Source organism: Pseudomonas alkylphenolica, from assembly GCF_000746525.1.
In the GTDB taxonomy this organism is placed as follows: Bacteria; Pseudomonadota; Gammaproteobacteria; order Pseudomonadales; family Pseudomonadaceae; genus Aquipseudomonas; species Aquipseudomonas alkylphenolica.
The window spans coordinates 4,301,200-4,414,189 of record NZ_CP009048.1 but is presented as its reverse complement, the minus strand read 5'-3'; the positions used below and the strand labels follow the sequence as shown (position 1 = coordinate 4,414,189).

The 112,990-nt window shown below is 58.4% G+C and carries 102 protein-coding genes, 1 tRNA gene and 3 pseudogenes (2 of these 106 running past the window's edge); 52 read left to right on the top strand and 54 right to left on the bottom strand.

The genetic code is table 11. The features are described from left to right. Positions 1-354, bottom strand: the 5' portion of a protein-coding gene (locus tag PSAKL28_RS20210) for a TonB-dependent receptor (protein ID WP_038613846.1). It extends 1,860 nt beyond the left edge of the window; the window shows 354 of its 2,214 coding nt (coding positions 1-354); it begins with the start codon at positions 352-354; its stop codon lies off the left edge, out of view. Between the two features lie 276 nt (positions 355-630). Here PSAKL28_RS20210 and PSAKL28_RS20205 point away from each other — a divergent pair, with 276 nt between their 5' ends. After that, positions 631-1,317 (top strand): peptidoglycan DD-metalloendopeptidase family protein, encoded by a 687-nt coding sequence (locus PSAKL28_RS20205; RefSeq protein ID WP_038613844.1) that lies wholly within the window; start codon positions 631-633, stop codon positions 1,315-1,317. Positions 1,318-1,432: 115 nt separating this feature from the next. On the opposite strand, the gene PSAKL28_RS20200 is transcribed toward PSAKL28_RS20205, so the two are convergent. The 4 genes from PSAKL28_RS20200 to PSAKL28_RS20185 all read right to left on the bottom strand — a co-directional run bounded on the left by PSAKL28_RS20200 (position 1,433) and on the right by PSAKL28_RS20185 (position 5,742). After that, complete coding sequence (locus tag PSAKL28_RS20200; RefSeq protein ID WP_038613842.1) at positions 1,433-1,828, bottom strand: hypothetical protein; 396 nt, start codon at positions 1,826-1,828, stop codon at positions 1,433-1,435. A 107-nt stretch (positions 1,829-1,935) separates the two neighbouring features. Beyond that, on the bottom strand, positions 1,936-3,231 hold the full coding sequence (locus PSAKL28_RS20195) for an NAD(P)/FAD-dependent oxidoreductase (protein ID WP_038613839.1): 1,296 nt from the start codon (positions 3,229-3,231) through the stop codon (positions 1,936-1,938). A 14-nt stretch (positions 3,232-3,245) separates the two neighbouring features. Beyond that, positions 3,246-4,334, bottom strand: coding sequence for a polyamine ABC transporter substrate-binding protein (locus PSAKL28_RS20190; RefSeq protein WP_038613837.1), 1,089 nt, complete (start codon positions 4,332-4,334; stop codon positions 3,246-3,248). 49 nt (positions 4,335-4,383) lie between these two features. Further along, positions 4,384-5,742, bottom strand: a complete 1,359-nt coding sequence (locus PSAKL28_RS20185; protein WP_038613835.1) for a glutamine synthetase family protein — start codon at positions 5,740-5,742, stop codon at positions 4,384-4,386. A 173-nt stretch (positions 5,743-5,915) separates the two neighbouring features. On the opposite strand from PSAKL28_RS20185, the gene PSAKL28_RS20180 reads away from it, so the two are divergent. The 4 genes from PSAKL28_RS20180 (at position 5,916) to nadA (ending at position 10,637) form a co-directional block, all read left to right on the top strand. After that, a complete protein-coding gene (locus PSAKL28_RS20180) occupies positions 5,916-6,827 on the top strand; it encodes a helix-turn-helix domain-containing protein (RefSeq protein ID WP_038613832.1) in 912 nt (303 codons plus the stop codon). A 92-nt stretch (positions 6,828-6,919) separates the two neighbouring features. Beyond that, entirely contained in the window at positions 6,920-7,789 is an 870-nt protein-coding gene (locus tag PSAKL28_RS20175) for an oxaloacetate decarboxylase (protein WP_038613830.1), read from the top strand. Positions 7,790-7,841: 52 nt separating this feature from the next. Then, positions 7,842-9,341: a YdgA family protein gene (locus PSAKL28_RS20170; protein ID WP_038613828.1), complete on the top strand. Its 1,500-nt coding sequence runs from the start codon at positions 7,842-7,844 to the stop codon at positions 9,339-9,341. A gap of 237 nt (positions 9,342-9,578) precedes the next feature. Further along, on the top strand, positions 9,579-10,637 hold the full coding sequence (nadA, locus tag PSAKL28_RS20165) for a quinolinate synthase NadA (protein ID WP_038613826.1): 1,059 nt from the start codon (positions 9,579-9,581) through the stop codon (positions 10,635-10,637). Positions 10,638-10,709: 72 nt separating this feature from the next. Here the strand turns inward: nadA and PSAKL28_RS20160 are convergent, their stop codons facing one another. After that, entirely contained in the window at positions 10,710-12,143 is a 1,434-nt protein-coding gene (locus PSAKL28_RS20160; protein WP_038613823.1) for a M48 family metalloprotease, read from the bottom strand. Between the two features lie 108 nt (positions 12,144-12,251). On the opposite strand from PSAKL28_RS20160, the gene PSAKL28_RS20155 reads away from it, so the two are divergent. Further along, the gene (locus PSAKL28_RS20155; RefSeq protein WP_038613820.1) at positions 12,252-12,491 is read left to right on the top strand and encodes a sulfurtransferase TusA family protein; all 240 of its coding nucleotides are present in this window, start codon (positions 12,252-12,254) and stop codon (positions 12,489-12,491) included. Between the two features lie 24 nt (positions 12,492-12,515). Then, complete coding sequence (locus PSAKL28_RS20150) at positions 12,516-13,586, top strand: AI-2E family transporter (RefSeq protein ID WP_038613818.1); 1,071 nt, start codon at positions 12,516-12,518, stop codon at positions 13,584-13,586. A gap of 76 nt (positions 13,587-13,662) precedes the next feature. Here PSAKL28_RS20150 and PSAKL28_RS20145 read toward each other — a convergent pair whose 3' ends face one another. Together PSAKL28_RS20145 and PSAKL28_RS20140 are read right to left on the bottom strand one after the other, a co-directional pair. Beyond that, positions 13,663-14,136 (bottom strand): peroxiredoxin, encoded by a 474-nt coding sequence (locus tag PSAKL28_RS20145; protein ID WP_038613815.1) that lies wholly within the window; start codon positions 14,134-14,136, stop codon positions 13,663-13,665. Positions 14,137-14,147: 11 nt separating this feature from the next. Beyond that, entirely contained in the window at positions 14,148-14,708 is a 561-nt protein-coding gene (locus PSAKL28_RS20140; RefSeq protein ID WP_038613813.1) for a glycine cleavage system transcriptional repressor, read from the bottom strand. 260 nt (positions 14,709-14,968) lie between these two features. Between PSAKL28_RS20140 and dapA the strand changes: the two genes are divergently transcribed. The 5 genes from dapA (at position 14,969) to PSAKL28_RS20115 (ending at position 18,671) form a co-directional block, all read left to right on the top strand. Further along, entirely contained in the window at positions 14,969-15,856 is an 888-nt protein-coding gene (gene dapA / locus PSAKL28_RS20135) for a 4-hydroxy-tetrahydrodipicolinate synthase (protein WP_038613811.1), read from the top strand. A gap of 17 nt (positions 15,857-15,873) precedes the next feature. Continuing rightward, positions 15,874-16,989: an NlpB/DapX family lipoprotein gene (bamC, locus tag PSAKL28_RS20130; protein ID WP_038613808.1), complete on the top strand. Its 1,116-nt coding sequence runs from the start codon at positions 15,874-15,876 to the stop codon at positions 16,987-16,989. Beyond that, the gene (locus PSAKL28_RS20125) at positions 16,990-17,748 is read left to right on the top strand and encodes an MBL fold metallo-hydrolase (protein ID WP_038613806.1); all 759 of its coding nucleotides are present in this window, start codon (positions 16,990-16,992) and stop codon (positions 17,746-17,748) included. Positions 17,749-17,777: 29 nt separating this feature from the next. Next, on the top strand, positions 17,778-18,488 hold the full coding sequence (gene purC, locus PSAKL28_RS20120) for a phosphoribosylaminoimidazolesuccinocarboxamide synthase (RefSeq protein WP_038613804.1): 711 nt from the start codon (positions 17,778-17,780) through the stop codon (positions 18,486-18,488). A 93-nt stretch (positions 18,489-18,581) separates the two neighbouring features. Next, a tRNA-Ser gene (locus PSAKL28_RS20115) sits at positions 18,582-18,671 on the top strand. Between the two features lie 150 nt (positions 18,672-18,821). Here the strand turns inward: PSAKL28_RS20115 and PSAKL28_RS20110 are convergent. The 4 genes from PSAKL28_RS20110 to PSAKL28_RS20095 all read right to left on the bottom strand — a co-directional run bounded on the left by PSAKL28_RS20110 (position 18,822) and on the right by PSAKL28_RS20095 (position 23,811). After that, positions 18,822-19,817, bottom strand: a complete 996-nt coding sequence (locus PSAKL28_RS20110; protein WP_038613801.1) for a fimbrial protein — start codon at positions 19,815-19,817, stop codon at positions 18,822-18,824. Between the two features lie 38 nt (positions 19,818-19,855). Beyond that, complete coding sequence (locus PSAKL28_RS20105; protein WP_051939494.1) at positions 19,856-22,345, bottom strand: fimbria/pilus outer membrane usher protein; 2,490 nt, start codon at positions 22,343-22,345, stop codon at positions 19,856-19,858. Positions 22,346-22,458: 113 nt separating this feature from the next. Beyond that, positions 22,459-23,181 (bottom strand): fimbrial biogenesis chaperone, encoded by a 723-nt coding sequence (locus PSAKL28_RS20100; protein ID WP_038613796.1) that lies wholly within the window; start codon positions 23,179-23,181, stop codon positions 22,459-22,461. Between the two features lie 57 nt (positions 23,182-23,238). After that, positions 23,239-23,811: a fimbrial protein gene (locus tag PSAKL28_RS20095; protein WP_051939493.1), complete on the bottom strand. Its 573-nt coding sequence runs from the start codon at positions 23,809-23,811 to the stop codon at positions 23,239-23,241. 326 nt (positions 23,812-24,137) lie between these two features. On the opposite strand from PSAKL28_RS20095, the gene PSAKL28_RS27770 reads away from it, so the two are divergent. Continuing rightward, positions 24,138-24,356 (top strand): hypothetical protein, encoded by a 219-nt coding sequence (locus tag PSAKL28_RS27770; protein WP_157687058.1) that lies wholly within the window; start codon positions 24,138-24,140, stop codon positions 24,354-24,356. 9 nt (positions 24,357-24,365) lie between these two features. On the opposite strand, the gene PSAKL28_RS20090 is transcribed toward PSAKL28_RS27770, so the two are convergent. From PSAKL28_RS20090 to gliR, 6 genes are all read right to left on the bottom strand, one after another. Continuing rightward, positions 24,366-25,013: a response regulator gene (locus PSAKL28_RS20090; protein WP_038613791.1), complete on the bottom strand. Its 648-nt coding sequence runs from the start codon at positions 25,011-25,013 to the stop codon at positions 24,366-24,368. 58 nt (positions 25,014-25,071) lie between these two features. Then, positions 25,072-28,293 (bottom strand): hybrid sensor histidine kinase/response regulator, encoded by a 3,222-nt coding sequence (locus PSAKL28_RS20085; RefSeq protein WP_038613789.1) that lies wholly within the window; start codon positions 28,291-28,293, stop codon positions 25,072-25,074. A gap of 80 nt (positions 28,294-28,373) precedes the next feature. Beyond that, entirely contained in the window at positions 28,374-29,570 is a 1,197-nt protein-coding gene (pvrR, locus tag PSAKL28_RS20080) for a response regulator cyclic di-GMP phosphodiesterase PvrR (RefSeq protein WP_038613787.1), read from the bottom strand. After that, entirely contained in the window at positions 29,567-32,389 is a 2,823-nt protein-coding gene (locus PSAKL28_RS20075) for an ATP-binding protein (RefSeq protein WP_038613785.1), read from the bottom strand. Before PSAKL28_RS20075 ends, pvrR begins: the two co-directional genes overlap by 4 nt. A gap of 155 nt (positions 32,390-32,544) precedes the next feature. After that, positions 32,545-33,645, bottom strand: a complete 1,101-nt coding sequence (locus PSAKL28_RS20070) for an acyltransferase family protein (protein WP_038613783.1) — start codon at positions 33,643-33,645, stop codon at positions 32,545-32,547. 111 nt (positions 33,646-33,756) lie between these two features. Beyond that, the gene (gene gliR, locus PSAKL28_RS20065; RefSeq protein ID WP_038613781.1) at positions 33,757-34,794 is read right to left on the bottom strand and encodes an AraC family transcriptional regulator GliR; all 1,038 of its coding nucleotides are present in this window, start codon (positions 34,792-34,794) and stop codon (positions 33,757-33,759) included. Between the two features lie 211 nt (positions 34,795-35,005). On the opposite strand from gliR, the gene PSAKL28_RS20060 reads away from it, so the two are divergent. From PSAKL28_RS20060 to PSAKL28_RS20020, 9 genes are all read left to right on the top strand, one after another. After that, positions 35,006-36,601: an FAD-binding oxidoreductase gene (locus PSAKL28_RS20060; RefSeq protein ID WP_038613779.1), complete on the top strand. Its 1,596-nt coding sequence runs from the start codon at positions 35,006-35,008 to the stop codon at positions 36,599-36,601. 4 nt (positions 36,602-36,605) lie between these two features. Beyond that, positions 36,606-38,201 carry a glycerol-3-phosphate dehydrogenase/oxidase gene (locus tag PSAKL28_RS20055; RefSeq protein WP_038613776.1) on the top strand — a complete coding sequence of 532 codons (1,596 nt, stop codon included), beginning with the start codon at positions 36,606-36,608 and terminating at the stop codon, positions 38,199-38,201. Positions 38,202-38,222: 21 nt separating this feature from the next. After that, entirely contained in the window at positions 38,223-39,791 is a 1,569-nt protein-coding gene (locus PSAKL28_RS20050) for an FGGY-family carbohydrate kinase (RefSeq protein WP_038613773.1), read from the top strand. 195 nt (positions 39,792-39,986) lie between these two features. Then, positions 39,987-41,303 carry a phospholipase C/P1 nuclease family protein gene (locus tag PSAKL28_RS20045; RefSeq protein ID WP_038613770.1) on the top strand — a complete coding sequence of 439 codons (1,317 nt, stop codon included), beginning with the start codon at positions 39,987-39,989 and terminating at the stop codon, positions 41,301-41,303. 50 nt (positions 41,304-41,353) lie between these two features. Then, the gene (locus PSAKL28_RS20040; RefSeq protein ID WP_038613768.1) at positions 41,354-43,309 is read left to right on the top strand and encodes a DUF1302 domain-containing protein; all 1,956 of its coding nucleotides are present in this window, start codon (positions 41,354-41,356) and stop codon (positions 43,307-43,309) included. A gap of 50 nt (positions 43,310-43,359) precedes the next feature. Beyond that, positions 43,360-44,733, top strand: coding sequence for a DUF1329 domain-containing protein (locus PSAKL28_RS20035; protein ID WP_038613766.1), 1,374 nt, complete (start codon positions 43,360-43,362; stop codon positions 44,731-44,733). Between the two features lie 274 nt (positions 44,734-45,007). Then, positions 45,008-45,382 carry a fimbrial protein gene (locus PSAKL28_RS20030; protein ID WP_038613763.1) on the top strand — a complete coding sequence of 125 codons (375 nt, stop codon included), beginning with the start codon at positions 45,008-45,010 and terminating at the stop codon, positions 45,380-45,382. A gap of 329 nt (positions 45,383-45,711) precedes the next feature. Next, entirely contained in the window at positions 45,712-47,151 is a 1,440-nt protein-coding gene (locus PSAKL28_RS20025; RefSeq protein WP_051939491.1) for an alanine/glycine:cation symporter family protein, read from the top strand. A gap of 130 nt (positions 47,152-47,281) precedes the next feature. Further along, positions 47,282-48,178, top strand: coding sequence for a LysR substrate-binding domain-containing protein (locus tag PSAKL28_RS20020; protein ID WP_038613758.1), 897 nt, complete (start codon positions 47,282-47,284; stop codon positions 48,176-48,178). A gap of 1 nt (position 48,179) precedes the next feature. On the opposite strand, the gene PSAKL28_RS20015 is transcribed toward PSAKL28_RS20020, so the two are convergent. Next, entirely contained in the window at positions 48,180-49,580 is a 1,401-nt protein-coding gene (locus PSAKL28_RS20015; RefSeq protein WP_038613755.1) for an L-histidine transporter HutT, read from the bottom strand. A gap of 204 nt (positions 49,581-49,784) precedes the next feature. On the opposite strand from PSAKL28_RS20015, the gene PSAKL28_RS20010 reads away from it, so the two are divergent. Then, positions 49,785-50,588 (top strand): phytanoyl-CoA dioxygenase family protein, encoded by an 804-nt coding sequence (locus PSAKL28_RS20010; protein WP_038613753.1) that lies wholly within the window; start codon positions 49,785-49,787, stop codon positions 50,586-50,588. Positions 50,589-50,708: 120 nt separating this feature from the next. Here the strand turns inward: PSAKL28_RS20010 and PSAKL28_RS20005 are convergent, their stop codons facing one another. After that, entirely contained in the window at positions 50,709-50,936 is a 228-nt protein-coding gene (locus PSAKL28_RS20005; RefSeq protein WP_038613750.1) for an HP1242/YdcH family protein, read from the bottom strand. Positions 50,937-51,053: 117 nt separating this feature from the next. Between PSAKL28_RS20005 and PSAKL28_RS20000 the strand changes: the two genes are divergently transcribed. From PSAKL28_RS20000 to PSAKL28_RS19980, 5 genes are all read left to right on the top strand, one after another. After that, positions 51,054-51,419, top strand: a complete 366-nt coding sequence (locus PSAKL28_RS20000) for a 5-carboxymethyl-2-hydroxymuconate Delta-isomerase (protein ID WP_038613748.1) — start codon at positions 51,054-51,056, stop codon at positions 51,417-51,419. Positions 51,420-51,582: 163 nt separating this feature from the next. Further along, positions 51,583-53,268: a phosphoethanolamine transferase gene (locus tag PSAKL28_RS19995; protein WP_051939488.1), complete on the top strand. Its 1,686-nt coding sequence runs from the start codon at positions 51,583-51,585 to the stop codon at positions 53,266-53,268. 102 nt (positions 53,269-53,370) lie between these two features. Beyond that, the gene (rnd, locus tag PSAKL28_RS19990) at positions 53,371-54,504 is read left to right on the top strand and encodes a ribonuclease D (protein ID WP_038613746.1); all 1,134 of its coding nucleotides are present in this window, start codon (positions 53,371-53,373) and stop codon (positions 54,502-54,504) included. Then, on the top strand, positions 54,501-54,794 hold the full coding sequence (locus PSAKL28_RS19985) for a YcgL domain-containing protein (protein ID WP_038613744.1): 294 nt from the start codon (positions 54,501-54,503) through the stop codon (positions 54,792-54,794). The genes rnd and PSAKL28_RS19985 overlap by 4 nt, the downstream gene beginning before the upstream one ends. 78 nt (positions 54,795-54,872) lie before the next feature. Then, positions 54,873-55,805, top strand: coding sequence for a D-2-hydroxyacid dehydrogenase (locus PSAKL28_RS19980; RefSeq protein WP_038613742.1), 933 nt, complete (start codon positions 54,873-54,875; stop codon positions 55,803-55,805). Positions 55,806-55,885: 80 nt separating this feature from the next. Here PSAKL28_RS19980 and PSAKL28_RS19975 read toward each other — a convergent pair whose 3' ends face one another. Continuing rightward, positions 55,886-56,479 (bottom strand): nitroreductase family protein, encoded by a 594-nt coding sequence (locus tag PSAKL28_RS19975; protein WP_038613740.1) that lies wholly within the window; start codon positions 56,477-56,479, stop codon positions 55,886-55,888. 157 nt (positions 56,480-56,636) lie between these two features. On the opposite strand from PSAKL28_RS19975, the gene PSAKL28_RS19970 reads away from it, so the two are divergent. Together PSAKL28_RS19970 and PSAKL28_RS19965 are read left to right on the top strand one after the other, a co-directional pair. Next, positions 56,637-57,086 (top strand): YcgN family cysteine cluster protein, encoded by a 450-nt coding sequence (locus PSAKL28_RS19970; protein ID WP_038613738.1) that lies wholly within the window; start codon positions 56,637-56,639, stop codon positions 57,084-57,086. A gap of 49 nt (positions 57,087-57,135) precedes the next feature. Further along, positions 57,136-58,368 carry a hypothetical protein gene (locus PSAKL28_RS19965; RefSeq protein WP_038613736.1) on the top strand — a complete coding sequence of 411 codons (1,233 nt, stop codon included), beginning with the start codon at positions 57,136-57,138 and terminating at the stop codon, positions 58,366-58,368. Positions 58,369-58,374: 6 nt separating this feature from the next. Here PSAKL28_RS19965 and PSAKL28_RS19960 read toward each other — a convergent pair whose 3' ends face one another. Both PSAKL28_RS19960 and PSAKL28_RS19955 read right to left on the bottom strand, forming a co-directional pair. Then, complete coding sequence (locus PSAKL28_RS19960) at positions 58,375-58,845, bottom strand: RNA methyltransferase (protein WP_038613734.1); 471 nt, start codon at positions 58,843-58,845, stop codon at positions 58,375-58,377. Between the two features lie 72 nt (positions 58,846-58,917). Then, positions 58,918-59,289: a YajD family HNH nuclease gene (locus PSAKL28_RS19955; protein ID WP_038613732.1), complete on the bottom strand. Its 372-nt coding sequence runs from the start codon at positions 59,287-59,289 to the stop codon at positions 58,918-58,920. 125 nt (positions 59,290-59,414) lie between these two features. On the opposite strand from PSAKL28_RS19955, the gene PSAKL28_RS19950 reads away from it, so the two are divergent. Beyond that, positions 59,415-59,690 carry a hypothetical protein gene (locus PSAKL28_RS19950; protein WP_038613729.1) on the top strand — a complete coding sequence of 92 codons (276 nt, stop codon included), beginning with the start codon at positions 59,415-59,417 and terminating at the stop codon, positions 59,688-59,690. Here the strand turns inward: PSAKL28_RS19950 and PSAKL28_RS19945 are convergent. Next, the gene (locus tag PSAKL28_RS19945; RefSeq protein WP_038613727.1) at positions 59,687-60,157 is read right to left on the bottom strand and encodes a cyclic nucleotide-binding domain-containing protein; all 471 of its coding nucleotides are present in this window, start codon (positions 60,155-60,157) and stop codon (positions 59,687-59,689) included. The two genes, PSAKL28_RS19950 and PSAKL28_RS19945, sit on opposite strands and share 4 nt — an antisense overlap. A gap of 114 nt (positions 60,158-60,271) precedes the next feature. Continuing rightward, positions 60,272-62,323: a S9 family peptidase gene (locus PSAKL28_RS19940; RefSeq protein WP_038613725.1), complete on the bottom strand. Its 2,052-nt coding sequence runs from the start codon at positions 62,321-62,323 to the stop codon at positions 60,272-60,274. Positions 62,324-62,407: 84 nt separating this feature from the next. Here PSAKL28_RS19940 and PSAKL28_RS19935 point away from each other — a divergent pair, with 84 nt between their 5' ends. The 3 genes from PSAKL28_RS19935 to PSAKL28_RS19925 are packed head-to-tail and all read left to right on the top strand — an operon-like array spanning position 62,408 to position 64,225. Next, entirely contained in the window at positions 62,408-62,896 is a 489-nt protein-coding gene (locus PSAKL28_RS19935; protein WP_038613723.1) for a hypothetical protein, read from the top strand. A gap of 23 nt (positions 62,897-62,919) precedes the next feature. Beyond that, positions 62,920-63,693, top strand: coding sequence for a class II glutamine amidotransferase (locus PSAKL28_RS19930; RefSeq protein ID WP_038613720.1), 774 nt, complete (start codon positions 62,920-62,922; stop codon positions 63,691-63,693). 10 nt (positions 63,694-63,703) lie between these two features. After that, positions 63,704-64,225 (top strand): DUF2937 family protein, encoded by a 522-nt coding sequence (locus tag PSAKL28_RS19925; protein WP_038613718.1) that lies wholly within the window; start codon positions 63,704-63,706, stop codon positions 64,223-64,225. On the opposite strand, the gene PSAKL28_RS19920 is transcribed toward PSAKL28_RS19925, so the two are convergent. Beyond that, the gene (locus PSAKL28_RS19920) at positions 64,222-65,133 is read right to left on the bottom strand and encodes a LysR family transcriptional regulator (RefSeq protein WP_038613716.1); all 912 of its coding nucleotides are present in this window, start codon (positions 65,131-65,133) and stop codon (positions 64,222-64,224) included. The genes PSAKL28_RS19925 and PSAKL28_RS19920 overlap by 4 nt on opposite strands. Positions 65,134-65,276: 143 nt before the next feature. On the opposite strand from PSAKL28_RS19920, the gene PSAKL28_RS19915 reads away from it, so the two are divergent. From PSAKL28_RS19915 to PSAKL28_RS19900, 4 genes are read left to right on the top strand one after another with little or no spacing between them, the layout of a single operon-like run. Then, positions 65,277-66,563 carry an MFS transporter gene (locus PSAKL28_RS19915; protein ID WP_038613713.1) on the top strand — a complete coding sequence of 429 codons (1,287 nt, stop codon included), beginning with the start codon at positions 65,277-65,279 and terminating at the stop codon, positions 66,561-66,563. Between the two features lie 25 nt (positions 66,564-66,588). Beyond that, entirely contained in the window at positions 66,589-67,341 is a 753-nt protein-coding gene (locus PSAKL28_RS19910; RefSeq protein ID WP_038613711.1) for a 5-oxoprolinase subunit PxpA, read from the top strand. Continuing rightward, positions 67,338-68,042, top strand: a complete 705-nt coding sequence (pxpB, locus tag PSAKL28_RS19905) for a 5-oxoprolinase subunit PxpB (protein ID WP_038613709.1) — start codon at positions 67,338-67,340, stop codon at positions 68,040-68,042. Before PSAKL28_RS19910 ends, pxpB begins: the two co-directional genes overlap by 4 nt. Next, positions 68,039-68,959 (top strand): 5-oxoprolinase subunit C family protein, encoded by a 921-nt coding sequence (locus PSAKL28_RS19900; protein WP_038613708.1) that lies wholly within the window; start codon positions 68,039-68,041, stop codon positions 68,957-68,959. Before pxpB ends, PSAKL28_RS19900 begins: the two co-directional genes overlap by 4 nt. Positions 68,960-69,028: 69 nt before the next feature. Here PSAKL28_RS19900 and PSAKL28_RS19895 read toward each other — a convergent pair whose 3' ends face one another. Continuing rightward, a complete protein-coding gene (locus PSAKL28_RS19895) occupies positions 69,029-70,207 on the bottom strand; it encodes a vWA domain-containing protein (RefSeq protein ID WP_038613706.1) in 1,179 nt (392 codons plus the stop codon). Between the two features lie 17 nt (positions 70,208-70,224). Next, positions 70,225-71,070 (bottom strand): AAA family ATPase, encoded by an 846-nt coding sequence (locus PSAKL28_RS19890; protein WP_038613705.1) that lies wholly within the window; start codon positions 71,068-71,070, stop codon positions 70,225-70,227. Between the two features lie 240 nt (positions 71,071-71,310). Between PSAKL28_RS19890 and cysK the strand changes: the two genes are divergently transcribed. The 7 genes and pseudogenes from cysK to PSAKL28_RS19860 all read left to right on the top strand — a co-directional run bounded on the left by cysK (position 71,311) and on the right by PSAKL28_RS19860 (position 80,155). After that, positions 71,311-72,285 carry a cysteine synthase A gene (cysK, locus tag PSAKL28_RS19885; RefSeq protein ID WP_038613704.1) on the top strand — a complete coding sequence of 325 codons (975 nt, stop codon included), beginning with the start codon at positions 71,311-71,313 and terminating at the stop codon, positions 72,283-72,285. 162 nt (positions 72,286-72,447) lie between these two features. Beyond that, positions 72,448-73,383 (top strand): aspartyl/asparaginyl beta-hydroxylase domain-containing protein, encoded by a 936-nt coding sequence (locus PSAKL28_RS19880; RefSeq protein WP_038613703.1) that lies wholly within the window; start codon positions 72,448-72,450, stop codon positions 73,381-73,383. Positions 73,384-73,771: 388 nt separating this feature from the next. Continuing rightward, positions 73,772-74,281, top strand: a pseudogene (locus PSAKL28_RS19875) (EamA family transporter); the annotation flags it as partial. 71 nt (positions 74,282-74,352) lie between these two features. Beyond that, positions 74,353-76,260 carry a hypothetical protein gene (locus tag PSAKL28_RS19870; RefSeq protein WP_157687057.1) on the top strand — a complete coding sequence of 636 codons (1,908 nt, stop codon included), beginning with the start codon at positions 74,353-74,355 and terminating at the stop codon, positions 76,258-76,260. Next, entirely contained in the window at positions 76,241-78,433 is a 2,193-nt protein-coding gene (locus PSAKL28_RS27765) for a site-specific integrase (protein ID WP_157687056.1), read from the top strand. Before PSAKL28_RS19870 ends, PSAKL28_RS27765 begins: the two co-directional genes overlap by 20 nt. Next, positions 78,430-78,921: a hypothetical protein gene (locus PSAKL28_RS27760; protein WP_157687055.1), complete on the top strand. Its 492-nt coding sequence runs from the start codon at positions 78,430-78,432 to the stop codon at positions 78,919-78,921. Before PSAKL28_RS27765 ends, PSAKL28_RS27760 begins: the two co-directional genes overlap by 4 nt. Next, positions 78,905-80,155 (top strand): site-specific integrase, encoded by a 1,251-nt coding sequence (locus tag PSAKL28_RS19860; RefSeq protein WP_038613698.1) that lies wholly within the window; start codon positions 78,905-78,907, stop codon positions 80,153-80,155. The genes PSAKL28_RS27760 and PSAKL28_RS19860 overlap by 17 nt, the downstream gene beginning before the upstream one ends. Positions 80,156-80,390: 235 nt before the next feature. Here PSAKL28_RS19860 and PSAKL28_RS19855 read toward each other — a convergent pair whose 3' ends face one another. From PSAKL28_RS19855 to PSAKL28_RS19825, 7 genes are all read right to left on the bottom strand, one after another. Further along, on the bottom strand, positions 80,391-81,227 hold the full coding sequence (locus PSAKL28_RS19855; protein WP_257011819.1) for a macro domain-containing protein: 837 nt from the start codon (positions 81,225-81,227) through the stop codon (positions 80,391-80,393). 33 nt (positions 81,228-81,260) lie between these two features. Then, a complete protein-coding gene (locus PSAKL28_RS19850) occupies positions 81,261-81,824 on the bottom strand; it encodes a TIR domain-containing protein (protein WP_038613694.1) in 564 nt (187 codons plus the stop codon). 249 nt (positions 81,825-82,073) lie between these two features. After that, the gene (locus PSAKL28_RS27755) at positions 82,074-82,853 is read right to left on the bottom strand and encodes an E2 domain-associated cysteine-rich protein (RefSeq protein WP_157687054.1); all 780 of its coding nucleotides are present in this window, start codon (positions 82,851-82,853) and stop codon (positions 82,074-82,076) included. After that, on the bottom strand, positions 82,850-84,400 hold the full coding sequence (gene pycC / locus PSAKL28_RS19840; protein ID WP_038613690.1) for a Pycsar phage resistance system uridylate cyclase PycC: 1,551 nt from the start codon (positions 84,398-84,400) through the stop codon (positions 82,850-82,852). Before pycC (PSAKL28_RS19840) ends, PSAKL28_RS27755 begins: the two co-directional genes overlap by 4 nt. 71 nt (positions 84,401-84,471) lie before the next feature. Then, complete coding sequence (locus PSAKL28_RS19835) at positions 84,472-85,392, bottom strand: TIR domain-containing protein (RefSeq protein WP_051939486.1); 921 nt, start codon at positions 85,390-85,392, stop codon at positions 84,472-84,474. 362 nt (positions 85,393-85,754) lie between these two features. Then, the gene (gene pycC / locus PSAKL28_RS19830; protein ID WP_038613688.1) at positions 85,755-86,444 is read right to left on the bottom strand and encodes a Pycsar phage resistance system uridylate cyclase PycC; all 690 of its coding nucleotides are present in this window, start codon (positions 86,442-86,444) and stop codon (positions 85,755-85,757) included. A gap of 262 nt (positions 86,445-86,706) precedes the next feature. After that, positions 86,707-87,183, bottom strand: a complete 477-nt coding sequence (locus tag PSAKL28_RS19825) for a hypothetical protein (RefSeq protein WP_038613685.1) — start codon at positions 87,181-87,183, stop codon at positions 86,707-86,709. Between the two features lie 131 nt (positions 87,184-87,314). On the opposite strand from PSAKL28_RS19825, the pseudogene PSAKL28_RS28605 reads away from it, so the two are divergent. The 3 genes and pseudogenes from PSAKL28_RS28605 to PSAKL28_RS27745 all read left to right on the top strand — a co-directional run. Next, positions 87,315-87,422 (top strand): annotated as a pseudogene (locus PSAKL28_RS28605) (hypothetical protein); the annotation flags it as partial. Between the two features lie 476 nt (positions 87,423-87,898). Beyond that, entirely contained in the window at positions 87,899-91,234 is a 3,336-nt protein-coding gene (locus PSAKL28_RS19820) for a VPA1262 family protein (RefSeq protein ID WP_038613683.1), read from the top strand. Positions 91,235-91,540: 306 nt separating this feature from the next. Then, the gene (locus tag PSAKL28_RS27745) at positions 91,541-92,392 is read left to right on the top strand and encodes a hypothetical protein (RefSeq protein WP_157687052.1); all 852 of its coding nucleotides are present in this window, start codon (positions 91,541-91,543) and stop codon (positions 92,390-92,392) included. Here PSAKL28_RS27745 and istB read toward each other — a convergent pair. Together istB and istA are read right to left on the bottom strand one after the other, a co-directional pair. Further along, a complete protein-coding gene (istB, locus tag PSAKL28_RS19810; protein WP_003290589.1) occupies positions 92,325-93,080 on the bottom strand; it encodes an IS21-like element ISPpu7 family helper ATPase IstB in 756 nt (251 codons plus the stop codon). The two genes, PSAKL28_RS27745 and istB, sit on opposite strands and share 68 nt — an antisense overlap. Before the next feature lie 17 nt (positions 93,081-93,097). Continuing rightward, positions 93,098-94,612, bottom strand: coding sequence for an IS21-like element IS1491 family transposase (gene istA / locus PSAKL28_RS19805; protein ID WP_019364253.1), 1,515 nt, complete (start codon positions 94,610-94,612; stop codon positions 93,098-93,100). A 305-nt stretch (positions 94,613-94,917) separates the two neighbouring features. Between istA and PSAKL28_RS19800 the strand changes: the two genes are divergently transcribed. After that, positions 94,918-95,346, top strand: a complete 429-nt coding sequence (locus PSAKL28_RS19800) for a hypothetical protein (protein ID WP_157687051.1) — start codon at positions 94,918-94,920, stop codon at positions 95,344-95,346. Between the two features lie 953 nt (positions 95,347-96,299). Continuing rightward, positions 96,300-96,908 (top strand): YkgJ family cysteine cluster protein, encoded by a 609-nt coding sequence (locus PSAKL28_RS27165; protein ID WP_218918489.1) that lies wholly within the window; start codon positions 96,300-96,302, stop codon positions 96,906-96,908. Between the two features lie 243 nt (positions 96,909-97,151). Here PSAKL28_RS27165 and PSAKL28_RS19790 read toward each other — a convergent pair whose 3' ends face one another. Further along, positions 97,152-98,552, bottom strand: coding sequence for a DEAD/DEAH box helicase (locus tag PSAKL28_RS19790; protein ID WP_038613676.1), 1,401 nt, complete (start codon positions 98,550-98,552; stop codon positions 97,152-97,154). Beyond that, positions 98,549-99,139, bottom strand: a complete 591-nt coding sequence (locus tag PSAKL28_RS19785; protein WP_038613675.1) for a VspR family transcription factor — start codon at positions 99,137-99,139, stop codon at positions 98,549-98,551. Before PSAKL28_RS19785 ends, PSAKL28_RS19790 begins: the two co-directional genes overlap by 4 nt. A gap of 104 nt (positions 99,140-99,243) precedes the next feature. On the opposite strand from PSAKL28_RS19785, the gene PSAKL28_RS19780 reads away from it, so the two are divergent. Both PSAKL28_RS19780 and PSAKL28_RS19775 read left to right on the top strand, forming a co-directional pair. Further along, positions 99,244-99,465 (top strand): helix-turn-helix domain-containing protein, encoded by a 222-nt coding sequence (locus PSAKL28_RS19780; protein ID WP_038613673.1) that lies wholly within the window; start codon positions 99,244-99,246, stop codon positions 99,463-99,465. 233 nt (positions 99,466-99,698) lie between these two features. After that, positions 99,699-100,085 (top strand): annotated as a pseudogene (locus tag PSAKL28_RS19775) (EamA family transporter); the annotation flags it as partial. Positions 100,086-100,124: 39 nt separating this feature from the next. Here PSAKL28_RS19775 and PSAKL28_RS19770 read toward each other — a convergent pair. The 15 genes from PSAKL28_RS19770 to PSAKL28_RS19700 form a co-directional block, all read right to left on the bottom strand. After that, positions 100,125-101,354 (bottom strand): putative porin, encoded by a 1,230-nt coding sequence (locus PSAKL28_RS19770; RefSeq protein ID WP_038613671.1) that lies wholly within the window; start codon positions 101,352-101,354, stop codon positions 100,125-100,127. Positions 101,355-101,804: 450 nt separating this feature from the next. Beyond that, entirely contained in the window at positions 101,805-102,764 is a 960-nt protein-coding gene (locus PSAKL28_RS19765; protein ID WP_038616887.1) for a PDR/VanB family oxidoreductase, read from the bottom strand. Positions 102,765-102,767: 3 nt separating this feature from the next. Further along, positions 102,768-103,205, bottom strand: a complete 438-nt coding sequence (locus PSAKL28_RS19760) for a Rid family hydrolase (RefSeq protein ID WP_038613670.1) — start codon at positions 103,203-103,205, stop codon at positions 102,768-102,770. Beyond that, positions 103,202-104,236, bottom strand: a complete 1,035-nt coding sequence (locus tag PSAKL28_RS19755) for a Rieske 2Fe-2S domain-containing protein (protein ID WP_084589130.1) — start codon at positions 104,234-104,236, stop codon at positions 103,202-103,204. The genes PSAKL28_RS19760 and PSAKL28_RS19755 overlap by 4 nt, the downstream gene beginning before the upstream one ends. A 21-nt stretch (positions 104,237-104,257) precedes the next feature. Further along, the gene (locus PSAKL28_RS19750; protein WP_038613668.1) at positions 104,258-104,485 is read right to left on the bottom strand and encodes a recombinase-like helix-turn-helix domain-containing protein; all 228 of its coding nucleotides are present in this window, start codon (positions 104,483-104,485) and stop codon (positions 104,258-104,260) included. A gap of 1 nt (position 104,486) precedes the next feature. Continuing rightward, positions 104,487-104,804, bottom strand: coding sequence for a hypothetical protein (locus PSAKL28_RS19745; protein ID WP_038613667.1), 318 nt, complete (start codon positions 104,802-104,804; stop codon positions 104,487-104,489). Positions 104,805-104,807: 3 nt separating this feature from the next. Beyond that, positions 104,808-105,773: a VOC family protein gene (locus PSAKL28_RS19740; protein WP_038613666.1), complete on the bottom strand. Its 966-nt coding sequence runs from the start codon at positions 105,771-105,773 to the stop codon at positions 104,808-104,810. Continuing rightward, entirely contained in the window at positions 105,770-107,260 is a 1,491-nt protein-coding gene (locus PSAKL28_RS19735) for an aldehyde dehydrogenase (protein ID WP_096335685.1), read from the bottom strand. Before PSAKL28_RS19735 ends, PSAKL28_RS19740 begins: the two co-directional genes overlap by 4 nt. Before the next feature lie 10 nt (positions 107,261-107,270). Continuing rightward, positions 107,271-108,074: an aspartate dehydrogenase gene (locus tag PSAKL28_RS19730; protein ID WP_038613657.1), complete on the bottom strand. Its 804-nt coding sequence runs from the start codon at positions 108,072-108,074 to the stop codon at positions 107,271-107,273. Between the two features lie 10 nt (positions 108,075-108,084). After that, positions 108,085-109,767 (bottom strand): thiamine pyrophosphate-binding protein, encoded by a 1,683-nt coding sequence (locus PSAKL28_RS19725; RefSeq protein ID WP_038613656.1) that lies wholly within the window; start codon positions 109,765-109,767, stop codon positions 108,085-108,087. Beyond that, on the bottom strand, positions 109,760-110,560 hold the full coding sequence (locus PSAKL28_RS19720; protein ID WP_038613654.1) for an SDR family oxidoreductase: 801 nt from the start codon (positions 110,558-110,560) through the stop codon (positions 109,760-109,762). Before PSAKL28_RS19720 ends, PSAKL28_RS19725 begins: the two co-directional genes overlap by 8 nt. A 1-nt stretch (position 110,561) precedes the next feature. Beyond that, on the bottom strand, positions 110,562-111,389 hold the full coding sequence (locus PSAKL28_RS19715; protein ID WP_038613652.1) for an IclR family transcriptional regulator: 828 nt from the start codon (positions 111,387-111,389) through the stop codon (positions 110,562-110,564). After that, a complete protein-coding gene (locus PSAKL28_RS19710) occupies positions 111,386-112,255 on the bottom strand; it encodes an alpha/beta fold hydrolase (protein WP_038613650.1) in 870 nt (289 codons plus the stop codon). Before PSAKL28_RS19710 ends, PSAKL28_RS19715 begins: the two co-directional genes overlap by 4 nt. Positions 112,256-112,258: 3 nt before the next feature. Beyond that, a complete protein-coding gene (locus PSAKL28_RS19705) occupies positions 112,259-112,798 on the bottom strand; it encodes a cupin domain-containing protein (RefSeq protein WP_038613648.1) in 540 nt (179 codons plus the stop codon). Between the two features lie 14 nt (positions 112,799-112,812). Further along, positions 112,813-112,990: the end of an SDR family oxidoreductase gene (locus PSAKL28_RS19700; protein WP_038616883.1), read on the bottom strand. It continues 587 nt past the right edge of the window; the window shows 178 of its 765 coding nt (coding positions 588-765); its start codon lies off the right edge, out of view — the gene reads right to left on this strand; the stop codon is at positions 112,813-112,815.

The window sequence follows — 112,990 nt, the reverse complement described above, 5'->3', positions numbered from 1 at the left end:
GTTGATGCTGTCACCCGAGCCACCGCCGCCTTCGCCAGCGTTGAAGGTGATGCCTGAGACGTTGGACAGCACTTGGCGAAGGCTCAGGGCTTGCTGCTCCTGAATCACCTGGGCAGGCACTACAGTGATGGTCTGGGGCGTATCAAGCAGTGATGTGGCGATTTTGCTCGATGCCGAGTGCTCGGTCTTGTAGGGGCTGCCGGGCTTGGCATCAACGTTGATGTTGTCCAGTTGCAGGGGCTTTTGCTGCGATTGCTCGGCGAGCACGAGACTGCTTGAAGACGCAACGGCTAAGCCAAGGGCTGAAGCGATGAAGGAGCTGGAGGAACGAGTGGAGGAGAGCGAGCCTGCCATGTTGAGTGCGACCTAATGAGACAATAGATTATTTGTTATTGAGAATCATTGATAATCGTATATGCACTCTGTCGCATTTGAGAAATATTTTCATATCTCTCGAATGTAAGTAAATGTTGCTGGCTGCTGAGGGGCTGGAGGCGGGGGAGGTTTGCATGGCTGAATCTATCTGGCCATCAGATGGTCGTCAGGCCTTGCGGGCAATGTACTGGAAATGCTCAGACTGATTTATAGTGGCCGCCTCTCCAATGGTGCCTTCGGGATTAGGGAAGTCGTGTGTTTTTGAGGTTTGTTCTGATCGCCGTAATGCTGGCGATTTCGGCGTGTAGTTCCCACGCCCCCAGTCCGCATGTCTCCGCCAACAAAGTCATGACCGGCAGCTACAAGGTAAAGCGCGGCGATACCTTGTATTCGATTGCCTCGCGCCATGGCTGGAGCTTCAAGGAGCTGGCGCGCTACAACGGCATCAGTGCGCCTTACGCGGTGAATGTGGGGCAGACCATTCGCTTCGGTGGCTCGAAAGCCACGACGCGCCCCACGACCACAACCGCCAGCAAGGGCAAGCCTGTTGCCCCGGCTACCAATGTCACCTTGCGCGGTTGGGCGTGGCCGCTGCAGGGCACGGTGATTGGTCGCTACTCGGCAGCCGATAAACTCAGCAAGGGCATTCGCATTGCCGCGACGCCGGGGCAGCCGGTTTTCGCCAGCCTCGGCGGCAAGGTGGCGTTCGCCACCAATATCCGCGGCTATGGCAACCTGATCATCCTCCAGCACGGGACGTCCCACGCCAGCGTTTACGGCCACAACAGCAAGCTGCTGGTCAAGGAAGGGCAAACCGTCAGCAAGGGCCAGAAGATCGCCGAAGCGGGAGACCTGGATGCCGATCGCGTGCAGCTGTACTTCGAGATTCGCCAGAACGGCAAGCCGGTAAATCCGCTGAGCGTGCTACCCGCTGCCAGCTGAGCTGAAGGTGTGCCTTGGTAGTCGGGGGGAGTGACGGTGGGAGCGGGCTTGCCCCGCGATGCGATGTAACTGACAGTCTGCAATCGCGGGGCAAGCCCGCTCCCACCGCCGCGCCCTACTGGTACTTGATCACGATACCCTTGAGTTTGCGTCCTTCGACCGTGTGGATGTCACGGTCCCACAGCGGTCCGCTGACATAGGCCGATTGCGGCTGGATTCGGTCGTAGACCACCACCACGGCATCGCCACCAATCTTGGCGGCTTCGTCACGCAGCTTCTGTTCGACATCGCTGATCGGCGGTGCCGGCTCGACGCTGGCATCCACCAGGATCTCACCCAGTCGTGAATGCGGGCGCAGCGGTTCGCGGCGCAGCACCTCGACATTGGCGGCGTTGGTGGGGGCCGCGTGGGCAACCCCGACGTATTCGGTAGTGCGTGCATCGATGCTGCTGCAGCCGGCCAACACCAGCAGCAGCGTGCCTGACAAGCAGAGCTTGCTGACCGTTTTCATCGTTTCTCCCCTCCAATGCCCGTTGCGCAGCGCAACCGCAACTTAACTGACAGTAGCTGTAATTGAGTCGCTGGCAAGGGCCTGGAGTAGGGCACTGTGCGCAAGGTTCAGCCCAGCACCTCGCGCAGCCGGTACCACATCATGCCCAGGGCCAGCAGCGGCGAGCGCAGGGCCTTGCCGCCGGGGAAGGTCATGTGCGGCACGGCGCTGAACACATCCATGCCCTGGCTGTGGCCGGCATCGATAGCCTCGGCCAGCAGGCGCGCAGTCCAGTGGGTGACGTTCAGGCCATGCCCGGAATAGCCCATGGCGTAGTACACGTTGGGGTGCTGCGACAGGCGGCCAACCTGAGGGAAACGGTTGGCAGTGATGCCGATTTTGCCGCCCCACTGGAACTCGATGCGGGTGTCGGCCAACTGCGGGAACACTTTGAGCATCTTCGGCCGCATGTACCCGGCAATGTCCAGCGGGTCGCGCCCGGAGTAATGACAGGCGCCGCCGAACAGCAGGCGCCGATCCGCGGTGAGCCGGTAGTAATCCAGGCCGACTTTCTGGTCACACAACGCCAGGTTCTGCGGGATCAGTTCATTGGCCAGCGTTGGCGACAGAGGCTCGGTGGTGATGATGTAACTGCCAGCAGGCAGCACCTTGCCGCTCAGGCGCGGTTCGAGCTCTTCCAGGTGAGCGTTGCACGCCAGCACCAGGCTGCCGGCCCGCACGCTGCCGTGGGCACAGCGCACTTGTACGGTGGCACCGTGGTTGATCTCCAGCACCGGGCTGTGTTCAAAGATCCGTACGCCGAGGGCGGCTGCCACGCGCGCCTCGCCCAACACCAGGTTGAGCGGGTGCAGGTGGCCCGAGCCACGGTCGATCAAGCCGCCGGCATAAACCGAGGAGGCGACCACTTCGCGCATCCGCTCAGGGCCGACCAGTTGGGTTTCATGGCGGTAGTCCAGGGCTGCCAGGCTGTCCTGCTCGGCGCGGAAAGCGGCGAACTGGGCCGGGGTATTGGCCAGTTCGCAGAAACCCCAGCGCAGGTCGCAGTCGATGTTGTGTTCGTTGATGCGCTTGGCCACCACTTCGACCGATTCGATGCCGGCACGCTGCAGGTATTTCACCCCGTCCTGGCCGACGTAACGGGCAAAGCCTTCGACCTCATGGCCGATGCCGCGGATCAGCTGGCCGCCGTTGCGGCCACTGGCACCCCAGCCGATGCGACGGGCTTCCAGGAGGATTACCGAGAGGCCGCGCTGGGCCAGTTCGATTGCGGTGTTGACGCCGGTGAAACCGCCGCCGATCACACACACGTCGGCACTGAGTTCAGCGCTCAGCACCGGGTGTTCAGGCATCGCAGCGACCGATGCCCGGTAGTAAGAGCTGGCATGTTGCGCAGCAGGATTCATAGAGGCTCCCTGGTTCATTTATTCGACTTCACTTTGCTCCAGGAGCGGGTCATCACCCGCATGATCTGCGGGGTCGGGGTGTTGGAGACGTACAGTTTGTCCAGCACCGCTTGCGGCGGGTACACCTCGGGGTTCTTGACTAGATCGGCGTCCATGTACTGCTGGGACGGTGGAACGGCGTTGGCATAACCGACGGTGGCGCTGACCTTGGCGATCACTTGCGGGTCGAGCAGGTAGTTCACAAAGGCATAGGCTTCTTTCGGGTTGCTGGCGTCGGCGGGAATGGCCAGCAGGTCGAACCACAGGTTGGCGCCTTCCTTGGGAATGGCGTAGGCGATGTTGACGCCATTGTTGGCTTCCTTGGCGCGGTTGGCCGCCTGGAACACATCGCCGGAGTAGCCGAAGGCCACGCAGATATCACCGTTGGCCAGGTCCGAGACGTACTTGGAGGAATGGAAGTAGGTGATATAGGGGCGCAGGCTCAGCAGCTTGGCCTCGGCCTTTTTGTAGTCCTCGACATTATTGCTGCGCGGGTCCATGCCCATGTAGTTGAGGACCGCCGGGAACAGTTCATCTGCCGAGTCCATGAAGGAGACGCCGCATTTGCTGAGCTTCTTGAGGTTCTCCGGTTCGAACATCACCGCCCACGAGTCGATGTGATCGACCCCCAGCACCTGCTTGACCTTGTCGACGTTGTAACCGATGCCATTGGTGCCCCACAGGTATGGCACCGAGTGCTGGTTGCCGCTGTCGTTCTCTTCCAGGGCCTTGAGCAGTACCGGGTCGAGGTTTTTCCAGTTCGGCAGTTGCTCGCGGTCGAGTTTCAGGAACGCGCCGGCTTTGACCTGGCGCGCGAGAAAGTGGTTGGAAGGCACGACCACGTCGTAACCGGTGCGACCGGCCAGCAACTTGCCTTCCAGGGTTTCGTTGGAGTCGAACACGTCATAGATGACCTTGATACCGGTGCTGCCCTGGAAATCCGCCAGGGTGGTTTCACCGATATAGTCGGTCCAGTTGTACACGCTGACGCTGGGCTGGGCCTGGGCTGTGGCGCTGACCAGCAGCGCCAGGGTCGCACTTGCAACTGTTTTCAATGAACGCATATCGACACCTCTTGGAATTGTTTTATCGACGTTTGGTACCCGGCACGGCTCAGACGCTGAGCAGCAAGAACTCCCGCTCCCACGAACTGATCACGCGCTTGAAGTTTTCATGTTCGGCGCGCTTGACCGCGACATAGCCACGCACGAACTTGCTGCCCAGGTGTTGCTCGACACTCGGGCAGTCTTCCATGTTGGCCAGGGCGTCTTCGATGGTGATCGGCAGGCGCAGGTTGCGCCGCTCATAGGCGCGGCCCTGCACCGGAGCGCTGGGGTTGATCTTCTCGACCATGCCCAGGTAGCCGCACAGCAGGCTCGCGGCAATCGCCAGGTAAGGGTTGGCGTCGGCGCCCGGCAGGCGGTTTTCCACACGCATGGCGTCGGGGCTCGAGGTCGGCACACGCAGGCCCACGGTGCGGTTCTCTTCACCCCACTCGACGTTCACCGGTGCCGAAGTATCGGGCAGGAAGCGGCGGAACGAGTTGACGTTGGGGGCGAACATCGGCAACACCTTGGGGATGTACTTCTGCAGGCCGCCGATGTGCTGCAGGAACAGCTCGCTCATCTGCCCGTCTTCGTTGACGAAGATCGGTTTGCCGGTGGCGATGTCGATCACGCTCTGGTGCAGGTGCATGGCGCTGCCGGGCTCGTCGCCCACCGGCTTGGCCATGAAGGTGGCGGTGACATTGTGCTTGAGCGCCGCCTCACGCATGGTGCGCTTGAACACGGTGATCTGGTCGGCCAGATCCAGAGCGTCGCCGTGACGGAAGTTGATCTCCATCTGCGCCGGGCCGTCTTCGTGGATCAGTGTGTCGAGGTCCAGGCCCTGGGCTTCGCACCAGTCGTAGACGTCTTCGAACAGCGGGTCGAATTCGTTGGCGGCATCGATGGAGAACGACTGGCGACCGCTTTCGGCGCGGCCCGAACGGCCCAGTGGCGCCTGCAGCGGCAAGTCGGGGTCTTCGCAGCGCTGCGTAAGATAGAACTCCATCTCGGGCGCGACGATCGGCTGCCAGCCCTTGTCGGCGTACAGCTTGAGTACTTTTTTCAGGACGTTGCGCGGCGACAGTTCGATCGGGTTGCCCTGCTTGTCGAAGGTGTCGTGGATGACGATGGCGGTCGGCTCGATGGCCCATGGCACCACGTATACCGCGGCTGAGTCCGGGCGGCAGACCATGTCGATGTCGGCCGGGTCAAGCAGGTCGTAGTAGATGTCGTCGTCGACGAAATCCCCGGTTACCGTTTGCAACAACACACTTTCCGGCAGGCGCATGCCTCGCTCATGCAGGAACTTGTTGGTGGGTGCGATTTTGCCGCGGGCGATCCCGGTCAGGTCACTGACCACGCACTCGACTTCGGTAATCTTGTGTTCTTTCAGCCACGCAGACAGCTGATCGAAAGGGGCATTCATAAAGACCTCGTTATTGGTTTTATTCCGCGCCAGGACCAGCGATCAAGGCCGGTATGCCGTCTGGACGACTTCCCCTGCAGCGCGTTGAGGTCTATCTTGGGTGAGCCTTGAACATCCATCTATCCACTTTTCGCAGGATAAAATGCACCAAAAGAGTGCATAAAGAGCCGCTCATGACAACGGAAAGTCCGTTTCAGGTACAAGCTTTCAGCACCGCCGACGTCGGCGAACAAGTGCGTGCCACACCCAGCTGGACCCAGCATTATCAGCAGATGTCGCCCGGACATTTCGCCGGTCAAGTGCGTTGCCTGGACCTGCAGGGCGTGGAGATCTACGAAGAATTCATGAACACCCGGGTCGAGCAGAATTTCAGTGCGCCGCCGGGTGCCCTGGCGTTTTGTTTCGATCGCACCGACAACACCCTGTACCTGCTCAACGGCGAGAGCCGCAACATCTGGATCACCCCGGAGAACTACCAGGAAGTGGCGGTGGTGTTCGGCCCCGAGTTCGTTCAGCGTCACAGCCTGGACATCGCCCGTCTCGAAGGGCTGTTCATGGCGCCGCTCAATTCGGGGCAGAACGCGCTGTTCGGGCGCTGGTTGAGCAGCACCTTGACGCGTTTGGGCCAGGAGAGCGACCTGCCGAACCGTGAAGCGCTGGCCGAGCAACTGCTTGAAGATTGCCTGTTCATTCTCGACAACGCCTGTGTCCGCCTGGATCGCGGCGCGCTGTGGCGGCGTACCGAGGAGCGCACGATCATGCGCCGGGTCGGCGAGTGGGCTGCCGATTGTCCGGAAGAGACCCTCAACCTGCTGGAACTGGCGCAGGTCGCCGGGGTGTCGTTGCGTCAGCTGCAGCAGGCCTTCAAGGCCTTTACCGGCATGACCCCGGCGCACTGGCTGCGCTTGCGCCGCCTGAACAGTGCGCGCCGCGAACTGCTGGGCGCGCGGGCGGGTGGCAGTACCGTGGCCGAAGTGGCGATGCATTGGTCGTTCTGGCACCTGGGACGGTTCTCCAGCAGCTACCAGCAATTGTTCAAGGAATTGCCCAGCGAAACGCTGAAACGAGCACAACAGCGCACTTGAGCTGCGAAACGCCGCGTATCTGACTCTGTCGGCGAGAGGGCCTGCAGTGGTATGTTCTGTCGAATAAATGAAGTCGATAGATTGGAAAGACCATGCCAAGAGCCTCCCACCAAGACCTGCGTCGCGCGTTTCGTCAACTCCTTGCTTCCCCTGCCTGTTACCACACGGCTTCCGTGTTTGACCCGATGTCGGCGCGTATCGCCGCCGACCTGGGTTTCGAGGTAGGTATTCTCGGTGGTTCGGTCGCTTCCCTGCAGGTGCTGGCTGCACCTGATTTTGCCCTGATCACCCTCAGCGAGTTCGCCGAGCAGGCCACGCGTATTGGCCGGGTGGCGCAATTGCCGGTGATTGCCGACGCCGACCACGGCTACGGCAACGCCTTGAACGTCATGCGTACCGTCACTGAGCTTGAGCGTGCCGGCATCGCTGCGCTGACGATTGAAGACACCCTGCTGCCTGCCCAGTTCGGACGCAAGTCCACCGACCTGATCAGCATTGCCGAGGGCGTTGGCAAGATCCGTGCGGCCCTGGAGGCGCGCGTCGATCCGGAGCTGTCGATCATCGCCCGGACCAACGCCGCGTTGATCCCGGTCGAAGAAGTGATTGCCCGCACCGTGGCTTATCAGAATGCCGGCGCCGACGCGCTGTGCATGGTCGGCATCCGCGATTTCGAACACCTCGAACAGATCGCCAAACACCTCAGCGTACCGTTGATGCTGGTGACCTACGGCAACCCGCAACTGCACGATGATGCACGCCTGGCGCAACTGGGTGTGCGCATTGCCGTAGACGGCCACGGCGCTTACTTTGCCGCGATCAAGGCGACCTACGACTGCCTGCGTGAGCAACGGCGGATCACCAGCAGCGCCTCGGATCTGAGCGCTACCGAGCTGACCCATACCTACACCGTTCCTGGCGACTACATCGTCTGGGCCCGTGAGTTCATGGACGTCAACGAATAGGCCACAGGCCTTGCTGCAACAACCCTCAACAAATGGACAAGCGGAACAATTCATGAAGAAGACAGTGGGTGTACTTTCAGGCCTGGTAGTTGCCGTGGCTGCAGTCTGCACGGCCGGCGCCTGGTACACCGGCAAGCAATTGCCTGAAGTGCTTGAACAGGCCATGGCGCAAGCCAATGTTCAGCTCAAGCAATCGTCGGGCTTGAGCGGCAAAGTGACCCTGGAGCTGGCATCGCTGGAATCACACCTGTTCTCCAGCACCGCGCGTTACCGGGTCAAGGTCACCGAGCTCAAGGGCGCTGACGGGGCGGAGAGTTTCGAGCTGGGCTTTGTCGATCATATCGAGCACGGCCCGTTGCCCTGGAGCCGGGTCAAGGCGTTCAAACTCATGCCAGTGATGGCGGCCAGTAACTACGCCCTGGAAAAGGACGCTTTCACTGCCGAGTGGTTCGCCGCTAGCGCTGAGGTGCCACCGGTATACGGACAGAACAGCCTGGGCTACGACGGCTCGACAGACGGCACGCTGATCATGCCGCCGATGCAAGTGACCGAGGTGGGTGGGGCCACGACCAAGTTTTCCGGTCTGGCGATTCAGGCCAGCGGCACGCGCGATGGCGAGCAGATCAAATTCAGTGGTGCTGCGCCGAGCTTCAGCCTGAACCATGATGATGAGCAAAGCGGGCGCTTGAAGCTGGAGCTGAAGAACCTGAGCCTGGTCGGTGACTTGAAAAAGACGCCCTATGGTTTCTATGTCGGCCGCACCGACATGATGCTTGATCAGCTCAGTGTGAGCGGGGGCGAAGAGCAGAAAGTTTTGTTGCTCAAGCAACTGGAGCAGAACAGCGAGTCCCGGGCGGATGGCGATCAGTTTGGCGGCAGCATCGTCTACAAGGTTGGCGACATCAATTTTGACGGCCAGCCAGTGGGTTCCAGTGCAATGGTCTGGAACCTGAAGAACATTGATATGCCATCCATGCAGACCCTGATTGCCTGGTACCAGAGCCGTCTGCCGGAGTTCGAGGCCGCCGCAGCGCAAGGTCAGGTTTTGCCGACCTTGCCGATGACCGAGGCGGAAAAGGCCGAGGTCAGCGCCAGCGTCCAGCAACTACTGGCCGCGAAGCCGCAGATTGCCCTGGAGGATTTTTCGTTCAAGACTGCCAATGGCGAAAGCCACTTCAAGCTGAGTGTCGATCTGGGCAAGCCGTCTTCGCTGGAGCTGCCATCGGCTGAGCTGTACAAGCAGATGATCACCCAGGTGCAAAGTACGCTGCAGTTGTCCAAGCCGATGATTGGCGACCTGGCTGCCCTGCAGGCCCGTCTGCAGGGCCAGAGCGATGCGCAGGTACTTGCCCAGCAAGCGTCGCAAACCGGGGAGATGGTCGGCATGATGGCGGTGCAGAGCCAGATGGCCACGGTGCAGGGCAACGATATCCTCGCCAATCTGCACTATGCCGACGGTATGGTCGACTTCAACGGCCAGAAAATGACCGTCGAGCAGTTCGCCAGCCTGATCATGGCCAACCTCGGTGCCATGCACCCGGCCGAGGGGTGATGTCTGGCCCCGGGGCGGCAAGTCAGTCGTTCCGGGGCTTGTTTCACTAAAAAAACCTTTTGAATTCATCCGATTATCTGTAGCCTTCGGCATCCCATAAAAACCCGAGGCCGCAGAAGGTCTTTGGTTCTGCCCGCTGCGCCGTTCAGCGCCTCGCATGCAGAGCCGGTAACCGATTTGCCAGGGCTCGGTGATACACTCGACTTACGCGCACAAGCGCCTGCAGGTCCAGCGATCATGACCCAGATTTCCGAACGCCTTTTGGTCCAAGCCCACCTCGATGCCAAGCAGCCCAAGCCGCTGACGCCCGAGCAAGAGGCCGACTACCGCGCCGCCATCGCCGCCGAACTCAAGGCGCAGAACGCGGTGCTGGTTGCCCATTACTACTGTGATCCGGTGATCCAGGCCCTGGCCGAGGAAACCGGTGGATGCGTATCCGACTCACTGGAAATGGCCCGCTTCGGCAACAAGCATCAAGCCAGCACGGTGATCGTCGCCGGCGTGCGCTTCATGGGCGAGACGGCAAAAATCCTCAACCCGGAAAAGCGCGTACTGATGCCGACCCTGGAAGCGACCTGTTCGCTTGATCTGGGTTGCCCGGTCGAAGAGTTTTCGGCGTTCTGCGACAAACACCCGGAGCGCACTGTGGTGGTCTATGCCAATACCTCGGCGGCGGTCAAAGCCCGTGCCGACTGGGTGGTGACCTCCAGCTGCGCGCTGGAAATCGTCGAGAGCCTGATGGACAACGGCGAAACCATCATCTGGGGCCCGGACCAGCACCTGGGCCGCTATATCCAGAAACAGACCGGCGCTGACATGCTGCTCTGGGATGGCGCCTGCATCGTCCATGAAGAGTTCAAGTCGCGGCAGCTGGCCGATATGAAGGCTTTGTACCCTGATGCCGCGATTCTGGTGCACCCGGAGTCGCCGGAGGCGGTGATTGATCTGGCAGATGCTGTCGGTTCCACCAGCCAACTGATTGCTGCGGCGCAAACGCTGCCGAACAAGACCTTCATCGTCGCGACCGACCGCGGCATCTTCTACAAGATGCAGCAGCTGTGCCCGGACAAGGTCTTCATCGAGGCCCCAACGGCCGGTAACGGCGCGGCCTGCCGTAGCTGCGCGCACTGCCCGTGGATGGCCATGAACACCCTGGAGCGCACCCTGCAGTGCCTGCGTGAGGGTAGCAACGAGATCTTCGTCGAGCCTGCGCTGATTCCCCAGGCGATCAAGCCGCTCAAGCGCATGCTCGATTTTACCCAGGCGGCGCGGATGAAGTTGTCCGGTAACGCTTGAGGAATCCCGAATCGCGGGGCAAGCCCGCTCCCACGGTGGGAGCGGGCTTGCCCCGCGATGCATTTCAAATCATTAGCGCATCATGTCCTTGACCATCCGCTGCTGCTCCAGCAACTCACGCTGACGCGCATCGATCTTCGACGCCAGCACGAAGTTGTTGCCGGCCCGCTGCTTGGCGTAGTCGAGCTGTTGCAGCGCCTGATCGAAGTCGCCGACCAGGGCAAAGTACTCGGCACGCGCCTGGTGCAAGCCGATGGTATTGCCGGACAAGCCGCGAACCTCAGCGACGTCATACCAGACATCCGGATCTTCCGGACGATTCTTGAGCAGCGCATCCAGGGCTTTTTCCGCTTCTGCCGGGCGGTTCTGCTTGAGCAGCAGGTCGATCCGCGCCTGCTGTAGCGGGTAGTTCGCCGGGTACAGCGTACGCATGCGCTCAACCCGCTGCTGGGCATCGGCCAGGCGATTGTTGGTAACGTCCAGGTCGATCTGCGCCAGGTTGTAGGTGACGTCGTTGGGTGCCTTGTCCAGCAAGGGCTTGAGCGCATCCCGTGCCTCGTTGAGGCGGCCACCTTTGATCAGCGCCAGGGCCAGGCCGTAGCGGGCCGAGTCGAGCTTCGGGTTCTCATCCAGCTGGGCGCGGAAGCGCTTGGCGGCAAGGCCAGGGGTCTCTTCGAATTGCAGTTGAACGCGGGCGCGGATCAGCTGATAACGCTGGCTGTCTTCTGTACCGCCCTTAGGCGCTTGTTCGGCGCGGTTGCGGGTGTCGGCGATACGCGATTCGGTAACCGGGTGAGTCAGGAGAAATTCCGGCGGCTTGGCATCGTAGCGATACTGACGCATCAGACGCTCGAACATGCTTGGCATGTTGCGCGGATCGTAGCCGGCTTTTTCCAGGTTCTGGATACCGATACGGTCGGCTTCCTGTTCGTTTTGCCGGGAGAAGCGCCGCTGCTCCTGAATGGCTGCGGCCTGGGTACCGGCAATCGCGGCGATACCGGCATCGCCGGCACCGGCGGCGGCAGCAACGATGCCGACCAGCAGCGCCCCCATCATCGGCAACTGCATACGCTGCTGAGCCTCGACACCGCGGGCAAAGTGGCGTTGCGACAAGTGCGCAAGTTCGTGGGCCAGTACCGAGGCATATTCGCCTTCAGTCTTGGCATTGAGGAACAAACCGCCGTTGACCCCGACAATTCCGCCGGGGGCGGCAAAGGCGTTGAGTTGAGGGCTGTTGATGAGGATAAATTCCAGGCGCCGGTCCTGCAGCTGGCTGGTTTCGGCCAGGCGGTAGACGCTGGTTTCGACATAGTCCTTGAGCTGGGGATCGTTCAGTTGATTGACATTGCCCCGCAGCAGGCTCAGCCAGGCGCGGCCCAGCTGATGTTCCTGTTGCGGGGAAACAATGGCAGAACTGGCGTCGCCAAGTGACGGCAGGTCGTCGGCATGGCTGGGGAGCGCCGTCAAACAGGCCAGCGTCAGCAGGGTAGGGCGCAGAAAATTCATGCACGAAGCTCTGGTCGACAAAGAGCCTTACTGTAGCTGGCTCACACGTTGGCGACCAGTGGCGGTATTCTACGAGGCTTGACTGATTCTGCCTGCCTGGAGCAACCGATGAGCGATACCCCGACGTATGACGCTGAACTCGACGCCTGCGGCCTGAACTGCCCGCTGCCGCTGCTCAAGGCGAAGATGGCGCTCAATCGCCTGGCCAGTGGCGCGGTACTCAAGGTGATCGCCACCGATGCCGGGTCGCAGCGCGATTTTCGCACTTTTGCCAAATTGGCCGGTCATACGCTGCTGCTCGAAACAGCCGAGGCAGGTGTGTACACCTACTGGTTGCAGAAAGCCTGAGTTTTTCTCCCCTAAGGATCGTCAATGTTCAAAGTGCTTCGCGACTGGATGCAACGCTACTTCTCGGATGAAGAGGCGGTGGTTTTGGCGGTCTTGCTGGTTCTGGCCTTCACCGCAGTTCTGACCCTGGGCGGTATGCTTGCTCCGGTGCTTGCCGGTATGGTCCTTGCGTTTCTGATGCAGGGGCTGGTCAACGCCCTGGAACGTTTGCGGGTGCCGACCCGCTATGCCGTCGGCCTGGTCTTTACCCTGTTCATGGGCGCCCTGGCGGTGTTCCTGCTGGTCCTGGTGCCGTTGCTCTGGCATCAGCTGATCACCCTGTTCAACGAGCTGCCGGGCATGCTGGGCAAGTGGCAATCGCTATTGCTGCTGTTGCCTGAGCGTTATCCGCACCTGGTCTCCGATGAGCAGGTGCTGCGCGCGATCGAAGCCATGCGCGGGGAGATCGGCAAGTTCGGACAGTGGGCGTTGACCTTCTCGCTCTCCAGCCTGCCGCTGCTGGTCAACATCATGATCTACCTGGTGCTGGTGCCGATCCTGGTGTTCTTCTTCCTCAAGGACCGCGAGCTGATTGCCCGTTGGGTCAGCGGTTACCTGCCGCGTGAGCGGGCGTTGATGACCCGGGTGGCCGAGGAAATGAACCGGCAGATTGCCAACTACATTCGCGGCAAAGGCATCGAGATCCTGATCTGCGGTGTGGCGACCTACATCGCCTTCATTGCCCTGGGACTCAACTATGCGGCGCTGCTGGCGTTGCTGGTGGGTTTGTCGGTGGTGGTGCCGTATGTCGGCGCAGTGGTGGTGACGGTGCCGGTCACCCTGATCGCGCTGTTCCAGTGGGGCTGGGGCGATCAGTTCATCTACCTGATGGCGGTGTACGCAATCATCCAGGCGCTGGATGGCAACGTACTGGTGCCGTTGCTGTTCTCTGAGGCGGTAAGCCTGCACCCGGTGGCGATCATCTGCGCGGTGTTGCTGTTTGGTGGGCTGTGGGGGTTCTGGGGGATATTCTTCGCGATTCCGCTGGCGACCCTGTTCAAGGCGGTGCTTGATGCCTGGCCGCGGCAGGAGCCCATAGTCGCGCCGTTGTTGTGAAAGCATCGCGGGGCAAGCCCGCTCCCACAGGGTTACAGATGATCCCTGTGGGAGCGGGCTTGCCCCGCGATAGGCCTCAGGCCTTGCTCAGCGCCTGCGCTTCAGCCAGCACCGCATCCACATGCCCCGGCACTTTCACGCCACGCCACGCTTTGCGCAGCACACCGTTCTTGTCGATCAGGAACGTGCTGCGATCAACGCCCATGTATTCCTTGCCATAAAGCTTCTTCAGCTTGATCACGTCGAACAGCTGGCACAGGGCTTCGTCCTTGTCGCTGATCAGCTCGAACGGGAATGCCTGCTTGGCCTTGAAGTTTTCGTGAGACTTGATGCCGTCCCGCGAAACGCCGAAAACCACGGTGTTGGCCGCTTCGAAGGCGTCATGCTGGTCACGGAAACCCTGACCTTCAGTGGTGCAGCCCGGGGTGCTGTCCTTGGGATAGAAGTACAGCACCACTTGCTTGCCCTTCAGATCAGCCAGGCTGACGCTTTGGCCGCTGGTGGCCTGGGCCTGGAAATCGGCGACGGGTTGGTCGAGTTCAACGGCCATGGAAAGCTTCCTTACAGTGGGTTCTGTGGGCGCCAGGGTTCGATCAGCGCATCCAGGTTCAGGGCATCGGAGAAGTCCAGGAACTGGTCACGCAACCAGCTGATCTGGGTGCCGGCCGGCAGGGTCACGGTGAACGTGGCGTTGAGCATGGTGCCGCCGGTCTGAGGCGCCTGGTAGGTGTCGCAGGTGAGGTTTTCCAGCTCGACATGGTGGTCGATGAAAAACTGGCACAGCTCGTTGATGATGTCCGGGCGATAGGCGGCGCTGACATAGGCGACATACGGCAGGGCCAGCGGGCGCACTTCGAGCTCGGCGCTACGCACCACATTCACGGTGAAGGTGTGCTTCTTGGCCAGGCCCGGCAGGGCTGCCTCGAAACGCGCCAGCGCGTCCCAGCTGCCGGCAACCTGCAGAACCAGTGCACTGCACTCGCCGTGGCGGGTCAGGCGCGAGGTCACGACCGAGCAGCGATTGTCGTTGCTGGCCCGGCACAGGATGTTGGTCAGTTCCATGGGATTGGCGCCCAGAGCACTGATGACAAGGAATTGTTCGCGAACGGTGGGGGTGGACATGCAGCATTCCTAAAGCGATGAGCGGTCGGTACCTGACGGGTCAGAATGGCGGGAGGGCGTGGTCCCGGGGCTCAGGATCGAGGCTTTGGGCACTGCCTGCGCAGGTTGTCGGCAGCCCGGCGGGCCGCTGTGTACCGATCAAAGAGAGAAGGGTAGCGAAAATGGCCGCCGAGGGGAATGCTCCAGCCGCCTGCTTCGCTTGTGCAAGGCCGATAGCGCCAGTACCATTACCGCTCTCTTTTTCCGGCAGGAGCAGTTTCATGATTGCGGGCAGTATGGTGGCATTGGTCACACCCATGGATGCACAAGGGCGTCTTGATTGGGACAGCCTCGACAAACTTGTAGACTTCCACCTGGAAAACGGCACCCATGCGATCGTTGCAGTCGGCACCACCGGTGAGTCCGCGACCCTGGATGTCGAAGAGCACATTCTGGTTATCAAGCACGTGGTCGAGCGCGTCAAGCACAGCAAGCACCCTATTCCGGTGATCGCCGGCACCGGCGCGAACTCCACCGCTGAAGCCGTGCACCTGACCCGCAACGCCAAGAACGCTGGCGCCGACGCCTGCCTGCTGGTGGTGCCGTACTACAACAAGCCGACCCAGGAAGGCCTGTACCAGCACTTCAAGCACATTGCCGAATCCGTCGACATCCCGCAGATTCTCTACAACGTTCCTGGCCGCACCTCCTGCGACATGCAGGCCGAGACCGTGATCCGTCTGTCGAGCGTGCCGAACATCATCGGTATCAAGGAAGCCACCGGCGACCTGAAACGCGCCAAGGCCATCCTTGACGGCGTGAGCAAGGACTTCATCGTGCTGTCCGGCGATGATCCGACCGCGGTCGAGCTGATCCTGCTGGGCGGCAAAGGCAACATCTCGGTTACCGCCAACGTCGCCCCGCGCGAAATGGCTGATCTGTGCGAAGCCGCCCTTGCGGGCAATGCCGAGAAGGCTCGCGCGATCAACGAAAAACTCATGCCTTTGCACAAGGACCTGTTCATCGAAGCCAACCCGATTCCGGTGAAGTGGGCTTTGGTTGAAATGGGCCTGATGCACAAAGGCATCCGCCTGCCGCTGACCTGGCTGAGCGAATCCTGTCACGATACGGTACGCCAGGCCATGCGCCAGTGCGGCCTGCAGTTTTAATTGAGGACGTACACCGCATGAAGCGATTGGCTGGTCTTTCCGCCCTTGCCTTGATCATTTCCAGCACCAGTGGTTGTGGCTGGCTCTGGGGCGAAGAGGGTTACTTCCGTGACCGTGGCAGCGATTATCTGGAGGCCACGCAGAAGGCGCCGATGCAGATGCCGCCGGACATTAGCAGCGCCAAGCGGCTTGATCCGCTGCTGCCGATCCCGCGTAACGTCGCCGACGACAACGTCAAGGGCGAGTTCGAGGTGCCGCGTCCACAGCCATTGAGCGCGGCTGCCGACATCAGCGATTTCAGCCTGCAGAAGAGCGGCAGTTCCCGTTGGGTCCTGGCCCAGCGCGCCCCGGCCGAAGTCTGGCCGGTGGCCCGGCAGTTCTTTGAAGACAACGGCTTCCGTATCGCCGAAGAGCGCCCGCAGACCGGTGAGTTCAACACCACCTGGCAGCGTTTTGACGAGCTCTCCGGCGCCATGGCCAGCCGTCTGGCCAGTGCCTCGAGCAGCCGCGACAACGAAGTGCGTGCGCGTATCCGCATTGAGCCGGGCGTGCAGCGCAACACCAGTGAGGTCTACATCGTCAGCGTCGAGCGTCCGGCTGGCAGCACTGCCGAGCCTGGTTTCCCGGCCCGTTCGGAAAACACCGGGGTCGATGCCATGCTGGTCGACGAAATGCTCGCCAGCATGACCCGCAGCGCCGAGAAGGGCGGTTCGGTGTCGTTGCTCGCCGCGCGTGATTTCGATGCGCCAAGCCGTGTCAGCCTCAGCGAAGACGGTAGCGGCAACCCGGTACTGAACCTGGGGGCCGACCTCGATCGCGCCTGGTCCAGTGTTGGCCGTGCCCTGGAACAGGGCGAATGGCGGGTTGAAGACATCAACCGCAGCCTGGGCCTGTACTACATCAACCTGGCGGAAAAGGCCGAGGCCAAGGACCAGGAGCCGGGCTTCTTCGGCAAGCTGTTCGGCAGCGCGCCGAGCAAGGAAGAGCGTGAAGCCCGTGCCGAGCGTTACCAGGTGCGCCTGAGCAAGGTTGGCGACAGCGTCCAGGTTACCGTCGAGAAGAACATCAACACCGTGGCCCCGGCTGACGTCGCCCGCCGCGTGCTGAGCGTGATTCAGGACAACCTGGGTTAAGTGCGCTTCGCCGTACTTGGAAGTGGAAGCCAGGGAAATGGCACGCTGATCGCCAGTGACAACACCCTTGTCCTGGTCGATTGCGGCTTTTCCCTGCGTGAAACCGAGCGGCGCCTGGCGCTGCTCGGCGTTTCTGCCCAGCAATTGAGTGCTGTGCTGGTCACCCACGAACATGCCGACCACGTGCATGGGGTCGGTTTGCTGGCGCGGCGCTACAATGTACCGGTCTACCTCAGCCGCGGCACCTTGCGCGGCATGCGCAAACCGGTCGAGGCGGCGGGATTCCTGGCGGCAAACGAGACACTGCAGATCGGCGCCTTGAGCATCCGCGCCGTGGGCGTGACCCACGACGCGCTGGAGCCGTTGCAGTATGTGTTTGACGACGGCAGCCGGCGTTTCGGCGTGCTGACCGACCTGGGCTCCTACGACACAGCCCTGCTGGAAAGTTACCAGGGCCTGGATGCCTTGCTGATCGAGGCCAACCACTGTCGCGACCTGCTCGGACGCGGGCCTTACCCGATGTTTCTCAAACAGCGGGTGGGTGGCGACTACGGACATTTGAACAACCACCAGGCCGCGCGCCTGGTGTCGGAGCTGGACTGGCAGAACCTGCAGCATCTGGTGCTGGCCCATCTCAGTAGCAAGAACAACCAGCCACAGCTGGCCCGGCAATGTTTCGTCGACACCCTCGGGTGCGACCCGGACTGGCTGCAAGTGGCCAACCAGGATTGCGGGCTCGACTGGCGCGAAATCGCCTAGCCCATCTTATTTAGCAAGCGGAGCCCATCATGGAAAAACGTGAAGAACTCTACCGCGGCAAAGCCAAGTCGGTTTACAAAACCGACGACGCTGACCGCTTGATCCTGCTGTTTCGCAACGACACCTCGGCGTTCGACGGCAAGCGTATCGAACAGCTCGACCGCAAGGGCATGGTGAACAACAAGTTCAACGCCTTCATCATGCAGAAGCTTGAAGAAGCCGGCATCCCTACCCAGTTCGACAAACTGCTGGGCGACAACGAGTGCCTGGTCAAGAAGCTCGACATGATCCCGGTTGAATGCGTCGTGCGTAACTACGCCGCCGGCAGCCTGGTCAAACGCCTGGGCGTGGAAGAGGGCATCAAGCTCGAGCCTTCGACCTTCGAACTGTTCCTCAAGAACGACGAGAAGGGCGATCCGTTCATCAACGAATCCCACGTTGTCGCCTTCGGCTGGGGCACCGCCGAGCAGTTGGTGAAGATGAAAGCCCTGTCGCTCAAGGTCAACGAAGTGCTGAACAAGCTGTTCGACGACGCCGGCCTCTTGCTGGTCGACTTCAAGCTGGAATTCGGCGTATTCCACGGCGAGATCGTCCTGGGTGACGAGTTCAGCCCGGATGGCTGCCGCCTGTGGGACAAAGAAACCCGCAAGAAGATGGACAAGGACCGCTTCCGCCAGGGTCTGGGCGACGTTATCGAAGCCTACGAAGAAGTTGCCAAACGCCTGGGCGTGCCGCTGTAAGCGGCAAGTTCACGCAAGCGCCTGATACCACGCGAATTTTTTTCGCAAACAGGCTTTGCCTTTAGGCAAACTGCTGGTATCATGCGCGCCACTGGAGAGATGCCGGAGTGGCCGAACGGGACGGATTCGAAATCCGTTGTACTGGCGACAGTACCTAGGGTTCAAATCCCTATCTCTCCGCCATATACGAAAACCCCGCAGATTTAGGTCTGCGGGGTTTTTTCGTTCCAGGGCGTACTATTCAGATCTACTACTCTCGCACTCCTGCTGTGTTGGCTGAGTGAAGCAGTTCACTCAGCCCGAACCTGAAGCGCAGCGCCATCCTGTGGCTGATCAGTTGTAGTCAAGCACGTAGGTCATGGTTGCATCTCCCCGACCTGGTTTGAGCGGGCCACTGTTGCTAGGAACATACTGGGCCGCGCCTGAGAATTGGTAGACTTCTGCTGTAGGTTCGCTGCGTAGCCACTTTAGGTCGACAGCCTTGGCCTTGTTGAAGGGTAACTTTGCCCCCTCAGGTGTGGTGAGTGCGATTTGCACGCCTTTGGCTACACCTGGCTGTCCGGCTCCAGAGAGGTTCAGTTGGCCTTCGGCCGGAGAGTCCCCCTCGAAATGGACTTTCACCGGTATTGGTGTGCTGGGCTTGGAACCACGGCAACGAACCTCGAAAGTAAACGTTTTCTTCGGTGCGGCATTGGCACTAATTTGTGTAATCTGTTGTTTTCCCATTGATACATCAAGGTTCGGCGTCTGTGACTCGCAACTGCTAAAGTAGACTTCGTTGATCAGTTCGGTAGACTTGGCGGTAGGCTCGAAGGATACCGGATTCGGCAGTATGCCCGGAATTATATGCTCTACACGAAAGTCAGTGGTCACCTGCCCTGATGATCCAAGTGCGATGCCTGTTCGTATATATTCAACCTTTATGTGCGATGGGAACACAACGTTCCCTGGCACAACGGGGCCGGTAGTTTTTTCTGAAGGTGGGGTAAAGTGCAATTGATTGTTAGCCCATCCGGTTATACGGATACCGACACCCTCAATGTTCGTCTTATACACATTTTGGATACCTGAGGGCTCTCGCCCCCGGGAGTCCAAGGTGGTTTTAATTGATGAGCGATAGTTGCAAGAGGCAGTAGTATATTTTGCAGCTTTCGATTCAAAGCTGGCGAGCACACCACCAACCGGAGCTGTCTGCATCACAAGTTTCGCAGGGACATGAATAGAATAGAACGGTTGAGGATTATCATTTTCCGCGGTGCAATCTGCCCACACCGATCCACTTGTCATCAGCCCCAAAATCCCGGTCACCCGCCCGACCCATCTACGCATTTCAATAACCTCGTAGCTTTAAATATTTACTGTTCTAATTAAGTGCGGCAGAGCAGTTCGAAGCGCTCATAGGCCCGTTCCCTGTGCGCAGCGGGCAATTGATACTCAGCCTTGCAGGCGCCGGTGCTCCAACGCAGCTCCAGTGTTCCTTGATCATCAATGCCGAAGACCAGAAGTCTGGACAGGTTGTCGACGATGTCCAGCGCTTTGCCCTGGGCGTCATGGGCCTGGGCGCCAAACGGAATTCGCTGGCCGCTGTCCAGCTTCAGGTCAAATTGCACGCGCCGACCTTGCTCGGAGGCGTAGCGTGCCTTGACGATGGCGCCACGAGTCGGCACGAGCATGACCGTGCTCTCGCTCACTTCGGTGTTGCTGTCCAGCGTAGCGGTATCTAGATTGATCCAGTTGTATCGATAGGGCTGTACGTAGGGCACCACGGCGTAGCCTTTGCGGTTGGTGCGGATGGAGGCCGAACTGTCCACGCCGACTCCTGAGACGTCAGGCACCTCGATCAACGCAAAGGTTTCCCCCAGCGGTTGGCCGAAGGTGATGCCATCTCGGTGCACCACTACAGATCCACCGGCACTCAGGTCCATGTGTTTGTTGTCGCGACTCTGGTTGTAGTTGCCATTGATCCGCGAAGTAGGGGTGTCCCATCCCAAGCCGATGCCACTGGAGTTGCCGCTCTGCTTGCTGTGCCCGGCCTGTACGGAATAGCTGAGCGTATTGCGCTCATTCAGATAGCCGGAAACACCACTTTGCACACTGGAGTCACCATGCTGTGAGGCAAGGGCATTGGCATACACTCGATGCGTCCGGGCACTACGTCCCAGTGGAATGCTCAGTGATGCGGTGAGCTGAGTATCCGAATTCGAGCCGCCAGAGCTTTCGGTCCGAGCGATAGCGATGCTGTAACTGGCATCGGCCAGGCTGCTGCTGTAGCCGAACTGCCAGTTGCGCGTGCGGCCCTGGCGGTTCCAGTAGCTGGCCTCGCCCAGAGTGGCGTACATCGAGCCGCGTTGTCCCAGTGATTGGTTGATATTCATGTCTACCCGGCTTTTTTGCCGACTGGACGATTGTTGGTTCAGGTAGGTAAGGTCATCGACGTGCTGGCTGAAGGTTCGATAGCCAGCGGTTGAGTAGCGGTAACCGACCATGGTGAAGCTTGTATCGGTTGCGTTGAAGGTTTTGGAGTAGAGAAACCGCGCGCTCTGGCCTTCATCGGTTTTACCCTGCAAGGCTTTTGAGTGACTGTTGGTGATATCGAAGGAAAAGCCGCCAATCCCGGAGTTGACGCCGACCCCGACGTTTGCAGCTTTGTAATCCTGCGCTGTTAACCCACCGCCATACATTGTCAGGTTGTTCGATAGTCCATACACCAGTGTGCCCTGGGTGAATGTTGGCGATGGCTGGCCGTCATAGGTGTACTTACCGGCAGCCAGGCTGTAACGGAAGTTCCCTTGACGCGTCATTACCGGCAAGTAGGAGTAGGCCTGTGTGTATTCTCTCTCCAGCCCGTCGGCCTCGATGATCCTGATGGTCAGATCACCGTTGGAGCCACTGGGGTAGATGTCGGAAATTTCAAAGGCTCCTGGTGGCACGCTCGTAGAGTAGATCACATAGCCGTTTTGCCGTACCTCAATGGTCGCGTTAGTTTCTGCGATGCCACGCACCACAGGCGCATAGCCGATCTCGTTATCCGGTAACATGCCGACGTCGGAACTGATCTGGGCGCCGCGAAATCGCACGCTATCGAAGATCTCGCCCTGGCTGTAGAGCTCACCAACGGCGAACTTGCCCTTGAGACTCAACAGGTCGTGCTCGGCATAGCTGCGGTTGCTACGAAAGGTGCTCTTGGTGCCGGTGCTGCCAGTCAGCGCAGACTCGTTACGCAAACGCCAGCCCGCGAAGTTGAAACCATTGCGCAGGCCAAGGTAGCGGTAGTCGCTACGGTTGCCGCTCATCTCGTTTCGGCTGAAATTGGCCTGGTAATCGCTATAGAAGGCGGTAAGCCCCTGGTCCCATAGGGAAGGGTCGACATAGCCGCGCACCTGACGCTTGACGTAAATCTGCGGCACGCTGATTTCCAGGGCCAGGCGAGTTACCTCGAACTCCACGGTTGCGCCCTTGATCAACGTGACCACATCGACGATCTGCGAATTGTCGGCGGTCGGCGGAATAACGCCGTCTTTCTCCAAGCGCTGGATATCGACCCCTAACTCTTCTAGCAGTGCCAGTCGAATGATCGGCTTTACCTTGCCAGTGCTGCTGTCGAGGATGAAGTTGATATCCTGACGTTTAGACAGCGATTGGTTTAAATAGATGTCAACATTGTAGGTGCCCGGTTGCACCGTATTGCCGTTTTCAAAATATTTGAGGTCAATCGAAGTGCCTGCTTTGTTCAAGAACAGTTCGTTGAATTGTACCTCTGTTGCTGCTGCCTGTGCTGTAACGCCCAAGCTTATGACGCACGAAACTCCGGGAAGGAGGGCGGAGTTAACTTTTCTAACTTTCGTTAAAGTTGGCATGTGCCCACCCGTCAGCCTGACTTCTGAACGTTACAGAAGCCAAGCTTGTTATTAATAAACTGTCTGGACTTTGCCTGCACTTAGTTCCTGCCCGAAGGGGCGTTCGGAACGTGCTAGTGGCTCAACTTGCTTGAGTGAGTGTCATGGCCGCCGTAATCATTAATGCTGTTGAATTCTACGGTCGTGGACTTGAGCATTTTACCGGCGGGCAGTCCTTGCACGTTGAAGACTTGCGTCTTGCCCGGGGCAATCATGCCGACGGAGACGGGGTAGGTCGCAGAGCCGCTGTGCAGCGTGACGCTTGCGAATGAAACGTGGAACACCGTAGGGTTGCGTACTTCAACGGCTGCTTTGCCTGACTGCTCGACCAGGCGCCAATGGAGTTGTTGCGGGGCTTCATCGGGTTTGCCCACTAGGCCGGCAGGCCGATAGAACAGTTTCAGTCGCTGGCGTACCGCAATTTGCAGGCTGTTGTCGTCTTTGGACTTTTGCGGGATTTCCTGAACATTCAGCCGGAACAGCGACTCCTTATCGCCTGGCAAATGTTTGCCGGAATAAAAGATTCGCAACAGCTGCTGTTTATTACCTCCCAGACGACTGAGCGCCGGCGTTACCACGAATGGCACATTTTGCGTGCCATCTTTGGCGTCGGGCTCGATCCAGGACTGGATCATGATGTCTTGCGCGCCCTGGTTCATCACCATGATGGAGGCTTCCTTGCTAGGCTCGGTATACAGCACCCGCGTTCCGCCCAGCATGATTCCCGCATCGGCCAGCGAGGTGAAGCAGGTCAGCGCCCCGGCCAGTGCCACTTTTGCAAACATCAGTGTTTTCATCGACAACTCTGTAGATAGCTAAGGGGTGTAACTACCCCCCTCTGTTACTCGACGGGATTATTCGTAGCTCAGGGTGAACGGCAGGGTACCGATGGCAGTACCTGGCTTGACCGTCCAGCCATTGGCCACATAGACCGCACGCAGACTCAGTTTGGCTTTGTAGCCAGCTGTCGCATCGCCCGAGATCGCGCCTCTGATACTTTCGTTCGACGACAGGTTCAGTAGCCTGTTGGCAGTGTTATAGATGCCGATGCCAACGCCGGTAGCGGTGCCGGTGGTTCTCAGCAGGTTGGGGTTCTTGCCGTCGATGCCCGAACCGCTACTCGGGTCGAATTGCATGGTCACTGCGGTCACGTCGGCAGCGGTCGTGCCACAATCGAGGTTGAGGTTGACAGCCTGGCCTGCCGTGATTCCGCCACCGGCTACTCCCTTGATCGAGTTGGAGCTGATTTTGCCGAGCTTGACATCAATAACCTGATCTCCGGCCGCGCCAGTAACACTAGTGCCTGCGCCAGCACTGATGCTGCAGGATGCTGCGATAATTTCACCTGTGAAGTTCACGGTACCGTCGGCTGCGACGGCGGTGCTGGTAATAAAGCCTGTGGTCGTGATGGCCAGGAATGCTTTAATAGATTTATGTACGGTTTTAACTCCTTATTACAAGTTTGAAAGTAAATATTCTGTCTTGTTGAAATAAAATGGCTTTCGAGCTTGGGGCGTTCAAGCGGTTGGTGTTTAAAATGAAGGGCTTGCCGGTCGAACGACCGGGGTTAATGCTTTCGGCGGTACGCCTTTAGTTAATCGAAGCCAGAGAAGGTTTTTTCATATGATGTCCAATGCTGTTGGTCGGGTATGAGTTTCATGGAAACTTCAGCGAGCAATAACGGCTATGGCTAATTGCGGACATCAGACGATTCTTAATGTGGGCGCTTTCGTTAAGGCGAGATCATGAGAATATGTCGAAAGCGTTGTATTTCAGGCAAGGTTCAAGGCAAGCACGCCAACTTCTAGCAGCTCAGGTTGCAGTTGGCGTTGAGGTTGCGGTAATTGCTCGTAACGCCTGCCGAGACGGGGCTCTCGGCGGCGCTTATGTCCATGGTGATCATGTGATCGACGTTGGTGTTATCAACGGAGCAGGCATAGTTGTTGATGACGTCGGTAAAGGCTATTTCTGAATGGAACGTTCAGTTAAAAATGCTACGCTCCAGGCAATAGGTCAACAAATCCTGATCACTGCTGACTTCAAGTTTGCGCATGGCTGATATTTTTTGTGCGCTGATAGTCTTTGCACTTCTACTCTGGCTGCGTGCAATATCGCTTACACTTTTTCCGGCAACAAACAATCGCAATATTTCAAACTCTTTCGGCGATAGGCTGGCCACACGTTCATCAATAGCTGTGTTGGAATCAATTACCGATGTTTTCGCTGGCTCCAGACTTTGATAGGTGCTTTGACGGGCGATGGCATTGAGTGCCAGTTCGATTTCCGTATGTAGTTGATTCTTCTGAATGACGCCAACGACTCCCAGCTCCTGCAGGCGGGTAAGAATCAGGTGGTTGGAAATCATCGTCAAGATCAGAATCTGGACATGGGGATAATGACGTTTCAGGTAGTCGACCAGTTTGAGTCCATCACCATAGGGTGAGTCTGCCGGCATGTTGTAGTCGGAGATAACGATGTCGACTGGTTGCTGTTCGAGCAGCTCGATCAGGCCCTTCGAACAAACTGCCTCGCCAACCACGCAAAAGCGTGGGTCGCGCTCGACCAGCTCGCGTACACCGAGAAGGACGATGGGGTGATCGTCTGCGATGATGACCTTGAGTTTTTCCATTAATACAGCCTGTTATACCGGTGCGAGGTGGATGTCCGTACGGGGTGGCTTGTTGATTTTACTCGAGGGTACTCAATATTGTCGCAAGACGTTTCAGTGCCCGCTGTACTTTCTGAGTAAGGGCGGCATCGAGTTTTGTGTTGTGCAGTTGATACTCCAGGTCGATGCAGTGGTTGGCCAGGCTGCTGGCCTGAACTGCGCCGAGCGCGCCGGCCATGCTATGCAGGCGCTCGACGATGGTTCTGGCGTCTTGTTGTTCCAGGGCGCTGCGGATGAGCGTGATGTCCTGTTGCATGGTTTTGACGAACAATGGCCGCATTGCAGGGGACAGTTTTACCCTGTCGCTGGACGTTGCGGCAGGCGAAGCGCTCGGCTTTTCAGCCTCGTTACGTGACGGACCGCTGCGTAGCATCGGTTTGCACAGCTTGGTCAGGTGTACCCGCAAGGTTTGCAGGCTCAGGGGTTTGACGATCCAGGCATTCATACCCACTTCCATGCAACGTAAGCCTTCTTCGCGCATCGCGTTGGCAGTAACGCCGATGATCGGCAACTGGCTGCCGTTAGCACGCAGTGCCTTGGCCAGCTCATAACCGTTCATGACCGGCATATTGACGTCGGTGAGTACCAGGTCGAAGACCTCCGGTTGCCACAGGTGCAAGGCCTGTTCGCCGTTGCTCACGACCACGGCACTGCACCCCAGTGCTTCGAGCTGCTCCTTGAGGATGGCCTGGTTGATCGGGTTGTCTTCGGCTACGAGGATATGCAATTGCAGGCTCACGCTTCGCGAGGCGCAGTGTTCACTGGCTTGCCTGGAAACACCTTGGCGGGCCAGCGCTACGGCCTGAGCTACCGCGCGCATGTCGTGCATGTCGACCTCCCAGTGGCCATCAAGGTATTCGGCAGGATTGCCTCCACCGCTGATACAGCAGACCCGTGGTCCGCGCCAGGGCAACTCTGGGGTGTTGGCAAGCACTTCGATCAGCAGCGCCTCTGGGTTGGCAGGTGCCAGTGGAGGGGCTGTCGGGGTCGCGGCGATGCCCAGGCGCTCAAGCCAGTCGCAGTAATTCTGCGCCAGCTCCAGTAGGGGGGCGCGTACGTACACTGGTGTCGGGTCGTGCTCGATGGCGGGGCAGTCAGGCAATTCGCCGGGGATCACCGACAACTCCATCTTCAGCGAAAAGCTGCTGCCCAGCCCTGGCTCGCTGACCACCTTCAACTGCCCGCCCATCAACTCGCTAAGCCACCAGCAGATCGGCAAGCCTAACCCCGCACCGCCTTCACTGGAGGCATCCTTGACCTGATAGAACAACTCGAACAGCTTGGCCTGCTGCGCTTCGCTGATACCGATGCCGGTATCGGTGACCTGCCATTCGAGGCTGACCTTACCCTGCGCATGCTCCAGCACGCGGGTACGCAACACCACCCGGCCGGTGTCGGTGAACTTGATCGCGTTGCTCAACAGGTTATTGAGGATCTGGCGAATCCGCATGGGATCGCCGAGTACCTTGTCGGGCAGCGCGGCATCCGTGCAGGCATAAAGCTGCAAGCCCTTGCGCTCGGCGAAGGCGGCATAGGTATGCAGAGTGTCTTCGAGCATGTCCAGCGGGCAGAATTCGACCGGCTCGATAGCCATCTGCCCGGACTCGATCTTGGAGACATCCAGCACATCGCTGATCAATTGGAACAGGATCGCGGAGGAGCGCTGGATGGTGTTCAGGTAGGCCTGCTGGCGTGGTTCCAGATCGGTCAGGCCAAGCAGCTCCAGGGTCCCCAGCACCCCGTACAACGGGGTGCGGATTTCATGGCTCATGGTAGCCAGGAACAGGGTTTTGGCTTCGTTGGCGGCATCGGCGGCGCGCCGTGCCTGTTCCAGGGCGTGGGCATCCTCGATATGCCGGGTGACGTCGTTGAAGGCGTACAGCCGTACGTCCTGGCCCTGATAACGGGTAGCGACGAAGCCGACCTGCAGGTGACGGCCATCGATCTCCAAGTCGTGTTCTCCGGTATGAGCGTCGTCTTGCTGTTGATCGAGGGCTTTGATCAGTGCGGTGGTGCCTTGCCATTGCTGGGCTCGCTGGTTTTCCACCAGTATCTGCTGGTCCGCGCGGCGCACCACGCACAATCCGGTCGGCGCGGTGTCGATCACCACGCGGCTGAATGCCTCGCTCTCGGCGATGCTTTCGTGGGCCTGGCGAGCAGGGAGGATGACCTGTTTCTTGTACCAACGGCTGGCCAGCCAGCCCAGGCCGATGATCGCCAGGAACGCAAGCAGCAAACTGGTCAGTGACCAGAATGCATAGCGGAAGAAACTCTTGAAACTGAGGGTGTAGATGGCTGCCCAGCCGGGACCATCGTGGTTGACCAGCTTGAACACCAGCCCTTCGGGCTTAAGGTTGACGCCCTCGTGCAGGCGCGATTCGGGGTGCTGGATGCCAATCAGCACTTCACCGGCCGGAGCAATCAGGGTGAAACGGTCATACACCAACCAGTCCATGATGCGTTCAAAGTCGTTTATCTGTGCCAGGTCGAGCAATGAGGCCACCGTAAGGCGAGCGTCGGCCCCCTTGGCCTGTAGCCGGTCAGCGTTGAGCTGGAGGCTGACATACGCCAGCAACCGCGCAGGTGTCGAGCGGTCGGGCACCTCGACATAGCTTTGCCAGTCGATCCCGTTGTTCATCAGGTAGTGGCTGTCTTGCGGTGTGCGAGCACGGACGGTCTTGACCACGTCAATGAAACGTTCGTTACCGCTCAATATCTTGCTACGCCCGCGTCCAGCTGCGGGCACGGTAATATCGTAGCTGTCGTGTGGACCGAACAGAAACACTTGCGGGGACGGGTAGTGCGAGGCTGACCAGAACGTACTGTACAAGCCAGCCAGGTTTGCCCCCAGACCAAGAACCTTCGCTTGTTCGCGGGCAGCGAGGTTGTACTTATCGAGTTTGACGCTGAAGGGCATCGAGAACGCAAACGCCTGCCCTTGATAAATATTCGGCCCCTCATTGGGTAGAGGGGCGAGCGCATGTACCTGAGGGCCGCCATCGTTGAGCAATTGTTTCTGCTCGATCAGCGTTTGTAGAAAGGCTTCCTGCTCCTGGATGTTTTCCAGCAGGCGGGCAAAGTGAAAGCGTACGGTGTCATGGTTTTCTTCGATCAGGCGCTGGAACGACCAAAAACTGGTGCCGACCAGCAACAACACCAGTCCCAGCAGAATCATCATCCCCGTGTTCAGGCGCAACGAACTGCGGGTAAGGTTTTCCAGTGGGGCGTTGTCTTTGTTCATGAACAGTGTCCGCAGAGCCGAAAAATATCGATATCTGACGAATTTTACCTCTGATAGTGGCTGAGGGTTGGTGGGATGGATCAATAAAGGCTCGCCGCTCCATCAAGGTTCAACAGTTGCTGGAACTGATCCGACGACACCGCATGGGAAATCAGGAAGCCTTGGGCTTGATCGCAGTCGACCTTGCGCAACAGGGCAAGCTCCTGGGAGGTTTCCACGCCTTCGGCCACCACAGTCAGTCCGAGCTTGCGGCCCAGGGCGACAATACTCGTCAGGGCCGAGGTCATGTTTTCGTTTTCATGGCAGCCCTGAACCAGTGCACGGTCGATCTTCAGTTCGGTGAACGGCGCCGACACCAGGTTCATGTAAGAGCTGTAACCCTGGCCGAAATCATCCTGGGACAGGCCGAAACCCTTGATGCGTAAGCGACAGGCCCCGGCGTAGAAGTTGCTGATGTCTTCCGGCGTGGAGCTCTCCATCAGCTCGAAGCAGAGTTTGCCGGGGATGCCCTGATGATGGAGGACAAACTCCAGCAGGCGGTCTGCCAGATCGTGGCTGTTGAGCAGGTGGGTGGGCAAGTTGATCGACACCGGAATGTCATAGCCCTGTTCGCGCCAGCGGGCCTGGGCGTCCATGGCCTGTTTGAGCATTAGCCACAGCAAGCGCTCCTCCATGCCAAACGCTTTCAGCGCAGGCAGGAACGAGCCGGGCAATAACACCCCCTGTTCAGGATGCATCCAGCGCACCAAGGCTTCGGCAGCGACGATACGACCGCTGTGCAAAGATTTTTTGGGTTGGAACCAGGCCTGAAAAGCGCGGCTGTTAAGGGCCTGGAGCAGGGTCTGGCGGTCAAACTCGGCGATCGGGGCAGCAGCGGCTTGCGCAGCGACTTGATGCTTGCGCCGCAGTTGCTCGGTCACGCTACGCAGGGCGCCAGGCGACACGGGCTTGGAGATCAGTCCGATCACATCGACGCCGAGATTTTTGGCGACCAGGCTGGCCGCCATCAGCATACGCCGAGAGGCGGCGCTCATGATTGCCAGGTCAGGTTTACAACGCAGCCCGGCCAGACGCTGGATGAACTGCACACCATCCATGCCGGGCATCAAAAGGTCGGTGAGGACGAAGTCGAAGTCACGTTGCTGCAAACGTTCCAGCGCCTCGTTGCCGTCCCGTGCGCAGTCCAGATTGAATTCACCCAGTTCGCTTAACAGGTGTTGCAGGTACATACGCTGGAATGGGTGGTCTTCGACAATCAGAATGTTAAAGGGCTTCACGGGTGCTTCCTTTGATAAGGCGCCAGGCAGTTGAGCAGGGTTTGCAACGTAAAAGGTTTGACCAGGCAGCCGTTCATGCCAGCGGCCATGCACAGATCTTCTTCGCCGCGCATGGCATTGGCCGTCGCGCCAATAATTGGCACCGAGCACCCTTGCCGGCGCAGTTCTCTGGTTAGCGCATAACCATTCATGCGGGGCATGTTCACATCGCTCAGGATCATGTCGAACTGGCCAGGCTGCCAGTGCTGCAAGGCTTCATCGCCATCGCTGGCCAGCACGACGGTACAACCGAGCTCTTCAAGCTGATCCCTGAGAATCAGTTGGTTGATGATGTTGTCTTCAGCGACCAGTACGTGCAGGTTCAGCCGTCGCATCTCCTGCTGCTTTGTGTGTTCATCGCCTGTCGCAACGCTCAGTCCCTGAGCTTGGCTGACAGCCTGGTAAATGGCGTTCAGGTGATTGAGATTGACGTACCAGATACCGTCTTCATGCCGGGGGTCGCTGCAGCCATTGCTGCTGATCAGGATCCGTGGTCCTGGCCAGTCCGGCAGCAGGGGTTGCTCGACACTGCCTGGGTGCAGCTCGAGCAGTACCTGAGTACGGGGGGCGCAGGTCTCGGCAGGGCAACCGATCTGCGCTCGGGCACCCCAGCGCCGCAGCCAGCCGGCGATGGCCTCCGCCAGTTCGCGTATCGGTGAAACAACGTAGATGACGTCGGCCAGCAAGCTGTGCGGCACAGAGGGGTCACTCGTACCGCAGGCCACTTCCAGCGGCAACGTCAAGGTGAAGCTGCTGCCCAGGCCTGGTTCACTGACCATGCGCATATGACCATTCATCAATTGCGTCAGACGTTGGCAGATGGGCAGGCCCAATCCGGTCCCGGCGATGACATGGGTATTGCCTTCGGCCTGGTAGAAGGGATCGAAAATGTACGGTTGATCCTCCTCGGCAATGCCTTTGCCGGTATCCGACACTTGCCACAGCAAGCCTGAACGTTCGCCTTCGCGATGCAGCAAGCGGACTCTGAGCACCACACGCCCGCAATCGGTGAACTTCACCGCATTGCTCAGCAGGTTGTTGAGGATCTGGCGGATCCGCGAGACATCGCCGATCAGCCGTTCGGGCAGGTGTGGATCAAGGCAGGCATAGAGTTGCAGGCCTTTGCTGGTGGCTGCGGCGCTATAGTTCTGGACGACTTCGTGCACCAGCTCCAGTGGTGAGAATTCGCTCACCTCCAGCACCAACTGGCCAGCCTCGATCTTCGATACGTCCAGTACGTCGCAGATCAGTTGCAAGAGCGTTGCCGAAGAGCCTTCGATGGCATGCAGATAGTCTTTCTGCTGGGCGTCGAGGCGGGTACGTGACAGCAGCTCGAGGGTGCCCAGAACGCCATACAGAGGAGTGCGGATTTCGTGGCTCATGGTGGCCAGGAACAGGGTCTTGGCCTCGTTGGCCGCATCGGCCGATTGTCGTGCGTCTTCCAGCGCAGCTTCCACTTGCTTGCGCGCGCTGATGTCGCTGAAGGCACAGAACAATACGTCTTCGCCTTTGTAGCGGGTGGGTGCGCTGCTCAGGTACAGGTGGCGACCATCGGCCGTCTCAAAGTAATCGCTGCAATCGGCATCGGCCGAGTCGAAGGCGTTGCGGATCCAGCCGGCGCACAGCACCTCACGCTCAAGGCCTTCGCCCAGCCATTGCTGGGCCAGATGGTTTTCCAGCACCACCTTGCCATCGCTGCGACGCAGGACGCACAACGCAACCGGGGCGGTCTCGATGACGTCACGGCTGAACGCTTCGCTTTCTATCAAGGCCTCAATACGGTGGACTGCGGGGGCAATCAGGCGTTGTTCGAAACGCCGCATCAACAGCACGATCAGGGTGATGCTGAACAGGCAGAACAACAGTGAACCCAGCAGTTGTTTCCATAAACCACCCAGCACCGCCAGCAAGTCGATCGAATACACCAGTTGCCAGTCCGAAGACTTCAAGTGTTTGCGGATCACCAGGTAATCGGGTAACAGGCCGTTGCCGATAAAGCCAAAGAAGTTTTCACCCTGGGGGCTGAGCAGTGTCTGGCTCAGACTCTCCTGCGGATTGTTGCTGAACACTTGCATGCCATCGGCATTGAGCATCATGAATGCGCCAGCGCTTTGATCACTCAAGGCTCTGGAGACTTCACGGATATCCATTTCCAGGCCCAGCCAGCCCGACTCGGGAGCGCGTTCGTCCAGGCGAATGAAGATGTACAGGTGCGAGCGTTGCTCACTGTGGTCGGTCAACCACAACTCGCTCAGTGGTGCGGCTGCACGGTTCTTGAGTACGTGCAGTTGCTCAAGCATCGCAGCAGAGAGTTCGGGTACCTGTGCCGTCGCGTTGAAGAGCCGTCTGACCTGGGCCTGTGCACCGGTACCTACGTACAGCAGGCTGACCTGCTTGTCTTGCATGTAGCTGCGCATGCGCTGGGTCAGCCAGATACTCCACAGGTTGTTGGGGCTGCTACCCAGCTGCAAGTGGATTTCTTCGCTCGAAGGCAGGTAGACCAAGGGCTTGGCCTGTTGCTCTTTGCGCACGGCTGACAGGCTCAGGCTTTCCAGCAAGGCTTCCCGGTTGGTGAAGAATGCATGCGCTTCGGCAATCGCGCTGCTCATGTAGCCGCGACGCTGGGAGATGTCGTTGTTGAACGTGAACAACAGAAAGTTGTAGACGCCACTCAAGATACCGATCGATAAAACGATGGCGAACAGCCGCAGCAACCGCCGGGCTGCTTCGGGGTTGGACAGTAAGGGGTTGATGTGCAGCAGGTAACGTTTTAATCGCATTAGCCGACTCTATTGGGCGAGTCGGCAAACGGATATCAGACGATCCTTAATCGCTTGTCGAGGCGTGCTGGCAGAGTTTTCGAGCGAGCCTTTGCGCCTTGAGCCAAGTGGTGACACCCGTGGCTCAGCGCGATAGCTTGGGCAATCCGAAAGATTTACGTCCGAGTGAGCACCGCGGCGTCAGGACGTTTGAACTTGATCCGTCGGCTCCAGGCGATGGCAGGGCGCTCGAACAGCACATAGGCGATGGCTGCGAATGCGATACAGATCGCAATGATCAGAACAGTCGCCAGCAGATCTGAAGCAATCCCGCCCGGCATGAAACGCCGGAACACCCGCATGAAAGAGCCCGTCACCGGTGAATGGAACAAATACAGGCTGTAGGAAATCAAGCCAATCTTCTGCACCGGGTAGCTGGACAAAAAGCCAAGCGAGGCGGAACGATTGACCAGCAAGCAAAAGCCCAGGCCTGTCAGTCCGGCAGCAATGGTAAATGAGCTGTTGCTGGCCACGCCGATCAACAGAACCAATGCGCTGTAGCCAATGGCGATATAGCGGCTTTGCTTGGTGCCGGAAAGGGTTTGAGCACACAGCACCCCGGCCATGAAACTGAACCAGAACGCAATGAACCCACCTTGCCAGCCTATCGACTGAATCAGCCCGGTGGGCCACAGCAGCGCTAATACTGCGCTGATCCAGATTGGAATGTTGCGGGCTTTGAACGCTTCGCCGCCACTGGCGTGATCGGCTAGCCAGAGCAACACAGCGAAAGCGATATAAAACTGCACCTCGATACACAGCGTCCAGAACACCGAAATGATGTTTTCGCTGCCAAGCACACCTTGCAGAAACGCCAGGTGTCCGAGAATGTCGGTGGCACTGGGAATGTTGACCCCGCTTTGCCCAAGCATGTGTTTTGTGGCAATCACCAGCAAGCCCAGGGCAACAGCGGCATAGTAGGGTGGGGCGAGGCGCACCAGACGGCGGGCGACAAAGTTTGCGGCGTTGACGGTGTTCATCGGCACGCGAGCGGTGGTCGTCGCCATGACGATGCCGCTCAAGACGAAAAATATCGGTACGCCCAGGTGGCCGGCATCGAAGACTGCCGCTTTCACCCAGCCCGGAATGGCGGCAAGCAGGGTGGGAATGTGGTTGCCTTCGGACAAGTGAAAGAGCACCACCCAGAAGGCTGCGAAACACCGTAGTGCGTCAATCAGGGCCAGGCGATGTTTGTCGTCAGTGGTGATTCCACTCATACCCGCTTCTCCTTTCGCCCGCACTGGGTGTCGCTCTTCGGCCACTGAGCGCAAGCTTAGCAGCTGGGGCAACCTGTCAAGGGCTGACGCGGGTTTGCACCTGTTGCAGTTTCAAGCGTTCGATGGGTTCGGCGACTCCCGGTAAGTCTGGCGAAATTCGCCCGGTGGTATCCCGCGTCGGCTTTTGAAGGTGCGGTGGAATGAACGCGGTTCGGTGAAGCCCAGGTACTGAGCGATATCCTGGATCGGCAAGGTGCTGTGCAGCAGGTAGTGCTCCGCCAGTTCCTGGCGCAGGTCATCGAGGATTTGCTGGTAGGAGGTGTTGGCCTGGTGCAACTGGCGTTGCAGGGTGCGCACCGAGACGGCGAACTGTTCGGCCACCTGCTCCTTGCGCGGCAGGCCTTCCTTGAGCAGCTGGCGCAGGATGTTCTTCACCCGTTGCTCCAGCGACGCGTCTTCCAGTGTGGCCATCAAGCCCAGGGCGTGGTCTTCCAGGGTGCGCAGCAACTGCGCATCGGCCTGGCGCAAGGGCAGTTGCAGGTACGGCAGCGGAACAACGAGTGCCGAGTAAGGCTGGTCGAACAGCACCGGGCAGTCGAAGAACTGTTCATATTGCGCGCGTTCGGTGTCCGCCGGCAGGGGGTGTTCGAGCCACACGGCGGCGGGCGACAGCTGGGCGTCGGCGATCCAGCGCGCATATTGCAGCCAGGAGCCCAGGACGTTTTCCACCAGGTGGCGGCGAATGCGCGGGCGTTGGTGGCGGCAGGTCCAGATCAGGTGCACGTGCTCACCCTGCGTTTCGGCGCGGCTGACGCCCATGTCGCCCACCAGCTTCTCGAACGGCATGATGCGATTCATGGCATCGCCCAGGGTTGCGCAGTTCATGGTGATGTAGCCCAGCACGTTCCAGGAGTTGGGCAACACGAATCGCGCCGAGTTGAGGCCGAACAGCGGATCGCCGGAATGCTCGCAAAAGTAATCGAGCAAGCGTTCATGGGCTTCGCCTGGCACGCGCAGGCTGTTGTCGCTCAGCTGTTGGGCTTGCAACCCGGCTACCGCAAGCGCCGGTTCAATGGCCATGCCCAGTTGTTCGGCATGACGCACGTACTTGAGCAGCGGGGGAACCGAGCTGTAGCCGAGGGATTGCATGATCGGGTTCCTTTTGATCGAAGCAGACAGGCGCAGATGAAGACCCTGAAAGGTAATTTGAAACCACCGCTAAAGTAAATGGCGGCAGCCGCGTGCGGGTTGGCTCAATCGGCTACTCGAGCTGGCCGGATGTGACCGTGACAGGCTCGGGTGGCTGGCTACTATAGGCGCCTGAACTGTTACCTGATAAGAACCATAAAAGGACACACGCATGCGACGCTGGAACGGCTGGGGGGATGCAACCACGGTGGTCGAGCTGCCGGCCCAGGGCGCGGGGTTTCTCGCTGCCCGGGTAGGCGCTGGGGCTGCGTTGCCCGACGCCACGCTGGAGGCGGCACTGGCGCGGGTGCCGGCCTCGCGTCTGGCGGCGCATCCGCTGTACAGCCTGGAGGCCCATGATCGTCTGCTGCATGCGCGTGGCCAGAGTTTGCCGGACTGGCTGGCGTTACGTGAAGGCTCGCTGGGGACCTACCCCGATGGGGTGGCGTTCCCGCAGAGTGTCGAGCATATTCGTCAGTTGCTGGCGCTCGCCCACGATAAAGACCTGTGCCTGATTCCTTACGGTGGCGGCACCTCGGTGGCCGGACACATCAACCCGCCATCTTCCACGCGGCCGGTGCTGACCGTGTCGCTGGCGCACATGAACCGCCTGCTCGATCTCGACGAGCAGAGCCTGCTGGCCACCTTCGGCCCTGGCGCCACCGGGCCGCAAGTGGAAAGCCAGTTGCGTGCCCGCGGTTATACCCTGGGGCATTTCCCGCAGTCTTGGGAGCTGTCGACTCTGGGCGGCTGGGTTGCCAGTCGTTCCAGTGGCCAGCAGTCGCTACGCTACGGGCGCATAGAGCAGCTGTTCGCCGGCGGTACGCTGGAAACCTTCGCCGGCCCGTTGGAAATCGCAACCTTCCCGGCCTCGGCCGCAGGCCCTGATCTGCGCGAAGTGGTGCTGGGCAGCGAAGGGCGCTTCGGGATCATTTCCGAGGTCAAGGTGCGGATCACTCCGCTGCCAGCGGACGAACGTTTCTACGGGGTGTTTCTGCCCGACTGGAACCTGGCCCTGCAAGCCATCCGCCAGTTGGCCCAGGCACGTGTGCCGCTGTCGATGCTGCGCCTGTCGAATGCGCTGGAAACTGAAACTCAACTGGCCCTGGCCGGGCACCCGCAGCAGATCGCCTGGCTGGAAAAATACCTGGTCTTGCGCGGTGCGCGTGCCGGGAAATGCATGTTGACCTTCGGCGTGACCGGCAACCGGCGGCAGAACGCGTTGTCGCTGAAGCAGGCCCGGCAACACCTGAAGGCGTTTGGCGGGGTGTTCACCGGCACGCTGCTGGGCAACAAGTGGGCGCAGAACCGCTTCCGTTTTCCCTACCTGCGCGAGAATCTGTGGAACGCCGGTTACGTGGTCGACACCCTGGAAACCGCCACCGACTGGAGCAATGTCGACAACCTCCTCAATCGCATCGAAAGCAGCCTGCGCGACGGCCTGGCGGCTGAGGGCGAGCGGGTGCATGTGTTTACCCACTTGTCGCATGTCTATGGCGAAGGGTCGAGCATCTACACCACCTATGTGTTCCGCCCGGCGGCGACGTATCCGGCCACCCTGGCGCGCTGGCAGGCGCTCAAGCATGCGGCCAGCCAGACCATCGTTGACAACCACGGCACGGTCAGTCACCAGCATGGCGTCGGCAAGGATCATGCTCCCTATCTGTTGCGCGAGAAGGGCGTGCGGGCGCTGGACACCTTGCAGGCACTGAGCCGACATTTTGACCCGGCCGGGCGTCTGAACCCCGGCACCCTGTTGCAGGAGTGACGGCATGAGCCAGGACTGGAATGCTGCGTGGCGACAGCAGGTGCTGCCGACCCTGGCGGATGAAACCTGGGACCTGATCGTCATCGGTGGCGGCATTAGCGGTGCCGGGATCCTGCGCGAAGCGGCCCGCCGTGGCTGGCGCTGCCTGTTGCTGGAGCAGCGCGATTTTGCCTGGGGCACCTCCAGCCGTTCTTCGAAGATGGTCCATGGCGGCTTGCGCTACATCGCCAAGGGCCAGTGGCGCCTGACCCGCGACTCGGTGCACGAACGCCAGCGCCTGCTCGACGAAGCGCCGGGGCTGGTGGAGTCTGCAAGTTTCATGATGCCGCACTACCGTGGCGAGTTTCCCGGGCCGCGGGTGCTGGGTGGGCTGTTGACGGTGTACGACGCCCTGGCCGGGCGGCGCAGCCATCGCTTTTATGACGCGCAACAACTGCACTACCTGGCGCCGGGTTTGAAGGAAGACCAGTTGCTGGGGGGCACCTGCTTCGTCGATGCACTGACCGATGATGCACGCCTGGTGATGCGTGTGCTGGCTGAGGCGCGGGCGGACGGCGCGCTGGCGCTCAATGGTGTGCGAGTCCGGCAATTGCTGCGTGAAAACGACCGGGTCTGCGGCGTGCAGGTTGAGAACACTGAAGATGGCGAGCTGTTGCAGCTGCGTTGCCGGGCGCTGGCGGTGGCGACCGGCGCCTGGGCCGAACGCCTGCGTCCGAGCGACGCGCCCCGGCAATTACGGCCGTTGCGCGGCAGTCATCTGGTACTGCCCGGCTGGCGTTTACCCGTTGCTCAAGCGATCACTTTTTTGCACGCCCGCGATCGCCGGCCGGTGTTTGTCTTCCCTTGGGAAGGCACCACGGTGGTGGGCACCACGGACCTTGACCATCAGGAAGATCTGGACCAGAGCGCGAGCATCAGCAGCGAGGAACTCGACTACCTGCTGGCTGCCTGTGCCCAGCAGTTTCCTCAGGCTAACGTGGTTGCTGGCGATGTATTGTCGACCTGGTCGGGGGTGCGCCCGGTGGTGGGCAGTGCAAGCGCAGGGCAACAAGGCAAGCCGTCCAATGAAACCCGTGAGCATGTGCTGTGGCTCGAGCCCGGCTGCGTGACCCTGGCCGGCGGCAAGCTGACCACGTTCCGGCCTCAGGCGCTCGAAGTGCTCAAGGCCTGTGCGCCAATGCTCGGGCGCGAAGTCAGCGATGACGGCGCCCCGGTGTTTGCGGCGGTACCGGCGTTGCCGATTTCGGGGCTCAACAGCAGCCAGTGGCGTCGCCTGGCCGGGCGTCACGGTCGCGACCTGCCACGCCTGGCGCTATTGCTGGAACAGTTGGGCTGCGCCAGCGTCGGTGCCAGCGACACCTTGTGGGCGGAGCTGGCGTTTGCCTGCGAAGCGGAACTGGTCCTGCACCTCGACGACCTGCTGTTGCGCCGCACCCGTATCGGCCTGTTGCTGGAGCGCGGAGCGGAGGAACATCTACCGGGCATCCGCCAGTTGTGCCAGCCACGGCTGGGCTGGGACGATCTGCGCTGGCAGACGGAAGAACAGCGTTACCGGGCGTTGTGGCAACGCCACCATGGTTTGCCGGACGCCACGCATTGAATGCCCATTGAAGAGAGCTCCATGGATAACAACAAGAACAAGCGCTACCTGCTGGCAATCGACAATGGCACCCAGAGCGTGCGTGCGTTGCTGTTCGACCTGCAGGGTAATCTGCTGGGCAAGGGCAAGATCGAGCTGCAGGCCTACACCTCGGCCCAACCGGGCTGGGCCGAGCAGGAGCCGGATTATTACTGGGCCAAGCTGGGCGAAGCCTGCCAGCAGTTGTGGCAGCAGACCGGCATTGATCGTACGCAAATCGCCGGTGTGTCGCTGACCACCCAGCGCGGCACCGTGATCAACGTCGATGCCCAGGGCAAGGCCCTGCGTCCGGCAATCCTGTGGCTCGATCAACGCCAGGCCGAGGTCGAGGGCGGGATCAAGGGGCCGTGGGGCTGGTTGTTCAAACTGGTCGGTGCGCAGGCCACCGTGGATTATTTCCGTGCCCAGGCCGAAGCCAACTGGATTGCCCACCAGCAGCCCGAGGTGTGGGCGGCGACCGACAAGTTCCTGCTGCTTTCGGGTTTTCTCACCCATCGCCTGTGCGGGCGATTCGTCGACTCGGTGGGTTGCTGCGTGGGCTATCTGCCGTTCGACTTCAAACGCCTGCGCTGGGCTGCACCTGCCGACTGGAAATGGCAGGCGCTGGCGGTGCGCGCGGAACAATTGCCGACACTGCTCAAACCCGGCGAAACCCTGGGCCAGATCAGCGCCGAGGCAAGCCGGCATACCGGCATTCCCGAAGGCGTGCCGCTGATCGCTGCGGGTGCCGATAAGGCCTGTGAAGTACTCGGCGCCGGCGTGGTCGATGCGTCCACGGTGTGCCTGTCCTATGGCACCACCGCGACCATCACCATGACGCGTTCGCGCTATCTCGAAGTTGTCCCGTTGATTCCGCCTTATCCGGCGGCGGTGCCGGATCAGTACAACTGCGAAGTGATGATCTACCGTGGCTACTGGATGGTCAGCTGGTTCAAGAACGAGTTCGGCCTGCGCGAAATGCAGCAGGCCAAGGAGCAGGGGCTGGAGCCAGAGCAACTGTTCGACGCCCTGGTCAATGCGGTGCCGCCCGGCTCCATGGGCCTGATGCTGCAACCTTACTGGTCGCCGGGGATTCGTGAGCCGGGCATGGAAGCCAAAGGCGCGATGATCGGCTTTGGTGACGTGCATACCCGCGCACATATCTATCGGGCGATCCTTGAAGGGCTGGCCTACGCCTTGCGCCAGGGTAAAGAGAAGCTCGAAAAGCGCTCGAAACAGTCGATTGAACGTCTGCGTGTTGCCGGTGGCGGGTCGCAGAGTGATGCCGCGATGCAGCTCACGGCGGATATTTTCGGACTGCCGGCCGAGCGTCCGCATGTCTATGAAGCGTCGGGCCTGGGGGCGGCGATTTGCTGTGCGGTGGGCCTTGGCCTGCATGCCGACTTTCCCTCGGCGATTGCAGCGATGACCCGGGTGGGTGCGGTGTTCACGCCGCAGCCGGAGGCGCAGCAGGTTTATGAGCGGTTGTACAAGGAGGTCTACCTGCGCATGTACCGCCAGCTCAAACCGCTGTACCAGAGTATTCGGCAGATCACAGGATACCCAGCCTAGCAGTCCCTCTACCGGTGGGAGCGGGCTTGCCCCGCGATTGCGATTTGCCAGTCACACCGCATCGCGGGGCAAGCCCGCTCCCACTGAGAGTTCGTGGCGCAATTGGAGAATGTATTTGGCGACATCGGACAGTGTCAGGGGCAGGGCCGGTTGTTAGGCTCAGCCCTCAAGCACATCCAATAAGAACTAATAACAATGAAGCTGAAACTTCTGCTGATGCTGCTCTGTGGCATCGCTCCAGCGGCATGGGGCTGGTCCAACCATACGGTCGGCAGCTACCTGGCGTTGCAGGATCTGCCAGCGCTGCGCGAAGCACCTCTGGTTGAGGTCGAGCCGCTGGAACAGTTTCTCGCTCAGCAATATGGCGCCATCGCCGCGCTGCTCGACGAGCAGGAGCGCTTCGCCCGTCAGCACTTTGCCCAGTATCCGTCGCGTCCCGACAACCTGAAGCTGCCCGCGGTGCCAGGGGACAATTTACGCCACACCTTTCTCACTGCTCTGCGGATCAATCCGCAGATCCACCTGGCCATGGTCATCCAGCCGTTACCGGGGCAAGACCAGCCGCAGCGTGAACACCTCAAGGCCGAGCAGGTGATGGTCGAACAGACCCTTTCGCCCTGGAACCGCCAGCGTTTCATCCGCCTGGCCGAAGGCGAAAAAACCACGCCATTGGCGGTGTTGGCCAGCGCCGCCGACGAGCCGGATTACGGTCACGACATCAACCTGTTCAGCGACAATGCCGGTGAAGTGGCGGCGCTCTACGGCTTTGGTCCGCAGCCGTTTGGCGATGAGCGTTTCCAGTACAGCTCGCAGGCACCCTTCCATATGGGCTTCTTCCATGAGAACCCGGTGGTGTATGCCACAGCCGGGTTTCTTGAACGCAGTTGGCCGCACTGGCGGGCTTATCAGTACCTGGGGCTGGCGCGGCTGGCCTTCGCCACCGGCCATCCCTACTGGGGCTACCGCTTTCTCGGCTGGGGCATGCACCACGTTCAAGACCTGACCCAGCCGTATCACGCCAAACCGCTGCCCGGTGTCGGTCTGCTCAGCATGTTGCTGATGGAAGGCAAGGCCTTGGCCGGGCATGACGGCGACAAGCATGCCGCCATCGAGCGGGTCGCCACCCGGCACATGGAAGTGGAGAAATATCAGGCCGCCTGGCTCTCTCGCCTGCTGCGCAACGGGCAGCGGGTGCATCCGATGCTCCAGGCCTACGCCGACACCGCGCAAGACGCCAGCTATCCGCCGTATTCGGTGGACTACCTGCGCGACGTGGTCAGCGCCCAGTCCGCCGCCGCAGGTGTTGCGTTTGATGAGGCCATCGGCCAGTGGCTGGCGACGGCACCGGCCACCAGCAGTTTCAGTGCCGGTAACCAGGTGCAGCGTGAACGTTACGACCATCCGTTGCTCAACCAGCAGTTGTTCCAGCAGCTGGGCAACTTTGGCGCGCACAGCCGCAGCTATGCCCGTGCGGGCCTGGCGCCATCAGTGGGCGTCAGCCTCGCGCGGTAACCGCTGTCAGGGCACAAAAACAACAAGATCAGCAAAGGGAGAAACGCACCATGGGGAATCGATTACGCCAGTCTGGCGCAGTGATGTCCGGGGTAGGGTTGGCGGGGCTGTTGCAATTGTGCGCACTCGAGGGCGCGCAGGCCGTTGAGTTCAAGGTATTGGACAATCAGGTCACCGGCTCGCTCGACACCACCTTGTCCTACGGTCGCTTGTGGCGGGTCCAGGGGCGGGACAAGAGCAACGATGATATCAACACCAACGACGGTAATCGCAACTTCGATACCGGCCTGGCGTCCGAGGTCTACAAGATCACTTCGGAACTGGAGGCCAACTACCAGAACTACGGGGTGTTCATGCGCGGTAACGCGTTCTACGACACCCAGTTGATGGACAAGCGCAACGATTACTACGACAACAACAACCCGTCGCAACCGAGCCAGAACCTCCCCAACGACGACCGTTTCACCGATCAGACCCGCGACATCGCCGGCCACCACATCGAGATGCTCGACGCCTATGTCTATGGCAGCTGGGACGTGGCGCAGATGCCGCTGACTGCGCGCCTGGGGCGCCAGGTGTTCAACTGGGGCGAGGGTATGTTCTATCGCGGCGGGATCAACACTACCAACCCGGTGGATGCGGCCAGGTTTCGCTTGCCGGGCGCTGAGGTGAAGGAAGTGCTGATGCCGGTGGAGGCTGTCAGCTTCAACATCGGCCTGACCGACAGCCTGACACTGGAGAGTTTCTACCAGACCAACTGGAAGGAAACCCGCATCGACCCGGTCGGCACCTTCTACTCCCAGACCGACCTGTTCGCCGATGGCGGCAACACCGCCTACAACAATTTCAGCGGCACCGCCCTGGACAGCCCGGTACCCGGTTTTGGCAATGTCATCGGTCTGTACGAAGGGCTGGGCAACGACCCGCTGTTCAGACAGGTCCTGGGCAGCACCGGCCTGTACGCCAACGGCGTGACCCCGGCGTTCGGCAATACGCTGAAAGTGGCGACCATCGGCAAGGACTTCAACGCCCGTAACGACGGGCAGTTCGGCTTCGCTTTCCGTTACATCGCAGAAGAGCTCAACAGCACCGAGTTCGGCCTGTACATGGTCAATTATCACGCCAAGGAGCCGACCATCTCCGCCGATCTGGGTGGCTACCAAGGCATCGACATGAACGCCCTGACCAACCTGCTATCGGGTCTTGCCGGCAGTCAGGCCGCGGCGCTGGCCGGTGGTCTGGCTACCGCCGACGTGATGGGCAATATCCAGGCGCATCGGCGTTACGCCGAAGACATCCGCATGTACGGCTTCAGCTTCAACACCACCCTGGGACAGGCGTCGGTGTTTGGTGAAGTGGCTTACAGGCCCAACTTGCCCATCGGCATCGCCGCCACCAACGACCTGATCGGCGACCTGGCCAATGGTGCTGCGGCCGCCGCTGCCGGCCAGACTGTCAACATCGGCGGGCAAATGGTCCAGCTCGACAGCCAGATCAACAACGCTGAACGGGTGGAGTCCTTCAATACCTCACTGGGCACCATCTACAACTTCGGCCCGGGGCTGTCGTTCGACTCGATGTTCGGGGTGTTCGAGCTGGCTTCCGAGCATCTGCGCGGCAGCAGCCTGCACTACACCGCTTTTGACGGCAGCACTCGCTACTACGCCGGTAGCGGCAACACCTCCTATGTATCCGGCGGTGATCGTGACGACCAGGTCAACCGCAACTCCTACAGCTACACGGCGATGCTCAACGCGACCTGGAACGATGTCTACGCCGGGGTCAACCTCTCGCCCTATGTCGTCTACAAGGACGACTTCGAGGGCAACAGCTACCAGGCAGGCAACACCATCGAGGGCCGTAAGGCCTACACCCTGGGGATCAAAGCCAACTACCAGAACAAGCTCGAAGCCGAGTTGCAGTACACCGAGTTCTACGGTGGTGGCCAGAACAACAGCATTCGCGACCGTGACAACGTCGGCTTCAACCTCAAGTACTTCCTGTGAGTGCTCAGACCCCAAGGCCTACGGCCCGGTTTTTAATTCGGAGAACGTCCATGCTTCACACACCACGACTGCTCAAGACCACCCTGGCGCTGGTCCTGAGCCTGGCGGCCGGCGGGACGCTGGCCGCCATTTCGCCTCAGCAGGCCGAGCAACTGAAAGCCACCCTGACGCCCATGGGCGCCGAGCGCACGGGCAACGCTGCCGGGACCATCCCGGCCTGGGACGGCGGCATCACCCAGGCGCCGCAGGGCTACAAGCCTGGCCAGCATCACCTGGACCCGTACGCGGCAGACAAGCCGTTGTTCACCATTACCAAGGCCAATCTGGAGCAATACAAGGACCAGTTGAGTGCGGGCCAGATCGCGCTGTTCAACAGCTACCCCGATACCTTCCAGATGCCCGTGTACCCCAGCCGCCGTTCCGGCTCGGCACCGCAGTGGCTGTACGACAACACCTTCAAGAACGCCACCTCGGCCAAGTTGCTTGAAGGCGGCAACGGTTTCAGCGACGCCTATGGCGGCGTGCCGTTTCCCGTTCCCAAGGATGGCGTCGAGGCAGTGTGGAACCACATCACCCGTTATCGTGGCATCTATGTGGTGCGGCGTGCTTCCGAAGCGCCGGTGCAACGCAACGGCAGCTACGCGCTGGTGACTGCGCAACAGGAAGGGATGTTCAACTACTACCGCCCCGGTGGGCAGTATGCCGATCTGAAAAACATCCTGTTCTACTACCTGGCCTTCGTGAAGAGCCCGGCTCGCCTGGCCGGTGGTGCGACACTGGTTCACGAAACCCTCGACCAGATCAAGGACCCGCGTCAGGCCTGGATCTACGACGCCGGCCAACGCCGTGTGCGACGCGCGCCGAGCCTGGCGTACGACACGCCAATCGCCTCGTCCGATGGTTTGCGCACGGCCGACGACACCGACCTGTTCAACGGCTCGCCGGACCGCTATGACTGGAAGCTGGTGGGCAAGAAAGAGGTCTACATTCCTTACAACAACTACAAGGTCTCAAGCCCCGAGGTGAAGTACGCCGACTTGCTCAAGCCCGGGCACCTCAACCCGCAGTACACCCGTTATGAGCTGCACCGGGTGTGGGTGGTGGAAGGCACGCTCAAGACAGGCGCGCGGCATATCTATTCCAAGCGCGTGCTGTTTCTCGACGAAGACAGTTGGGGTGCGGCGCTGGTCGATCAGTACGACGGGCGCGGGCAGTTGTGGCGGGTGTCGATGGGCTACCTGAAGAACTTCTACGACCTGCCAACCACCTGGAGTTCGCTGGACGTGTTCCACGATTTGCAGGCGCGTCGTTACTACGTGCAGAACCTGGATAACGAAGAAGCGCAGACCGTGGACTTTGCCCAGCCAGTGCCCGAGGACGCCTACTTCATGCCGTCGGCATTGCGCCAGCGCGGTACGCGCTAAGCGTCCTTGTAGGAGCGGATTTATCCGCGATGGACTGCGCAGCAGTCCCATCTTTTGGGGCCGCGTTGCGACCCATCGCGGATAAATCCGCTCCTACAAGACAGTTGCTCCTACAGGAAGGGAACGGGCAGTAGCAGGTTTACACGACCTTGCTGGATAAACCTGTAATCTGTGACGCGCTTGGCAGTGCGCAAAAATTGCCATCAGACAGGTCTGAACATTCTGCTGAACATGCCGACACTCAAGGTAATGACTTTTCCTGAGGAGTGTCTGCATGAATGGCAAGCTGAAGGTAGCCAGTGTGGCCGTGTTGTTCAGCCTTGGTGCCGTGTGCCAGGCTGCAACCCCGATAGCTCAAGGAACGATCAGATTTACCGGCAGCATCGTTGAGTCACCCTGCCAGACATCCTCCCAGCCAGGCGGTTGGCGAATGGATGGCTGCCCCACACAGGTTCGGGAACCTGCCATCAACGTGCGTCGGATAGATCCACAGGCTTCAGTCAGTGCCCCGGACAGCACTTCAGTACAGGTCAAGCTGGTGGCCGAGAAGCGCCACGGTCGTTATTACGATCAACACTATGCGCTGGTCGATCATGCAGGCAATCCGGTTACCAGCGGGAACTACCTGATTACGCTTACCTCGCCGTAACCTATCCAAAGCTCGATGTTGCCACCCGTACCTGGGCGTAAAGTCCGGGTAGCGGGCCCTTGGGGAAGGTAACAACAAGATCTGTTAATATGCCCGGCTTCAACATCAGATCAGCGCATTTGCTCCTGCATGCTGGTCAAGCCGGGCCCTCGCGCTCGACATCCTCCATCACCCAAGCGGTGGTGCCGAAGTGATTACTGAAGCAGTGGGCATTTCCCATTGCTCCAGGCCATTCATATTGAAAAGGCACGGGTCGTCCTCTGGCACCGGTTGCTTTACAGACTGAGCAGGGCGCTTTACCGGCCCTGCGCTTTATTTGGGAACAGACAATGACAGCCGTGATCAACGCACTGAATACCTTTTTCTATGGGTATGTCCTGATCTATGGCCTGCTGGCTGCAGGTATCTACTTCACTGTCCGCCTGGGCTTTATCCAGTTTCGCCATTTGCCCGAGTTCTTCCGCTCGGTGTTGCGCGCCCCGGCGAACGACCCAGGTGGCATCACGCCGTTTCAGGCCTTGTGCACCAGCCTGGCCTCGCGGGTCGGTACCGGTAATCTTGCCGGTGTGGCGGTGGCCATTACCCTCGGCGGGCCGGGTGCGGTGTTCTGGATGTGGGTGGTGGCCTCGCTGGGCATGGCCACGGCCTACGCGGAAAGCACCCTGGCACAGCTGTACAAAGTGCGTAACAGCAACGGTGAGTATCGCGGTGGGCCTGCGTTCTATATCGCCAGGGGTTTGAATGCGCCTTGGGCGGCAGCGATTTTTTCGGTCTGCCTGATTATCGCTTTCGGCCTGGTGTTCGGCGCAGTGCAGGCCAACTCCATTGCCGATGCAACCCTGGGCGCCTTTGGTGTGCCCAAGCTGACCACCGGTGTGGCGCTGGCCGTGCTGGCCGGATTGGTGATTTTCGGCGGTATCAAGAAAATCGCGCGCATTGCCGAATGGGTCGTGCCGTTCATGGCCGGTGCCTACCTGCTGGTGGCGATCTATGTGATCGTGGTCAATCTGGATGAAGTACCGGGCGTGCTGATGCTGATCGTCAAGAGTGCCTTCGGCATCGAGTCGGCGGTTGGCGGCGTGGCCGGGGCCTTGCTCAATGGCGTCAAACGCGGCCTGTTCTCCAACGAAGCGGGCATGGGTTCGGCGCCGAACATTGCCGCGGTGGCGACCCCCAATCCTCACCATCCCTCTTCGCAAGGCTTTGTCCAGGCCCTGGGCGTGTTCATCGATACATTGCTGATCTGTACCGCCACCGCCATCATGATCCTGCTGTCTGGCGTGGTGCCTGGCCCTGACATGACCGGCACACCGCTGACCCAGGCGGCGATGAACGAACACATCGGCTGGGCCGGGCAGTACTTCATTGCCATTGCGATCTTCTTCTTCGCCTTCACTTCGATCATCGGCAACTACACCTATGCCGAGAACGCCATGGTGTACCTGAAGCTGAACACCCGTCTGGGCCTGACCGTGCTGCGCACAGCGGCGTTGTTGATGGTGGTCTGGGGCGCCTATGAAAGCGTTACCACGGTGTTCGATGCCGCCGATGCGGCGATGGGCCTGATGGCGACCATCAACCTGATCGCGATCTGCTTGCTGTCCGGTGTGGTGGTCAAGCTGACCCGTGACTACTTCGCGCAGAAGGCGGTGGGCACGCCGGAGTTCAACGCCAAGGATTATCCGGAGCTGGCGGGTAAGATCGATGCAGAGATCTGGGGGGCGGCCAATGGTAGCGAGCAACCCCTTGATGCGTTGAAGGAACGGTAATAGATCGCGGGGCAAGCCCGCTCCCACCGGGTTGTTTGGTCTTCCGGTGGGAGCGGGCTTGCCCCGCGATGCATTCGCTGTTTCCCTGCCATAATGCCCCGACTGTCCAACCATCTGTCAGGGCCTTGCGATGATCGGCTTCACCTTGCGTCAGCTGGAATACTTTGTTGCCGCCGCCGAGCAGGGCAGTGTCAGCGCCGCCGCCCGGGCCAAGCATATCTCCCAGCCATCGGTGTCGTTGGCGTTGTCACAGCTGGAGGCGAGCCTGGGTGAAAAGCTCTTTCACCGTCAGGTCAGCCGTGGCCTGGAGCTGACGCCGGCAGGCCGCACGCTGCTGGAGCAGGCGCGGCAGATGCTCAACCTGGCGACGGCGATCAGTGGCCGAGGCGAAGAGCAGACGACTGTGCGCGGCGCCTTGAGCCTGATCTGTTTCCAGGACCTGGGCCCTTACTACGCACCGCGTTTGTTGAGCGGCTTTCGCCTGCGCCATCCCGAGGTCACCATCACCCTGTTCGAAGCCGACCTGGCCGAGGTCAATCGCCGCCTCAGCGATGGCAAGGCCGAACTGGCGCTGACTTATGATGTCGGGCTGGATTCGCCGATCGAGAAGCGCGTGCTGGCGCAATTGGCGCCCTATGCCCTGTTGCCTGCCGATCATCCCTTGGCCCAGCAGGAAAAGGTCTCACTGGTCGATCTGGCCGCCGAGTGCCTGATCCTCGAAGACATCGCCAGGACCCGGGAATACTTCCTGTCGTTGTTCTGGGCCCATGATCTGCAACCGGCGGCGACGCAATTGACCCAGACCTTCGAGATGCAGCGCGGGCTGGTTGCCCACGGTTACGGGGTGGCATTGTCCTGTACGCGGCCGGTGGGCGACTGCAGCTATGACGGCAAACCACTGGCCTGTCGGCCGCTGCTCGAAAGCGTGAGCCCACAGCCAGTGGTGTTGGCCCAGTCCAGTGCCATGCGTCCGTCAGCGGCAGCGCAGGCGTTCCTGGACTGGGCAAGCCAGCAATTTCCCGCCTGACTCAGCTCGCCGGATCGGCCACTGCCACCAGCGGTTTAGCCTTGCGTGCCACGCACAGCCAGTAGCCCAGCGACAGCAGGACCAGCCAGCCGATGCCGACATACAAGGCCATGCGGGTGTCCGGGAACCAGGCTAGCACACCGAAGATGAACAGCATGAACAGCGCCGCGCAGGCCGGGCCGACCGGCCAGAGAGGCACCGGGAAGTGCAGTTTGGCCACTTCTTCAGCGCTCATCCCGCGACGCATGACCATCTGCGACAGCAGGATCATCAACCATACCCAGACAATCGAGAAGGTCACCACGGCGGCGAGGATCAAGAACAGGTTTTCGGGTGCCAGGTAATTGAGCAGCACCCCGAACAGCAGCGCCACCGCCATCACTACCACGGTCATCCATGGCACCCCGAAGCGCGACAGACGGGAGAAACTGGCCGGCGCCTGACCGTTCTGGGCCATGCCGTACATCATCCGCCCAGCGCTGAAAATATCGCTGTTGATCGCTGACACTGCCGCCGAGATCACCACAATGTTCAACAAGGTTGCCGCCGAGCCGATGCCCAGGCCGCTGAATATCTGCACGAAGGGGCTGCCTTCGCTGCCGATCCGCGTCCATGGGTAGATCGACATCAGCACGAACAGGGTGAATACGTAGAACAGCAGGATGCGCAGTGGTACCGAGTTGATCGCCTTGGGGATGACCCGCTGCGGGTCGCGGGCCTCACCGGCGGTAATGCCGATCATCTCGACGCCGCCGAAGGCAAACATCACCACGGTGAACGAGGCGATCATGCCGCCCACGCCATTGGGGAAGAACCCCCCGTGGCTCCACAGGTTGCTGACACTAGCCAGTTGCTCTCCGGAACCGCCCAGCTGGATGCCGAACATCAGCACCGCAGCGCCGGCCAGGATCATCGACACAATCGCGGTGACCTTCAGCAGCGACAGCCAGAACTCCAGCTCGCCGAACACCTTGACGCTGCACAGGTTCAGGGCGCCGATAAAGAACACGATGCCCAACACCCAGATCCAGCGCGGCGTTTCCGGGAACCAGAAGCTCATGTACACGCCGAAGGCAGTCACGTCCGCCAGGCACACCACCAGCATCGAGAAGGCATAGCTCCAGCCGGTCAAAAAGCCCGGAAAGCGCCCCAGGTACTGGCTCGCATACTGGCCGAACGAACCCGACACCGGGTTGCGCACCGCCATTTCTCCCAGGGCACGCATCATCATGTAAATGGCCGCGCCGCCAATCAGGTAGGCCAACAGTACCGAGGGGCCGGCGAGCTTGATCGCCGAGGCGGAGCCATAGAACAGCCCGGTGCCAATGGCAGAGCCGAGCGCCATGAAACGAATATGGCGGGTGCTCAGACCCCGCCGCAGGACGGTGTTGTTATCGTTCATCCCAGGTAACTCCTCATTGTTCTTATTGTTCAATCGCAAGGCGTTGAAGGAGACAGGCAGGGCTATTAACCGGTCAATTGCCGGGGCTGACAATAAGCACGGTCATACAGAATGCTGATAGTGGTGAATAGGCAAAGTGTCGTTTACCGGTGGCTGTCGGCGGTCCAATACTTTTGCCCATTACAACAAGAGAGGACTGCCCCGATGAATGCCAATACCGAACAGTTCCAACGTGACGGAGCCATCGTCTTACGCGGCGTGTTTCGCGACTGGATCGAGCGCTTGCGTGAAGGTTTCGAGCAGAACCTGGCCAATCCCAGCGCCTTTGCCATCGAAAACGTTGGCAGTGGTGAAGGCGGGCGGTTCTTCGAGGACTACTGCAACTGGCAGCGCATACCGGCATTCAAGGACTTCGTGCTGAACTCACCGGCGGCGGCGATTGCCGGTGATCTGATGCAATCACGTGAAGTGCAGGTGTTCCATGAACATATCCTGGTCAAGGAGCCTGGCACTTCCAAGCCGACGCCCTGGCACCAGGACTTGCCTTACTACTGTGTCGACGGCCTGCAGACGGCCAGCTACTGGATTCCACTGGATCCGGTGACTCGCCATAACACGTTGAGCGTGGTCCTGGGGTCGCATCGCTGGCCCAAGCCGGTGCGCCCGAAAAGCTGGGCCAGCAACAAGGATTTCTACGGTGCAACCGATGCCGGCTCCGGTGAAAGTGTGTTCATGGACATGCCCGACGTCGAGAACGGTGAATATGAGATTCTCTCGCCCGAACTCGAACCTGGGGATGCGGTGGTCTTTGATTTCCGTACCGTGCATGGCGCTGCCGGCAACACCGGCAGCAATCGTCGCCGGGCATTCTCAACCCGCTTTATGGGCGATGATGTGCGTTACATCCAGCGGCCGGGCCGTACCTCACCGCCATTTCCGGGGATCGACCTGAACACCGGCGACCGGATGCGCGAGGACTGGTTTCCGGTGGTCTGGGCCCGCGGCTGACGCCTGAGAACTATCTTCGGTGGGAGCGGGCTTGCCCCGCGACAGCGTTGTTTCAGGACAATCGCATCGCGGGGCAAGCCCGCTCCCACCGGGTGGGGCACTTGCTATTGTGCGGGGGCGTTACGCTTTCACGTGGGCGACGATTTCGTCCTTGATTTTCAGACGTTCCTTGCGCAGTCGGGTGACAGTGTCATCCGCGCTGCTGCTGTTCTCGGCTTCGAGCACTTCGGCGTCTTTGCGGTTGTATTCCTCGTGCAACTGGCTCAGCCGCGGGTCGGTTTTTTTCTTCTCGATGAATTGCTCTTTGGTCAGACCGAGATCTGCGAGTAGATCGTGCTTTACCGGCATTTCTTCACCTCTCCGGGGGTTTGGGGTGGAAGTCATGAACTATGAGGATAGCCGGATTTGTCGGGTTCCGTGGTTGAGGTAGTCTGTTGCAACATTTCTGAGCTCAGGGCCCCTGCAATGCCTCATCTCCACGTTGAATACAGCGAAAACCTGCCTGAACTGGACGTCGATCGCCTGCTGCTGCGTCTTAACCATGCGCTGGTTTGCAGCGGCCAGTTCGCCGATGAACTGGACATCAAGAGCCGTGCCGTGGCCCTGGCCAGTTTCCGGGTGGGCACTGCCCAGCAGGAGCGCGCTTTCGCCCATATCAAGCTGGCGATTCTCAGCGGCCGATCGCCAGAGGTGAAGCGGCAATTGTCGGCAAGCCTGCTGGAGGTGCTCAAAGAAGAGGTTCCGGGCACGCCAGGCGTGGACATCCAGCTGTGCGTCGAAGTACTTGATATAGACCGTGACGCTTATTCCAAAATGCACTTGCCCGCCTAGGGGCATAATTAATGTGAAAAAAATGTAATGATTAAATTGACGTCAAGCCACTAAACCTTGGCGTCTTTTTCACAAAAAATTGATCCTGTTGTAATTAACGTTCGCCGGGTCCAAAGGCAGTGCCGCAACGGCACCCTTACCGATCAACAGCCAAGCGAGCATCATGTTCAAGATCAAACCCCTGCGGGCCGAATGGGTCACCCTGCTTGCCAGCCTGTACCTGCTGGTCGCCTTCAACTCGGTACTCTGGCAGCATTTGTCGAGCGTTGTAGAACCTGGCGTGTCGGGTGTTTTCCTGCGGCTGGCGTTTGCCGTGCTGATCTTCTGCGCGTTCAACCTGGTGTTGACCTTTGTTGCTTTTCGCGGGGTGTTGAAACCGGTACTGGTTGTACTGTTTGTGATGGGCGCTGGCGCGGCTTACTTCATGAATCAATACGGTGTGTTGATTGATGTTGGCATGTTGCGCAATACCGCTGAAACCAACGCCACGGAAGTGCGTGACTTGTTGTCCGTGAAACTTGGGCTTTATATCGTGCTGCTGGGGCTTGTGCCTTCACTGCTGCTTTATAAAACACCGATCAACTATCGGGTCTGGTATCGCGAACTGTTTGGCAAGTTGCTCGTCGGTGTCGCTTGTGTCGCCTTGCTAGGCGTGGTGGCGTTGCTCAATTACCAGGGGTTGGCTTCACTGTTTCGCAACCATCATGAAATTCGCCTGATGCTGGTGCCCAGCAACGTCGTGGGTGCCTCTTTCGGTTATGTCGGTGAACAGCTCGGCACGGCGGCCAAGCCGTTTGCCAAGATCGGTGAAGACGCCCAGCGCGATCCGGCCTGGCAGCAACATGCGCGCAAGTCGCTGACGGTGCTGGTGGTGGGAGAGAGCGCCCGGGCGCAGAACTTCGGGCTGTTGGGCTACAGCCGTGACACCACACCGCAACTGAGCAAGGAAGCAGGGCTGATTGCTTTCAGTGATGTGCATTCCTGTGGAACCGAGACGGCGGTATCGGTGCCTTGCATGTTCTCAGGCTTCACCCGCAAGGATTACCAGGCCAGTAAAGCAAAGAACCAGGAAGGCTTGCTGGATGTCCTTCAGCACGCCGGTCTGAGTGTTCGCTGGCGTGACAATCAGTCAGGCTGCAAGGGCACCTGCGACCGGGTCCAGTTTGAAGATGTCAGTAATGCCAAGGATCCGACCCTGTGCACCAACAGCGAGTGCCATGACGAGATTCTCCTGCAAGGCCTGGCGTCAATGATCGACAACCTGCAGCAAGATACCGTACTGGTGTTGCATCAGATGGGCAGCCATGGCCCGGAGTACTTCAAACGCTATCCGATGCAGTTCGAGCGTTTCACGCCTGTGTGCCCCAGCAACGCGTTGAACCAGTGCAGCGAACAAAGCATCATCAATGCTTATGACAACACCCTGCTTTACACCGACCATGTACTGGCATCGCTGATCGACATCCTGCGCAGCAAGCAGGACAAGGTCGACACGGCCATGCTCTATCTCTCCGACCATGGCGAATCGTTGGGTGAGTACAACCTGTTTCTGCACGGCACGCCCTACATGCTGGCGCCGGAGCAACAGAAACACGTGCCGATGCTGGCCTGGTTCTCCGACAGCTATCGCCAGGACTTTGCCGTCGATACCGATTGTCTGAACAAGGTACGCAACGAGCCGCTGAGTCAGGACAACCTGTTCCACTCCATGCTCGGCCTGTTGAAGGTACGTACCGCCCTCTATGATCAGCAACTGGACATGTTTGCCGGTTGCCGACCGACGCTGCGGGAGCGGGCTTCTGTGGGAGCGGCGGTGCGACGACTCGACTTGCCCCGCGATGCAATCTGACTGAATAACCGCAACCGCGGGGCAAGCCCGCTCCCACAGAGCGGTTTCCCGGCAGTGGCCTGCGGCGTATATACTGCGCGCCATTGTTTGTGGGAGAGCCTTGTGGCCATCGAAATACACTGGATTTGCGACGACAGCAGTCTGGCTGAACACTGCCAGCAGTGGCGCCAGCTGCCCTTCGTGGCCGTCGACACCGAGTTCATGCGGGTTGATACCTTTTATCCGATTGCCGGGTTGATCCAGGTTGGCGACGGCGCGCGTGCTTACCTGATCGATCCTTTGCGGATCGGCAACTGGCAGCCGCTGGCCGAACTGCTGGAAGACACCCGGGTAATCAAGGTTCTGCACGCCTGCAGCGAAGATCTTGAAGTGCTGTCGCGTCTGACCGGCAGCCTGCCGGCGCCGCTGTTCGACACCCAGTTGGCCGCCGGCTACCTGAACCTCGGTTTCTCCATGGGCTATTCGCGTCTGGTCCAGGAGGTCCTCGGCATCGAGCTGCCCAAGGGCGAAACCCGTTCCGACTGGCTGCAACGCCCGCTGTCGGAAACCCAGGTCAGTTACGCCGCCGAAGACGCGGTACACCTGGCCGAGCTCTACGAGCGCCTGCGCCCGCAACTGTCCGACGAAAAAAATGCCTGGGTGCTGGAAGATGGTGCCGAGCTGGTCGCTCAGTTGCGCCGCGAAACCGACCCCAACGAGCTGTACCGCGACGCCAAGCTGGCCTGGAAACTGTCCCGCGCGCAATTGGCGGTGCTGCGTGAACTGTGCGCCTGGCGCGAGCGTGAAGCCCGCGCCCGCGACCTGCCGCGCAACCGTATCCTGCGCGAAAATGCCCTGTGGCCGATGGCCAAAACCCAGCCGGACTCGCTGTCGGCGCTGGCGAAAATCGAGGACATGCACCCGCGCACCATTCGTCAGGACGGTGAGTTCCTGCTCGACCTGATCAAGCGGGCGGCCAGCGTGCCGCCGTCGGAGTGGCCACCGGCTGTCCCCGAGCCGCTGCCGATCGAAGCCTCGGCGTTGCTCAAGCAACTGCGCGCCATCGGCCAGGCCGAGGCCGAGCGCCTGAACATCGCCCCGGAGCTGATGTTGCGCAAGAAAATCCTCGAGTTGCTGCTCAAGAGCGGCTACCCCGCCGGACCTTATCAACTTCCCGATGCGTTGCGCGGCTGGCGCCGTGAGCGCATGGGGCAAGCGCTGCTTGACTGTCTGGCCAGCGCTGGAGAACCGCAATGAAACGCATCTGTTCGATCTACAAGAGCCCACGCAAGAACGAAATGTACCTTTACGTGCTCAAGGCCGACGGCCTGGAGCGCGTGCCCGAAGCCCTGCTGCCGGCCTTTGGCAAGCCGGTGCATGCCTTCGACCTGGTCCTGACCCCGGAGCGCCAACTGGCCCGCGAGGACATCACCAAGGTCCTGGAAAACCTTGAGCAGCAGGGCTACCACCTGCAGATGCCGCCGCTTGAAGATGAGTATATCGAGCACCTGCCCGAAGAACTGTTGCGTCGTAACGACCCGGTCTGAGCCCGACCTGCCTGCTGTGATACCGCCAGGGCCCAAGGCCTGGCGGCCTTCGTTGTTTCTGCCAAGGTTGTAAAAAACATGCGTGTTTTGATCGCTGAACAGGATCATGCCCTCTACGCCCGCCTGCTGCGCGAGGCCGCTCCGGACCTTGAAGTCCTGACCAGTGGCGATTCTGCCGAACTGGCCGATCAGGCTGCTCAATGCCCTGTGTGGCTGGGGCAACCGGACTTGCTGGCGACCCTGCTACGCCAGGGCCACCAGCCGCAATGGCTGCAGTCGACCTGGGCCGGGATCACTCCGCTGCTGGCCGACGGTTTGCAGCGCGACTATCGCCTGACCCGGGCGGTCGGTATCTTCGGCCAGGTCATGGCCGAGTACGTCCTGACCTACATGCTCGGTCACGAGCGGGAGGTGATGGCGCGTCTGGTCAGCCAGGTCGAACGCAAGTGGGACGACCGGCCTGGACGCAGCCTGGAAGGGCGCCGGGTGCTGATTGTCGGTACCGGTGATATTGGCCAGCGCGTTGCCGAGTTTCTCCTGCCCTTCGGCGTCAAACTCTACGGCATCGCCAGCCAGGCCCGTGAGCAGGCGCCTTTTATCGAAGTGGCGGCGATGAGTGAGCTGGGGCGTCTGGTGGGGGAGGTCGATTATGTCGTCAACCTGTTGCCGGACACTCCGGCGACCCATGACCTGTACGATGCCGCGCTGTTTGCCCGCTTCAACCCCGAGGCGTTGTTCATCAATGCCGGGCGCGGCGTAGCGGTGGTTGACGGCGATCTGGTCGACGCCTTGAAGCTGGGCCATCTGGCCGGGGCAGTGATTGATGTCTGCCGCCAGGAACCGCTGCCGGCCCGTCACCCGTTCTGGACTGCCTGGGGCCTGCTGCTGACCGGGCACAGCTCGGCACCGACCTCGCCAACGGCGATGGTGCGCTTGTTTGTCGAGAATCTGCGGGCGTATCAGGCCGGTGAAGCGTTGCGTGGGGAAGTGGATTTTCAGCGCGGGTATTGAGTAAGAGCATCGCGGGGCAAGCCCGCTCCCACAGAGGTTATCACCAACCCTGTGGGAGCGGGCTTGCCCCGCGATCAATCTTACAAGGTGAAATCACCTTCAGCTGCCAGCTCGCTCAGCGGACGACGCGGGCTAGGAACTTCACGGGCTTGCAGGGCTTCAGCCAGGCTGGCCTTGTCGCCCAGTTTGCCGATCGCCACCGCGGCGTGCAGGGCATAGCCTTCGGGAATCTTCAGTTCCTTGCGGGTCAGTTCCTGGTCGAAACCGGCCATGCCATGGGTGTGCCAGCCGCTGAGGCTGGCCTGCAGGGCCAGGTGGCCCCAGGCGGAACCGGTGTCGAAGGTGTGCCACAAGGCCGGGGTTTCTTCGCTGGCGCCTGGCGCTGCGAAGGTGGTCTTGGACATCACGATCACCAGCGCCGAGGCGTGTTGTGCCCAGCTGCGGTTGAACTCATTGAGCAGGCCCAGGTAACGCTCCCAGTTCGGCGTGTCGCGGCGCGCATAGAGGAACCGCCAAGGTTGCGAGTTGTAGGCCGAAGGAGCCCAGCGGGCGGCTTCGAGGAAGCTCAGCAGGGTGGCTTCGCTGATCGGTTCGGCAGTGAAGGCGCGTGGCGACCAGCGCTTGATGAACTGGTCGTCGATGGCATGTTCGGCAACGCGAGGATTAGCACTCATGGCGAGTTCCTGAACGAATGGAAAAGGTGGGGAGCAACCGCCGGTCAAACTACTGTGTCGTACCAGCCCTGACAAGCGGTCTGGCAATGGCGCAAGACTCGCCCTAGACTGGCGCCGCCGCATTGCGGCGCCTCTTTTGAAACAGGACACCCGTTACATGATTGCCAGCGCCGATTCCTTCTGGAAGCGTAAAACCCTCGAACAGCTCGACCGCCAGGAATGGGAGTCGCTGTGTGACGGCTGTGGCTTGTGCTGCCTGCAAAAACTCGAAGACGAAGACGACAACAGCGTTTATTACACGCGTATCGCCTGCAAACTGCTGGATCTCAACAGCTGCCAGTGCAGCGACTACCCGAACCGCCTCAAGCTGGTGCCCGACTGCATCCAGCTGACGCCGGGCAAGGCCGACCAGTTCAAATGGCTGCCGACCACCTGCGGCTATCGTCTGATCAGCGAAGGCAAGGACCTGCCGAGCTGGCACCATCTGGTCTGTGGTGATCGTCAGCAGGTGCATAAACAGCGTATTTCCCAGTCCGGCCGTATGCTGAGCGAGAACAGCGTGGACGAGGATGACTGGGAAGATTATCTGATTTTCCGCGCTGGCTGAGCCGTCGAGGCTTGCCGGGTATCGCGTCAGGGGAACAAGGAGTTTCTGTATGCGTGTGCGTTGCCATTGGCTGTTGGCCCTGGCCCTGGCCCTGGGCCTGTTGGCCAGTTCGCCGGCCTGGGCGAAGAAGGTCAATCTGGATTATCACGTCCGTTTTATCCCGCAAAGTGAACAGGCCGAGGTCCGCGTTACCCTGGCCGAAGGTGCGGCCGTACGTAGCCTGGACTTCGATCTGGGCAAGGCGGGCGCCTACAGCGACTTCAAGGCCGACGGCCAGTGGCAACTGCAAGGCGACGGCCTGCGCGGACGCTGGCAGCCAGCACCGGGCAAGAGCCAGCTGACCTACCGCGTGCGCCTGGCCCAGCGCCAGGGCAATGGTAGCTTTGAAACCCGGGTGACACCTGACTGGGCGCTGTTTCGCGGTGACGATCTGGTGCCCCCGGCGCGCCTCGACCAGCAGGATGGCACCGAGTTGGTGGCACGCCTGAGTTTCGAGTTGCCCAGTGGCTGGAAGAGCGTTGAAACGCCCTGGCCACGTATCGGCAAACAGCGTTTTCGCATCGACAACGTCTCGCGTTTGTTCGACCGTCCCACCGGCTGGATGATCGCCGGTACAATCGGCACCCGGCGTGCGCGTCTGGGCGAAACCGAAGTCAGCGTTGCCGCGCCTCAGGGCCAGGGTATGCGCCGGCTGGATAACCTGACCCTGTTGACCTTCGTCTGGCCACAACTGCAGGCGGTGTTCCCGCGCAATCCGCCGAAACTGCTGCTGGTCGGCGCCCGCGATCAGCTCTGGCGCGGCACGCGGGCCGGGCACAATTCGATTTACCTGCACAGTAGCCGGCCGCTGGTCAGCGAAAATGGCTCAAGCCCCTTGCTGCGCGAGCTGGTGCATGTGTTTGCGCAGATCAATGACCGCCAGGCCAGCGACTGGATTGCCGAAAGCATCAACGAGTATTACGCCACCGAGCTGCTGCGCCGTGCGGGCGGGATCACCGAGGAGCGTTACCAGGCCCTGCAGGCCGGCCTTGAGCAGCGCGGCGCCAAGGTCAGCAGCCTGCGCGGCGAGCAGGCCGACAGCGCCGTGACTGCGCGCGGTGTCCTGCTGTTGCAGGCGCTGGACCGGGAAATCCGCCTGCACACCCACAACCAGCGCTCGCTGGACGATGTCACGCGCGCGTTGATGCGCCTGAACAGTGTCAGCACTCAAGAGTTCATCCAGCTCAGTGAAAGCGTGCTGGGCCGCGAATCCGAAGTGCTGGCGAGCAAGCTGCTGCGCTAGTCCGGGTTATTTGAACTTCGGCCCGGAGCGGGTATTGAGGCCTTTGGCCAGGCGGTCGTAAAGCACCACGTTGACGGTGGCGGCGAGGTTCATGCAGCCCTGGGTCGGGATGTAGATGGTTTCTTCGCACCAGGCCCGGACGCTCGGGTCGAGGGAGCCGTCTTCGGGGCCAAAGATGTAGATGGCGCGGTCCGGGTGGGTGTACTCGGGCAGCGGGCGGGCGCCGTCGACCAGTTCCACCGCCACCGGGGTGCAGCCCAGAGGGATGATCTTCTGCAGATCGTCGATGCCGATCAGCGGGATGTCGTAGTGCACGCGCTTGGTGTCGGTGACGAAGTCGCGTGCGCGCTCGTACCGTTTGCCGGTGTAGAACACCGAGTTGACGCCGTAGCAACCCGCCGCGCGCATCACTGAACCGACGTTCTCCGCTGACTTGGGGTTGAACAGACCAATGCAGCTGTACCGTTTGTTCGCCACGTGCCGGGGCCCTTCGCAAAAAAGAACGCGATTATACGGGCTTGCCGGCTACCGTGGGTCAGGGGATTGCGATCAGTCTTTTTTCAGCAGACCGGCAAGCCCGGCGAACGGGTTGTGGGTAGCCTTGGCGATGCTCGGACTGCTGGTGGAGCCTTCGCTGAAGTACTGCTGGTCGGTGTAGCGGGAATGCTCGTTGTCGTGACAGTACAGGCACAGCAGCTCCCAGTTGGAACCGTCCTGGGGGTTGTTGTCGTGGTTGTGGTCGCGGTGGTGCACGGTCAGCTCGCTCAGGCGCTTGCCGGAGAACTCCCGGGCGCAACGACCGCAGACGTGCGGGTACATTTTCAGGGCCTTGTCGCGATAGCCCATCTCCTTGTCGCGCTTGGCGTCGGCAAGGATGCGGTCGAGCCGTGCGGTGGCGGCGGCAGAGGATGAGGAACTCATGGGATTACCTTTTCTCGGGCTTGTTACGGTTATACCTGAAGTTTAGCGTGCTGGCGGTCCGTTCGGACAGGCAAACCGCTACGCTTGGGAGTAGGCTGTCAGAAGGTGTTTGAAGGAGCCTGCGCATGCGCTGCCTGACCATTGCCGCGTTGTTCTTCGCCAGCCTGCAAACGGTGCAGGCCGCCGACCTGCAGCCACGGCCCATTGCCCCGGTGCCGGGCGCACCGGGGACGGCGACCCCGACCCCTTATCCGCAGATCACCCCCAGCAGCATACCGCGGGCCGGTGATGCGCGACCGGGTTCGCCACTGCTGCCGTCGATCAAAGTGCCCGTGCCACCCAGGGATCAGCCCTTGCCCGGGCTGACGCCTGATGACAGCAAGGACAAGAAAGCCGACTAGACCTGTGACAGGCGCTGGCCGTCCTGCATGCGCAAGCGGCGCGAAAGTGCTACGGCCAGGGCGCGGATGATCTTGGCGGCAATTTTCGGCGCATCGTTGATCATCTTTTCCAGCGAGTCCTTGCCCAGGCTCAGCAGCTGACAGTCACTGGCCGCCACGCAACTGGCCGAGCGCCGCTCACCGTCGAGTACGGCCATTTCACCGAAGGCCCGGCCCTTGCGCAGGGTGGCGATTTCCACCTGGCGCTGCTCGCTGTCGGTTTTGCGTACCGAGACCACGCCGTGATGGATGATGCACATGAACGTACCGGCATCGCCCTCGGCGAAGATTTCCTCGCCGGTGCCGAGGGTGCTGATGCTGAAGTAACCGGCAGCGTGCTGGAAGTCGCCGGGTTGCAGCTGGTCGAACAGGCCGCAGTCCATGAGCATGTCGCGGATTTCATTGTTCAGGTGGGTTGGTTCAGGCATTTGCAGTCGTTTCTTGTTGATTTGTGTTGTTTGTTTATCGCGGGGCAAGCCCGCTCCCACCGGCGGTGGGAGCGGGCTTGCCCCGCGAAATGATCAGACAACAAAATTTCCGATTTACACCAAACCCAGCACTTTAAAGACAAAAGCGTATTCCAGCGCCACATCCCGCAGCCCTTGATAGCGCCCGCTCATGCCACCGTGCCCGGCATCCATCTCGGTCTTGAGCAGCAGCAGATTGTCGTCGGTCTTGGTCACCCGCAGCCTGGCCACCCACTTGGCCGCTTCCCAGTACTGCACGCGGCTGTCGTTGTAGCCGGCCACCACCAGCAGGGCCGGATAAGCCTGGGCTTTGACGTTCTCGTAAGGCGCATACGCCTTGATTCGCTCATACACCTCAGGCTCTTGCGGGTTGCCCCACTCGTCATATTCGGTGATGGTCAACGGCAGGTCCGGGTCGAGCATGGTGTTGAGCACATCGACGAACGGCACTTCGGCAATCGCCGCCTTGAACAGCTCGGGGCGCTGGTTGAGCACCGCGCCGATCAGCAGGCCGCCAGCACTGCCGCCACTGATCGCCAGTTGCTCGGCAGAGGTCACACCCTGGGCTATCAGGTGCTCGGCACAGGCGATGAAATCGCTGAAGGTGTTGTGTTTGTGTTCCTGTTTGCCCGCCCGGTACCAGGCTTCGCCCAGTTCGCCGCCGCCACGCACGTGGGCAATGGCGAAGGCTACGCCGCGATCGAGCAGGCTCAGGCGGGCATGCGAGAACCACGGGTCGAGGCTTTCGCCATAAGCGCCATAGCCATACAGGTACAGCGGCACCGGCTTGCCCAGGTCGCTGCGGCGCTGGACCAGGCTGATCGGCACCTGGGTACCGTCACTGGCCGTGGCCCAGAGACGCTGGCTGACATAGGCGTCGGGGTCGAAGGGGCCGAGCACCGGGGTTTCCTTGAGGACTTGCTGGGCGCCGTCGGCCAGTTCCAGCTGGCGCACCTGGGCCGGACGGTTCAGGGCCTGGTAGCGCAGACGGATGCGCGGGCTGGCAAATTCCAGGCTGTCCTGCACATAGAGGCTGTAGGCCGCATCCGGCAATTCGACCCGGTAAGGCGCAAGGCCTTGCGGGCGTACTTCGATGATCGGCAGGCCGCCTTCACGCAGGCTCAGGCTCAGGGCACTGGCGTTCAGGCTCAGGCCTTCGAGCATCACCGTGTCACGGTGGGGCACCAGCAGTTGCCACTGTTTGCGGGTCGGTACCTGCTCACTGGCGGCCTGGTACAAGGCGAAGTTGATGCCATCCTGGTTGCTGCGGATGAACCAGCGCCACTGGCCGTCGAGCTGGCCGTGGTCGGGGAAGTATTCATGGCCTTCGACGCGTGGCGCCAGGCAGGTGAAGTCGCCGTCAGGCTGTTCGGCGTCGAGCACCCAGGCTTCACTGGTGGTCTTGCTGTTGAGCAGCAGGATCAGTTGGCGTTCGGAGCTGGACCGGTAGCAATGCAGGAAGAAGCGCCCGTCGGTTTCTTCGAAAATCGCCTGACAACCTTCACGTCCGAGGCGATGGCGCAGCAGTTTGTGCGGGCGATGGGTGTCGTCCAGTTCGGCGAAGAACAGCGTCTGGTTGTCGTTGGCCCAGGTCATGCTGCCGTCGCAATTGTCGAACGGCAGTTGCTCGATGGCGCCGCTGGTCAGGTCCTTGACGTACAGGGTATAGATTTCATCGCCGCTGGTATCGAGGCTGTAAGCCAGGCGCTGATGGTCAGGGCTGATGTTGAAGGCACCGAGGGACAGGAAGCCGCCGTTGGCCAGCGGGTTGGGGTCCAGCAGCAGTTCTTCCCGGCTTTCGTCGACGGTATTGGAGTCGTCAGTCGGGCGCGGGCAGCGGTAATGGCGTGGATATTCCTCACCTGCCGAGGTGCGGCTGTAGTAGAGGTAAGGGCCCCAGGGCGAGGGCACCGACAGATCGGTCTCTTGAATCCGGCCCTTGATCTCCTCGAACAGCTGTTCGCGCAATTGCGCCTGGTCGGCCAGTTGCGCCGCCTGGTAGGCATTCTCGTCGTTCAGGTAAGCAATGACTTCAGGGCTGTCACGCTCCTGCAGCCAGGCATAGGGATCAGCGCCTTCGGCCTTGCGGGCAATCGGGGCGCGGGGAGCGGTGGCGTCTGCGGACATGCGGGGATCTCTTGGCTGGGGGGCGCCTGCGCGCTGAAATGTGTTTATCATAAGCGTCTATTTGCTTAGCTTGCCACGGACACCATGACCGAGAACGACTATCTGCTCGCCTGGGGCCTTTACGCCCTGGCCGCCCTGGGGTGCCTGGCGGTGGGCTTTCGCCTGACCCGCTGGATGTGGCGCTGGTTGCGCGAACCGCTGCGGGTGCTGATGGCAGTCTTGCTGCTGACCCCGACCATCATCGATCCGGTCAAGGACAAGTTCGCCCCAGCCATTGCCATTACTGCCCTCGACCTGCTGTTCAAGGTCGGCAACAACGCCTTGCGTGCCGCCGCCGACCTGGCCATGTACGGCATGATCGCCTTCGTGCTCTACGGGCTGTTCGTGGTGCTGCGCTGGCCGCTGGAAAAACGCGCCAAGGCCCGTCGCGAGCAGGCCGAAGCGGCCGCCAAACGTGATGCCGAAGAAGCGTTGGTCGACGAGTCGTTTGCCGCCAACAGCAGTGATCGCTACCGCAACCCGCCTGAAGCACCACTGGGCGGCAATCGTTCGCGGGTTGAGCCGCGCTTGTAGGGTGTGCCCGGGAGCAGTCAAGCATGTGTGAACTACTGGGCATGAGTGCCAATGTGCCGACCGACATCGTTTTCAGCTTCACCGGGCTGATGCAGCGCGGTGGGCGCACGGGCCCGCACCGCGATGGCTGGGGTATCGGTTTCTACGAAGGCCGTGGCCTGCGCCTGTTCCAGGACCCGGCGGCGAGCTGCGAGTCGGAAGTGGCCAACCTGGTGCAGCGGTATCCGATCAAGAGCGAGGTGGTGATCGGCCACATTCGCCAGGCCAATGTCGGCAAGGTCTGCCTGTCCAACACCCATCCGTTTGTCCGCGAGCTGTGGGGGCGCAACTGGTGTTTCGCCCATAACGGGCAACTCGGCGAGTTCCAGGGCCAGGCCAGCTTCTATCGGCCGATTGGTGATACCGACAGCGAAGCGGCTTTTTGCGACCTGCTCAATCGGGTACGCGAGGCGTTCCCGGAGCCGGTGCCGGTTGAAGTGCTGCTGCCGGTGCTGGTCGAGGCCTGCGCCGAGTACCGTAGCAAGGGCGTGTTCAACTGCCTGCTCAGCGACGGCAACTGGTTGTTCTGTTTCTGCTCGACCAAGCTTGTGCATATCACCCGCCGGGCACCGTTCGGGCCGGCGCGCCTCAAGGACGTCGACATGATCGTCGACTTCCAGGCCGAAACCACCCCCAATGACGTGGTCACGGTTATTGCCACCGAGGCGCTGACCGAGAACGAAACCTGGCAGCGCTACGAGCCCGGCCAGTGGGGCCTGTGGCGCCGTGGTGAATGTATCGCCCAGGGACAACGCTAAGGGATAGCCCATGTTCAGAAGTTATCTGCGGTTGCTGCTGTTCACCTTCGGGTTGCTGGTAGGGGTGCAGGTACCTGGCCTGATCAATGACTACAGCCAGCGGGTCGAGGCGCACCTGCTGGAATCTCGCGAAGGGCTCAAGGGCTTCGAGGCCACCGCCAGGCGCTTCTTCAATGGCGATCTGCAGGCGCTGGTGCGTCACTACCGCAGCAGCGACGATCCGGTGTTCAACAGCGATGCCAACAGCATCGACAGCCTGCTGATCCGCAATCGCCAGTTCGAGCGCGAGTGGCAGATCCTCCAGGGCCCCTGGCTGGAGCGGACCTGGCATGTGCTGGTGCGCGCCGACAGCCAGCTGCGCGAAGAAACCCTCAACGGCTACAGCTACCAGATTCTCTTGGCCCCCGAGGCGCTGGCCTGGGGCCTGAGCTGTGCGTTGCTGCTGGCGCTGCTGGTGGAAAGCCTGTTGTTGCTGATCGGTTGGGTAGTGCTTGGCGGGCGGCGCAAACCGGTGGCGGAGAGCTGGCGCTAGACCAGCTTGATCCGCTCGGGCCCGGCATTGGCGGCGTAGCGTTCCAGCACATTGCGACACAGCGCCACCACCTCATCGACCAGCTCGACCCCGGTCTGCCAGGCCACCACCAGCTCCAGGCTCGGTGGCTGCTGCACCAGCGGCAGCAGGACTAGTTCACCCCTGGCCAGCTCTTCGCTGACCAGCGCAGGCGGCAGGGCGCCGATGCCGAAGCCGTCACGCAGCAAGCGGGTGATCGCCGCCACCGAGTTCACACAGTTCAGGCGCGGTGCGCTGACGCCTTCGGCCTGCAGCAGGCTGAGCACTTCCTGGTGCGGCCGGGAGTTTTTCGAAAAGGTCACGATGCGCTCACGGGCCAGCTCGGCGAGCGAGGTATAGTCGCGGTTGTAGATCGACTGGCTGGCGACAATCCAGCCCATCGGGTAGCGCGCCAGGTCCAGGCTGCGGATCGATTCCTGGCGTAGCAGGTCGGTTTGCAGGATCACATCGAGAAAGCCTTTTTGCAGCTGTTCGCGCAAATTGAGCGCAGTATCGGCGACCAGTTCGATTTCTACCTGTGGATAGCGCTCCATCAGTTCCGAGACCAGCGGGCTCATCCAGGTATGGATCACCGTGTCCATCACCCCCAGGCGTATCCGCCCAACCTTGGTCCGGTCGCTGTCCAGCGACTGCTTGAGCGCCTTGGCGGTGTCGAGCATCTGCTCGGCGTACTCGAGCACCTTGCTGCCCTCGGGCGTCAGACTGACCCCGCGTGAATCGCGCAGCAGCAGCTTGACCCCGAGGTCGGCCTCAAGCGCGGCGATGCGGCTGGAGATCGACGCCTGGGTGGTGAAGAGCTTTTCTGCGGTCAGGCGAAAGCTCTTGAGCCGGGCCACCCAGACAAAGGTTTCGAGGAACTTGAGGTTCATGCTGCGCTCACTGATCAAATTTTTCTTATGCCAGACCGCTGGTTTTTCTCGTTGGACGATAACCCGAGGCCATCGAAAAATGTCGGTCACGGTTGCGACAAAGATCGCCGCCTTTAAAACAATACCAACAAGCTGAGGCAACCATGAACCCATCGGGCGTGCAGCACCAGGCCAAATCCAGTTCAGTGGCCGGTCCCTTCGACTGGTACCGCAACATCAACAAACAGGAACGACGGACTTTCTGGAGCTGCAAGATCGGCTACGGCCTGGATGGCATGGACACCCAGATGCTCAGCTTCGTCATCCCCACCCTGATCATGCTGTGGGGCATCACCACCGCCGAAGCCGGGTTGATCCACACCAGTACCCTGATTGCCTCGGCGCTGGGCGGCTGGATCGCCGGCATCCTCTCCGATCGTATTGGCCGGGTCCGCACCCTGCAACTGACGGTGCTGTGGTTCGCCTTTTTCACCTTCCTCTGCGGCTTCGCCCAGAACTATGAACAGCTGTTGATCGCCCGTACCCTGATGGGCTTCGGTTTCGGTGGCGAATGGACCGCCGGTGCGGTGCTGATCGGCGAGGTCATCCGTGCCAAGGATCGCGGCAAGGCGGTCGGCATGGTGCAGTCTGGCTGGGCCATTGGCTGGGGCCTGACGGCGATTCTCTATGCCGTGCTGTTCACCCTGCTGCCGCCTGAAGACGCCTGGCGCGCGCTGTTCCTGCTGGGAATCGTGCCTGCGGTATTCGTGATCTTCGTCCGCCGTCTGGTCAAGGACCCGGAAATCTACCGCCAGGCCAAGGCGGCGGAGAAAACCGAAGCACCGTCGCATTTCTATGAAATTTTTGCCCCCGGCATGCTCTTCACCACTATCCGTGCTTCGCTGCTGACCACCGGTGCGCTGGGCGGTTACTACGCAATCACCTCGTGGCTGCCGACCTTCCTCAAGAACGAGCGCGGCCTGAGCGTGCTCGGCACCGGTGGCTACCTGGCCATGGTGATTTTCGGCTCGTACATCGGCTATGTGATCAGCGCTTATCTCACTGACCTTTTGGGACGCAAAAAGAACTTCATCCTGTTCGCCGTGGGCTCGTTCATCATCGTCCTGCTGTATACCCAGATGCAGGTCAGCGATGGTGTGATGCTCTGGCTGGGCTTCCCGTTGGGCTTCTTCGCCTCGGGTATCTTCAGTGGCATGGGGGCTTTCCTCACCGAACTGTTTCCTACCCGCATCCGTGGCTCGGGGCAGGGCTTCTGCTACAACATCGGTCGTGCGCTGGCGGCGTTCTTCCCGCTGCTGATCGGTATGCTCAGCCAGAAAATACCGCTGGGCCTGGGTATCGGCGCATTTGCAGCGGTGTCCTACGGGGTGGTAATCCTGGCGGCGCTGAGCCTGCCGGAAACCCGTGGCAAAGAACTTGAAGCCCAATAACGCCGAGCCTGAAGGAGTGACAGACGTGAGCCGCCTGCTACTGAATTGCGATATGGGTGAGAGTTTCGGCAGCTGGACCATGGGCCTGGACGCCCAGGTCATGCCCTTTGTGGATTGCGCCAACATCGCCTGCGGTTTCCATGCCGGGGATCCGGGGATCATGCGCAAGACGGTGGCCCTGGCCATCGCCAGTAACGTGCGCATCGGTGCCCACCCCGCCTACCAGGACCTGGCCGGCTTCGGCCGCCGCTCCATGGCCTGCAGCGCCGAGGAAATCCGTGACCTGCTGCACTACCAGATCGGTGCGCTGGATGGCATCTGCCGTACCCAGGGCACGCGGGTTGCCTATGTAAAACCCCATGGCGCGCTGTACAACGACATGATGGCTGATCCGCTCAAACTGCGCGCCGTACTTGAAGCGCTGGCCAGCTATGACCGGCACTTGCCGCTGATGCTCATGGCCACGGCCGACAACAGTGCGGCTCAGGCCCTGGGTGACGAGTACGGCGTTACCCTGTGGTTCGAAGCCTTTGCTGACCGCGCCTACGATGCCGCCGGTCATCTGGTCTCGCGGCGTTTGCCGGGCGCGGTGCATCACGATCCGGCGCGGATCGTCGACCAGGCCCTGCGTCTGGCCCGTGGCGAGCCATTGATTGCCGTGGACGGTAGCGAGCTGCGCCTGCAGGCTCAGACCCTGTGCGTGCATGGCGACAACGAAAGCTCGGTGGCGGCGGTGCAACAGATTCGCCAGGCCCTTGATGCCCTGGTGGCGTCATGAGTTACCGCATTGAAACGGTGGCCATCGACTGCCTGATGGTGCGTCTGTTCGACGCCATTGATGAAGCCAATATGCCCTGGATGCTGGCGGCCAGTCAGCGCTTGCGCGCGGTGTTCGCCGGGCATTTGGTTGACCTGGTGCCGTCTTACACCACGCTGATGGTGCATTTCGACCTGCTGCAACTGTCGCCGGAGCAGGCCCGCACCTTGAGTCGCGAAGCGCTGGAAAACCTGCAGCCGGATAACGGCAGCGGCGGGCGCCAGCACGAGATTCCGGTGTGGTACGACCTGAGTGTCGGTCCGGAACTGAGCCTGCTGGCCGAGCGTTGCGCTACCTCGGTGGCCGATATCGTTCGCCGTCACAGTGAACGCGAGTATCAAGTGTTCGCCCTTGGCTTCGCCCCCGGTTTTGCCTTCATGGGCCTGGTTGAAGAGGCCCTGGCCGCGCCGCGTCTGGCCACCCCGCGCAAGCGCGTGGCGGCAGGCAGCGTCGGCATCGCCGAGCGCCAGACTGCGGCCTACCCGGCAGTCTCGCCGGGTGGCTGGAACCTGATCGGCCGTACCCCGAGCAAACTCTTTGACCGCGAACGTGACGGCTACAGCCTGTTGCAACCGGGCGACCGGGTACGCTTCGTCGCCGTGGATCGCGCCACCTTCATCAACCTGGGCGGCGACGATACCCCGCTGGAGGCCTTGGCATGAGCCGCTTGTCGATTGAGGCCAGCACGCCGCTGTGTCTGCTGCAGGATGCCGGACGTTTTGGCGTGCGCCATCTGGGCGTGACCCAGGGCGGGGCGCTGGACTGGGTCTCGATGCGCTGGGCCAACTGGCTACTGGGCAACCCTGCCGGGGCGGCGGTGGTGGAAGTGACCCTGGGAGGCTTCAGCCTGGTCGCCGAGCAGGATTGCTGTCTGGCGCTGACAGGCGCCGATCTGGATGCGCGGATTGACGGTGAGCCGCTCAAACCCTGGTCCAGCTTTACCCTGAACCGAGGCCAGCGTCTGCGCCTTAACCAACCCTTGCAGGGCGCTCGCGCCTATCTGGCCGCGCCTGGAGGTTTTGTTGCGCCGCAGGTGCTGGGCAGTTGTGCCAGTGTTGTGCGAGAGGAGCTGGGCGGGCTTGATGGACTGGGTTCAGCGCTGGCCAAGGGGCAACAGCTCGAATACCGCGGGACGGCTCCCGGGCTGAAAACAGTGCCTGAGGGATTGCGGCCAGACCTGACTGATAACAGCGCACTCGACCTGGTACTGGGCGCGCAGATCGGCGATTTCAGTGGTATCAGCCTGTTTGAGGCGTTCAACCGTGACTGGACCCTGGACAGCCGCGCCGACCGCATGGGCATGCGTTTGCTGGGCCCTGCCTTGCAGTATCAGGGCGCGCCGATGATTTCCGAGGGGATTCCGCTGGGGGCGGTGCAGGTGCCACCGGATGGGCAGCCGATCGTGCTGCTTAATGATCGCCAGACCATTGGCGGGTATCCACGCCTGGGGGCGTTGACGCCGTTGGCGTTGGCGCGGCTGGCGCAGCGGTTGCCGGGGAGTGTGGTCAGGTTCAGGCCAGTGGTGCAGGAAACGGCCTGGCGGGAGCATCGGGATTATTTGCAGCGGTTTGAAAGCTGATCGCGGGGCAAGCCCGCTCCCACAGGAATGATCTGAGCCCTGTGGGAGCGGGCTTGCCCCGCGATAGCTTCACTTGGACAAAAACCGCATCCCTTCTTCCAACCCGCGCAAGGTCAACGGATACATCCGGTCTTCGATCAACTCGCGCACGATGTTGGTCGAAGCGGTATACCCCCAGGTGTCCTTGGGGTAAGGGTTGATCCAGATAAGCTTCTTGTACTTCTCCATGAAGCGCTGCATCCACACGTAACCGGCTTCTTCGTTCCAGTGCTCGACGCTACCGCCCGGCTGGGTGATCTCGTAGGGCGCCATGGCCGCATCGCCAACGAACACCACTTTGTAGTCGGCCCCGTACTTGTGCAGCAGGTCCATGGTCGAGGTACGTTCAGAGGTGCGGCGCATGTTGTTCTTCCACACCGACTCATAAACGAAGTTGTGGAAGTAGTAGTACTCCAGGTGCTTGAACTCGGTCTTGCAGGCCGAGAACAGCTCTTCGCAGATCTTTACGTGAGCGTCCATCGAGCCGCCAATGTCGAACAGCAGCAGCAACTTGACGCTGTTGCGCCGCTCCGGGCGCATCTGGATGTTGAGCAGGCCGGCATCGCGGGCGGTGTGGTCGATGGTGCCGTCGATATCCAGCTCTTCGGCCGCACCCTGGCGCGCGAACTTGCGCAAGCGGCGCAGGGCCAGCTTGATATTGCGCGTGCCCAGTTCGACCTGGTCATCGAGGTTCTTGTACTCGCGCTGGTCCCAGACCTTGACCGCCTTGCCCTGGCGTTTACCGGCATCGCCGATGCGAATCCCTTCGGGGTTATAGCCCCCCGAACCGAACGGGCTGGTACCGCCGGTGCCGATCCACTTGTTGCCACCGGCATGGCGTTCCTTCTGTTCTTCCAGGCGTTTCTTGAACTCTTCGATCAGCTTGTCCAGACCACCCAGGGACTGGATCTGCGCGCGTTCCTCGTCGGTCAGCGAGCGCTCGAACTCCTTGCGCAGCCAGTCTTCGGGAATCAGCGCTTCGAGGTGCCGGTCGAGGTTTTCCAGGCCCTTGAAGTAGGCGGAAAAGGCCCGGTCGAACTTGTCGAAATGGCGTTCGTCCTTGACCAGGATCGCCCGCGCCAGGAAGTAGAACTCGTCCATGTCGGCAAAGGTCACCCGCTGCTTGAGGGCATTGAGCAAATCAAGCAGCTCACGCACCGATACGGGTACTTTGGCCGCGCGCATTTCATTGAACAGATTGAGCAGCATGGCAATTGCCCCCGGGCTCAGCGATTACCGCGACGGCTCATGAAGGCCAGGCGCTCGAGCAGTTGCACGTCCTGTTCGTTTTTCACCAGGGCGCCGGCCAATGGCGGGATGGCCTTGGTCGGATCGCGCTCACGCAGCACGGCTTCGCCGATGTTGTCGGCCATCAGCAGCTTGAGCCAGTCGACCAGTTCCGAGGTCGACGGCTTTTTCTTCAGGCCCGGTACCTTGCGTACATCGAAGAACACGTCCAGCGCTTCGCTGACCAGGTCTTTCTTGATGTTCGGGTAGTGCACATCGACGATCTGCTGCAGGGTGTCGCGATCGGGGAAGGCGATGTAATGGAAGAAGCAGCGGCGCAGGAAGGCGTCCGGCAGCTCTTTTTCGTTGTTCGAGGTAATGATGATGATCGGGCGCTGCTTGGCCTTGATCGTCTCGTCGATCTCGTAAACGTAGAACTCCATCCGGTCCAGTTCCTGCAACAGGTCGTTGGGGAACTCGATGTCGGCCTTGTCGATTTCATCGATCAGCAGAATCACCCGCTCCTCGGATTCGAACGCTTCCCAGAGCTTGCCCTTCTTCAGGTAGTTGCGCACATCGTGGACCTTGTCCACCCCCAGTTGCGAATCCCGCAGGCGGCTGACCGCATCGTACTCGTAGAGGCCCTGGTGAGCCTTGGTGGTCGACTTGATGTGCCAGGTGATCAGCTTGGCGCCAAAGGATTCGGCCAACTGTTCGGCGAGCATGGTCTTGCCGGTGCCGGGTTCGCCCTTGACCAACAGTGGCCGTTCCAGGGTGATCGCCGCGTTGACTGCCAGTTTCAGGTCGCTGGTGGCGACGTAGGTGCTGGTGCCTTCGAACTTCATGAACCGATCCTCTAACGTAGTGCCGGGGTACATGGCCCCAGGCCGAAAAAATGTCATGCACGACTATAACGCGGGCTCTGGTCGACTGGGAACGCAGACGCTCTATTCAGTCTCTGAATGGAGCGTCACTTGGTGACCTGGTCAGGGCGGAGGTGTTGCCGGGCGTGTCAGGGGTGGACTCACCCCGGAGGCAGGCTTACCCTTGAAGTTTTCTGCTCCGGTGCTAAAAGGACCCCCGTCATGAGCCGTATCTTTGCTGACAACGCGCATTCCATCGGCAATACGCCGCTGGTCCAGATCAACCGCATCGCCCCGCGTGGCGTGACCATTCTGGCCAAGACCGAAGGGCGTAACCCGGGTTATTCGGTCAAATGCCGGATCGGCGCGAACATGATCTGGGACGCGGAAAGCAGCGGCAAGCTCAAGCCGGGCATGACCATTGTCGAGCCGACCTCGGGCAATACCGGCATCGGCCTGGCCTTTGTTGCTGCTGCGCGCGGCTACAAACTGCTGCTGACCATGCCGGCATCGATGAGCATCGAGCGGCGCAAGGTGCTCAAGGCGCTGGGCGCCGAACTGGTGTTGACCGAACCGGCCAAGGGCATGAAGGGCGCGATTGAGAAGGCCGGTGAAATCGTTGCCAGTGATACCGCCCAGTATTTCATGCCCGCCCAGTTCGATAACCCGGCCAACCCTGCGATTCACGAGAAGACCACCGGTCCGGAAATCTGGAACGATACAGACGGTGCGGTCGATGTGCTGGTTGCCGGGGTCGGTACCGGTGGCACCATTACCGGGGTTTCCCGCTACATCAAGCTGACCCAGGGCAAGGCGATCCTTTCCGTGGCGGTCGAACCGCTGGTGTCGCCGGTGATCACCCAGGCGTTGGCCGGTCTTGAGATCAAACCCAGCCCGCACAAGATCCAGGGTATCGGTGCCGGCTTTGTGCCGAATAACCTCGACCTGACAATGGTCGACCAGGTTGAACTGGTCAGTGACGAGGAGTCCAAAGTCATGGCCCTGCGTCTGATGCAGGAGGAGGGTATCCTCTGCGGGATTTCCTCCGGTGCGGCGATGGCAGCGGCGGTGCGCCTGGCGGAGAAGCCTGAAATGCAAGGCAAGACCATCGTCGTGGTCCTGCCCGATTCCGGGGAACGCTACCTGTCGAGCATGCTCTTCAGCGACCTGTTCACCGACCAGGAGAACCAGCAGTAAAGCGCTTTGGCGCTGACCAAGAGCAATAATCAGCGGCGGGTACTGTTGCACAATCCTTAATACTGAATACTGGCACCGGTTATTTTTACCGGTGCCAGATCGGTTTATGATGTTTGATTAATCCGGCAGCAATGGCTTGATCGAAATTCCAAGGAGTGTTGCATGACTGTTTCTTTAGTCGCCAAGGCAGGTGTATTGCTGATGTTTTTCGGCAGCACGTTGTATGTGCACCTGCGCGGCAAGGCGCGCTTGCCGATGTTGCGCCAGTTCGTCAACCATTCGGCGCTGTTTGCCCCCTATAACGCCTTGATGTACCTGTTTTCCGGTGTGCCTTCCAAACCCTACCTGGACCGCAGCCGCTTTCCCGAGCTCGATGTACTCAAGGACAACTGGGAAGTTATCCGCGAAGAGGCCATGCACCTGTTCGACGAGGGTTACATCCGCGCCGCCGAGAAAGACAACGACGCCGGTTTCGGTTCGTTCTTCAAGAAGGGCTGGAAGCGTTTCTACCTGAAGTGGTACGACAAAGCGCTGCCATCGGCGCAAGCGCTGTGCCCGAAGACCGTCGAACTGGTCAACAGCATCCCCAACGTCAAAGGCGCAATGTTCGCCCTGCTGCCTGGTGGCAGCCACCTCAACCCGCACCGTGACCCGTTCGGCGGCTCCCTGCGTTATCACCTGGGCCTGTCGACGCCAAACTCCGACAACTGCCGGATCTACGTCGATGGCCAGGCTTATGCGTGGCGCGACGGTGAAGATGTGATGTTCGATGAAACCTATGTGCACTGGGTGAAAAACGAGACCGAGACTACCCGGGTGATCCTCTTCTGCGACGTCGAGCGTCCGCTCAACAGCCCGCTGATGACCCGCATCAACCGCAAGGTCAGCGCTTTCCTTGGCCGCGCCACTGCGCCGCAGAACACCGATGACGAGCGCGTTGGCGGGATCAACCGGGCTTATGCCTGGAGCAAGCGCTTCAGCAACGTGATCAGCGGCCAGGTCAAACAGTTCAAGCGTGCCAATCCCAAGGCCTACCGGGTGTTGCGTCCGGTGCTGGCGGTGGTGGTGGCTTACCTGCTGTATCACTGGTTGTTCTGAGACAGCATCGCGGGGCAAGCCCGCTCCCACAGGTTCCAGACCTCCAGTGGGAGCGGGCTTGCCCCGCGATGAACTCACCGCTATAGTCAGACCCACTTCACCTCACCGAAGACCTGCTCATGCCAGCTTCCCCACTTCGTACCGTATTCGCTACCGCGCCCGACGCGGTGCTAGTCGTGCGTGGGAGTCAGCAACCGGCCATGATCAGTCACTACCCACCACCTGTCAGTAGCGTGGTTGTGTGCGTTGTCGCACCACCGGGCGTGGTAGTGCTGGGCTAAGCGGCCAACCGCTGCGTCCCGACACACCTGCACCCTACTGAATACGGTTGGCTGCCCCCAGCGGGCAGCACCGTTCGGCTTATCTGCCCGAATTACAGGTGGCATTCATGTTTGCTCTATCGAAAGAATCCGTGGCCTCGGCGGTCACCACTAGCCTGTTCGTCCTGCTCTGGAGTAGCGGGGCGATCGTCTCCAAGCTGGGCCTGGCCCATGCCAGTCCCTTTGCGTTCCTGCTGATGCGTTCAGCCCTGGCCCTGTGCGGTCTGTTGCTGCTCGCACCGTTGCTCAGGTTGCGCTGGCCGCGCGGGCGGGCGGCGGTGCTGCAAGCGCTGGCCACCGGTTGCGTGTTGCTCGGTGCCTACCAGATATTCTACCTGCTGGCGCTCAACACCCAGGTGACGCCCGGCGTGATGGCCACGGTCATGGGCGTGCAACCTATCCTCACCGTGGTGTTGATGGAGCGTCAGCGTTCCTGGAGCCGTTTGTTCGGCCTCGGGCTGGGCTTGAGCGGGTTGATCATGGTGGTCTATCAGGGGATCAATCTGGGTGGGGTTTCCCTGATGGGGATGCTCTTTGCACTGCTGGCACTGTCGAGCATGACCTTCGGCTCACTTGTCAATGTAGTGTGACTCTATGAGCAAGGTGCCGGAAGCCCTGCTACGCTTGGTTTTGCGGGGAGGACCTTACCTTGTATGCACAAAATGGTCGAATTCTAAAAATTTTTGTTCAGTACACGAGTTACCACCATGTTTATCACAGTGAAAGGTTTTTCGATCTCGATGAACTCGAACTATGGGACGAGTCATGGTTGACTTCGGTCTTGCGGAAATTATCTGATTCATCGTTAGAACATCGCATCAGGGTTAATGTGATTTATTTCATCAAAACGGCAATTGTTTGTTTGAAGCTAGATCCCCAAGGTTGGGAAATTTGTCGAATTCGCGAGCAAAATCTAACGCCGAAAAAAATGCATGCATTATTCAGTATTCTGGAAAATCGACTCCGCGAAACTGATCATACATCCGAGACCATGCGACAGATCTCTGGAAAGTTCAGGCAGGCCGTACTCAACACCAATTTCCTCGCCGCTGAGGAGATCACCGTAGACTCGGTAAAATACAGGTCTGGTTTAGGGGGGGGTCAAAATAAACTCCAACCAATATTAAACATGGAGGATCATTTAAAAATCTTGGAAAGCGACTCTCCACTAGGCGCAGTGCCTCACAAAAACTACCTTGACTTAATCGAAAAGTCGGCAAGTATCTTACAGGTGGACTTATTAAAGATTGTCGAGGCATGTAACCAAGAACTGTTTTTCTCTAAACAAAACCGACTTAAAATAAAAGGTCTCGAATGTAATGGTCTAACAAGCGTTCAAGAGGCAGAGATTATGAGTACGCTATTCAAGCTTCCTTCCTCTGGCACAAGTAAAATATTAGGTAGGAACTCTGCAGAAAATATTTTAGCGGTTTTTAGAAAGGGGGTGCTTCAGCATGATCAGTCAATGGTTAGGAACGGTACTTTTAAACTACATGGGCTGGAGAACAACTGTTTAGAGATAGGCGTGGTGGTTCGTAAGGGATATAGTCCTCGTCAGTCTTTTTTTTCTCCAGAACGCCTGACAACTATCGAGTTGCAGGCAATTTTTATATTGTTGCTATGCAGGACTGGATGGAACCAAGATGCGCTCGTCGCTATGGACAGAGATGGGGTAATAAGCAATAAGGAAGGCTTTGCGTACACATTGCAAGGTTTCAAAGGAAAAACAGATGATGATACTCCTGTTATTTTCATAGAAAAAACTGAAAACGATGTTATTTATGCAATAGAATTGCTGGTCTGGAATTTTGATCAGCTGCATTTATTTAAATTGCTACCATTTGGTAGTAGGAGGATCTGGAGCTCATGGACTAACGGCTACAAACTTTCTGACAGGCAGTCTACAACTATTCAAATGACGCCAAAAGGGTTCATTCAGCGAAATGATTTGTTTAACTTTTCACTAAGCCACATTCGTAGAACTGTATTATGCCTTGATGCTTATAAGTCGAAGAGCTTCGAGACCGCTAGGCGGCGAGGCGGGCATAGCAGCCTCGGAACCACTGGCAGATATCTTGATCAATTTATAACAAGAAATATTTCATCCTCGATCAATCTGCAATTTCAAGTGGATCTCCAGAATAAGGTTGTCTTCAATATGGCCTCAAGGAAAAGCAATATAAATCAATGGAAGAGTATCGGGGATGGTTCGTTGTGTGTTGATCCCTACACGGGGCTTTATGGTGATAGGGGGGCGGATTTGATTTGCTCAGCTGAAAACTGCCATAAAAAAGACGGCTGTCCTCAAAGAAGAATCATAATTACTGAAGAGGAAATTTTAAGCATCATCAGGACGAGAGAGTATTACTTTAAAAACTGGCAGCGATTACGTAGCGAAAATCAAGAGCGCTTCAATATAGTTGTTGCCCCAAAGATTGCATTCAATGATGCACTGTACAATTACGTGAAAAATTCTAGGTTTGGATATGTATTAAATAAAATTGAAAGCGCATTGTTAGATGTTGAGGACGCAATCCATGAGTCAAGACATATTTGAAATTATTAACGGCAATCCCATTTCAGCGGATTTGTTTCTTGATTCAAATTTTGTGTTGTATGTGAAAGAGCATGATGCGCGATCAGATGAAAGAAAAGCGAGGCCGATAGATCTTAAAAGATATTGGCTGCCTGCTAATGATGTGTATGAAACACCGTCCAGGCTTGTTGAGTATTCGCATTACCTTGTCGCATTGATATATTCGTTAGACTATTTTGCTGCCTCGAATGCACCCAGTAATTCCAAATGCAATCGCATATGCTTCATTCTCTCCACCATAATTAAGTTTTTTGAATATTGCTGGCTTAATAACATATTCGACCTAGGCAAAATTTCCGGTCCTTTTACGCTCAAATTGGCTAGAATCCTAGCCGGAAGTGGCTGGCATGAAGCCCTGAATATAGATTTCCGGCTGACCGAATTTTTAGATACAGCTGTAGATCCCTCTCAGCAAATATTCACGTCCACAAACTCAAAAGTAAGTCTGAGTACTACCGGATTTCAATCTGCTATTTCTACAAATCTTAGCGGAAATGAAGTGGCTGTTTACTTTAATAGGGTAAGGAAGTTTCAAGTAACAAAGGGTTGGCTAACTGTTTTTCGAGCGAATGATAAGACTCCAAGCGGGATGAAATATAGCCTATTGCGTCAGACTCTCGAGTCAATTAATTTTCTTTATCACTCTACTGATGCATATAGAACTAAAATTGTCCCGTTTGAGAACTATGTTAAGTTAGCAAAAAAGCTAACAGAAAATCCGGGTACGACTGCAGATATTAACAGCTATGACGCAGGTATGCTGTTGGAGTACTCTCTAGAATACATCAACACTAAAAGCAATCGTACGCTACGTCTCTTAGCTTTCGCGGCAAAGCAACTAACGACGCCTGGCGATGTGCGAAAAAACTTTTCAAGGGTGATGCGTTTTGCACGCCGAGTCGGGCTTGTCAATTCTGATTCAATTGGGTCGGCGAATATTAAAAGCGTGATCAGTTTTTTAAACTCAGCCATTAAAGATATTTTAAACGCGTGCTTCATCGTGATTGCAATACTTAATGCGAGAAGAAAGCGCGAGCTTACTCATAAAAAATACGGCCTTTCACTGGGTAGCGGAGTTGTGGTAAATGATAGAGCGGGAATATTTCTTCAGCAGTTCTATGTAGAGAAAACGGTGAAAGACTATGTGGGTTTTTTTATTGCTTCGGCCACAAAGGTAGCAATTACCACTTTAGAGAAGCTACAGTTAATATTCGTGGGTAAACCCTTCGAAAAACATAACTATTCAATGCTGGTAGATCGTGATTTAACATTGTTTCGGTACAAGCAATTTAACTCTAATGGTTTAATAAGTAAGTATTCTCAGTTTGACTTTGAATGTGGCGATCCAATGATGTCGGGCAATTTTATACATTCTGCGATCGGCAAGCCGATGAGGCTTACTCCACACATGTTTCGAAGGCTATATTGTAAAATCTTCATCAATAGATACGAATATTTTATGCTGCCTTTTTTATCGTATCAACTTCAGCACGAGGATATTGCTACCACGCAAATATATGTGTCTAACCCTCAAGCACAGGCAGAGTCGGCAGAGGTTAGTAAGTTGTACGATTGGGACTTATCAGTACAGTCCGAAGCTCATGTTATACACAATGATGAGATAATGATGAGTATGGCGGACGCTACCAGGGAGAAATTTAGCGAAATCATATATCGGAGTATTTCGTGTGAAAATACGTCGGGCGGATACACCAAACTTACGCGGGCTCTTTATAAGAAAATGTTCTCATCTGTTGAGTATGCTAAGCTAGATCTAGATAATATTGAAAAGCTGGTTGAACGACTCAAGAATAGAGGGCATGCTCCGCAACCATTTAAACATGCACAGTGTTTAGCTGGTGCTAATCGCGTCAAATCGAAATCAAAGTGCTGGCAACAAATTGATAATAAGCTACATAAGGAAAATGCATCTCCGAAACTTTGTCGAGGCTGTCTGTTTTCTTGGACTTCTGAAGAGCACGTCTATGGTATGGAGTTAGATCTTGCTAGTATGAGATTGGAAGCTGTCAAAATGCCTGAGACCTCTATTGCAAGGATAAATATGGAGTATGAGATTGAGGGGTTAGAGAGTACATTGCTATATCATAAGTTGTATCTTGGTAAATTCACATGAAAATTTCGGAACGAAATAGAAGCGAAGCAATTCGAAATGTTCGGCTAAAGATTTCTCTGCTCAAGGAAATGTTTAGTAATTCTGATCTCCCAACTGATGAGTATTATCCAAAAACATTGCGACAATTTAATAACTGGGATCTCTCACAGAATACCGTTAGGTTCAGAGAAAATACTCCCCCAATAACTCGTAATGCAAACGACACCCTCAACAAGTATCCAGAGCTAAAGAGTGAAGTGGTCGCTTCCCTCCACGCGTCAATGCTAGTCCGCACTAAAAATTCTTCGAGCAATCGTACAGACAAGATAGGCAAATTTAAGGAGGAGATTGGAAGACTTAAAAAATATATCAGTGTACTTGAGTCATATACAGCGAGCCAAAAACTTGAGCTTGTTCGAGTTAATGAGTTGCTCGAAGATAAGGTTAATAGTTTAAATTCTGCGATCGCAGAGTTGAAGAGGAAGTTAAGAGATGCCAATTCAAATTAGATGGATTGGCGAGACAGATCTTAAAATTCCAATTCCTTTTGATCAGGAGAATCTCCTGATTGTCGACGACCTGATGGATTACGCAATCCATTTACAGCGGCATGATTGTTGGTCATTTTCGTATGTAAAAAATGAAATGTATCATCTAGTGCTTTATTTTAATTTCATAGAGTCCGAGAGGATTTCAATAGCAGGCGCCACAAATAGTACGTTAAGAAACTTCAGAAATGCAGATTTAAACAGGCTTAAGGCAAAAAGCTCAGTTTTGGAAAAAAAGCTTAAGAGAGTCGTTAATAGTAGGCTCGCCATAATTTATTGTTTTTATCACTGGTACCAAAATCGTCATAAGCTTTGTGGTTTGATTGGGGCGCATGAGTGCGCAATAACTTCGGATTTTACTTTGAAGTCCAAGAAGAATAAATCGTTAGATGATAATTACCGTATGTACCCTTTGAATTACAGGCGAATCGGTAGGTCTAGTAAGCATGTTACTGAGTATACAGCTACCGAATTAGACGTTAGTAAGCTCGAAGATTACTTTCGCAAAGAAAGAGATGAATATATTTCAGAGCGCAATAGTCTTATCATGGCTATCGCCAGTACTGTTGGCTTTCGAAGAGGGTCCATAAACTCTCTCCGTTGCTCACAATTTTCTCAAGAAGAGCTGAGAAAAAATCTTGATGACTATATTATAGTAAATCCGGACAGTCAGAAGTTCGACGCAAATCTTAACTATCGCTTCCCTATTTTACTCGCTTATAGAATTAGTGAATTTATTACCACTGTACGTAAATGCATGCTCGAGGCGAAAGGATTCAATGAGGCAGTGACACAAGATAGGGTTTTTTTGTCAGTGCGCACCGGACGTCCACTGAACGATGCAAGTGTATCTGATATATTCGGTAAAGCGTTCAAAGCGATTGGCAGCACTAAATCTAGAACTTCAATACATGCCTTCAGGCGAAAGTTTGCTGAGCACAGGATTCAAACAAACTTTGAGCAACGCGCAGAACTGAGGTTGGACACTTCGGACGCTTCAGTTTCTGCATCTGTAGCAATGGATCTGGGACAACGTAACTCCGACTCAATAAAGCCGTATGTTGCTCTCACCCAACAAATGCTCGTGAATAAGCGGTATCAGGAAAAGAATGAACTCATAAAAAAACTCAGTGAGGAAAATTTTCGGCTGCAGGCAGAGTTAGATGATTTAAGGAGTAAAATTAAAGGTTCCTGAATCGTTTCATGATTTGGCTAGCTCCCTTTGAAATAGTGGGATTCCAGGGCTTTGATTAACTATGTACTGAATCGGCATGCAACCCTCGATACGCTACGTTGATGCAGTCAAAAATAGTGGTGATTACTTCGTTAATGAGTGATGAGAAACAGTGCGCCGCTCACATATTAAAACAGCGCTCATCACTCATCCTCAACTCCTAGGCGTAGGGAGATGACGCCGTTGACGGTAAAATTTATAAACCGTTTTTCGCCGATTTTATGTCCAGAAGGTTGATGGTCTTGATTTTGTCTTGGTGGATCACAATCGTCAGTTTGGCGGGGTACTTAAATCGCATTTCGCTGATCCGAAATGTCCACAACATAATCTTGAGCAGGTCTTCATCACTGATGTTTTTGTGTTCCTTGATTCGCGTAATGCCTGAGCCGAAAATTGGTGTGGATACGCTTTGTTGAGCGTACACTTTATTGATTTTATCCCAAAAGTTGATCAAGAACTCCAGGTACTCGGGCATGGTCAGCATTGCCCGATTTTGATTGTCAAACTTTGAGAATGCTGTAAGTATAAAATCATCGTAGACACATAGTGTGCCGATTTTATATTTTTGCAGTTTTCCTGCACGTCTGGCAGTGTTTAATTCACCCAGTTCGTCAGGGTCAAAGGGATATGTTTCTAGGTGGTGATCGAGTTTGGTAAGCGTGCTGGGCAAGTGTAAATTAATAAATACCCCATTTAATGAGTGCGCAGATATGATTCGATCGTCGACGACCGTGTCGAAGTACTCGTTGAATGCAATGACTTTTAATCCTGGCTCCAAAAATAAGTCGCCTGCCTTCACCGTGACTTTGCTGCCATCAATGTCTAAATCAACGCTTTTTAGCTGATTTGCTCTATGCCACAACCAGACGTAAACTACAATTAGAAGTCCGATAAAAATAGCGCCAGCCAACGCCTTCATCTGCGCAGGGATTTCCACAAAAATCAATGCGAGGGACAATACGGTGCTGGTGGTGGAAATCCGTTCCTTAAAGTTTTTCATTAACTGACTGTCAAAAAAACTAACCTTGCGCAAGCTGTTCTCCTTGTTGTTTTCGTGTGTCATTGATTATGCGGAATAGCGGTAGACATCCGGTTTGGTCTTTGACGTAAGTGAAAAATCTGAGTTGATTAGTGCGGTTACTATGGTTTCTTGGTTGAGCGGTATATGCAAGGTCGGCACCTTGGACATCAGTCTTTTAAAAGTCGGAAGCCTGCTCCACAATTTTTTAACATCCTCAGACAAGGCGCCATTCAGCAATAAGGATCCTTTTGTTTTGAATTCTGGGTAAATAACAATGACGGGAAGTCCTTGGTTTTCGATCCCGTATTCAATTTCCTCATTCAGGGCAACTGAACTAATAGTGACGCTGCTTAAAAACAATACAATATTCTTTGAGGACTGCAGGCGTTCGCGCAATCTTGGTTTTAACGTACTTTCCCAATCACTGCCGTCCCTCACGCTATAAGTTTTCGCGTGGGAGTCAATGAAAGGAAAGGATGGGTCTTTGGCCTTCCAAGCTCGCAGCATGTTGTAGTAAACGAAGTCCTTGGTAGCATGGGCAGCTAGTGAACTTTCGTGAAAGGGTTCAGCCACATAGAACGCGCAATAGTTACCATTTCGGTATGCCATAGTTGCTCCTTGGGGTATTGACTCGTGCAGGGATCGCGCTTAGTCGTGACATTGGCACATTGCCATTCCTAGGGTTGGAAAGGCAAATCGGCTCAGGCGGAGTGCGATTTAACGTTGTACCTTTCATCTATATAGTCATACGTTTGTTACCCTGCGGGGAAGGACGCTCATGGTCCCAATCAGCACCTCTCCAAAACACCGTTATGCGATTTCTGGGGATACCCGGCCTCGCGGTTCTTCAGCACTTAGTCAAGGTGATGGTGAAAGAGGGCAGTTATCGCAGGAGCCACAGCAGCTCCGATCCTGCATGCTTTGCCAATAACGATCCTCTTCGCTCTGCCAGTCACGTAGCGCAAAGGCCAATTCAACGGCTTGTTTGGCGTGAAGTCCACACCGACGTAATGTCTTCGGACGCCTAAGCCCAGAGGCCCCGCAAAAGCAGCGCTGCTTCAGATTGATTACTCGTCTGTAAGACTCCCACACGCTATAGGCGTGAACGCCGCGAACCCAGATTTCCAGGATCGCGCGACCTTTCGATCGTCGACGTTGCAGTGCAATCTGATTCTGTTCAAGCGCCGCCGAAAATTCACCATTTAAGCCTGTAGCAGCGGTCGACGCGCGAATTTGGTGATGGGCGGCGTTCCCATGGGCCCAGACCTCGTTGTTGGGCCATTTACGCTGAACCCGGGCTCGTTCTTGAAGCTTGAGGTATCTGTAGAGTGTTTCAAGCCAAGCCACAGCAGATACTTCGTCAGTCACGGCCAAGCGGCTGGCCGCTGGGTAATACAGACAGAAAGTACCGTCATAATTGATGTGCCGTTCAGGGCAAAAGGACGGCAGGTGAGTGGGCTGTTCCTCTTGAACGTAAACCGATTCATCGCTCCGTCGCAGGCGCAATCTGTACTGTAAAACCCTGCCGTCAACCAGCTGGATCGGCAATTCCAAAATAGCAGAAGAGTCCGAATCAACTGTGCAAGCGCCCCCGAAATCGGGGGCGAACTGTGTAATCAGATTAAATGCGGTGATCAAGAGTTACCTGACTCGCCGGTAGTGGTGATCGCGTAAGGACGGACTTCACGGTTGTCCACGAGAATGATGGCCGGAGCACCAGCATACGCTTCCGTACGTGCCTGTTTGGCTGACTCATCACCCTTGTCGGCCAACGCCTCAGTGGCCTCGTTATAATCCAGGTTAGCAATCTTGCGAGTCTTGCCAAACAGATCTTTCACGGCGTCAGTCGCAGCGTCATAAGCCGCTTGCCCAATCGCAGTCTCGACACCTGTACAAGCAAACTGGCGATTTTCGGATTCGATCACTTTACGTCCGATCGCGCAGCGAACGCGGTCTCCTTGCTTGCCCAGGCGGGTTACCGAAATGGGGCCAATATCAAAGCCTATCGCGAGACCCAGTTCACCCGTTTCATAATCCTTTGCGTTCAAACGCTCGATTGCCAGGTTGAAACTGCTGCGTAGCGCGCCGGCTAACCGGGTTGATTCGGAGATCGTTGTTTGTTCGTCCGTGGTGTGGGCAGTACCATCACAGGACAGCGCCTGCACGCAGTCACCAATGAAGCGGACTCGCCGACCCTGAAAGTCAGACGTAACTACGCGTTCGAGTTCTGCGCGTATTACATGCAGCGTACGGACGACGTCCTCGGCGTTGTCGTCGATATGTTCCGCGACATAGGACGTGAAGCCGTCGATATCGGCATAAAGGCTTACCATCTCTTGGCGTTTGGAGTTGGCGGGTGTCAGCTTGCTGATGTCCATGTCGCACAGTGGCGGTGTCTGGCGGGTAAACTGGTAGCCGCCAATGGGATTGTTCTTCAGGTCCTCGCGCCATTCCTCGACGATTTCGTCGGCAGTGACGTCCAATTTAGCGGCGTTTTGGCAGTCCTTGATTTCTTCATTCGTCAAGGCAGCTTTTTCGGGCGCGTCTTTCTCAGGCAAGCCAATTGCCATACGGGCAGCATTGGTGAGGTAGATGCCCTTGGCGCTGCTGTTGCTGGCCAGTTTAGCTGCGTGATTAGCTGGGTCGCCTAGGAATAGCGGTTCACGATTCCCCTTGCGGCCGTTATTAACCGCCAGGGCGAGGCCGGTATCAATGCCGATTCGCAGCTTCGCGGCGGGAATTTGCTCATCATCGTCACCCGTCTGGGCAAGCACATCGATCATGAGCTTGGCCGTCGCGACCGCCCTTTGCACGCGCTTCAGTTCGGCGTCGGTATCGCTGTTGTAAGGTTTGGTGAACAACGAATGTAACCGTTGGCTGTGGAAGTCCACCCGCCGAGCGTCGACCCTATCGAGAATGCGCTTGACTGCACGGTAGTGTTGATCAAGGAATCGTAGCGTGCGCTTATGGCAATCAGTACCCTCGACATGCGTAATGTTGAGCATATCGTGCAGATTCTGGATATCGGCGTACATGTGAACACCATCGACCCGGTAGGCAACGCTCGTTGGAATCGACTCCAAGGACATGTCGCGGACGTAGTCTTTGACGGTGATGTCTTTCACATCAGCAATTTTCTTATCGATATGTTCGACTGCGCGGTTGTGGCTCCAACTCTTACTCACTGAACTCTCCTTTACTGAGGACGCATAACCTTTCATTTAGCAAGGTTATGGTTTGCTGAAGATAATTCGAATTATCGCGGGCCTAGTTCGTTGAAAATTTCCCGCAGCGAGGTGCAGGCGGGCCCCAGCTTTGCTTGTTCTTTGTCTGAGGGCGGGCGGTAGGTGATGGTTGTGAGACCTTTCAGGTCTGAAGGAAGGCGAACTTCATCGCCCCTGGGCTCTAGGAGAATCGACCGCATTCTGCCAAGACGGCCGACGAACATGCCGAGTTCAAAAATCACATTGTCACGTGGTGCGCCTTGCGATTGGCCACGGCTTGCCACTTCGTCGTCGGGCTGGGCGATTGCGATAGCAAAATCGCTTTCGTCCAGCTGTTCCTCCAGACTTTCAATGGTGTACTTCGACGCGCGAAACGTACCTTCGGTCCAGATTTTGACAAAGAACGTGTCATGCTCGAGCTGACGTTCGATCTCGCGTGCAATCGGCAACGCCTCTTTGGAAGAGATGATGAACACTCGGGCTGATTTGTGGGAAGGTCGCACCAAAGCGTTGCGTTGATGCAGCCGTTCAACTAGTTCACGGGTGACGTATTGCCAAATGCGGGGGAAATCGTTTGCTGCCGCTTTAAAGTCGACAGCCGATACCTTCAATACGACCGAAGATTCTGTAGCGACAACGGTCGCTGAACGTTTCGCCGTCACCACCAATGCAGACATTTCCCCGACGTGCTCTCCTTGTCCACGGATTGCCACTTCCCGGTCGTGAACTTTGATTTTGAGTTGCCCCGTGATGATAAAAAAAACGTCGGTATCCTGCCCTCCCTGCTCAATGAGAACCTGATCTTGCTCTAGCTCAATCAAGGAGCCAGCCTGCGCCAGACGTTTGGCCAGCGTTTCATTGCCGAGAACCAATTTCTGCTCTAGCAAAACCTCTTCAAGGGCTGGCCGGCCCGCAACACCTTCAAATCGTTCAATCATTTTTTCTGTAGACATTTATCGACAGCCCCGCGGGGGTAAAGGGTCTCTCAAGCAAATGGGGATGTGCCGAAAAAATTCAATGGGATCCAAAAAAGAAAAATGCAGTCGAGGTGCGGGTGGTGGGGCTATAACCTTTTTTGCCGCGGGACATTGTCGAATGTGCCGTCTGTGAAGGGGCGGGGGCTTTCTTCAGCTCAGAAATTTTCTTGCGTACATTCCTGGGCCTTGGCCGCAATGCGCGCTAGGTGCCGCGAAGGTTGGGCGTTCAGGTTAATGACGGTAACGCCAATGCCCATCGCGGCCGATAAAGGCCCGGGTTTACGTGGCTGTTATTGCGTTCAATGGCTTGCTCCTGCCCTCCAGGCGTGGTTATAAATTTACACCCGCCATTTCCAGGTGGAGGAGTACATCCAAATTCCCATCCCCTCCCAATATTCGCGAACCCACATGTCTGTACCGTTGGTTTGTTTCAAGTCTGATGCCAACCTTTTATAGACGTCCTCGGTAATGCGGGTTGGTTTGTTAGCCAGATTTGTAAGTTTTGCGGCGTAATTTGCTGCACGGCCCACCCAAACTAAGTCGTTATCACCTCGCACCCCAATTCGTGCTGTTTTCAATTGACTGGTGTCGATGCCTACAACATGCTTTAAGACAAAATCTGTAGTCCATCCCTTTGAGATTGCGGGTTGAATAATATCTTGCACAGCAAAGTTTATCTTCAAAGCGCAGCGTGCTGCGGAGGTGTTTTTGTAATCACCGGTGAAGATTCCCATAACGCGATCCCCATCGTACGCGGTGATGACCCCACCTTCGTTTTTAATGATGTCGGAAGCACATTTGAGGAAGGTTTTATAGATTTCGGTGCTGAACTCCCATTTCTTCATGTTCACCATATCTGTAGACCCGTCCAGATCCGCATATAGCACGGTCGCTGAATTCAAATCTTTTGCGTGGTTTGAGTTTAGGCGCAGATCTTCGGGGTTAGGAACTCCAGCCGTCTCTTGAACCTCCCAAACAGCTGTGAAGGTTTCGTCTACCCATTTTTTCAGATCTTCAGCTAATGCCATATTCCATTCCTAGTTGTTTAGCGTGGTCAAGTGATAGGATTGCTGCAATGGCTGCAGGTAGCAACTTTAGCAGCGACCGCTCGTGGCCAAATGAATGCCACTCTCGGATCATTATAGTGGCAGCGATGGCCTCCTCGTAGACCAACGCAGGGTCAATGAAGAAAACTACGGAAGCCTTATTAATTGGATTAATTATACATCGTCAAATATTACAAAAAACGACAAGTGCCGATGATTGAGGTCGAAGGAAACGGCTTAAGAATCAAAGGCCATATTCCATTTCGGAGATGAAAGCGTCAAATTTTGGATCGTACTCAATAGATTCATAAATATGGTTGAGCACGAACAGAGCTGCAACCATGAGTTCAGTGTCCCTTCGGTTGTCATGTCGTTTATCACCGTGGAACAGATTGTTCCTAGCGATTTTTATGCAATCAAGCAGTTCTGGCATTGTAGTCGGCGTGGTGGGTTTGCCGGACCATCGCACGCCTTCACCAGTATCGGCCACCAATCGATCCGGTGGAGCGTCGAAATAAATTGCCACATCGGATGTCGCGCGCAAGCGGGGGAAAATATCCGCTGGTAGATGGTTAGCGAATTTGGTCCATGCCGCATCAGCGTTTTCACCACGCCGAAAACCTCCTTTTTTCATCGCGTATTCAAAGCGAGAAAAAACCGCGAACAGATCATAGGCTGCCTGTGAAACACGGCTGCGAAAGTAATCTTGCAACTGGATCATGGTAATAAGCCCTCAGGAAGAGTTGGTTAAGAATAATGGTAGATGCTCGCCGTTCTTCTCAATAAAGTCAAAGTCAACAGCTCAACGTGAAAACACCCTGTCCGATAAGTCGACTCATGTGCTCGGGCAGCCCGGCCGAGCATGGGGTGGCCGACCTGGTCAATCTGTTCGGCATCGAATCGCCGGGCTTGACCAGTTGCCTGGCGTTGTCGGATCGGATGTTGCGAGGTTGGAATTAGGATAATGTGTACCTTCAGTGTTTCTCACCTGGTGGACATTTTTCCGCCAATGCAGAGCCGGAAATTTTGGATGGATGTGCATGAACGATAATTTTTTTGCTTTGAAATGTGCGGGCGCGCTGGTGGCAGTGGTTGTTGTGATCAGGTGGTTTCTTGCTTATCTAAAAAAGAAGAAGGACGCGAAGGGTAACCATCCTACAAGTGGCCAGGAATATGAATGGCGCCAATTCAGTTAAAATACGAAATGTGGTAACTTTTTCGCGTAGAGAGCAACCGTTAGCTCCGGATTCCCTTCCCCTGGAGGCTTGGCCATTTTAGAAGTCCTACGATGAAAAGAGCCTTCAGGGGCAACAAATCGAGTGCGGAAAAGTCTGTCAGCGGAAGTCTGGGATCAGACTGGCAGCGTCCCCTTAATTCTCTGCTCCCAGCACCATTGGACTTACCACAAATCTTTAATTCACCGGCATGGCGATCATATGAATCCAGCTTTTGAGCAACTGTTAACTGATCCGCGGCTTCTCGGAGTTTTCAACGAAGATGCAAAGTCCTGCGTTATGCAGGTGTGGTTGCTGGAGTACAAGAGCAAGCAGGAGACGTCCATTCGTTGGCTCTATGGGCGGGCTCTGCCTGCTGACTACAGCGCGGGCCGCTGGACTGGGTCTATCAATGGCAAAGCTATGGTTTTAACTGAGCAATCCTCTCTACGAATTCTTCCGTTCACGGCTTTTATCTCAACCACAGCATTGAGGCTTTTCAGTGAATGTTTGAGTGCAGGTATGTCGTTGCTCGAAGCCAGTGATCAAGCAGGCATTCAGGTGGATAGCAAGCTGGCGGGTGTACTTGGAGCCGCTGCGTTTGGCTCGGACGTATGCATCCGACCGATCATGCATCTGCCGACTCGTGATTACTATCGATTTGTTAGCAAACGCTTGAGCCCAAGCTCTTACGGGAGTTATGACAGCGGCGCCCTCACGCGTCTTAGTAAAGAGTCATTATTTCTAGACTTCGGAGTTGACAACGCTGGAACGATCGCCCGATCGGTGTGCGATGCGTTGGATGCCGATACAGGTCTAGATTTCGCAGTTCTGGATGCTTGGCGCTTGGGGGACTTTGAGTTTCTCTGTGCCCCATCGCTGAACGAGTCAGAACGCTCCAAGTATCGCCTGAAGACCAAAGGTGATTTCGCGTCGGTACAGATCCTTGAGCCATTCACGAATGTGCCCTGCAAGCTGCTTGTGGTGCTCAAATCTTTCAGTGATGGTTGTCTGCAATCCACTCACATTGCCACAGTGGAAAAGGATGTTGCTCTGCCTTTTGAGGTCAGATTTCACATTGACACCTTCAAGGAGCAGATTGCCACGGCAGTGACTCTAGAAGTGTTTTCTCAACCTGAGGATTCTTCGGAAGCGTTCTTGTGTCTGCAGACAGGAAATTTCTTCGTCCGCACTATGAATATGGAAATGCGGGTCCATCAATCAATGAGGATTGAGGGCAAAACTGATTGGTTGGCCAAGCAGGTACCCGCCCGAGCGAAAGGTCAGCTTGAAGACGCTAAGGCAATTCAACGTTCCTCAACGCCTTCGCGATCCGTCATTGGTGGTCACAAGGATGATCCGTGGGTCGATGTAAATCGTGGTATTGCGGAGTCGCTCGCTTTACTGCTTCCAAAGAAGTCCTCCGCACGGTTCTTTCCCAAGCTGTCTGACAGTGAGGGAATGAGCCGGCTGCAATTGGTAGCGTGGCTACGAGAGACATTTTCGGCTCATCCCGACGCCCAAATCGCTTGGTTTGACCCATTCATCGAAGATGTTGGGATCGACCTTCTGCATCGGATTGGTACCTTTGCGGGCGACTATGTGATGTTCACGTCTGAGAAGCAGGCCAAAGCGGATGGCGTCGCGTCATCGAGCGATAGTGACCAGCAACAGCGGATAAAGAATCTGCTACAGAAATGCAATGAATGGGGCAGTAGTTCTTTCGGTAACGTGCATTTGCGTGTGATTGCACTTCCAGCCAATAAGCTTCATGACCGCATGGTGCTGATCCGTTCTCGGAAAGGTATACCGCTGGCCGGATATCAGGTGTCCAACTCCATACAGATGGCCAACGAAAATCACCCATTGTTGGTGACGCCGATTCCGTCGGACATCCTTCCGGCTATTTTCACCTACATGGACGACATCATCGATGCCACGTTCCATTCTCAGCCAGAAACGGACATGGCTGAGAAAGTGCTTTTCGATTCTCGAACCCAAGCAAAGCAGGAGGTTCAGGTACACACTGAATGTACTTCGCTGTTAGATCTGCCACGCGCTGGAGATGTGTTTGCTTGGTGGCTTGAACTCGATGAGTTGCGAGGGCTTTCTGGAGCTAATCTTGCCGAGGTGTCAAACGGCCTGGGTTTGATTGAGGGGGAGGAAATTTGCGAAAGTAAATTTGAAAATGTTCCGGAAAAACTCTGGGAAAAGGGATTTGATCTGGAGCCTTTTCACGACGCGTGGGACGCAATGGGCGAGCTTCTCGCCTCTGTGCCGGCTGGTGAATTGTATAGGTTTGAGGGTGCTCAACTTACGCCAGAATTGGAGCATAGTCTGCTCCGTCATCTTGACCCTAATCGAAGAAACAGTTTGCTTCCATCAGGGGCCTCAAGGAGATTTATCGACCTCGATTACTACTTCAGTCTGAGTCTCCATGAACACCTGAAGACAGGTGATGATCCTGAGCGTACCTTTTCCTATGCTCCATCTGAAGTAGAGTACGGGGACTACTACGCTATCGTCTTGTTGTGGTTGAAAAGCCCAACGGTCCTGGCGAAATGGCTTCGTGATCAAGTCAAAAATTGGCCTATTGGCGAGAAGACCGAGGATGCGAGCCTGTTACGCCAGCGAGCGTTGATCACCACGACACTCCGTCACATCTGCAGTTATCCATACCTCGGCAGTAAAACTGCATGCATCCGCGCTTTGTTGTCGGAGAGCTGTCCGATCACGCAGTGGATGGGGTTGCACATTCTCAAGTCCGAGCTCGATGAGGGAAAATCTGGGCTGGATATTCTCGACGAACTCAATGTCTTTCCTACCGATGTCAGGACCAAGATACTTTGCTGGTTGATCAACGAGGCAAATTACCAAGAGTCAGACAGCCTCAGTTTGCTAGTCGAGCGATTGACATTGATGATTGAGACGCCATTGCGGGACACGGATTTAAAGGAAATTCTTGATCCTGTCCGTGGACGCTTAGGTAGGCTGCATCACATTACACCTTGGATTTTGGAGGCGCTGCTCGTCCCAATGCTGGAGCGAGGAGTCATAAAACCTGCGCAGGTGGCCACCCAGTGGTTAGGGGATCTAACAGCTCAGTGGCTGCCTGGGTTGAAGGGAGATCATTTGTCTTTTCGGTTTATCAGTGATGGAGCATTCACTGATGAATTGGCCATTTTGTTTGGGTTTTTGGAGGAGGGGGAGCAAAAGCCGTTGGTAACGGAGTTGCAACGTGTATTCGCCAAATCGGCACGAATTATACGTGTGCCACTGGCCACTCAGGTCAGTTGGACCAGCTATAGTCGTGCCCACCAGGTCAATCTATGGATCTATTCCTTGGCCTTGCGTATGAAGGTTTTCGCTGTTCACTCTGTCGAGGAGAGCCTATCTTCGTTGCTGGAGGATTGCTCCGGGTTGATGAACCGACTTTCTCCGTCGTACCGGGATGCATTGGGGAATGAAGAGTTGATCAAATACTCGATGGGGGACCCTGAACAGCTTCGCTCCCACCGACTGCTAAAAGTGATTGAAGAGGCCGTGAAGGAGGAGTGACAACCGCCTCTGAACTGCTAATTTTTTAGCAACGACAGCCTAGGGGCATTATGCCCCTGGGCTCGATGAATCGTTCAGTTTTTCAGTCGTCCAGAGACGCCAGCAGTGAGTTAGAAAGCGACGCTGTCCCTGAACTCAGCGCATGGAGAACCCCGTCACCATAGGCAGCGGAGCTCATAGAAAAGATCCGCGTTAAACACTTTCGCGTGGACTGCATTCAGAGTATTAAGTTATTGATTTTTCTACCTTGGGCAAAATGCTATCAGTGGTAGTATTCGCGCATCATTCATGTCATAGAAGATAGCAATGCCTGTCCCCTCCCTATCTCAATCGCTGATGGTAAATCTGGATTATTACGACGGCCACCAATCACTGCTTGCGAAGGGGGCATACGAGACGTTGGGCACCGCCTCCAAAGTAGAGTCGTTTCAGAAGCAGGGGAAGATTCCTCTGTCAGACTTCCTCAACTATTTCCTCATCCACCGTTCAGTAAGTCCAGACTATGCCTCGTACATAGAGCGGCTCAATTACCTAGACACAGCAAGCACTTGGTTGAACGGTGTTCTAGATTTGAACGGCTCGATCAATTGGCGGCCAGGTAGCAAAGGCCTCCAAGAAAATGTGGGTGAGGCCGTTAGCCTTTCTGTCGCGAGCTCTTTGTTTGGCTTGACGGCCGCAGACTGGGAAACGATTCCAGAGCAAAAAGGGACGCGAGCGCATCCGACCTTTGATTTTGAGCGGACTTTGGTTGGCATTACGGCCCAAAATGCGGTCGTACAGATCGAAGCGAAGGGAAGTTTTGTTCGCGACAATACGGTTGATCAAAGTGCCGTGAAGGCGCATGCAAGAAATATTTCCAAGAAAAAATCCAAGATTACAAACATAGGTGCTGCCTACAAACATCCCGCGACGGCGATGTACGGGATGATTGTATCTATTGACCCAACGAATGAAGCTAAATGTGCGGATTCCACGCCATCCGGCCACCCAGTCCGCTCTCATCTGGCCAGGCATTCCAGGGCCATCTGGCCACCTGTTCCACGGCCATCCGGCCGGGCAGTCGGAGCGCAGCGACGCAGGGGTGGCATTGTTAGTCCGGGTTGGCTGGCGTCGTCAATTTCTGCGTCCGTTTGCGCATTGATTCACCCTTCAGATTGATCCGGTAAGCGTTGTGCACCAGGCGGTCGAGGATAGCGTCGGCCAGGGTCGGATCGCCGATCAGTTCGTGCCAGTTGTCCACCGGCATCTGGCTGGTAACGATGGTCGAGCGCTGGCCGTAGCGGTCGTCCAGTAGCTCCAGCATGTCGCGCCGCTGTTCGGCGGTGAACGGGGCCAAGCCCCAGTCATCGAGGATCAGCAGGTCGGTCTTGGCGTAGCTGCTCATCAGCTTGGCGAAGCGCCCGTCGCCATGGGCCAGACCCAGTTCTTCCAGCAAACGCGGCAAGCGCAGGTAACGCACGCTGTAGCCTTCTCGGCAGGCCTGGTGGGCCAGGGCGCAGGCCAGCCAGGTTTTACCGACACCGGTGGGGCCGCCGATGATCAGGTTGAGGCCGTCGCGTAGCCACTGGCCGCCGCTCAGTTGCAGGATCAGCGCCTTATCCAGCCCGCGCGGGCTGCGGTAGTCGATGTCTTCGAGGCAGGCGTTGTGCTTGAGCCGGGCCTGGCGCAGGCGGCTGCTCAGGCGCTTGTCGTCGCGTTCAGTCAGCTCGCGGTCGACCAGCAGGCCGAGGCGTTCCTCGAAGCTCAGGCTGTCGATGTCCGGGGTTTTCAGTTGTTCGTTCAGCGCCTTGAGCATGCCGTGCAGGCGCAGGGTTTGCAGCTTGTCCAGGGTCGGATGGGGCAGCATGGTGGGATTCCTTGTGTTCAGTGGTAGTAGCCGGGGCCGCGCAGGTTGGCGTGGTCGTCCGGCAGCAGGGGCAGGTGCTGCTGGGCCAGCGGCAGGTTCTCCAGCCCCTGGCGCAGGATCGATTCGAGGCTCTTGTAGCTGCACGTGCCGAGGCTGATGGCGCGACGGCAGGCCAACTCCAGGCGCACTTCGCCGTGGGTTTTGCCCAGGCGCAGGATGCCCAGGCAGGCCCGGTAGCCCTGCTGCGGATGGATGCGCCGTTCGAGGATGTGCCGGATCACGCCGGCGGTGTTCGGCCCGGTCTGCTCGGCCCAGCGGATCAGCCGTTGTGGCGTCCACTCGGCATGCTCGCGATGGCTCTTGGGCATGTGCTCGGCCTGCGTGCTGTGCCGGCCCTTGTGCATTGAGCGCAGGTGGCTGGCCACTCGCTGGTTGGCGTGGAAACACTCGACGGTGCGCGCCGTCAGGCGCACCTCCAGCTGCTTCTTCACCAGTTGATACGGCACCGAGTAGTAATGCCCATCGACCTCGACGTGGTAGTCGATGTGCACCCGCGCTTTCTTCCACTCGGCGTAGACGTAGGGTTGCTCCGGCAGGGGGCGCAGCGCCGGACGATCCAGGCTGTCGAAGGCCGTCTGGCGCGAGCCCGGCAGCTTCTTGAACGGGCGTTGGTTGAGCCGCTCCAGCAACACGGAGATGGCGCTGTTGAGTTCGTCCAAGGAGAAGAACTGACGGTTGCGCAGGGCCGCGAGGATCCAACGCTCGACCACCTGCACGCCGACTTCGGCCTTGGCCTTGTCGCGCGGTTTGCGTGCCCGCGCCGGCACCACCGCCACTCCGTAGTGCTCGGCAAGGTCGCGGTAGCTGGGGTTGATGTCCGGCTCGTAACGATGGGCCTTGCTCACCGCGCTGCGCAGGTTGTCCGGCACCACGATCTCCGGCACGCCGCCGAGGAAGGCGAAGCAACGGGTATGCGAGCCTAGCCAGTCCGGCAGCTGCTGCGACCAGGTGGCTTCGGCGAAGGTGTAGCTGGACGCGCCGAGCACCGCGACGAACACCTGCGCCTGGCGGATCTCGCCGCTGTGGCGGTCGATAACCGGCACCGTCTGGCCGGCATAGTCGACGAACAGCTTCTCGCCGACGCGGTGCTCCTGACGCATCACCACGTCCAGCTTGCCCTGCCAGGCCCGGTAGTGCTCACAGAACCAGCTGTACTGAAAGCCCTGCGGCTGGCTCAGGCGGTACTCCTGCCAGAGCAGCGCCAGGGTCACCCCGGGGCGGCGCAGTTCGGCATGCACCCATGCCCAATCGGGTAAAGGCCGCTTCTCGCTGGCAACCGCCGGGGCCGGCGGGAACAGTTGCTGCTCCAACTCGGCATCGGACAACGAACAGGGCCAACTGAGACCACTGGCGGCAAAACGATTGAGGTAGTCGCCGACGGTGACACGACCGACCTGCACGCTGACCGCAATCTGGCGAGCTGATAGTCCGACCTCGAACTTGAGACGTAGTACTTCGCGAATCTTACGCATGGATAAACGCTCCACGACGACCTCTCTGCTTCGAAAAAGAGGTCGATGGTAGTGAAGAAATCCTGCGTAGCTGCCTGCCCGGTTGAGTGGCCGGATGGCCGTGGAATCAGTGGCCGGATGCGCGTGGAATGGGTGGCCGGATCAGCGTGGAATCGGTGGTCAGATGCTCATGGAATGGGTGGCCAGATGACCGTGGAATCCGCACTAAATGCTGGTTGCTAGATCCACCAACCGAGCAGTTGGAGGGCAACCCTAGCGATATCAAAGTCGCGATTCGGCTAGAGTATGTCGCCTCGATCGTGGCTATGCTTGCACCAAATGCGAAGCTTCCTCGAGCGCTACGCGATCGGGCGGCTTTGTGGCGAGAGGGGGCAGTTTCGAAAGAGATCGAGTCACTTGAAGGACACCCCTATACGGGGGAAAACTATGTGGACGCTTATTTGGCGAAAAGCAAAATCTGGATGGCAGAACGTGATGTCGTCGGTCAGCTATACCTAGGCGAATCTGGGAGAGTTTTCTTTCTGGGGTTACGTGGGGACTTGGTTCGTGCGGCCATTAAGCAAGATCCTGAAGCAATCGTTAAGGCGCGCTATAAATCCAGTGTTGAGCAGGCCCATGTAAGTGGAGAACCAATGCGGCTGGACCGTTGGAAAAAAAGTTCACATCTTAATGTCGCAATGACCCTTTACACAGCATCCAGCGGAGTGGTTATCGGGCTGACTGGGAACGGCTAGACTTCTAATGTTACGTCGTCAATGCACTGCATCGTCTCTCGGAATTCGACATGATTAAAACCCAACAAAATTTCAATCACAGTACAAGCCAAGAAGTGGCTCGACCAGTTTTCGATGGGGGATCGTCCTCTGGCGCAAGAGTCGCTTGAACCCTTTCTCCTCCTGTCCTGAGATGATTTAAATGATCACTTGCGAGCTCTCTTACTTGAGAAAGCTGACAGGGTAAAAGGTGTTACTGCTCTCTTCGCCGAGAGTGAGCTTGGACATCGATTTTGGGTGCCCCACAGACTTTCAAAGAGTCTACGAGTAAACATCGACGTGCATTTGGTGCTGCTGGCCCACCAGCCGAATCTTGCTAAAACCAAGGTGATCTCACCTAGTGCACGAAAATTGTCTTGGGTTTGTTGGTTGACGGTGAGTCGCCTCGATTGACTAGGGAGTTCAAAGGCAAAATGCGCATGCACCTTCACTACCTAGAGCATGTCGACGTTGGTCCCATCAGGCATGCTCAGCGCCGTTGCTTCTCTGCGGTTGCTGGGCTTCGCAATCATCTCCTAGGGTTAGCCGCCTATGCTATTAAAGTTGAGCCTAAGTATGGCGCTGCACTGAAGGCAATATTGATGGCCGTGCATTGGCCGATTGCTTACTGAACTTTGTTGCTTACTCTCGGAGAGACGTGTGTAAGAAGCCCAGAGGTGCCGTATGCTTGTAACCGTCCAGACAGCATATCTTTCTGACGCCGTCGCCTGAGGCGATGCTGTCCACCTAAATTTAAGTGGACACCATTTTTGCCATTTTAAGCGGACGCCTATGCCACAAGATCGCCGTTCTCCAAGGCCTTCAAAGGTCCTTGGTTATCAGCAGCCCTAGGAATTGCTTGTCGTTCACTAAAGTATATCTATTGCGCGCCGATAGGCGTTTGGTGTATGGGGAAATTACAAGTGGAAAAATTTATGAAAAAATATCTAATGGGGTTCTTCAAGTCCGTTTTCAATAAAAATGTTCAGGAAGTTATTCCTGCCGTCGCATTACTGGACAAAAATACCCTCAGAGTATTACCGCCGATTCCGGACTCGCTCGTTCGAGAGCATGCAAAACTGGGGTTTGAATTGCAGAACAAAAGTGAGAGTAAGTTCGACAAGATAAGGCGAATATATGATTTTTTGAACTTGTATAACAATTTCGCAAGAACATTCACGGTTTGTGGTAAAGGATGCAGTGCATGCTGTAAGGTAGATGTTAGCATTACTAAGCTAGAGGCAATTTATATAGAGAAAAACACAGGGCGTGTCGCCAGGCGGACAAAGAAACACACACGTAAACACAAAAGCTCATGTCCATTTTTGGTCGATAACAACTGTTCTGTTTACGACTACCGACCCTTCAATTGCAGAACACTGTATACGCTAGATGATCCCAAATATTGCGAAACTAAAGAGTCGCATCAGTTGTATGGTGCGAGCGGCGGGGCGGGTATAAAGATGATTTATGTTCTAAAAGAATTTTCAGAATATATGAATGGGAACAACGGTACGGCCGATATTCGAGATTATTTTCATTGAGAGGCATTCCCTTCTTCCTGCTGGTGGGCAGGGCATGCTCTTCGCTGATAACATCGAGGTGATGTTAAACCGCGATGCAAAGCCTTCAGGCGTTGTTGAGGTCTCGACCCACTGGCTCGTTGATAGAAGTTCCATGAACACTGAGTTTAGAATGTGGCAACTTTTTCATGCGTACGATCTGCTCAAGCGGTTGGGATCTATCTGAAAACGATGACCCCTTTTTCGTCGCTCTGGAGTTTCTCCCTACAAACAAGCTAGTAATTGCTGCCTGAAATGCTGGGAAAAACTCACTTGGTAGCTAGGTCCAGTTGCGCCTCTGCCCAGTGATACGATGTTTGTAGGCGCGGCACCGACAAATTGCTGATCTTCGCTTTCAATACTTTCACCCAGGCCGTTGTCATTTCCAATCGGGTCACTAATTCCTAGTTCTGAGCTGAAACTGAAAGCTGGCACCTGCGCCTCATTTAGCACCGCCAGATCATCCGGCAGGTCCTCTGCAATTCGCTCGGCAAAGGCTTTCAGCGTCGGCTCCGCTAGCATGAATAGCCAAGCTTGATTATCCGATCCACCTGTTCGTCGAAGCACTCGTCCCAGCACTTGCCGATAATGCAATTCCGTGCGGATGCGGCTGAGATAGCAGCACACTTGCAGGCGTGGTATGTCGGTGCCTTCACTGATCATCCCAACGGCGACAATCCAACGACAGGAACTCTGCCTGAATGCATTGATCACTTGCTGAGCGTCAGGCGTTTTGTTGGTAACGATGCGGCAAGCTTCGTCTCTGGCATTCAGGGCTTGTGCAATTTTTTGGGCATGCTCAATGTCCGTGGCTACTACCAAACCTGCGGCATCCGGCTTAATCGAGCGAATCTCTCTCAGTTTGCTGCAGCCAAGATCGAGCAACTGAGCGATCACCTCATCATGCCGAAGCAACTCTTCGTAGGTGATTGGAGATTCTCCCAAGAGGTTGGCAATGCTGGGAAATACCTTTACGGAGCTATTAGCACCTATTTCATTAGTGACTTTCACTTTCTTATTGTCGAGTAGGGTGATTCGAGGAGAGCGACAGACACCGTCTGCAATAGCTTCTTTCAGGCCATAGCGGTAGTCGCAGATTAAGTGCCCTTCGGGTGTGGAGTATCTTGCCAATGCAATGGCTCGTTCATCAGAGCGCCAAGGAGTTCCGGAGAGGGCCAATGTAAAGGCAGCGCGATCCTGTATTCGGTTTAGGATCTGCTGTCCCCAAGCGTTGGAGAGTAGCGGATCATGTCCGGCACAGTGGTGGATTTCATCGAAGACCACGAAAACGCGATAGTCATCAAGAAGCTGCCAGAAAGCTTCATCTCGATGCTCCATGGCCTGGTAGGTGAATGCTGCACCAGCGGCGCCGATCCGGCCGTCAAGGCGCCTGCCAAGTACGGCAGCAAAGGTTGAGCGAAAACCCTCCACCACCTGGCATGACGGCGCGAAGCACAAAACTAGTTCGACTCTATCTTGCTCGAACAATCGGCTGGCCAGCTCTGCCGCCATCCGCGTTTTACCGGCGCCAGGCGTTGCCTGGCAGAAAAAGTGTGGCATGACAGTGAAGTGCGCCAATGCCGTGTTGATGCATTTTTGTTGCCAGTCTCTGAGCGATCTGATCATTGTGTGGCGGCAAGCGTCTTAAGTGTTTTCTCGATAGCGCGGAGATGGCCCAGCAAACGCGAACTGCGGTCTCTCGCTTCTAGATATTCGCTCTCGACCTTGTCACGCAGATATGGCATATCATCCAAAAGCAGCTTGTACCGCTCCGCCTCGCCCATCGAAGACAGGAAGTCCAAACGGATTTCTTTATGAAGCGATTCTAAACGCTGATTTGAACCGATCGGAGGGTTTAGAGGCGCTGCTGCATCCTCGAGCACTAAAGGCTCCTGGAGTGGCTCAGACGCAGTTTTGAGGCTGTTCTCAAACCCGTTATCGATCAGCTCCAACTGCAGGTGGGCCGGAATGGATTGCAGGTGGTAGACCTGTCCCCGCGGAAGACGCTCTTTATCGTGCGCAAGCCAACCAATGCGTAACATTCGGCGGATCTGCTCATACACATAGCGACGCACATCACCGATACGAAAAGTTAAGCCATCCAGGCGGCTGGCATAGGCATCGCGAATCTCCCGAGTCGTGAACTTTGAATATCCTTCCTCGTGAAGCAGCTCATACAGACGCTTGTCGAAGATATACGAGGCAGATTTCATTGAGGCACCAGAAGAGTTAACGCAAAAGAAATGCGGATTATAATCCGTGGCTCCAGCGTCCGCAAACGCACGATAGTGCTGCCTCATGTGAAATTGAGGCGGGCATGGATACGTTGGCGAAAGCGTTGGGGGAACTCATCAGGGCACAGAGAAAGGCCCGGAGGGTTTCTCAAGATGCATTAGCGCTAGCCTGCAACATCGACCGTAGCTATATGGGGCGGATTGAGCGTGGCGAAGTAAACATCACGGTTGAGAAGCTGTATCGCATCGCAAGCGAGCTCGCTTGTGATCCGTCCTGCCTACTACCTCAGCTGTCAGAGCTGTAGATCTGTATCTAGTCAGGAGCTGCTCTCAAGAAGGCCTGAGATTGCCACCACTGTCGTCTTGCTTCGTGCATGCGTGTTGTCAGAGGAAGAGCTCAGCCGGCCGGAAGGGTTCTGAACGTCCTTCAGAAACACATTTCCAACCCCAGCACCGAAATTTAGAGGCCTCGGTCCGATTCAATTTGAACCTTGATCTACTTTGTTCATTTTTTAAAAAAACCGCTTGACTACATTAGATCATGCAAAAGCGCATCACCAGCAACCCCATGGGTACCCTGCCGCTGCAGTACGTTGCCGGGTTGCTGATGTGTGCGGTGATTGCGCCGTTGCAGCCGCTGCATGTCGAGCTGACCGGCAGTTTCATCGGCGCTCTGCTGTGGATGGGGCTGGTGGTTTCGCTGTTGGCGACGCTGTTGCTGTACCGGCTGATTGCCAAGGGTAACCTGGTCAATGTCACCAGCCTGTTCTACCTGGTGCCCGCGGTGACGGCAGTAATGGACTACCTGATCTTCGGTAACCGTCTGGCGGCGTTGAGCCTGTTGGGTATGGGACTGATCGTGATCGGCCTGCTGTTTGTGTTCCGCAAGCCAGCGGCGCCCGCTGCCCAGCTTCAGGCGGACTAGGCCGTGTCGCCGCCCGGCGCCTGCCGGGCGGCTTGCGCTTCAGAAGTAATAACCAATGTTGATGTTGGTGCGGTAGTACCAGTCGTTGCTGCCGATGGAGCTGGTGCTGGTCCAGCCGGTGCCGTTCTCCGCGCCACCGAAGGGGTTGGCGTTCTTCGCCCAGGTGAAGTCGACCCAGGCCATGATCGGCATGGCCAGAAACTGGGCACCGACGGTATACATCTGCGAATCGTCCCAGCCGTTTTTGTCTTTCATCATCCGGCTGTAGTCATTGTACAGTTTGATCTTCTTCAACTGCCCAAGGTTGGGGGTGAAGATGTCGTAGCCGATGTTGAGCGAGGCGATGGTGGCCTTGGCGGCGATCAGGTAGGCCGGGGTCAGGCCGTTACCGCCCATCAGTACCGAATCGTTACTGACCCCGTCGGGGTTTTTCGGGTCGTATTCGTAGCGGATAGCCTGGCTGGTCACGGTCCACGCCCCGGCGTTGACGACCGCATGCATACCACCGGCCCAGTAGTCGCCATCGTCGTCAGTGGTGGCGTTGTACAGTTCGGCAGCCGCCAATGAGGCGCCGATTTCAGTCTTCCAGCCATCACCGCTGAAGGTCCGCGCGAGCCGCGCGTTGACCTGGTTGCGCTTTTCGTTGTCCTGGCGCGATTGGGTGAAGGGCACGGCGTTGTCGTTCAGGTCGGCAAAGCGGCCGACTTCCGGCGAGTAGCGGATACCGCTGGGCAGCATGCGCGGGAAGTAGCCCAGTTGCAGGTCCCAGTCCTGGTCTTTGTAGCTGTACTTCAGACCGGTGCCGGCGCTAACGCCATAGCCCATGAAAAACGGGATGTGGTAGCTCCAGCCAAACTGCGGGTAGGGCTCAAGGCCGAAGGGTTTGAACGGTGCGCCGACCTGCAGGTTGGCATTGGGGGTAAAGCGGTAGCCGACGTAGCCGCGGTCGATGGAGCGTTTACCGTCGTCCTGGAACCAGTAGCCGACATCGCTGAACAGCTGCTTGTGGGTGGCTTGCACATCCAGACGGAAGGTATCGAACAGGAAGCGGCCGTTGTTCTCGGTAGTGTCCCAATGTTCATCCCGGTAGTTCATCCGCAGGGCGCCGCCAATATCCAATGAACTCTGACCATCGTCACTGCGCCAGGCGATGTGCGGGAACGGCTTTTTTACCGCAGGCGGTTGGTCGGGGGCGGCCGGGCCGGGTTCGGAGGCGAAACTTGCGCAACTGCTGAGGATCAGGCCCAGGCTTACCACGTACTTGTTCATATCATGCCCTGCAAGGTTGAGCCATTTCTGTGGGCAACAGCTGCCCGGCGCCTTGAACAAGGCGTTAAACGGGAATCAGCGATACTGCGCACTTGGCTGGGGGTGTTGGGTTTTTATTGTTTTATAGGCGGTACGTTGTTTTATGTTTGGATGCGATAGGGAAAGAGCAGGAACTGTGCCACTGCGGACAGGTGGTCTGTTTTTGGGTAAAAGCTATTAAAAACAATTGTTTATATTTGAAACGGGTGAAGTTGTACCGTGGATGGAACGGCTTGGAGATTAAGTAACAACGCTGCGCAATTGCAGTGCGGTTTATTTGCACAAGGCGCTTTAATAAAGCGTGGCTTGTTTTGTGAGTGGATAATTAGCAGGCTATTTTTTAACCCCATGGGTCAAAAAAAACCGGCACACAGGGTGCCGGTCAATTGCGCGCGTAATGCTGATAAACAGTTACAGGTCGAGCACCATGCGTCGGCTCTTGCAGCCGGACACGCAGACCATCATCGATTTGTTCGCTGCCCGTTCCGCCTTGGTCAGCACCCCGTCCCGGTGGTCGATATCGCCTTCAAGAACGCGGGTCTCGCACGACCCGCAGACCCCTTCGCGGCAGCTGTATTCGATGTCGCATCCGGCTTCGAGCAGCACATCGAGCAGATTCAGTCCCGGCTCGATGTTCAATGTCTTGCCGGACTTTTTCAGTTCGACGCTGTAGCTGTCCTGGGCATCTTCCGAAGGTGGCAATTCGGCCGCGGTGAAGCGTTCGATATGCGCATGGGGATAGCCGAGGCTTTCGCAGGTGCTTTCGAAGGCATCAAGCATCGGCGTCGGGCCACAGCAGTAGAAATGGGTGTCACGCGGCTGGCCAGCCAGGTAATGGGCCAGGTCCGGCACCGCGCCTTTCTCGTCATTGAAGTGATAGACCACTTTTGCATCGAGGCCGCTGAGTTGCTCCAGCAGCGCCGCCTCCTTGCGCGAACGGGCGCAGTAGACCAGCTCGGCGGATTTACCCAGGGCCAGCAACTGGCGGAACATGCAATAGATCGGGGTGATACCGATGCCACCGGCGACCAGCACGTTATGACTGGCGTGCGGGTCGAGGGCGAAGTTGTTGCGCGGTTGCGAGATGTTCAACTGGCTGCCGACGCGCAGCTGCTCATGAACGAACGCCGAACCGCCGCGGCTGTTGCGGTCGCGCAGGATGCCAACCACATAGCGACCCTGGTCGCTCGGCGAGTTGAGCAATGAATAGCTGCGCACCAGACCGTTGGGCAGGTGCAGATCAATGTGTGAGCCGGCTTCAAACGGCGCGAACACGGTATCGCCCCAAGGGCGCAGTTCGACGCTGATAATGCCTTCGGCTTCGTGGCGCAGGGTGTGCACCAGCGCCGTGATGGTAGAGGAGTTGGACATCATTCACCTCGTTGGCGCAGTGCGCATGTCAATGTCGAGCCGGGCGCTGGCTTCGATTTCCACCACCAGTTCCGGGAACACCAGGGCGCTCACTTCGACCAGGGTGGAGGTGGGGTAGCAGGTAAAGCAGGCGAAGAAGTCGCGGCGGGCGCGACCCACTTCGTCTTTGTCGGCAATCCGGGTGAGGTAAACCGTCAACCGGTAGATATTGCCGATGTGCCCGCCAGCCGCTTCCACCAGCGCCCGGACCTTGTTCAGCACCAGCAAGGTCTGGGCATAGGCATCGAGCGGGGCACCGGCTTCGGCGGCCTGGCGGGTGGCCGGATGCCCGGTCATCCCGGACATCACCAGTTCATTGCCGAGCAGCAGGGCGTTGGACCAACTGGCCGTGGCCAGCTCGCCCAAGGCCTGCGCCTGGATTCGCTGCACGGCCTGGCTCATGACAGTTGCTTCGCTTCGATTAGCGCCAGTTGCTCCTTGGCCTTGCCCTTGAGGTATCGGCGCAGGCGCACCACACCGAGGTCATGCTGGTAGAGGTTTTCACGCTGGTTGGCGTCGGCTTCCATGAACTCCAGCAGCACCCGGTCCTGTTCCAGCACGGCCCAGTGGCGCGCTTCCAGGCGGTTTTTGTAGAGGAAGCGCCAAGTGTCGCGCTGCCAGCCGGTCAGGGGCCGCGCGCGCCAGTGGAATACGGCGGACAGGCTACGGCTGCTCGGGGTGTAGCTGCCGATGATAGTGAAGTTGCCGCCCGGGCCGCCGGTTTTCGGATAAGGGATCTCCAGACGCAGCCAGTGGCAGCCGTTGTCGAGGAATTCGGTCCAGTCGAAGTTGACCCCGCGCTGGCCTTCCTTTTCGAAGAAGAAGCCCTGGTCGGTATCGCGGGTGACGAACCTGGCGGTGGCTTCGCCTTCACTCATCGAATGCGACATCTTGTGCAGGTAGGTGCCGTGCATCGGGTCCATGACATTGTCGAGCACGTAGCGGTAGTCACCTTTCCACTCGGTGTAGCAGAGGAAGCTACTCCACTCGGGCGAGGTCAGCTGCTCGGGCAGCACCAGCTGCGGTGGCGTCTCCAGGTGCGGATCGGTGGCGTTGAACAGGAAGATCGCGCCGGCCGCTTCACGGGTGTGGAACATGCGCGTCGGGCGGCTGCCTTCAAGTTTGCAACCGGGGCTGCCGGGCACCTTGGTTACGGTGCCGTCGCAGCGCACTTCGACGCCGTGGTACGGGCACTGCAGGCGGTCACCCAGCACCGGGCCCTGGGATAGCGGGGCGCCGCGGTGCGGGCAGTGGTCTTCGAGGGCATGCACGCTGCCATCGTTGTCGCGCCACAGAGCGATCTTGTAGCCCAGACGCCGCACCGACAGCGGCTTTTCGCCGAGCAGCTCCGACGGCAGGACCGGAAACCAGAGGTCTTTGAGGCCATTGGCCAGGTGATTCTCAACAGGGTCGACGGTGAATTGCATATTCATCTTGTTTTTACCTCCGGCGGGTCATGCGCCCAGCCGCGCCATCAGGGTTTTGTAAGAGTCTTCGGTCCATTCGCCGCTGGTCAGCGGGCAGGGCGGGCCGGCCAGGTTCAAGTGCGCGAGCAGCTCGGGCAGCTGGGTCACGCCATTGCCGTAGGCGCGCTCGATGGAGTCGCCAAGCAGTTCCTCGAACTGGGTGTTGGGCCGTTTGCGGGCCTGATGAGGCTCCAGGTAGCGTTCGGTGTTGCTCATGTCATTGACCTCCATTGCGGACCCGTTCGCGGATCATTTCGCGGACCGGGACAAAGTCGTACGTTGGATAGCATTCGGTGCGAAACACGCCCCAGGCGGAGCGTTCCAGTTCCACATTGACCTTGTTCAACAAGCTCGGTGGCAGGCGCAGGGTGACGATCTGGCCCAGACCCATGGCCACGGTCCAGGACACCACCTCGACGCCTTCGGGCGGGAAGCTGTGCCACCAGCCCATGGTTTTCATGTGCGCCTGGATCTGCTCCAGGTTTTTCGACTGGTCGTGCTTGAGCACGACGGTCAGCAGCATGGATTCGCTCATGGTCTAACCCTTGGGCTTGTCGGTAAGGAACTTGCCTTGCGGCGCTTCGACGTGCTGCTGGCGCCGGGTGTTGCCATCGATGCCACCGGCAATCGCCCATTCGGCGAACACCGTCGGGCCAGGCTCGAACTCGCGTGGTTGCCAGTCGCCGGTCAGTTGGTCTTCGTCGGCGTAGTACTCGACCAGCGCACCCGCCGGGTTTTTGAAGTACCAGAAGAACGCCGACGACACCGGGTGACGGCCCGGGCCGATCTCGGTGGTCCAGCCGCTGCGCGAAATGTGCATGCCGCCGCCGAACACTTCGTGCAGGTCGCGCACGGTAAAGGCGACATGGTTCAGGCCGGCTCGCGGCGCGGGCAGCTGGAGCATGAACAGGTCGTGGTGGCCGCCTTCCTCGGCGGTGCGCAGGAAGGCGCCGCGATTGGGGTAGCGGTCCGAGGCCTGGAAACCGAAGCGCTCGTGGTAGAACGCTTCGCAGGTGTTGACGTCCTTGACGAAGAACACCACATGGCCGACTTCTATAGGCGTGGCGCGCTCGTAGACCGGCGCTGGCTTGTTGATCCGGCCCTTGGTCTGCCAGGTGTTGTGGCCGCTGCATTCGATCTCCAGCACGCGCTTGCGGGTCACCTGCAAACGGATCGCCAGGCCGTTGGGATCAGTGCAACCGACGCGGCCGTTGCCTTCGACAAAGCCCGGGTCGTTGGCGATGCGCTGGCTGTACAGGGCCAGATCGGCTGCGCTTTCCACGCCCCAGACCACTTCGCGTACGGTCGAACCGGGTTCGATGGCCGCTGGCAGGTCGGCTTTGTTGATATCGGCCAGCACCACCCGGCAACCGTTGAGGGTTTCAAAGATCACTTCGTCCGGCTTTTCGCTGACCTTGGTCAGGCCCCAGTCGCTGAAGAAGCGCACACAGGTGTCCAGGTCTTCAACGCCATAGGTGACTTCATCGATACCGAGCACACTCATGAGCTTGCCTCCACACCGGCCCAGGCCAGTGGCTGTTCGTTCATGCCCCAATAGAGGCTCTTCTGTTCCATGTACTGGAGGATCCCCAGGCGGCCTTTTTCACGACCCAGGCCGCTGTCACGCCAGCCGCCGAACGGGGTGGAAATGGAGAACTGCTTGTAGGTGTTGATCCACACCGTGCCGGCCTGGATCTTGCGGCCCAGGGCCCAGGCGCGTTTGTAGTCGCGGCTCCAGATCCCGGCGGCGAGGGCATAGAGGCTGTCGTTGGCCTGTTCGATCAGCTGTTCTTCGCTGTCGAAGGGCATCGCCACCAGCACCGGGCCGAAGATCTCTTCCTGGCAGGTCTGCTGGCTGTTGGTCAGGCCTTCGAGAATGGTCGGCGGGTAGAAGTAGCCCTGGTCAAAAATGCCGCCGCTCGGACGCTGGCCGCCAAGCAGCAGACGCCCACCTTCGACCAGGCCCAGTGCTACGTAACGCTCGACCGACTCACGGTGCGCAGCGCTGATCAGCGGGCCCATCTGCGTGGACTCATCGGCCGGGTCGCCCAGGCGCAGACGCTCGGCGCCAGCGACCAGGCGCTGCAAGAACGGTTCATACAGGGCGCGGGCGACGAACAACCGCGAACCGGCAATGCAGGCCTCCCCCGAGGAGCTGAAAATGCCATACAGCACACCGGCCACAGCGTGATCCAGGTCGGCGTCATCGAGGACGATGGTCGGCGATTTGCCGCCCAGTTCCAGCGATACCGGCATCATTTTGTCGGCGGCGATGTGGGCGATGTGTTTACCGGTCCGGGTGCCGCCGGTGAACGACACGCGCTTGATCAGCGGGTGCTGGGTCAAGGCGTCACCGAGCACCGAGCCTTTGCCTGGCAGTACGCTGATCAGGCCCTTGGGCAAGCCTGCGTCTTCGCAGATCTGTGCCAGTTGCAGGGCCAGCAGCGGGGTGATTTCCGCCGGCTTGATCACCACCGCGTTGCCGGCGGCCAGCGCCGGAGCGACTTTCTGTGCTTCGCTGGCGATCGGCGAATTCCACGGGGTGATGGCGGCCACCACGCCCATCGGTTCGTAGACGCTCATGCTGACGAAATCGCCGCGCGATGGGGTGATGGTCTCTTCCAGGGTTTCGCAGGCAGCGGCGAAGAACTGGAAGGTGCCGGCAGCGCTGGCGACCAGGGCGCGGGTTTCGTTGATCGGCTTGCCGTTGTCCTGGCGCTGCAGTTGCGCAAGCTCTTCGCCACGCTCACGGATCAGTTCGGCGATGCGGTACAGCACCGTCGCGCGTTCGTGCGGTTTGCGTTGTGCCCAGCCGCTGTACAGGAAGGCCTGGTGTGCGCCTTGTACGGCGTGCTCGACATCGTCGAGGCTGGCGGCATTGAGCCAGGCCACCGGCTCGCCGGTGGCCGGATAGCAGGTGGCGTAGCGGTCACCGCCGCCCAGGCGCCAGGTGCCGGCGATGCAGATGGGTAAAGTCTGTTCCAGAGTCATCAACGTTCCCCTAGATGGAAATGGCATGCGCGTGGTTGCCCAGGGCACGGACCACGCTGTACACGGTCAGGGCCGAGGTCTTCGGGTTGGCTTGCAGCGGCTTGCCGCGCAGGCTCATCTCGAAGCCGCCAAAGGCGCCACGGGCTTCGAAGTGATGGACGTTTTCTTCGCTCAGCGGATCGGCGATCAGCGTCACCCGCGTGCGGTCCAGGCCCAGCCCGGCCAGCGACAGGGTAGCGGCGACGTTGGCGTTCTTCGGGTACAGCCGCGCGGCTTCACGGGCGCTGCCGTGGAAAATCACCGTGGCTTCGCTGATCGCTTCCAGGTCGCAGACCTGCTCGGCAGGGGTGTTCTTCCAGGCCTTGGCCGGTTTGCGGCCGGTGTAATCGACCGAATCCAGACCGCCGACCTTGGCCGCCGACAGCGCATCGATGCCACCGATGGCGCCGGGCAGCAGCTCGATACGCGTATTACCACGCGCTGCCGCAGCCTCCAGGCGTTCGACCAGGCCCGGCTCCGACAGCGCGCCGACCGAGACGATCAGGCAGGCGATGCCGCGCTCCAGCGCCGGTAGCACGTGCTCTTCAATGGCCAGGTGACCGGCGCATTCGACCAACAGGTCCGGGCGCGCCTCGGCGGGCAGCGCGGTGAGCACCTGCGGTGGGCGCTTGAAGCTGGCCAGGCGCTGTTGCACCAGGGCTTCGGAGCCGGCCGAGGCGATCACCTGCTCGACGCGCAGTTGCGCGTCGTTCTCCAGCAGTTCCAGCACCGCAACGCCGATGGCGCCGCAGCCGATCATGGTGATATTGAGCATGCTCAAGTCCTCAGGCCGTGGCTTTCTGGGCTTTGGTTTCGCTGTTGGGGGGACCTGCGAACTGGGTGGCGAAGCCGCCGACGCTGAGCATGTCGACCTCCAGCAGGAATGGCCCGCCCTGGCTCAGGGCGTTGTCGAGCACCGGGCCGAAGTCTTTCAGGTCGCTGACCAGGCCATGGCGCAGGCCAATCGACTCGGCGAGCTTGGTGTAGTCCGGGGTGTGCAGTTCGACATAGGCATGGCGGGCGCCGTAGATCGCGTCCTGGATATTGCGGATCACGCCGTAGCGCTGGTCGTTCATCAGCAGGATCACCACATTGGCTTTTTCCTGCACCAGGGTCGCCAGCTCACCGAGGTTGAGGATGAAGCCGCCGTCACCGGCCAGGGCGAAGACTTTGCGCTGCGGGTCGGTTTCTGCTGCGCCGACGGCGGCGCCGATGCCCATGGCCAGACCCTGGCCGATACCGCCCCCCAAGGCATGCACGCCAGACAGCGGGTGATAGAGGTTGAGCAGGCGGTTGCCCCAGATGCTGTTGGACAGGGTCACGTCGCGCACCCAGGAGAAGTTGCGCCCGGTCAGCGCCTGTAGTTGTTCGACCATCGCCGAGTAAGGGCCGAGGTCGGCGACCAGTTGCGCACGGGATTGGGCGCGCACGGCCTTGAGTTCATCGATGAAGGTCGGGTCGATGTTCAGCCTGCCTTGCAGGCGATCGGCCAGGCCATCCAGGGCCAGGGCCGAATCGCCGCAGATGAACAGTTCGCTGGAGTAGCTGCGGCCTTCGATCGCCGGGTTGGCGTCGATGCGCAGGGTGGTGCGGGGCAATTTCAGGGCGTACTTGAAGGTCTCGTTGCTGCGCAGGCGTGAACCGGCTACCACCAGGGCGTCGCAGGTCTGCAGAAAGCCTTCGACCAGCTTGTTCTGTGAGAAGGCGCCGAGGCAACGCTCGTCGTCTTCGTTGACCACACCGCGACCCTGGGTCGAGGTGATGACACCGACGCCCATGTCCAGCAGGCGCTTGACCTGCGCGCCGGCATGCCGGGCACCGCCGCCGAGCCACAGCAGCGGACGGGTAGCGCTGGCCAGGCGCTCGGCGACCAGGTCGAGGGCTTCCGGTGCTGGCACCGCGACCGGGATCGGCAATGGCGAAAGGTCGGTGGGCATGGGAATGAAGGTCGACTGGATGTCGATCGGAATTTCCACGCTGACCGGGCCGGTAGGCGCGGTGAGGGCGGTCTGCACGGCCAGTTTCAGGGTGCTCAGCGCGGTTTCCACGCTGCGCACGCGAAAGGCTGCCTTGGACACGGCCTTGAGCATGGTCAGCTGGTCGCGGGCTTCGTGAATGTAGGCGAAATCCTGGTCCAGGTACGGGGTTTCGATCTGCCCGGTGATGTGCAGCAGCGGGGTACCGGCGGTCAGTGCTTCGACCAGGGCGCCAGCAGCGTTACCGGCGGCGGTGCCGGTGGAGGTCAGGCACACGCCCAGGCCTCCCGTGGTACGGGCATAGGCATCGGCCATGTTGGTCGCCCCGGCTTCGCCACGGGCCATGACAAAGCGAATGTTGCCACGCACGGCGAAGGCATCGAGGATCGGCATGTTGTGGATCGAGATCACCCCGAAGGCGGCCTTGACCTCGCATTGTTCGAGGAACGCAGTGATGGCAGCGCCAACGGTGACAGTGTTTTCATTACGCATGGCGGGACAGGCCTCCAGAAACATCGATATGGCTGCCAGTGGTGTAAGCCGACAGGGGCGAAGCCAGGAACAGGATGGCCTGGGCTGCTTCTTTGGGCAGCCCCAGACGACCCAGGGGAATGTGTTTGCGTTGCGCCAGTTGCGCGGTCCATTGCGGCCAGTCGAGCGTGCGCTCTTCGCGGGCTTCGAAGCGCCGGCGCCACTGGCCGGACTCGACCAGGCCGATGAGGATGCCGTTGACCCGGATGTCTTTTTCGGCGAACTCGGTAGCCATCGAACGCACCAGGTTCTTCAGCCCGGCGCGCGCCGCCGAGGTGGCGACCATGTGCGGCTCGGGCTGGCTGGCCAGCAGCGAGTTGACGCAGACGATCGAGGCACCGGGCTGGCTTTGCAGCTGTGGCAGGAAGGCGCGGACCGGGTAGATCACCGAAAAGAACTTCAGCTGCAGCTCTTCGCTCCAGGCCTCGTCGGTGGTGTCGGCGAAGGTCGAGACCCGGCCTTGTCCGGCGTTGTTGATCAATACCTGCGCCGGGCCCAGCGCGGCCAGGCTGGCGGCGGCAAAGGCTTGCACCGATTCGGTATCCAGCACATCGCACACCTGAGCCAGCAGACGGGCTTCGGGGAAGCGTTCACGCAAGCGTGCTTCGGCGCTGTTCAAGCGGTCCTGATCGCGGCCGCAGAAGGCCACTGCAGCACCGGCTTCAAGCAGTTGTTCGACACAGGCCAGGCCAATCCCGGAGGAGCCACCGGTGACGATCGCGGTCCGGCCTTGCAGTTGATAAAGGCTGCTCATCTCAATCCCTCATCAAGGCAGTAACGCGGCCGGAACCGGCGTTAGGCGTGTAGTTGAGCAGGCGTGACAGTTCGTCGGCGTTGCCGCGTACGTGACCGAGCAAACCGTCGAAATTGATATGGCCAACCTGCGCTGTGGGAATGGTCACGCCCATGGCGGCGACCACCTTGCCGCTGTGATCGCGCACCGGGGCGGCAATGGTCGAGATCGATGGCTCGAAAAACCCTTCGCCGCTGACATAGCCGCGCTGGCGGTCGCCCTGCACCAAGTCGAACAGTTCCAGCACGGTTTTCGGCGTGCACGGCGAGTGCTGCTCAAGGTGTTCTTCCGGGTACAGCTCGCGCAGCTCGGCCAGACTCAGGTCTTCCAGGAGGATGCGCCCGAGCACCGTGGCGTGAGCCGGCAGGCGGGTGCCGACGTTGACCGCACTGGAGAACACCGAGGGTGGCGAGACCTTGGCGACATAGACAATCGAGCGACCATCGCGCACCACCAGATTGCTCGGGTAGTTGAGGTGGTCGCACAGCCGTGCCAGCAGCGGCTGGCCGAGCTCGGTCAGTTCCAGCGAGGCGAGGTATTCGAAGCCCAGGCGCAGCACCGACATGCCCAGGCGGTATTCGTTGCCGCTGCGGGTGACGAAGCCCATGGTTTCCAGGGTGGTCAGCAGGCGGAAGATGGTCGAGCGCGGCAGCTCCAGGCGCCGTGCCAGTTCCGGTGCGGTCAGGGTACGGTTTTGCCGGCTGAACTCGCAGAGCAGCAACAGGCCGCGCTCAAGGCCGGGGACGATGTACTTGTCCTGGTTGTCCTTCAACAGATCCGAATCATTCATAGCGCAGTACCTGTCAGTGAGACGTCGAGGGCCCGGGCAAGCTGGGTTGCCACCGCCTCGGGTTGTTCGATCGGGCTGGCATGGCCAGCCGCGGCAATCAGGTGAAACGGCGCGCCCAGGGCGCTGGCCAGGGCCTGGCAGTCGGCTGGCGTGGTGATGCTGTCGGCGGCGCCGCAGTGCACTTCGCAAGGCACGGCCAGGTCGGCGTAGCGCAGCAGGTCGTCGCCACAGAGCAACTCGATGGCCTGGCGATAGCCCTGGGGAATCAGGCGCGCCATGTTCCACTGCACCCAGGCGCGGGCCTCGGCGCTGGCCGCTGGCGAGAGCATGTGCGCGCTGCGCTGGCTGGCCATCTGGGCGATACCCAGTTGCTCGAGGTTGTGCAGACGCTGGCTGCGCACCTGCTGCGCCTGCTCGGCACGGGCCGGGTCGCCATAGCCGCGGGCCGGGCTGATCAGCACCAGGCGCTTGATCCGCTGCGGTTGCTGGTAGGCCAGGGCCGCAGCGCTGAGGGCGCCGAGGGAATGGCCGACCAGCACACAGTGATCAATCTGCAGTGCATCAAGCAGTTGCCGCAGGCGCCGGGCATAGTCGGCGGCCTTGGGGGCAGAGGCGGTCAGCGGGCTGGAGTCGCCATAGCCAGGTGCATCCCAGGCGATTACCCGGGCGCGCTGACTCAGCTGCACGGCCACCTGCAGCCAGGACGCGGCGCCCGAGCCAATGCCATGCAGCAGCACAATGGCAGGCCCGTACCCGGCTTCGCGGATCGCCTGGGCGCCGTCGGCCAGTTGCACCAGACGCTGCGCGAAGCGCTGTGGCAACTGTGCCTCAAGGGCGGCGAGCGAGTTGTCGGTGGCGTGCAACATGGCTTACCCGCGCTTGATCGAGGCCAGCGGGTGCGCTGGCGGATAGGTCGGGGTGACCGGCTTTTTCGCGCCAAGCATCACGCACATCAGCGCGTCTTCATCACCGATGTTGATCTCCTCGCGGTACACGCCCGGCGGCACCGAAATCAGGTCGCGGTCGGTGAGCACGGTCTCGAAGCGCTCACCGTCTTTCTCGATGATCACCTTGAGCTTGCCGCGCAGCACGAAGAACACTTCTTCGACGTCGGTATGAATGTGCGGCGGGCCCTCATGGCCGGCCGGAATGACCATGGTCGAGAAGGTGAAGTTTTCCGAAGCAATAGTGTTCATGTCGCTGTTGACCCCGGTACCACCGGTGCCGACGTAACGCATTTGCGCACGGCGGAATTTGGGGTCGTAGTCGGCCTGGAACTTCAGTGCATCCCAGTCGTACTTGCGGGTTTCGTAGCGGGCGATGCGGGTTTGCATCCAGCCAGCCAGGTCCGAGCCTGCGGGTTGTTCCCAGGTCTTGGGCGCGTCGTTTTGTACGGAAAGGTCGGTCATGGTTTTCTCCTTGCTCAGGGCATGACGAACCCGCCGTTGACCGGCAGGGTTTGTCCAGTGATGAAACGCGACAGGTCGGACAGGGCGAACAGCACGGCGCCGCTGACGTCTTCTGGCAGTTGTGGGCGTTGAATCGCCCGTTGTTCTGTGTACAGGCGGTGGCGCGCCTCGGGCACATAGGCCGTGGCTTCC

What these genes read in the sequence shown, in the direction of transcription:
- PSAKL28_RS20195 (WP_038613839.1), bottom strand. Translation starts at nt 3,231, where the DNA reads ATGAATCCTGCTGCGCAACATGCCAGCTCTTACTACCGGGCATCGGTC.
- PSAKL28_RS20185 (WP_038613835.1), bottom strand. Translation starts at nt 5,742, where the DNA reads ATGAATGCCCCTTTCGATCAGCTGTCTGCGTGGCTGAAAGAACACAAG.
- PSAKL28_RS19740 (WP_038613666.1), bottom strand. Translation starts at nt 105,773, where the DNA reads ATGAGTGTGCTCGGTATCGATGAAGTCACCTATGGCGTTGAAGACCTG.
- PSAKL28_RS19915 (WP_038613713.1), top strand. Translation starts at nt 65,277, where the DNA reads ATGAACCCATCGGGCGTGCAGCACCAGGCCAAATCCAGTTCAGTGGCC.
- PSAKL28_RS19825 (WP_038613685.1), bottom strand. Translation starts at nt 87,183, where the DNA reads ATGATCCAGTTGCAAGATTACTTTCGCAGCCGTGTTTCACAGGCAGCC.
- PSAKL28_RS19710 (WP_038613650.1), bottom strand. Translation starts at nt 112,255, where the DNA reads ATGTTGCACGCCACCGACAACTCGCTCGCCGCCCTTGAGGCACAGTTG.
- PSAKL28_RS20075 (WP_038613785.1), bottom strand. Translation starts at nt 32,389, where the DNA reads ATGCGATTAAAACGTTACCTGCTGCACATCAACCCCTTACTGTCCAAC.
- PSAKL28_RS20020 (WP_038613758.1), top strand. Translation starts at nt 47,282, where the DNA reads ATGATCGGCTTCACCTTGCGTCAGCTGGAATACTTTGTTGCCGCCGCC.
- PSAKL28_RS19790 (WP_038613676.1), bottom strand. Translation starts at nt 98,552, where the DNA reads ATGATCAGATCGCTCAGAGACTGGCAACAAAAATGCATCAACACGGCA.
- PSAKL28_RS19835 (WP_051939486.1), bottom strand. Translation starts at nt 85,392, where the DNA reads ATGTCTACAGAAAAAATGATTGAACGATTTGAAGGTGTTGCGGGCCGG.
- PSAKL28_RS20070 (WP_038613783.1), bottom strand. Translation starts at nt 33,645, where the DNA reads ATGAGTGGAATCACCACTGACGACAAACATCGCCTGGCCCTGATTGAC.
- PSAKL28_RS19935 (WP_038613723.1), top strand. Translation starts at nt 62,408, where the DNA reads ATGACCGAGAACGACTATCTGCTCGCCTGGGGCCTTTACGCCCTGGCC.
- PSAKL28_RS20145 (WP_038613815.1), bottom strand. Translation starts at nt 14,136, where the DNA reads ATGGCCGTTGAACTCGACCAACCCGTCGCCGATTTCCAGGCCCAGGCC.
- PSAKL28_RS19950 (WP_038613729.1), top strand. Translation starts at nt 59,415, where the DNA reads ATGCGCTGCCTGACCATTGCCGCGTTGTTCTTCGCCAGCCTGCAAACG.
- istA (WP_019364253.1), bottom strand. Translation starts at nt 94,612, where the DNA reads ATGCGTAAGATTCGCGAAGTACTACGTCTCAAGTTCGAGGTCGGACTA.
- PSAKL28_RS19860 (WP_038613698.1), top strand. Translation starts at nt 78,905, where the DNA reads ATGCCAATTCAAATTAGATGGATTGGCGAGACAGATCTTAAAATTCCA.
- PSAKL28_RS19800 (WP_157687051.1), top strand. Translation starts at nt 94,918, where the DNA reads ATGCTTGCACCAAATGCGAAGCTTCCTCGAGCGCTACGCGATCGGGCG.
- nadA (WP_038613826.1), top strand. Translation starts at nt 9,579, where the DNA reads ATGACCCAGATTTCCGAACGCCTTTTGGTCCAAGCCCACCTCGATGCC.
- PSAKL28_RS19820 (WP_038613683.1), top strand. Translation starts at nt 87,899, where the DNA reads ATGAATCCAGCTTTTGAGCAACTGTTAACTGATCCGCGGCTTCTCGGA.
- bamC (WP_038613808.1), top strand. Translation starts at nt 15,874, where the DNA reads ATGAAGCGATTGGCTGGTCTTTCCGCCCTTGCCTTGATCATTTCCAGC.
- PSAKL28_RS19760 (WP_038613670.1), bottom strand. Translation starts at nt 103,205, where the DNA reads ATGAGCCAGGCCGTGCAGCGAATCCAGGCGCAGGCCTTGGGCGAGCTG.
- PSAKL28_RS19925 (WP_038613718.1), top strand. Translation starts at nt 63,704, where the DNA reads ATGTTCAGAAGTTATCTGCGGTTGCTGCTGTTCACCTTCGGGTTGCTG.
- PSAKL28_RS20110 (WP_038613801.1), bottom strand. Translation starts at nt 19,817, where the DNA reads ATGCGTAGATGGGTCGGGCGGGTGACCGGGATTTTGGGGCTGATGACA.
- PSAKL28_RS27165 (WP_218918489.1), top strand. Translation starts at nt 96,300, where the DNA reads ATGAAAAAATATCTAATGGGGTTCTTCAAGTCCGTTTTCAATAAAAAT.
- PSAKL28_RS27745 (WP_157687052.1), top strand. Translation starts at nt 91,541, where the DNA reads ATGCCTGTCCCCTCCCTATCTCAATCGCTGATGGTAAATCTGGATTAT.
- PSAKL28_RS20180 (WP_038613832.1), top strand. Translation starts at nt 5,916, where the DNA reads ATGACAACGGAAAGTCCGTTTCAGGTACAAGCTTTCAGCACCGCCGAC.
- purC (WP_038613804.1), top strand. Translation starts at nt 17,778, where the DNA reads ATGGAAAAACGTGAAGAACTCTACCGCGGCAAAGCCAAGTCGGTTTAC.
- PSAKL28_RS19850 (WP_038613694.1), bottom strand. Translation starts at nt 81,824, where the DNA reads ATGGCATACCGAAATGGTAACTATTGCGCGTTCTATGTGGCTGAACCC.
- PSAKL28_RS19955 (WP_038613732.1), bottom strand. Translation starts at nt 59,289, where the DNA reads ATGAGTTCCTCATCCTCTGCCGCCGCCACCGCACGGCTCGACCGCATC.
- PSAKL28_RS20105 (WP_051939494.1), bottom strand. Translation starts at nt 22,345, where the DNA reads ATGCCAACTTTAACGAAAGTTAGAAAAGTTAACTCCGCCCTCCTTCCC.
- PSAKL28_RS19900 (WP_038613708.1), top strand. Translation starts at nt 68,039, where the DNA reads ATGAGCCGCTTGTCGATTGAGGCCAGCACGCCGCTGTGTCTGCTGCAG.
- pxpB (WP_038613709.1), top strand. Translation starts at nt 67,338, where the DNA reads ATGAGTTACCGCATTGAAACGGTGGCCATCGACTGCCTGATGGTGCGT.
- PSAKL28_RS19945 (WP_038613727.1), bottom strand. Translation starts at nt 60,157, where the DNA reads ATGCCTGAACCAACCCACCTGAACAATGAAATCCGCGACATGCTCATG.
- PSAKL28_RS19920 (WP_038613716.1), bottom strand. Translation starts at nt 65,133, where the DNA reads ATGAACCTCAAGTTCCTCGAAACCTTTGTCTGGGTGGCCCGGCTCAAG.
- PSAKL28_RS20060 (WP_038613779.1), top strand. Translation starts at nt 35,006, where the DNA reads ATGCGACGCTGGAACGGCTGGGGGGATGCAACCACGGTGGTCGAGCTG.
- pycC (WP_038613688.1), bottom strand. Translation starts at nt 86,444, where the DNA reads ATGGCATTAGCTGAAGATCTGAAAAAATGGGTAGACGAAACCTTCACA.
- PSAKL28_RS27760 (WP_157687055.1), top strand. Translation starts at nt 78,430, where the DNA reads ATGAAAATTTCGGAACGAAATAGAAGCGAAGCAATTCGAAATGTTCGG.
- PSAKL28_RS19735 (WP_096335685.1), bottom strand. Translation starts at nt 107,260, where the DNA reads ATGACTCTGGAACAGACTTTACCCATCTGCATCGCCGGCACCTGGCGC.
- PSAKL28_RS19715 (WP_038613652.1), bottom strand. Translation starts at nt 111,389, where the DNA reads ATGAATGATTCGGATCTGTTGAAGGACAACCAGGACAAGTACATCGTC.
- PSAKL28_RS20035 (WP_038613766.1), top strand. Translation starts at nt 43,360, where the DNA reads ATGCTTCACACACCACGACTGCTCAAGACCACCCTGGCGCTGGTCCTG.
- PSAKL28_RS19880 (WP_038613703.1), top strand. Translation starts at nt 72,448, where the DNA reads ATGACTGTTTCTTTAGTCGCCAAGGCAGGTGTATTGCTGATGTTTTTC.
- PSAKL28_RS19755 (WP_084589130.1), bottom strand. Translation starts at nt 104,236, where the DNA reads ATGAATATGCAATTCACCGTCGACCCTGTTGAGAATCACCTGGCCAAT.
- PSAKL28_RS19750 (WP_038613668.1), bottom strand. Translation starts at nt 104,485, where the DNA reads ATGAGCAACACCGAACGCTACCTGGAGCCTCATCAGGCCCGCAAACGG.
- PSAKL28_RS19970 (WP_038613738.1), top strand. Translation starts at nt 56,637, where the DNA reads ATGATTGCCAGCGCCGATTCCTTCTGGAAGCGTAAAACCCTCGAACAG.
- PSAKL28_RS19770 (WP_038613671.1), bottom strand. Translation starts at nt 101,354, where the DNA reads ATGAACAAGTACGTGGTAAGCCTGGGCCTGATCCTCAGCAGTTGCGCA.
- PSAKL28_RS19705 (WP_038613648.1), bottom strand. Translation starts at nt 112,798, where the DNA reads ATGACCGACCTTTCCGTACAAAACGACGCGCCCAAGACCTGGGAACAA.
- PSAKL28_RS20200 (WP_038613842.1), bottom strand. Translation starts at nt 1,828, where the DNA reads ATGAAAACGGTCAGCAAGCTCTGCTTGTCAGGCACGCTGCTGCTGGTG.
- PSAKL28_RS20045 (WP_038613770.1), top strand. Translation starts at nt 39,987, where the DNA reads ATGAAGCTGAAACTTCTGCTGATGCTGCTCTGTGGCATCGCTCCAGCG.
- PSAKL28_RS19785 (WP_038613675.1), bottom strand. Translation starts at nt 99,139, where the DNA reads ATGAAATCTGCCTCGTATATCTTCGACAAGCGTCTGTATGAGCTGCTT.
- PSAKL28_RS27765 (WP_157687056.1), top strand. Translation starts at nt 76,241, where the DNA reads ATGAGTCAAGACATATTTGAAATTATTAACGGCAATCCCATTTCAGCG.
- PSAKL28_RS19725 (WP_038613656.1), bottom strand. Translation starts at nt 109,767, where the DNA reads ATGCGTAATGAAAACACTGTCACCGTTGGCGCTGCCATCACTGCGTTC.
- PSAKL28_RS20025 (WP_051939491.1), top strand. Translation starts at nt 45,712, where the DNA reads ATGACAGCCGTGATCAACGCACTGAATACCTTTTTCTATGGGTATGTC.
- PSAKL28_RS20055 (WP_038613776.1), top strand. Translation starts at nt 36,606, where the DNA reads ATGAGCCAGGACTGGAATGCTGCGTGGCGACAGCAGGTGCTGCCGACC.
- cysK (WP_038613704.1), top strand. Translation starts at nt 71,311, where the DNA reads ATGAGCCGTATCTTTGCTGACAACGCGCATTCCATCGGCAATACGCCG.
- PSAKL28_RS19745 (WP_038613667.1), bottom strand. Translation starts at nt 104,804, where the DNA reads ATGAGCGAATCCATGCTGCTGACCGTCGTGCTCAAGCACGACCAGTCG.
- PSAKL28_RS19985 (WP_038613744.1), top strand. Translation starts at nt 54,501, where the DNA reads ATGAAACGCATCTGTTCGATCTACAAGAGCCCACGCAAGAACGAAATG.
- PSAKL28_RS20175 (WP_038613830.1), top strand. Translation starts at nt 6,920, where the DNA reads ATGCCAAGAGCCTCCCACCAAGACCTGCGTCGCGCGTTTCGTCAACTC.
- PSAKL28_RS19965 (WP_038613736.1), top strand. Translation starts at nt 57,136, where the DNA reads ATGCGTGTGCGTTGCCATTGGCTGTTGGCCCTGGCCCTGGCCCTGGGC.
- PSAKL28_RS20010 (WP_038613753.1), top strand. Translation starts at nt 49,785, where the DNA reads ATGAATGCCAATACCGAACAGTTCCAACGTGACGGAGCCATCGTCTTA.
- PSAKL28_RS20100 (WP_038613796.1), bottom strand. Translation starts at nt 23,181, where the DNA reads ATGAAAACACTGATGTTTGCAAAAGTGGCACTGGCCGGGGCGCTGACC.
- PSAKL28_RS19890 (WP_038613705.1), bottom strand. Translation starts at nt 71,070, where the DNA reads ATGAAGTTCGAAGGCACCAGCACCTACGTCGCCACCAGCGACCTGAAA.
- istB (WP_003290589.1), bottom strand. Translation starts at nt 93,080, where the DNA reads ATGCTGCCCCATCCGACCCTGGACAAGCTGCAAACCCTGCGCCTGCAC.
- PSAKL28_RS20085 (WP_038613789.1), bottom strand. Translation starts at nt 28,293, where the DNA reads ATGAACAAAGACAACGCCCCACTGGAAAACCTTACCCGCAGTTCGTTG.
- PSAKL28_RS19895 (WP_038613706.1), bottom strand. Translation starts at nt 70,207, where the DNA reads ATGCTGCTCAATCTGTTCAATGAAATGCGCGCGGCCAAAGTACCCGTA.
- PSAKL28_RS19780 (WP_038613673.1), top strand. Translation starts at nt 99,244, where the DNA reads ATGGATACGTTGGCGAAAGCGTTGGGGGAACTCATCAGGGCACAGAGA.
- PSAKL28_RS27770 (WP_157687058.1), top strand. Translation starts at nt 24,138, where the DNA reads ATGTCGAAAGCGTTGTATTTCAGGCAAGGTTCAAGGCAAGCACGCCAA.
- PSAKL28_RS20000 (WP_038613748.1), top strand. Translation starts at nt 51,054, where the DNA reads ATGCCTCATCTCCACGTTGAATACAGCGAAAACCTGCCTGAACTGGAC.
- PSAKL28_RS19995 (WP_051939488.1), top strand. Translation starts at nt 51,583, where the DNA reads ATGTTCAAGATCAAACCCCTGCGGGCCGAATGGGTCACCCTGCTTGCC.
- dapA (WP_038613811.1), top strand. Translation starts at nt 14,969, where the DNA reads ATGATTGCGGGCAGTATGGTGGCATTGGTCACACCCATGGATGCACAA.
- gliR (WP_038613781.1), bottom strand. Translation starts at nt 34,794, where the DNA reads ATGCAATCCCTCGGCTACAGCTCGGTTCCCCCGCTGCTCAAGTACGTG.
- PSAKL28_RS19765 (WP_038616887.1), bottom strand. Translation starts at nt 102,764, where the DNA reads ATGTCCAACTCCTCTACCATCACGGCGCTGGTGCACACCCTGCGCCAC.
- PSAKL28_RS19930 (WP_038613720.1), top strand. Translation starts at nt 62,920, where the DNA reads ATGTGTGAACTACTGGGCATGAGTGCCAATGTGCCGACCGACATCGTT.
- PSAKL28_RS20050 (WP_038613773.1), top strand. Translation starts at nt 38,223, where the DNA reads ATGGATAACAACAAGAACAAGCGCTACCTGCTGGCAATCGACAATGGC.
- PSAKL28_RS19940 (WP_038613725.1), bottom strand. Translation starts at nt 62,323, where the DNA reads ATGTCCGCAGACGCCACCGCTCCCCGCGCCCCGATTGCCCGCAAGGCC.
- PSAKL28_RS19975 (WP_038613740.1), bottom strand. Translation starts at nt 56,479, where the DNA reads ATGAGTGCTAATCCTCGCGTTGCCGAACATGCCATCGACGACCAGTTC.
- PSAKL28_RS20150 (WP_038613818.1), top strand. Translation starts at nt 12,516, where the DNA reads ATGTTCAAAGTGCTTCGCGACTGGATGCAACGCTACTTCTCGGATGAA.
- PSAKL28_RS20015 (WP_038613755.1), bottom strand. Translation starts at nt 49,580, where the DNA reads ATGAACGATAACAACACCGTCCTGCGGCGGGGTCTGAGCACCCGCCAT.
- PSAKL28_RS20005 (WP_038613750.1), bottom strand. Translation starts at nt 50,936, where the DNA reads ATGCCGGTAAAGCACGATCTACTCGCAGATCTCGGTCTGACCAAAGAG.
- PSAKL28_RS20030 (WP_038613763.1), top strand. Translation starts at nt 45,008, where the DNA reads ATGAATGGCAAGCTGAAGGTAGCCAGTGTGGCCGTGTTGTTCAGCCTT.
- PSAKL28_RS20160 (WP_038613823.1), bottom strand. Translation starts at nt 12,143, where the DNA reads ATGAATTTTCTGCGCCCTACCCTGCTGACGCTGGCCTGTTTGACGGCG.
- PSAKL28_RS19730 (WP_038613657.1), bottom strand. Translation starts at nt 108,074, where the DNA reads ATGCTCAATATCACCATGATCGGCTGCGGCGCCATCGGCGTTGCGGTG.
- PSAKL28_RS19720 (WP_038613654.1), bottom strand. Translation starts at nt 110,560, where the DNA reads ATGAGCAGCCTTTATCAACTGCAAGGCCGGACCGCGATCGTCACCGGT.
- PSAKL28_RS20140 (WP_038613813.1), bottom strand. Translation starts at nt 14,708, where the DNA reads ATGTCCACCCCCACCGTTCGCGAACAATTCCTTGTCATCAGTGCTCTG.
- PSAKL28_RS20040 (WP_038613768.1), top strand. Translation starts at nt 41,354, where the DNA reads ATGGGGAATCGATTACGCCAGTCTGGCGCAGTGATGTCCGGGGTAGGG.
- PSAKL28_RS20090 (WP_038613791.1), bottom strand. Translation starts at nt 25,013, where the DNA reads ATGGAAAAACTCAAGGTCATCATCGCAGACGATCACCCCATCGTCCTT.
- PSAKL28_RS20155 (WP_038613820.1), top strand. Translation starts at nt 12,252, where the DNA reads ATGAGCGATACCCCGACGTATGACGCTGAACTCGACGCCTGCGGCCTG.
- PSAKL28_RS20190 (WP_038613837.1), bottom strand. Translation starts at nt 4,334, where the DNA reads ATGCGTTCATTGAAAACAGTTGCAAGTGCGACCCTGGCGCTGCTGGTC.
- PSAKL28_RS19980 (WP_038613742.1), top strand. Translation starts at nt 54,873, where the DNA reads ATGCGTGTTTTGATCGCTGAACAGGATCATGCCCTCTACGCCCGCCTG.
- PSAKL28_RS20170 (WP_038613828.1), top strand. Translation starts at nt 7,842, where the DNA reads ATGAAGAAGACAGTGGGTGTACTTTCAGGCCTGGTAGTTGCCGTGGCT.